This is a genomic window from Flavobacterium sp. FlaQc-48 (assembly GCF_044007335.1).
GTDB lineage: Bacteria > Bacteroidota > Bacteroidia > Flavobacteriales > Flavobacteriaceae > Flavobacterium.
Map to the genome: position 1 here is coordinate 1 of NZ_JBIPCR010000004.1, position 115,343 is coordinate 115,343.

At 33.6% G+C, this 115,343-nt stretch carries 101 protein-coding genes; 48 read left to right on the top strand and 53 right to left on the bottom strand.

Annotation, left to right across the window (positions count from 1 at the left end):
• Positions 1-1,317: 1,317 nt before the first annotated feature.
• Complete coding sequence (rplS, locus tag ACHRWY_RS07455; protein ID WP_055098496.1) at positions 1,318-1,668, bottom strand: 50S ribosomal protein L19; 351 nt, start codon at positions 1,666-1,668, stop codon at positions 1,318-1,320.
• 242 nt (positions 1,669-1,910) lie between these two features.
• Complete coding sequence (gene trmD / locus ACHRWY_RS07460) at positions 1,911-2,591, bottom strand: tRNA (guanosine(37)-N1)-methyltransferase TrmD (RefSeq protein ID WP_072956684.1); 681 nt, start codon at positions 2,589-2,591, stop codon at positions 1,911-1,913.
• Positions 2,592-2,876: 285 nt separating this feature from the next.
• On the opposite strand from trmD, the gene ACHRWY_RS07465 reads away from it, so the two are divergent.
• The 10 genes from ACHRWY_RS07465 (at position 2,877) to ACHRWY_RS07510 (ending at position 10,287) form a co-directional block, all read left to right on the top strand.
• Positions 2,877-3,209 carry a hypothetical protein gene (locus ACHRWY_RS07465; protein ID WP_395353634.1) on the top strand — a complete coding sequence of 111 codons (333 nt, stop codon included), beginning with the start codon at positions 2,877-2,879 and terminating at the stop codon, positions 3,207-3,209.
• Between the two features lie 116 nt (positions 3,210-3,325).
• Positions 3,326-3,781 (top strand): nuclear transport factor 2 family protein, encoded by a 456-nt coding sequence (locus tag ACHRWY_RS07470; RefSeq protein ID WP_395353635.1) that lies wholly within the window; start codon positions 3,326-3,328, stop codon positions 3,779-3,781.
• 590 nt (positions 3,782-4,371) lie between these two features.
• Positions 4,372-4,833, top strand: coding sequence for an IS200/IS605 family transposase (gene tnpA, locus ACHRWY_RS07475; protein WP_395353636.1), 462 nt, complete (start codon positions 4,372-4,374; stop codon positions 4,831-4,833).
• A gap of 31 nt (positions 4,834-4,864) precedes the next feature.
• Positions 4,865-5,761 carry an archaemetzincin gene (locus ACHRWY_RS07480; RefSeq protein WP_395353637.1) on the top strand — a complete coding sequence of 299 codons (897 nt, stop codon included), beginning with the start codon at positions 4,865-4,867 and terminating at the stop codon, positions 5,759-5,761.
• A 2-nt stretch (positions 5,762-5,763) separates the two neighbouring features.
• On the top strand, positions 5,764-6,306 hold the full coding sequence (locus ACHRWY_RS07485; protein ID WP_395353638.1) for an NADPH-dependent FMN reductase: 543 nt from the start codon (positions 5,764-5,766) through the stop codon (positions 6,304-6,306).
• A 22-nt stretch (positions 6,307-6,328) separates the two neighbouring features.
• Positions 6,329-7,201 carry a sugar phosphate isomerase/epimerase family protein gene (locus ACHRWY_RS07490; protein WP_395353639.1) on the top strand — a complete coding sequence of 291 codons (873 nt, stop codon included), beginning with the start codon at positions 6,329-6,331 and terminating at the stop codon, positions 7,199-7,201.
• A 51-nt stretch (positions 7,202-7,252) separates the two neighbouring features.
• Positions 7,253-7,603 (top strand): cupin domain-containing protein, encoded by a 351-nt coding sequence (locus tag ACHRWY_RS07495; protein ID WP_395353640.1) that lies wholly within the window; start codon positions 7,253-7,255, stop codon positions 7,601-7,603.
• A 142-nt stretch (positions 7,604-7,745) separates the two neighbouring features.
• Positions 7,746-8,876, top strand: coding sequence for an MFS transporter (locus ACHRWY_RS07500; RefSeq protein ID WP_395353641.1), 1,131 nt, complete (start codon positions 7,746-7,748; stop codon positions 8,874-8,876).
• 60 nt (positions 8,877-8,936) lie between these two features.
• Entirely contained in the window at positions 8,937-9,869 is a 933-nt protein-coding gene (locus ACHRWY_RS07505; protein ID WP_395353642.1) for a peptidylprolyl isomerase, read from the top strand.
• A 97-nt stretch (positions 9,870-9,966) separates the two neighbouring features.
• On the top strand, positions 9,967-10,287 hold the full coding sequence (locus tag ACHRWY_RS07510) for a cytochrome c (RefSeq protein ID WP_395353643.1): 321 nt from the start codon (positions 9,967-9,969) through the stop codon (positions 10,285-10,287).
• A gap of 115 nt (positions 10,288-10,402) precedes the next feature.
• On the opposite strand, the gene ACHRWY_RS07515 is transcribed toward ACHRWY_RS07510, so the two are convergent.
• The 3 genes from ACHRWY_RS07515 to ACHRWY_RS07525 form a co-directional block, all read right to left on the bottom strand.
• A complete protein-coding gene (locus tag ACHRWY_RS07515; protein ID WP_395353644.1) occupies positions 10,403-10,798 on the bottom strand; it encodes a GreA/GreB family elongation factor in 396 nt (131 codons plus the stop codon).
• 421 nt (positions 10,799-11,219) lie between these two features.
• Positions 11,220-11,774 carry a thioredoxin family protein gene (locus ACHRWY_RS07520; protein ID WP_395353645.1) on the bottom strand — a complete coding sequence of 185 codons (555 nt, stop codon included), beginning with the start codon at positions 11,772-11,774 and terminating at the stop codon, positions 11,220-11,222.
• A 117-nt stretch (positions 11,775-11,891) separates the two neighbouring features.
• On the bottom strand, positions 11,892-12,785 hold the full coding sequence (locus ACHRWY_RS07525; RefSeq protein WP_395353646.1) for an alpha/beta fold hydrolase: 894 nt from the start codon (positions 12,783-12,785) through the stop codon (positions 11,892-11,894).
• A 135-nt stretch (positions 12,786-12,920) separates the two neighbouring features.
• Between ACHRWY_RS07525 and ACHRWY_RS07530 the strand changes: the two genes are divergently transcribed.
• Positions 12,921-13,256 carry a tRNA-binding protein gene (locus tag ACHRWY_RS07530; RefSeq protein ID WP_395353647.1) on the top strand — a complete coding sequence of 112 codons (336 nt, stop codon included), beginning with the start codon at positions 12,921-12,923 and terminating at the stop codon, positions 13,254-13,256.
• 2 nt (positions 13,257-13,258) lie between these two features.
• On the opposite strand, the gene ACHRWY_RS07535 is transcribed toward ACHRWY_RS07530, so the two are convergent.
• The 4 genes from ACHRWY_RS07535 to ACHRWY_RS07550 all read right to left on the bottom strand — a co-directional run bounded on the left by ACHRWY_RS07535 (position 13,259) and on the right by ACHRWY_RS07550 (position 17,009).
• Entirely contained in the window at positions 13,259-13,819 is a 561-nt protein-coding gene (locus ACHRWY_RS07535; RefSeq protein WP_395353648.1) for an RBBP9/YdeN family alpha/beta hydrolase, read from the bottom strand.
• A 21-nt stretch (positions 13,820-13,840) separates the two neighbouring features.
• A complete protein-coding gene (locus ACHRWY_RS07540; RefSeq protein WP_395353649.1) occupies positions 13,841-14,665 on the bottom strand; it encodes an alpha/beta hydrolase in 825 nt (274 codons plus the stop codon).
• A 128-nt stretch (positions 14,666-14,793) separates the two neighbouring features.
• Positions 14,794-15,162 carry a PUR family DNA/RNA-binding protein gene (locus ACHRWY_RS07545; protein ID WP_029268690.1) on the bottom strand — a complete coding sequence of 123 codons (369 nt, stop codon included), beginning with the start codon at positions 15,160-15,162 and terminating at the stop codon, positions 14,794-14,796.
• Positions 15,163-15,230: 68 nt separating this feature from the next.
• Positions 15,231-17,009, bottom strand: a complete 1,779-nt coding sequence (locus ACHRWY_RS07550) for an ABC transporter ATP-binding protein (RefSeq protein WP_395353650.1) — start codon at positions 17,007-17,009, stop codon at positions 15,231-15,233.
• A gap of 203 nt (positions 17,010-17,212) precedes the next feature.
• Here ACHRWY_RS07550 and ACHRWY_RS07555 point away from each other — a divergent pair, with 203 nt between their 5' ends.
• The 3 genes from ACHRWY_RS07555 (at position 17,213) to yajC (ending at position 19,863) form a co-directional block, all read left to right on the top strand.
• Positions 17,213-18,319, top strand: coding sequence for a Glu/Leu/Phe/Val dehydrogenase (locus ACHRWY_RS07555; protein ID WP_395353651.1), 1,107 nt, complete (start codon positions 17,213-17,215; stop codon positions 18,317-18,319).
• Positions 18,320-18,561: 242 nt separating this feature from the next.
• Positions 18,562-19,473 carry a transcription antitermination factor NusB gene (gene nusB / locus ACHRWY_RS07560; RefSeq protein ID WP_395353652.1) on the top strand — a complete coding sequence of 304 codons (912 nt, stop codon included), beginning with the start codon at positions 18,562-18,564 and terminating at the stop codon, positions 19,471-19,473.
• Between the two features lie 114 nt (positions 19,474-19,587).
• Entirely contained in the window at positions 19,588-19,863 is a 276-nt protein-coding gene (yajC, locus tag ACHRWY_RS07565) for a preprotein translocase subunit YajC (protein WP_395353653.1), read from the top strand.
• A 424-nt stretch (positions 19,864-20,287) separates the two neighbouring features.
• Here the strand turns inward: yajC and pepT are convergent, their stop codons facing one another.
• The 3 genes from pepT to ACHRWY_RS07580 form a co-directional block, all read right to left on the bottom strand.
• Positions 20,288-21,565: a peptidase T gene (gene pepT, locus ACHRWY_RS07570; RefSeq protein WP_395353654.1), complete on the bottom strand. Its 1,278-nt coding sequence runs from the start codon at positions 21,563-21,565 to the stop codon at positions 20,288-20,290.
• A 327-nt stretch (positions 21,566-21,892) separates the two neighbouring features.
• On the bottom strand, positions 21,893-23,026 hold the full coding sequence (locus tag ACHRWY_RS07575) for a formylglycine-generating enzyme family protein (protein WP_395353655.1): 1,134 nt from the start codon (positions 23,024-23,026) through the stop codon (positions 21,893-21,895).
• A 135-nt stretch (positions 23,027-23,161) separates the two neighbouring features.
• Positions 23,162-24,106, bottom strand: a complete 945-nt coding sequence (locus tag ACHRWY_RS07580) for a DUF6515 family protein (RefSeq protein ID WP_395353656.1) — start codon at positions 24,104-24,106, stop codon at positions 23,162-23,164.
• Between the two features lie 281 nt (positions 24,107-24,387).
• Between ACHRWY_RS07580 and ACHRWY_RS07585 the strand changes: the two genes are divergently transcribed.
• On the top strand, positions 24,388-25,422 hold the full coding sequence (locus tag ACHRWY_RS07585; RefSeq protein WP_395353657.1) for a quinone-dependent dihydroorotate dehydrogenase: 1,035 nt from the start codon (positions 24,388-24,390) through the stop codon (positions 25,420-25,422).
• Here the strand turns inward: ACHRWY_RS07585 and ACHRWY_RS07590 are convergent.
• Together ACHRWY_RS07590 and ACHRWY_RS07595 are read right to left on the bottom strand one after the other, a co-directional pair.
• Positions 25,408-26,124, bottom strand: a complete 717-nt coding sequence (locus tag ACHRWY_RS07590; RefSeq protein WP_395353658.1) for a DUF3307 domain-containing protein — start codon at positions 26,122-26,124, stop codon at positions 25,408-25,410. The genes ACHRWY_RS07585 and ACHRWY_RS07590 overlap by 15 nt on opposite strands.
• Entirely contained in the window at positions 26,121-26,735 is a 615-nt protein-coding gene (locus ACHRWY_RS07595; protein ID WP_395353659.1) for a hypothetical protein, read from the bottom strand. Before ACHRWY_RS07595 ends, ACHRWY_RS07590 begins: the two co-directional genes overlap by 4 nt.
• A 211-nt stretch (positions 26,736-26,946) precedes the next feature.
• On the opposite strand from ACHRWY_RS07595, the gene ACHRWY_RS07600 reads away from it, so the two are divergent.
• The 4 genes from ACHRWY_RS07600 to guaB all read left to right on the top strand — a co-directional run bounded on the left by ACHRWY_RS07600 (position 26,947) and on the right by guaB (position 31,455).
• Positions 26,947-27,813, top strand: a complete 867-nt coding sequence (locus ACHRWY_RS07600) for a hydroxymethylglutaryl-CoA lyase (RefSeq protein WP_395353660.1) — start codon at positions 26,947-26,949, stop codon at positions 27,811-27,813.
• Between the two features lie 79 nt (positions 27,814-27,892).
• A complete protein-coding gene (locus ACHRWY_RS07605; protein ID WP_395353661.1) occupies positions 27,893-28,444 on the top strand; it encodes a hypothetical protein in 552 nt (183 codons plus the stop codon).
• Positions 28,441-29,841: a DUF5723 family protein gene (locus ACHRWY_RS07610; RefSeq protein ID WP_395353662.1), complete on the top strand. Its 1,401-nt coding sequence runs from the start codon at positions 28,441-28,443 to the stop codon at positions 29,839-29,841. The genes ACHRWY_RS07605 and ACHRWY_RS07610 overlap by 4 nt, the downstream gene beginning before the upstream one ends.
• A 141-nt stretch (positions 29,842-29,982) precedes the next feature.
• Entirely contained in the window at positions 29,983-31,455 is a 1,473-nt protein-coding gene (gene guaB / locus ACHRWY_RS07615; protein WP_395353663.1) for an IMP dehydrogenase, read from the top strand.
• A gap of 234 nt (positions 31,456-31,689) precedes the next feature.
• Here the strand turns inward: guaB and ACHRWY_RS07620 are convergent, their stop codons facing one another.
• The 22 genes from ACHRWY_RS07620 to ACHRWY_RS07725 form a co-directional block, all read right to left on the bottom strand.
• Entirely contained in the window at positions 31,690-32,835 is a 1,146-nt protein-coding gene (locus ACHRWY_RS07620) for an FAD-dependent oxidoreductase (protein WP_395353664.1), read from the bottom strand.
• A 65-nt stretch (positions 32,836-32,900) separates the two neighbouring features.
• Complete coding sequence (locus ACHRWY_RS07625; RefSeq protein WP_395353665.1) at positions 32,901-33,491, bottom strand: TetR/AcrR family transcriptional regulator; 591 nt, start codon at positions 33,489-33,491, stop codon at positions 32,901-32,903.
• 381 nt (positions 33,492-33,872) lie between these two features.
• Positions 33,873-34,754: a L,D-transpeptidase gene (locus ACHRWY_RS07630; protein WP_395353666.1), complete on the bottom strand. Its 882-nt coding sequence runs from the start codon at positions 34,752-34,754 to the stop codon at positions 33,873-33,875.
• Between the two features lie 88 nt (positions 34,755-34,842).
• Positions 34,843-35,730, bottom strand: a complete 888-nt coding sequence (locus ACHRWY_RS07635; RefSeq protein ID WP_395353667.1) for an alpha/beta hydrolase — start codon at positions 35,728-35,730, stop codon at positions 34,843-34,845.
• A gap of 90 nt (positions 35,731-35,820) precedes the next feature.
• The gene (locus tag ACHRWY_RS07640; protein WP_395353668.1) at positions 35,821-37,311 is read right to left on the bottom strand and encodes a S41 family peptidase; all 1,491 of its coding nucleotides are present in this window, start codon (positions 37,309-37,311) and stop codon (positions 35,821-35,823) included.
• 56 nt (positions 37,312-37,367) lie between these two features.
• Positions 37,368-37,967, bottom strand: coding sequence for a hypothetical protein (locus ACHRWY_RS07645; protein ID WP_395353669.1), 600 nt, complete (start codon positions 37,965-37,967; stop codon positions 37,368-37,370).
• A gap of 31 nt (positions 37,968-37,998) precedes the next feature.
• Positions 37,999-38,580 (bottom strand): NUDIX domain-containing protein, encoded by a 582-nt coding sequence (locus tag ACHRWY_RS07650; protein ID WP_395353670.1) that lies wholly within the window; start codon positions 38,578-38,580, stop codon positions 37,999-38,001.
• A gap of 55 nt (positions 38,581-38,635) precedes the next feature.
• Positions 38,636-39,907, bottom strand: coding sequence for an adenylosuccinate synthase (locus ACHRWY_RS07655; RefSeq protein ID WP_395353671.1), 1,272 nt, complete (start codon positions 39,905-39,907; stop codon positions 38,636-38,638).
• 96 nt (positions 39,908-40,003) lie between these two features.
• Entirely contained in the window at positions 40,004-40,462 is a 459-nt protein-coding gene (locus tag ACHRWY_RS07660) for a Fur family transcriptional regulator (RefSeq protein ID WP_026981862.1), read from the bottom strand.
• Between the two features lie 88 nt (positions 40,463-40,550).
• Positions 40,551-42,770, bottom strand: a complete 2,220-nt coding sequence (locus ACHRWY_RS07665; RefSeq protein WP_395353672.1) for a RelA/SpoT family protein — start codon at positions 42,768-42,770, stop codon at positions 40,551-40,553.
• A 575-nt stretch (positions 42,771-43,345) separates the two neighbouring features.
• On the bottom strand, positions 43,346-44,884 hold the full coding sequence (locus ACHRWY_RS07670; protein WP_395353673.1) for a serine hydrolase: 1,539 nt from the start codon (positions 44,882-44,884) through the stop codon (positions 43,346-43,348).
• A 16-nt stretch (positions 44,885-44,900) separates the two neighbouring features.
• Entirely contained in the window at positions 44,901-45,692 is a 792-nt protein-coding gene (locus ACHRWY_RS07675) for a TrmH family RNA methyltransferase (RefSeq protein WP_395353674.1), read from the bottom strand.
• 134 nt (positions 45,693-45,826) lie between these two features.
• Positions 45,827-46,861, bottom strand: a complete 1,035-nt coding sequence (locus tag ACHRWY_RS07680) for a serine hydrolase domain-containing protein (protein WP_395353675.1) — start codon at positions 46,859-46,861, stop codon at positions 45,827-45,829.
• Between the two features lie 31 nt (positions 46,862-46,892).
• A complete protein-coding gene (locus ACHRWY_RS07685) occupies positions 46,893-47,978 on the bottom strand; it encodes a phosphoglyceromutase (protein ID WP_395353676.1) in 1,086 nt (361 codons plus the stop codon).
• Positions 47,979-48,032: 54 nt separating this feature from the next.
• Complete coding sequence (locus ACHRWY_RS07690; protein WP_395353677.1) at positions 48,033-49,109, bottom strand: hypothetical protein; 1,077 nt, start codon at positions 49,107-49,109, stop codon at positions 48,033-48,035.
• Positions 49,109-50,440: a DUF58 domain-containing protein gene (locus tag ACHRWY_RS07695; protein WP_395353678.1), complete on the bottom strand. Its 1,332-nt coding sequence runs from the start codon at positions 50,438-50,440 to the stop codon at positions 49,109-49,111. The genes ACHRWY_RS07690 and ACHRWY_RS07695 overlap by 1 nt, the downstream gene beginning before the upstream one ends.
• 36 nt (positions 50,441-50,476) lie before the next feature.
• A complete protein-coding gene (locus ACHRWY_RS07700) occupies positions 50,477-51,085 on the bottom strand; it encodes a hypothetical protein (protein ID WP_395353679.1) in 609 nt (202 codons plus the stop codon).
• A 66-nt stretch (positions 51,086-51,151) separates the two neighbouring features.
• A complete protein-coding gene (locus ACHRWY_RS07705; RefSeq protein ID WP_395353680.1) occupies positions 51,152-52,165 on the bottom strand; it encodes an AAA family ATPase in 1,014 nt (337 codons plus the stop codon).
• 110 nt (positions 52,166-52,275) lie between these two features.
• The gene (locus tag ACHRWY_RS07710) at positions 52,276-53,478 is read right to left on the bottom strand and encodes a DUF4350 domain-containing protein (RefSeq protein WP_395353681.1); all 1,203 of its coding nucleotides are present in this window, start codon (positions 53,476-53,478) and stop codon (positions 52,276-52,278) included.
• On the bottom strand, positions 53,471-54,244 hold the full coding sequence (locus tag ACHRWY_RS07715; protein ID WP_395353682.1) for a DUF4129 domain-containing protein: 774 nt from the start codon (positions 54,242-54,244) through the stop codon (positions 53,471-53,473). The genes ACHRWY_RS07710 and ACHRWY_RS07715 overlap by 8 nt, the downstream gene beginning before the upstream one ends.
• The gene (locus tag ACHRWY_RS07720; RefSeq protein ID WP_395353683.1) at positions 54,237-55,187 is read right to left on the bottom strand and encodes a hypothetical protein; all 951 of its coding nucleotides are present in this window, start codon (positions 55,185-55,187) and stop codon (positions 54,237-54,239) included. The genes ACHRWY_RS07715 and ACHRWY_RS07720 overlap by 8 nt, the downstream gene beginning before the upstream one ends.
• The gene (locus tag ACHRWY_RS07725) at positions 55,187-56,152 is read right to left on the bottom strand and encodes a stage II sporulation protein M (protein WP_395353684.1); all 966 of its coding nucleotides are present in this window, start codon (positions 56,150-56,152) and stop codon (positions 55,187-55,189) included. The genes ACHRWY_RS07720 and ACHRWY_RS07725 overlap by 1 nt, the downstream gene beginning before the upstream one ends.
• Before the next feature lie 20 nt (positions 56,153-56,172).
• Here ACHRWY_RS07725 and ACHRWY_RS07730 point away from each other — a divergent pair, with 20 nt between their 5' ends.
• The 11 genes from ACHRWY_RS07730 (at position 56,173) to ACHRWY_RS07780 (ending at position 66,022) form a co-directional block, all read left to right on the top strand.
• The gene (locus ACHRWY_RS07730; RefSeq protein ID WP_395353685.1) at positions 56,173-56,916 is read left to right on the top strand and encodes an RDD family protein; all 744 of its coding nucleotides are present in this window, start codon (positions 56,173-56,175) and stop codon (positions 56,914-56,916) included.
• Positions 56,917-57,054: 138 nt separating this feature from the next.
• Positions 57,055-57,903 (top strand): hypothetical protein, encoded by an 849-nt coding sequence (locus tag ACHRWY_RS07735; protein WP_395353686.1) that lies wholly within the window; start codon positions 57,055-57,057, stop codon positions 57,901-57,903.
• Positions 57,904-57,917: 14 nt separating this feature from the next.
• Positions 57,918-58,334: a PH domain-containing protein gene (locus ACHRWY_RS07740; RefSeq protein ID WP_395353687.1), complete on the top strand. Its 417-nt coding sequence runs from the start codon at positions 57,918-57,920 to the stop codon at positions 58,332-58,334.
• 159 nt (positions 58,335-58,493) lie between these two features.
• Positions 58,494-59,102, top strand: a complete 609-nt coding sequence (locus ACHRWY_RS07745; RefSeq protein ID WP_395353688.1) for a trimeric intracellular cation channel family protein — start codon at positions 58,494-58,496, stop codon at positions 59,100-59,102.
• The gene (locus tag ACHRWY_RS07750; protein WP_395353689.1) at positions 59,099-60,082 is read left to right on the top strand and encodes a GNAT family N-acetyltransferase; all 984 of its coding nucleotides are present in this window, start codon (positions 59,099-59,101) and stop codon (positions 60,080-60,082) included. Before ACHRWY_RS07745 ends, ACHRWY_RS07750 begins: the two co-directional genes overlap by 4 nt.
• Before the next feature lie 14 nt (positions 60,083-60,096).
• The gene (locus tag ACHRWY_RS07755; RefSeq protein WP_395353690.1) at positions 60,097-61,197 is read left to right on the top strand and encodes a DegT/DnrJ/EryC1/StrS family aminotransferase; all 1,101 of its coding nucleotides are present in this window, start codon (positions 60,097-60,099) and stop codon (positions 61,195-61,197) included.
• 2 nt (positions 61,198-61,199) lie between these two features.
• The gene (locus tag ACHRWY_RS07760) at positions 61,200-62,684 is read left to right on the top strand and encodes an oligosaccharide flippase family protein (protein WP_395353691.1); all 1,485 of its coding nucleotides are present in this window, start codon (positions 61,200-61,202) and stop codon (positions 62,682-62,684) included.
• Positions 62,681-63,436: an acyltransferase gene (locus tag ACHRWY_RS07765; protein ID WP_395353692.1), complete on the top strand. Its 756-nt coding sequence runs from the start codon at positions 62,681-62,683 to the stop codon at positions 63,434-63,436. The genes ACHRWY_RS07760 and ACHRWY_RS07765 overlap by 4 nt, the downstream gene beginning before the upstream one ends.
• Before the next feature lie 147 nt (positions 63,437-63,583).
• The gene (locus ACHRWY_RS07770; RefSeq protein ID WP_395353693.1) at positions 63,584-64,669 is read left to right on the top strand and encodes a glycosyltransferase; all 1,086 of its coding nucleotides are present in this window, start codon (positions 63,584-63,586) and stop codon (positions 64,667-64,669) included.
• 116 nt (positions 64,670-64,785) lie between these two features.
• Positions 64,786-65,613 carry a glycosyltransferase family 2 protein gene (locus ACHRWY_RS07775; protein ID WP_395353694.1) on the top strand — a complete coding sequence of 276 codons (828 nt, stop codon included), beginning with the start codon at positions 64,786-64,788 and terminating at the stop codon, positions 65,611-65,613.
• Positions 65,603-66,022 (top strand): sugar 3,4-ketoisomerase, encoded by a 420-nt coding sequence (locus ACHRWY_RS07780; protein WP_395353695.1) that lies wholly within the window; start codon positions 65,603-65,605, stop codon positions 66,020-66,022. Before ACHRWY_RS07775 ends, ACHRWY_RS07780 begins: the two co-directional genes overlap by 11 nt.
• Here the strand turns inward: ACHRWY_RS07780 and ACHRWY_RS07785 are convergent.
• Positions 66,009-66,944: a glycosyltransferase family 2 protein gene (locus ACHRWY_RS07785; RefSeq protein ID WP_395353696.1), complete on the bottom strand. Its 936-nt coding sequence runs from the start codon at positions 66,942-66,944 to the stop codon at positions 66,009-66,011. The two genes, ACHRWY_RS07780 and ACHRWY_RS07785, sit on opposite strands and share 14 nt — an antisense overlap.
• A gap of 6 nt (positions 66,945-66,950) precedes the next feature.
• Entirely contained in the window at positions 66,951-67,808 is an 858-nt protein-coding gene (locus ACHRWY_RS07790; protein WP_395353697.1) for a glycosyltransferase family 2 protein, read from the bottom strand.
• Positions 67,809-67,920: 112 nt separating this feature from the next.
• Here ACHRWY_RS07790 and ACHRWY_RS07795 point away from each other — a divergent pair, with 112 nt between their 5' ends.
• Complete coding sequence (locus ACHRWY_RS07795) at positions 67,921-68,760, top strand: class I SAM-dependent methyltransferase (RefSeq protein WP_395353698.1); 840 nt, start codon at positions 67,921-67,923, stop codon at positions 68,758-68,760.
• Positions 68,761-68,764: 4 nt separating this feature from the next.
• Here ACHRWY_RS07795 and ACHRWY_RS07800 read toward each other — a convergent pair whose 3' ends face one another.
• Positions 68,765-69,448, bottom strand: coding sequence for a cell division ATP-binding protein FtsE (locus tag ACHRWY_RS07800; protein ID WP_395353699.1), 684 nt, complete (start codon positions 69,446-69,448; stop codon positions 68,765-68,767).
• A 308-nt stretch (positions 69,449-69,756) separates the two neighbouring features.
• On the opposite strand from ACHRWY_RS07800, the gene ACHRWY_RS07805 reads away from it, so the two are divergent.
• The 10 genes from ACHRWY_RS07805 to ACHRWY_RS07850 all read left to right on the top strand — a co-directional run bounded on the left by ACHRWY_RS07805 (position 69,757) and on the right by ACHRWY_RS07850 (position 87,619).
• Entirely contained in the window at positions 69,757-72,771 is a 3,015-nt protein-coding gene (locus ACHRWY_RS07805; protein ID WP_395353700.1) for a tetratricopeptide repeat protein, read from the top strand.
• A gap of 133 nt (positions 72,772-72,904) precedes the next feature.
• Positions 72,905-73,768, top strand: a complete 864-nt coding sequence (locus ACHRWY_RS07810) for a PhzF family phenazine biosynthesis protein (RefSeq protein ID WP_395353701.1) — start codon at positions 72,905-72,907, stop codon at positions 73,766-73,768.
• A 154-nt stretch (positions 73,769-73,922) separates the two neighbouring features.
• A complete protein-coding gene (locus ACHRWY_RS07815) occupies positions 73,923-75,677 on the top strand; it encodes a TonB-dependent receptor (RefSeq protein WP_395353702.1) in 1,755 nt (584 codons plus the stop codon).
• A gap of 172 nt (positions 75,678-75,849) precedes the next feature.
• Entirely contained in the window at positions 75,850-76,299 is a 450-nt protein-coding gene (locus ACHRWY_RS07820; protein ID WP_395353703.1) for a hypothetical protein, read from the top strand.
• An 886-nt stretch (positions 76,300-77,185) separates the two neighbouring features.
• Positions 77,186-78,862 carry an asparagine synthase B gene (asnB, locus tag ACHRWY_RS07825; RefSeq protein WP_395353704.1) on the top strand — a complete coding sequence of 559 codons (1,677 nt, stop codon included), beginning with the start codon at positions 77,186-77,188 and terminating at the stop codon, positions 78,860-78,862.
• 313 nt (positions 78,863-79,175) lie between these two features.
• Positions 79,176-80,792 (top strand): asparagine synthase B, encoded by a 1,617-nt coding sequence (gene asnB / locus ACHRWY_RS07830; RefSeq protein WP_395353705.1) that lies wholly within the window; start codon positions 79,176-79,178, stop codon positions 80,790-80,792.
• A 296-nt stretch (positions 80,793-81,088) separates the two neighbouring features.
• Positions 81,089-83,029, top strand: a complete 1,941-nt coding sequence (gyrB, locus tag ACHRWY_RS07835; RefSeq protein WP_395353706.1) for a DNA topoisomerase (ATP-hydrolyzing) subunit B — start codon at positions 81,089-81,091, stop codon at positions 83,027-83,029.
• A 109-nt stretch (positions 83,030-83,138) separates the two neighbouring features.
• Positions 83,139-84,074 (top strand): malate dehydrogenase, encoded by a 936-nt coding sequence (mdh, locus tag ACHRWY_RS07840; RefSeq protein WP_395353707.1) that lies wholly within the window; start codon positions 83,139-83,141, stop codon positions 84,072-84,074.
• Between the two features lie 227 nt (positions 84,075-84,301).
• Positions 84,302-87,277, top strand: a complete 2,976-nt coding sequence (secDF, locus tag ACHRWY_RS07845; RefSeq protein ID WP_395353708.1) for a protein translocase subunit SecDF — start codon at positions 84,302-84,304, stop codon at positions 87,275-87,277.
• Positions 87,278-87,475: 198 nt separating this feature from the next.
• On the top strand, positions 87,476-87,619 hold the full coding sequence (locus ACHRWY_RS07850) for a hypothetical protein (protein ID WP_395353709.1): 144 nt from the start codon (positions 87,476-87,478) through the stop codon (positions 87,617-87,619).
• Between the two features lie 117 nt (positions 87,620-87,736).
• Here the strand turns inward: ACHRWY_RS07850 and lgt are convergent, their stop codons facing one another.
• The 6 genes from lgt to ACHRWY_RS07880 form a co-directional block, all read right to left on the bottom strand.
• On the bottom strand, positions 87,737-88,669 hold the full coding sequence (gene lgt / locus ACHRWY_RS07855) for a prolipoprotein diacylglyceryl transferase (RefSeq protein ID WP_395353710.1): 933 nt from the start codon (positions 88,667-88,669) through the stop codon (positions 87,737-87,739).
• 65 nt (positions 88,670-88,734) lie between these two features.
• On the bottom strand, positions 88,735-88,974 hold the full coding sequence (yidD, locus tag ACHRWY_RS07860; protein WP_068843653.1) for a membrane protein insertion efficiency factor YidD: 240 nt from the start codon (positions 88,972-88,974) through the stop codon (positions 88,735-88,737).
• A 22-nt stretch (positions 88,975-88,996) separates the two neighbouring features.
• Positions 88,997-90,484 carry a cysteine--tRNA ligase gene (cysS, locus tag ACHRWY_RS07865; protein ID WP_395353711.1) on the bottom strand — a complete coding sequence of 496 codons (1,488 nt, stop codon included), beginning with the start codon at positions 90,482-90,484 and terminating at the stop codon, positions 88,997-88,999.
• A 60-nt stretch (positions 90,485-90,544) separates the two neighbouring features.
• Positions 90,545-90,910, bottom strand: coding sequence for a four helix bundle protein (locus ACHRWY_RS07870; protein WP_395353712.1), 366 nt, complete (start codon positions 90,908-90,910; stop codon positions 90,545-90,547).
• Positions 90,911-91,004: 94 nt separating this feature from the next.
• Positions 91,005-91,676 (bottom strand): GTP cyclohydrolase I FolE, encoded by a 672-nt coding sequence (gene folE, locus ACHRWY_RS07875; protein WP_395353713.1) that lies wholly within the window; start codon positions 91,674-91,676, stop codon positions 91,005-91,007.
• Between the two features lie 204 nt (positions 91,677-91,880).
• The gene (locus tag ACHRWY_RS07880; protein WP_395353714.1) at positions 91,881-93,077 is read right to left on the bottom strand and encodes a pyridoxal phosphate-dependent aminotransferase; all 1,197 of its coding nucleotides are present in this window, start codon (positions 93,075-93,077) and stop codon (positions 91,881-91,883) included.
• A 122-nt stretch (positions 93,078-93,199) separates the two neighbouring features.
• Between ACHRWY_RS07880 and ACHRWY_RS07885 the strand changes: the two genes are divergently transcribed.
• The 5 genes from ACHRWY_RS07885 to ACHRWY_RS07905 all read left to right on the top strand — a co-directional run bounded on the left by ACHRWY_RS07885 (position 93,200) and on the right by ACHRWY_RS07905 (position 101,047).
• Positions 93,200-94,525, top strand: coding sequence for a PDZ domain-containing protein (locus ACHRWY_RS07885; RefSeq protein WP_395353715.1), 1,326 nt, complete (start codon positions 93,200-93,202; stop codon positions 94,523-94,525).
• 158 nt (positions 94,526-94,683) lie between these two features.
• Complete coding sequence (locus ACHRWY_RS07890; RefSeq protein ID WP_395353716.1) at positions 94,684-97,308, top strand: gliding motility-associated C-terminal domain-containing protein; 2,625 nt, start codon at positions 94,684-94,686, stop codon at positions 97,306-97,308.
• A gap of 28 nt (positions 97,309-97,336) precedes the next feature.
• Positions 97,337-98,272 (top strand): type IX secretion system membrane protein PorP/SprF, encoded by a 936-nt coding sequence (locus ACHRWY_RS07895; protein WP_395353717.1) that lies wholly within the window; start codon positions 97,337-97,339, stop codon positions 98,270-98,272.
• A gap of 10 nt (positions 98,273-98,282) precedes the next feature.
• Positions 98,283-100,415 carry an OmpA family protein gene (locus ACHRWY_RS07900; protein WP_395353718.1) on the top strand — a complete coding sequence of 711 codons (2,133 nt, stop codon included), beginning with the start codon at positions 98,283-98,285 and terminating at the stop codon, positions 100,413-100,415.
• A 149-nt stretch (positions 100,416-100,564) separates the two neighbouring features.
• Positions 100,565-101,047, top strand: a complete 483-nt coding sequence (locus tag ACHRWY_RS07905; protein ID WP_395353719.1) for a hypothetical protein — start codon at positions 100,565-100,567, stop codon at positions 101,045-101,047.
• 110 nt (positions 101,048-101,157) lie between these two features.
• Here the strand turns inward: ACHRWY_RS07905 and ACHRWY_RS07910 are convergent, their stop codons facing one another.
• Positions 101,158-101,538, bottom strand: coding sequence for a DUF1573 domain-containing protein (locus ACHRWY_RS07910; protein ID WP_395353720.1), 381 nt, complete (start codon positions 101,536-101,538; stop codon positions 101,158-101,160).
• Positions 101,539-101,820: 282 nt separating this feature from the next.
• Here ACHRWY_RS07910 and ACHRWY_RS07915 point away from each other — a divergent pair, with 282 nt between their 5' ends.
• Positions 101,821-104,454, top strand: coding sequence for a valine--tRNA ligase (locus ACHRWY_RS07915; protein ID WP_395353721.1), 2,634 nt, complete (start codon positions 101,821-101,823; stop codon positions 104,452-104,454).
• Between the two features lie 72 nt (positions 104,455-104,526).
• Here ACHRWY_RS07915 and ACHRWY_RS07920 read toward each other — a convergent pair whose 3' ends face one another.
• The 4 genes from ACHRWY_RS07920 to ACHRWY_RS07935 form a co-directional block, all read right to left on the bottom strand.
• Complete coding sequence (locus ACHRWY_RS07920) at positions 104,527-105,846, bottom strand: APC family permease (RefSeq protein WP_395353722.1); 1,320 nt, start codon at positions 105,844-105,846, stop codon at positions 104,527-104,529.
• Positions 105,847-106,038: 192 nt separating this feature from the next.
• The gene (locus tag ACHRWY_RS07925) at positions 106,039-108,321 is read right to left on the bottom strand and encodes a TonB-dependent siderophore receptor (RefSeq protein WP_395353723.1); all 2,283 of its coding nucleotides are present in this window, start codon (positions 108,319-108,321) and stop codon (positions 106,039-106,041) included.
• Positions 108,322-108,565: 244 nt separating this feature from the next.
• Positions 108,566-109,291: a hypothetical protein gene (locus ACHRWY_RS07930; protein WP_395353724.1), complete on the bottom strand. Its 726-nt coding sequence runs from the start codon at positions 109,289-109,291 to the stop codon at positions 108,566-108,568.
• 162 nt (positions 109,292-109,453) lie between these two features.
• Positions 109,454-111,775 carry a TonB-dependent siderophore receptor gene (locus tag ACHRWY_RS07935; RefSeq protein WP_395353725.1) on the bottom strand — a complete coding sequence of 774 codons (2,322 nt, stop codon included), beginning with the start codon at positions 111,773-111,775 and terminating at the stop codon, positions 109,454-109,456.
• 256 nt (positions 111,776-112,031) lie between these two features.
• Between ACHRWY_RS07935 and ACHRWY_RS07940 the strand changes: the two genes are divergently transcribed.
• The gene (locus ACHRWY_RS07940) at positions 112,032-113,192 is read left to right on the top strand and encodes an MFS transporter (RefSeq protein WP_395353726.1); all 1,161 of its coding nucleotides are present in this window, start codon (positions 112,032-112,034) and stop codon (positions 113,190-113,192) included.
• Between the two features lie 71 nt (positions 113,193-113,263).
• On the opposite strand, the gene ACHRWY_RS07945 is transcribed toward ACHRWY_RS07940, so the two are convergent.
• The 3 genes from ACHRWY_RS07945 to ACHRWY_RS07955 all read right to left on the bottom strand — a co-directional run bounded on the left by ACHRWY_RS07945 (position 113,264) and on the right by ACHRWY_RS07955 (position 115,091).
• Positions 113,264-114,001: a protein phosphatase 2C domain-containing protein gene (locus ACHRWY_RS07945; protein WP_395353727.1), complete on the bottom strand. Its 738-nt coding sequence runs from the start codon at positions 113,999-114,001 to the stop codon at positions 113,264-113,266.
• Between the two features lie 181 nt (positions 114,002-114,182).
• The gene (locus tag ACHRWY_RS07950) at positions 114,183-114,608 is read right to left on the bottom strand and encodes a hypothetical protein (protein WP_395353728.1); all 426 of its coding nucleotides are present in this window, start codon (positions 114,606-114,608) and stop codon (positions 114,183-114,185) included.
• 6 nt (positions 114,609-114,614) lie between these two features.
• Positions 114,615-115,091, bottom strand: a complete 477-nt coding sequence (locus ACHRWY_RS07955; protein ID WP_395353729.1) for a DUF6265 family protein — start codon at positions 115,089-115,091, stop codon at positions 114,615-114,617.
• Positions 115,092-115,343: the final 252 nt, after the last annotated feature.

The window sequence follows — 115,343 nt, forward strand, 5'->3', positions numbered from 1 at the left end:
CAGCGTCTAATTTTGACGCGGATAAAACAGATTTACTTCGTAAAAACGCGGATAAAAACGGATTTGATTTGCAATTATATTATTCATGGCAATTAAGATTTGAAAGTCTACAATTTGTGCCGTTAGGCACTAAATATCGGTAGTTAATAGGAATCGGAATAGATCCAGCGTGCCGTAGGTACGTAATAGTTATGATTTTGTTGCGTACCTACGGCACGCCAACGTATTTCTAATCTATATTAACTACCGATATTTAGTGCCTAACGGCACATTTCTATAAATTACGTAACATTTTAATCAAGAAAGTAATTAGAAAACCCGTTTTTATCAGCGTTTTCGCTTTAGCTCCCGAAGTCTCGGGACAGTAAAATCAGCGTCTAATTTTGACGCGGATAAAACAGATTTACTTCGTAAAAACGCGGATAAAAACGGATTTGATTTGCAATTATATTATTCATGGCAATTAAGATTTGAAAGTCTACAATTTGTGCCGTTAGGTACTAAATATTGGTAGATAATATAAATCGGAATAAATCTAGCGTGCCGTAGGTACGCAATAGTTATGATTTTGTTGCGTACCTACGGCACGCCAACGTATTTCTAATCTATATTAACTACCGATATTTAGTGCCTAACGGCACATTTCTATAAAATTACGTAACAGTTTAATCAAGAAAGTAATTAGAAAACCCGTTTTTATCAGCGTTTTCGCTTTAGCTCCCGAAGTCTCGGGACCGTAAAATCAGCGTCTAATTTTGACGCGGATAAAACAGATTTACTTCGTAAAAACGCGGATAAAAACGGATTTGATCTGCAATAATTTTATTCATGGCAATTAAGATTTGAAAGTCTGCAATTTGTGCCGTTAGGCACTAAATATTGGTTGATAATATACATTAGAAATATGTGGGCGTGCCGTAGGTACGCAACAAAATCGTAACTATTGCGTACCTACGGCACGCTGGATTTATTCCGATTTATATTATTTACCAATATTTAGTGCCTAATGGCACATTTCAACTCTTGGTTCGCATTATTTTAATTATCAAAACTAAAAGCTTTTATGAAAATGATTGCCCTAGCCCCGATAGAAGTGGAAATCCTTTTGTGCAGGGGTTCGGCACAAAAGATTGAAACGGATAGCGGGATTAGCTCCTGAAAAAGATTTTGTATTATTATAGAAATCGAATGACAAAACCTTTAAAAAACCTGTTGGGTTTGGCGTAAACTAAATTCAGGATATTTTAAAAATCAGGCACAAAAAAAACTCGTTTCAAATAAATGAAACGAGTTTTTTTATAACAAAGAGATAAATGATTATCTTCTTTTATCTTTAATCTTAGCTTTTTTACCAGTAAGTTCTCTGAAGTAGAAAATTCTAGCTCTACGTACAGCTCCTTTTTTGTTGATTTCAATTTTCTGTAAAGCTGGTAAGTTTACCGGGAAGATACGCTCAACTCCAATAGCTCCAGACATTTTACGAATAGTAAAAGTTTCTGTGTTACCAGAACCTCTTCTTTGAATAACAACTCCTTTAAAAAACTGAGTTCTTGTTTTTTCACCCTCTTTAATTTCGTAGTAAACTGTGATAGTATCTCCAGCTCCGAAAACAGGGAAATCTTTTTTAGCAACTAATTCGGTTTGAACGAATTTCATTAAATCTGCCATGATATCTTGTAATTATGGTTTTTTATATAGAGCAACATTCACGGATCTCGCCAGAGGTTAGTCTAATTCGGGTGCAAATGTAGAAAATAATTATGAATTATAAATTGTAAATTATAAATTATTTTAAGTATCTGATAAAAAGTTATTTACAGTGTTTTTTTTGTTTCAGGTTTCAAGTTTCAGGTTGGATTGCGCAAAGTTGGAACTTAAAACAAAAACAACCTGAAACCTGAAACTAATTTTTAATGTCCTTCCAGTAAATCCGGTCGTCTGTTCTTCGTATGCTCATACGCCATATCTTCGCGCCATTTGTCTATTTTGGCGAAATGTCCGCTGGTTAAAACCTCAGGGACTTTCCATCCTTTATAATCTGCAGGTCTCGTATATATAGGCCCTGAAAGTAAATTATCCTGAAAACTATCCGTCAGGGCAGATGTTTCATCACTCAAAACACCTGGAATAAGTCGGATTAAAGCATCAGATAAAACCAAAGCGCCTAATTCTCCGCCGGATAAAACATAATCACCAATCGAAATTTCTTTCGTAATAAAATGATCACGAACACGCTGATCGACTCCTTTATAATGTCCGCATAAAATGATAATGTTTTCATACATCGACATCGTATTGGCCATTTTTTGATTCAATGTTTCTCCATCAGGCGACATATAAATGATTTCGTCGTATTCACGTTCGCTTTTCAGGTGCGTAATACAAGCATCAATAGGCTGCACAGTCATGACCATTCCGGCGCCTCCTCCAAATGGGTAGTCATCTACACTTTTTTGTTTGTTCGTAGTATAATCCCGTAAATTATGAAAATGTACTTCGACCAAACCTTTGTCTATGGCACGTTTCATAATCGAAGCCTCAAACGGACTTCTTAATAATTCAGGCAAAATCGTAATAATGTCAATTCGCATTTTTTATCTTCAATAGTTCTAAGCGCAAAGATACAAAGTAAATATTTGGAAAATTTAAAGATTTAATGACTGGGATATTTTTTAAATCAGAGATACATCATGATCGTGATCAGGTAGGATTAATTTAGAATTAGAAAACAATTTTGTTCTTAACAATTTGTTAAACAATTGAATAAGTAGGAATTATGTAATTGTTAAAAGTTTTTATGTAAATTTATAAAGCTGATTTTAAATTAATATTACTGTATAATATTACAAAAATAAATAATTTTTAAATTGACTGTTATGATAAAAAATATACTGTTGCTAATTTTGGTTCTTGTTTTGAATTCTTGTGCTACCACTCAAAGTTCAAGTGACAAATGGATTGGTCAGTCTAAAAAAAGTCTGATAAAAAGTTGGGGCCCACCTATACGTACCTTAGACAATTCTGATAAAGGAGAAATACTTATCTATGGAGAACAAGTTTATACGAATGCTAATAATAATGAAGGTTCGAGAATAGCGGGGCCAAATCATTGGAACTATATTTATATTTATACCCATGAAGACGGGAGAATCTATTCTTATAAAACAGATACACAAAACCGTACTCCTCAGGAAATTGCTGTAAAATAACTTGTTGCATGAGTTTTTTTGTCGGGAAATTTTAGAGAACAGCACTGTAATTCTAATCATTTTATTATATTTAAATCTTTTATGCATTGATTTATAGTAATTTAAAATGAAAAATCATGAAAAAGACATTCGCACTTGTTGTAGCTTTTCTAATTATTTCCTGTAACAATCACAATCAGTCAAAATCCAGGAATGCAATAAATAATGAGAAAATAGTAAAACAATATTTTGAGTATTTCAACAAACATGACTGGAAAAAGATGTCGGAAATGTATACCCAAACAGCCGATTTTAAAGATCCTTCTTTAGGGAAAGGCATCGTAATTCAAACACGTAAAGAGATTGAAGATAAATATGCGGAACTGAATAAAACTTTTCCTGATTTACACGATAAAATTATCCAAACCTATCCTTCTGGCGAAAAGCATATTATTGTAGAGTTTGTTTCTACGGGAACGGCACCCGATAACTCAAAATTCGAATTGCCTATTTGTACCATTTTCACCATTGAGAATGGATTGATTACCAAAGATTTTACCTATTTCGATAATTTTGAGGAAGAAGAGAAATAGATCAACGTGCTGTAATATGTGTTGTCCCTACGGGACAAATTTTGTTTGATACCTTTTTTTTTTTGCTACCGGGATTTTGTTCCTAACGGAACATTTTTTTTATTTTTTTCTGATGAAAGCACAATTGTTAACATGATCAATTATGGTATTACGGTAGAATTTATATTTTAGGTAGTCCCTATGGGACAAATTCTGTTTGATCCTTTTTTTTTTGCTACCAAGATTTTGTTCCTAACGGAACATTTTTTTTGATGTTTTCTGATGAAAGTACAATTGTTAACATGATCAATTATGGTATTACGGTAGAATTTATATCTTGGTAGTCCCTATGGGACAAATTCTGTTTGATCCTTTTTTTTTTTGTTACCGGGATTTTGTTCCTAACGGAACATTTTTTTTTGACTTTAACAAAAAAACAAAAAAGTAATCTTATTCTTTCTTTTTTAAGTGATATATTTGTTGTAGATAATATTAATATAAGATGATTATAGTAATTCATGATATTATTTAGAATATTCCGTTAGGAATTATATGTTGGTAGAAAAAAAAATAATTACAAATTAAAATTGTCCCGTAGGGACTACATATTTATGGCAAATACATATACTCAAATACATATTCATTTTGTGTTTGCGGTAAAATTTAGACAAGCTATTATAAATAAAGAGTGGAAAGAAGAGCTTTATAAATATATAGCAGGAATAATCAAAAATAATAATCACAAACTTTTAGCCATAAATGGTGTATCAGACCATGTTCATATTTTAATCGGAATCAGGCCTGCACAATCTATTTCTGAATTAATGAAAAATATTAAGCAAGATTCTTCAAAGTGGATTAATAAAAGTAACTTTTTAAACTTTCATTTTGAATGGCAAGAAGGTTATGGTGCATTTTCATATAGTAAATCTCAGCTCGCTTCAGTAATTAATTATATTGAGAATCAAGAACTACATCATAAAAAGAAAACTTTTAGAGAGGAATATATTAACTTCCTTGAAAAATTTGAAATAGATTATGAAGAAAAGTTTATTTTTAAGGAATTAATTTAAAGTGATTTTTTAAATACGTACCGAAAAATAAATGAAAATAATAATTATCTTCCTGCTTACCATATTTTGTTCTTGTAATAAAGAAAAAGCGAAAGAAACTCCAAAAGAAATCCCTAAAGAAGCGCCGTATTTTCAGCAAATCAAAAGTAATGACGTTAAACTGGGTGAACCTGTTTATGGAGATTGGCTGTTTTCGCATAAAGAAAAAGGACAAACTTTCGAACAATACTTTAGGTCTAAACATATCATCCCGACAAAAGACTCGAATGTTATTTATATAAGGCCTATTGGAAGTTTTAATGCTTTACAAAAGAAACAAATCGAATTACTAAATGAGTACTTATCAATTTTCTTTCAGTTAGAAACAAAGACGCTGGAATCTGTTTCTAATAATATAGTTCCTGCTTCTGCAAGACGAATTGGAAATGAAGGGAATGAACAGCTTTTAGCAGGATATCTTTTAGACAGTGTTTTAAAAAAAGAAAAACCTTTGAACAGAATTGCCCTGATGGGACTTTCAGAATTGGACTTGTTCCCTCAGCCGTCATGGAATTATGTTTTTGGTTTGGCTTCCTATCAAAATAAAGTTGGCGTAAGTTCGATTTATAGATTCCAGGATAACAAGCTGACTTCTGAAAATTTTAATCTGTGTTTATCCAGAATACTCAAAACAAGTTCTCATGAAATTGGGCATATGTTTGGTTTGCATCATTGTACTACTGCAGATTGTGTAATGAATGGAACCAATAGTTTATCTGAAACAGATAAAAGTTCTATAAGATTATGTGCTGTTTGCCAAAGGAAATTGAATTCATGTATACAATATGATAATAAAAAGAGACTGACAGCTTTAGAAAAATACTTTGAAAGAAATAATTTAACCGACGGATTAGACTTAATGAAAAAGGATATCGTCGTTATTCAATGAAAATGCAAGTTAAAACAATAAAAATCTTAGCCATAACAGGAAGTACAAGAAAAAATTCCAGTAATTTTAAAATTTTGAAATTTATTTCGGAACATATAAAAACCGAATTTGAGGTTGAAATTTTCGAAGGTCTGGATGAAATTCCACATTTTAATCCGGATTTAGACAATGAAAAGCCTCCGGAAAAGGTAAAAGATTTCAGGGATAGGATTATCGAATCAGATGGTATTATAATTTGTACGCCTGAATATGTTTTTAGTTTACCCGGAAGTTTAAAAAATGCTTTAGAATGGTGCGTTTCGACTACTATTTTTTCAAATAAAACGACAGGTTTAATAACCGCTTCGGCTTCGGGAGAAATGGCGCATGACCAGCTTTCATTAATTATGAAAACACTCGAAGCTAAATTCGACGAAGATATTCAGCTTTTAATACAGGGCATTCGCGGAAAGATTAATGAAGAAGGAAAAATTGTAAACGAAGAAACGGCAATTGCGCTTCAGCAATTTATAGGTCATTTTGAAAATCAATTCTTAGTAACTTAAATCTCACTTTTGAAAATAAAAAATGATCACCAGAAGAAATTTTATAATCAACAGCACTTTGGCCACGACAGCAGTTTTGGCTTTACCATCATTAGCATTTACCATGAGTAAAAAAGAAATAGGTTTACAATTGTACACTTTAAGAGAAGAACTTCCGAAAGATGTACAATCAACTTTAGAAAAAATTGCAGCTGCCGGATTTACAACTGTTGAAACATACGGTTTTTCGATAAAAGATCAGTTTTGGGGATTATCTCCGGTTGAACTGAAAGAAATACTGGATGCAAATGGACTTAAGGCGATTAGCGGTCATTACAACTCCGGTAGCTTTTTGTATGACGGAAATACAGCAGAATTACTTGCGGCAATCGAAGCAGCAAAGGTGCTCAAAAGCGAGTTTTTTACGATTCCCTGGGTAGATGAGCCTTTTAGAAAAAGTATTCAGGATTATAAAAAGATTGCTGCGCGATTAAATGAAGCTGCTAAAATGTGTCAAAAAGCGGGCTTAAAATTAGCGTATCACAATCATGATTTTGAATTTAAGAAACACGATGGAATTACAGGTTACGAAATTCTGTTAAATGAAACAGATAAAGATTTGGTTTATTTTGAATTAGATCTTTATTGGGTGGTTCGCTCAGGGAATGATCCGTTAAAATTATTTGCAGCAAATCCCGGACGTTTTAAATTGTGGCATGTTAAGGACATGGATAAAGCGAATCCGGCTTTGAACACAGAAATTGGTTCAGGTTCAATTGACTTTAAAACTATCTTTAAGAAGGCTGAGCAATCCGGAATGAAACACTTTTTTGTAGAGCAGGAAAATAATTATAATCCCGGCTTTTTTGAATCTGTTAAAAAGAGTTGTGATTTTATTTCTAAAAACCTGATCTAAAATAAAGCGATCTAAAAGTAGTATTTTTGTAAAAATTCAAAAAAAAGAAATATGCAAAGTTTTGGAACAAGCAAAGAATTTATAAAAGGAGATGAAGTAGAGTGGGAAATAGTAGGTGAAGGAATCAAACGTAAAATACTGGCTTTTGATGATAGGGTGATGTTGGTCAACGTTTATTTTGAAAAAGGCGGAATTGGTGTTTTGCATGAACATTATCATACACAGGTTACTTATGTTTCCAGCGGTAAATTTGATGTAACGATTAACGGAGTAACTCAAACCTTAAAAGAAGGCGATAGTTTTTATATTCCGCCTCACGCAATTCACGGAGTGGTTTGTTTAGAAAGCGGACTTTTAACGGATGTTTTTAGCCCCATTCGCGAAGATTTTATGAAATCGTAAGATTTTAAAAGCCAGTATAATTGTTACGAGAAAGGCCTGAATTGCCCGTAAATTTGAAAAAATTATACTTTTTTTAAAGTTTTCATACGAATTAGAATAGTATTTTTGCAAAATGAATTTATCCAAAACGAATGTCTTATTTATGGCAGCTTGCACTGGACTTATAGTTGCAAATCTGTATTACTGCCAGCCCCTGATTGTTTTAATTGCCAACGAATTTAAAATTCCTGAAGCCAATGCAGGAACAATAACATATTTAACTCAGGCCGGTTATGCGATTGGATTGTTTTTTATGGTTCCGTTAGGCGATAAAATAGAGCGAAAAAAGCAAATTTTAATGACCACTTTTGCCTCCGTAATTGCTTTAATTCTTGCAGCCACGGCCAAAAGTTTCTTTCTTTTACAAATTGCTTCTTTATTGATCGGAATCACTTCAATCGTTCCGCAGCTTATTTTGCCCCTGGCGGCTTCATTAAGTGCGCCGGAACAACGAGGAAAAGTCGTTGGGACCATAATGAGCGGATTGCTTGTGGGGATTTTACTTTCCAGAACTTTAAGCGGATTTATAGGTCAGGTTTTAGGCTGGAGATCGATGTTTTATATCGCTGCAGGAATTTGTTTATTGATCTTTTTTGTGATTCAGAATAAATTCCCGGTCAATAAACCACAGTTTCAGGGAACTTACGGGCAGTTAATCCAATCTCTTTTTACACTTATAAAAACACAACCTGTTTTGCGTGAAGCGACCATTATTAATGTGTTTAGTTTTGCACAATTTGGGGCTTTTTGGGTGACAATGGTTTTGTTGCTTTCCGGAGAACCATTTCATTACAGTAGTGCCACAATTGGTTTATTTGGAATTGTAGGTGCTTCAGGAGCTTTAGCAGCACCTTTAGTAGGTAAAATGGGGGACAAAGGAGGCTCGAGGGTAGCAGTTGGTTATGGCTGTTTATTAATCTTAATAAGCTTTTTGATTTTTTATTTTTCAATAGAAAGTGTTATCGGAATTGCCATTGGAATTGTCTTTATCGATATAGGAATTCAGGGCGTTCACATCTCCAATCAAACCCGGGTATATTCTTTGCTTCCGGAAGCCAGAAACAGGTTAAACACCGTATTTATGTCCTTTAGCTTTTTAGGGACAGCAGCCGGATCTGCTTATGGACTATTATTATGGAAATTAGGAGGATGGCATGCCGTGACTATAGGATGCGTTGGATTATCTGCATTATCATTAACAGTTTACGGGCTTACTTATAAGTCTAAAAAATAGAAAGCACAAATTGATATAAAATTAATTTGTAAATTTGCAATCAAATTAAAAATAACAACAATGGAAAACGGAATATACGCTAAATTCAACACTAGTAAAGGTTCGATTTTAGTAAAACTTACACATGATTTAACACCGGGAACCGTAGGGAATTTTGTAGCTCTTGCAGAAGGAAATATGGAAAATAAAGTAAAACCTCAAGGACAAAAATTCTATGACGGATTAACATTTCACAGGGTTATTCCTGATTTTATGATTCAGGGTGGATGTCCAAAAGGAACAGGAACTGGTGATCCGGGTTATAAATTTGATGATGAATTTCACCCAAGTTTAAAACACGATCGTCCGGGAGTTTTAGCGATGGCCAATTCAGGACCTGCAAGTAATGGTTCTCAATTTTACATTACTCATGTACCAACTTCATGGTTAGACGGAAAACATACTGTTTTTGGTCATGTGATCGAAGGTCAGGATGTAGTTGATGCTGTTGCTCAGGGTGATGCTTTGCAAAGCGTTGAGATTTTAAGAGTTGGAGAAGAAGCTGAAAAGTTTAATGCTATTGAAGCTTTTGTTGGTTTAAAAGGCGCACGTCTAAAAAGAGATGCAGCATTAAAAGCTGAATCTGAAGCAAAAATGGAGCAATTAGCTGCAGGTTTTGATAAAACAGATAGTGGTTTACGTTATAAAATGATTCAAAAAGGAGATGGTAAAAAGGCAGAAGCTGGTAAAACAGTTGCAGTGCACTACGAAGGATCTTTAGAAAACGGAAAAGTTTTTGATTCTTCTTACCCACGTAAAAAACCAATCGAATTTAGATTAGGCCAGGGACAGGTTATCGAAGGATGGGACGAAGGTATCGCTTTATTGCAAGTAGGTGACAAAGCTCGTTTTGTAATTCCGTCTGACTTAGCTTATGGAGCTTCAGGTGCTGGAGGAGTTATTCCGCCACACGCAACTTTGATTTTTGATGTTGAATTGATGGAAGTAAAATAATAAGATTTAATACAATTTAAAGTTGTTTTAAATAAGAATCCCATTCGCTTGCCGAATGGGATTTTTTTTATATTTACTTAAAAAATAGACCAAAACAATGAAATTAAGAATCTTAACTATAGCTGCTATAGCGTTACTTTTGGGGGCATGTGGCACTCAGAAAACGGCATCGGTTGCTACAACAGAACCGGCCGCTCCTACAACAACGGAAATTGTAAAAACGACAGTATTAACACCAGAACTGGCTGAAGGTAAAAACCTGTACGAAAACAGTTGTGCAAGATGTCATAAACTATATGAGGCAAAGAAATTTACTCAGGAAGAGTGGAAACCTATTTTGACAAGGATGCAGAAAAAAGCGAAGTTAGATGATACCCAAATGGCTTCAATATCAAATTATATAACTTCTCAATTGTAAAATTTTACAATGGTAAAAATTTAGGAACTATTCATTACACTTTGTATTGGATAGTTTTTTTGTTTAAAAAATAGTACAAAAAAAACACCGTCACGAGTGAGGTGTTTAAAAAAAATTAAGAGTTGTTTTCAGACGTGTTGCTAACGGCAACGATTTTTAAAGTCTTTATTCCTGCCGGCAATTCCCAATCTACTTCGTCATTCTCTTTAAAGCCAATAATGGCAACACTTAAAGGAGCCAGAATTGAAATTTTACTTTGTTTTACATCAGCAAATGAAGGAAGAACGATCTGAATTTTCATTTGTTTATTCGCTTTTACATCTTCGATAGTAACATAAGAATTGATCTTTACAATAGAATTGTCAAATTCGCTTTCTTTACTAATGATAGCGCGATCTAATTCTTGTGAAAGCTGACCGGCTTCTTTTGCGTTTGTTGAATTTTTACTTTTTAATATCAATTCTCTTAAGAATTCATAATCTGTTTTACAGAAAGTGGGTATTGGTTTCATAACTATGTTTTATTTTATTATTAATTTATTTGAATGTGAATATTTGTATGTGTTTTGTTTTCAGGCAGAAAAAGCATAATCCTTATTTCTAATTGCATAGTAGCAAGTCGAAATTTTAGATAATACCTGTTTTGGAAATTTTTTGATTGAAAAAACCAGAAAATTACTTGAGAGAATTTACTCTTTCAAATAAAATAAAGGATTAAATCCGGGTAAAAATCCTCCGCCTGAAAGAAGAAATTGAAATAGACGGAGGCCTAATTAATAAAGGCCTTACTATGTGAAATAAATACAGCAGTAAGCGGCTTTCTCGTGAGAGAAAACAACAACATAAAAACTGTAAATATATTTATAGTGCTCACAATGAGAGTAATTAATTGATTTGCAAAGATAGGGAAACTTTTTTAAATGATTCAATAGTTTATTTCCATTTAATATTACAGCCCAGACTTGGCTTTTGAGGCTCCTTTAAACTTCTGTTATAAATAAGCGCGTCAATAGCGCTTCGAAGATCACTTCCGCTTAGCGGAATTCCGTTTCCAGGTCGTGAATCATCTAGCTGGCCACGATAAAATAATCGGTCCTGGGCATCAAATAAATAAAAATCAGGAGTACAGGCAGCGTCATAAGCTTTAGCCACTTCCTGGCTTTCGTCGAATAGATAAGGAAAATCTATTTTGTTTTCAAAAGCAAATTCAGTCATTAATTCCGGAGCATCCTGTGGATATTTTTCGACATCATTGCTTGAAATAGCCATAACACCAATTCCCTGCACACGATAATCATTGGCAATCATAACGACCTCTTTAATAACATGAAGTACAAACGGGCAATGATTGCAAATAAAAACAACCAATGTTCCTTTTGATCCTTTTAAATCTGCAAAAGAATAGTCATTATTTGAATTGGTATCTTTTAATTTAAATTGAGGAGCAATAGTTCCAAGGGGGATCATATTTGAAGGGGTTCGTGCCATTTTACAGAGAATTATTTATTCAAAAATACCTTTAAAATTCTGTAAAAAAAAGAGCACAAGAATAAAAATGCCCAAAGAAGTTTTATAAAACTTTTTTTGGGCATTTTTCTGAGGATTTTATGAATTTAAAAAATGCAGTAAATCTTTATTTAATTTGTCTTTATCGGTGTAAAATAATCCGTGTGGTGCACCTTCGTACACAATATAAGTATTTTCGCGGATTGCTTCCGCCGCTTTTTTTGAAGTAAGTTCAATAGGGACTATTTTATCATCGTCACCATGAATTATTAAAGTGGGAACTTTTATAAAATCCAATTCTTCTCTAAAATCGGTATAAGAAAAAGATTCGGCACATTTTAAAGTAGCACGGGGAGAAGCAAAAGAGCACAATGTTCTGTAATATTCTAAAAGGGGTGTGCTTAAGGGTTTGTTGATAATATTGATACCAAAGAATGTTTTGCCAAAATTATCTACAAAACCTATGCGGTCTTCTTTTATAGCAGCTGCAGTTGCTTCACTTTTTTCTTTTGGGTGTCCATCGGGATTGTCACTGGTTTGTAATAAAAATGGCACTACAGATGAGATTAACGCAGCTTTTGTAACGCCTTTTCCGCCATAACGGCTAAAATAGCGTACTACTTCGCCTCCGCCCATTGAAAAACCTACCAGAGTGGCATCTTCTAAATGTAGCTGATCTATAATTTCTTTTAAATCATCAGTTAAAGTATCATAATCATATCCGTCATAAGGCTGAGATGATTTGCCAAAACCTCTTCGGTCATAAGCAATTACCCTGTAATTGTTTTGTACCAGGAAATCGATTTGGTATTCCCACATTTCATTAGAAAGTGGCCAGCCATGAATCAGGATTACAGGTTTTCCTTTTCCGTAATCTCTAACGTAGAGCTTTACATTTTTTGACGTTTTAATATATTTATCTGTATTTTGTTCGTGCAGATTAAACTCAAAATCTCTCAAAGTCTGATCGGCATTAAGGATAGTATTTTCCATTTTATGTATTTTTTAGTGTTAGCACAATAACTTGATCTGTAAATTTAGAAGCAGAACTAAAAAAAACGGTTATAGAATTAGCGGTAATTAATTACAAAATTAATAGGTTTGTAAAAGAACATAGATGAAAAAGAAATGGATTTAACCTGGAATGAATTTGAAAGGACCGATATTCGTGTCGGAACTATAATTGAAATAAACGATTTTCCCGAAGCCAGAAAACCGGCCTATCAGCTTACAATTGATTTTGGTGCAGAAATTGGCATCCGAAAATCATCGGCACAAATTACCAAACGCTATCAAAAAGAAGATTTAGTGAACCGCCAAATTGTAGCAGTAGTCAATTTCCCAAGAAAACAAATCGGGAAATTTATGAGCGAATGCCTGGTACTTGGTGCAGTAGGAGAAGAGGGAGATGTTATTTTATTAGCCCCGGATTTTAAAATAGAAAACGGATTACGAATTGGTTAATTTCAATCATTTTTATTTGCCTTGATGTTTCTAATTAATTGCTGTAAAATCAACTGACCTTCTTCCCAATATTTTAGATCGGAATCAGAGTTGATATGTCCTTGCTGCCCCACATTCACAAAATCACTTCCCCATTTTTCGGCAAAATACTGTTTTCTTTCAAAAGTAGCATAGGGATCATTTTCGCTTGCCACTACTATGGATGGAAATGATAATTGGTAAAGAGGCATTGGCGAAAAGTTTCGGATAGATTCTGGTGTATGCTGAGGTGAATCTACGTCGGCAGGAGCTACTAATAAAGCACCAATGATATTTGGGTTGTTATTGATTTGTGCCCAGTGCAAAACTAATGAAACGGCTAAACTGTGCGCAACTAAAATAGTTGGGCGATCTAGTTTAGAAACTTCTTCGTTTAAGCGTTCAATCCATTCTTCGCGAACAGGTTCATCCCAATTGTCCTGAACCAGACGAATAGAGTTTTTAAATTTTTTATGCCAAAAGGTTTGCCAGTGTTTATCTCCGGAATTTCCAAGTCCGGGCAAAATTAAGAGTTGAGTTTCCATTGCCGTGGATGTATTTAAAGGTTATTTTTTGTTTGCTTTTATAATTCGATTTACTTCATTTACCAATAACGGAAAACCCGGTTCCGTCATTCCGTGACCGTATCCGTCTAATTCAAAAAGCTTAGTTTGTTTGTGTCCGGCTAATTTCATCATTCGGGCCATATAAGCGTTTTCTTCATAGCGGCCCAGCATCTCTAATTCGCGATCTCCTGTAATTAGTAAAAGTGGCGGAGCATCTGCACGAACATGAAAAAGTGGCGCAAAGGCATCGATTGTAGGTTGTGTATCAGGGATTCCGTTTTCTTTTCTAATTTCAAAATGAGTAATGCATTGTCCGCTAAACGGAATAAGTCCGGCAATTTTATTGGCATCTATGTTTTCTTTTTGAAGCCATTTTTTATCCAGTCCAATCATCAGGCCTAAATATCCTCCGGCAGAATGACCTGAAACAAAAATCAGCGAATTGTCTCCACCATAATTTGAAATATTATTAAAAGCCCAGGCTACTGCGGCGGCGGCATCTTCAATGGCTTTTGCAGCTTTTACTTTTGGAGCCAATCTGTAATTTACGCCAATTATGGCAAAACCTTTATTTTTCAAGGCTTCAGGGATCTCTTTGTTTCCGCCTGTTAATCCTCCGCCATGAAACCAAACGATTGTTGCGAAATTTTTAGTGTTCTTTGGATAATAAATGTCCAGAACGCAACGTTCATTGATATAAGAATCGGATTTGTTGGTTGCTGAATTGTAGTATTGAATGTTGGATTTAGTTTCGTAATCTATTTTTTGCGCAAAAGATAAATTTCCAATAAAGATGAAACTAAGTAAAAGAATTATTTTTTTCATTTTTAAATACTTGAATTGAAGGTAGCGTGTTTCGAATAATCGACTAAAGTACTAGAATTTAAATATATAAAAAAAGTCCAAAATGCAGGACAAATTGGACTCGTACTTTTTTAAAAAGTTATATAGGACTAAATATCGTCAAAATCAATATCAGTAAAGCTGGATCTTTGTCCTTCAGGTTTATCGGAACCGTATTCTTTTTTAAAATCTTTTTGATGTCTTTCAGAGATTACTTCTTCGCCTTTGTGGTTCAAAACGTATGAAGTCATTTCTTCCAGTATTTCGGCAAAAGCACTAAAATCTTCTTTGTACAAGTAAATTTTGTGTTTTTTAAAATGAAAAGAACCATCTTCTTCAGTAAATTTTTTACTTTCGGTAATCGTGATATAATAATCGTCAGCCTTAGTAGCTCTTACATCAAAGAAATAAGTTCTTCTTCCTGCTCGTAATACTTTAGAAAAAATCTCTTCTTTTTCTAACATGTCATTTTCTCTCATAATACGTTCTATCATTTTTGGAATTAATAGTACTCAAAAATCATAAAAAATTATCTATTACGCAACATTTAAAGTAATTCTTTTTCCGAAAGTTGTTTTAAATATAAAGATGAATAATAGCCCTCCTGATTTATTAATTGATTATGAGAGCCTTGTTGGATGATTTTACCGTCTTCCAAAATGATTATTTTGTCGGCATTTTTTGCCGATGAAACCCGATGACTTACTATTATTGTAGTTTTATCTTTACAAATTTCAAATAAATTATTTAAAATTGTTTCTTCGGTTTCGGTATCTACGGCAGACAAACAATCATCAAAAAGTAAAATTGCCGGATTTTTAATAATGGCACGCGCAATAGATACACGCTGCTTTTGTCCGCCGGAAAGTGTAATACCCCTTTCTCCTAAAATAGTATCGTATTGCTTGTTAAAAGCGATGATGTTATCGTGAACTACGGCATTTTTAGCCGCTTCGGTCACTTCTTCATCTGTGGCGTGCTGATTGCCAAATTTGATGTTGTTTTTAATAGTGTCCGAAAATAAAAAGGCGTCCTGGGGCACAATTCCAATATTATTTCTAAGATCGTTTAGGTTTAACGTGCTTATTTCGTTTTGATCAATTGTGATTCTTCCCTCTGTAGCATCATATAAACGGGAAATTAAAGATAAAATGGTTGATTTTCCCGAGCCTGTTTTTCCTAAAATGGCTAATGTCTCTCCTTTTTTTACAGTAAAAGTTACATTTTTTAAGGCTTCGATGTTGGTGTCTTCATAGGTATAGCTCACATTTTCAAAAGCAATAGAACCCTGAATATCGGATGAATTTGGATTGTTGTTTTTAATTTCAGGCTGAAGTTTTAAAAACTCGTTCAGGCGTTTTTGAGAAGCTTCTGCTTCCTGAACCATCGACGAAACCCATCCTAATGAGGCAACAGGCCAGGTTAACATATTAACGTATAAGATGAATTCGGCGATGGTACCAATGTTTGCAATCGTTCCGTTAATGTACATCACACCGCCAAAATAAATTACCACCAAATTACTGATTCCGATTAAGGCAATCATCAAAGGACCAAAAAGCGACTGAACTTTGGCCAGGTCCAGGCTCTTTTTTTTGCTTTCATCGGCAAGAGCCACCATATTATTCTGATGTTGATTTTCTAATGAATAGGCTTTTATAACGCGTATTCCTGAAAATATCTCCTGTGAAAAACTGGAAACTTTTGATAAATATTGCTGAAAAGTAGTGCTTCGTTTGTTGATTTCAGAACTCAGTTTAAATATACAATAAGAAAGAATAGGTAGTGGTAAAATGGTATATAAAGTCAATAATGGCGAAACATTATACATATATATAATAACGATAGCAAACCGAATAAAAGTATTGATTGTGTACATGACAGCCGGGCCCACATACATACGAACTTTTGAAACATCTTCGCTAATACGGTTCATTAAATCTCCGGTACGGTTTTGCTTGTAAAAGTTCTGGGAAAGGTTTTCATATTGTTTAAAAACCTCATTTTTCAAATCAAATTCAATGTGGCGGGACATTACGATCAAAGTCTGGCGCATTAAAAAGGTTAAAAAACCCGCTACAATTGTAGTGGCTATGATTAGCAATACGTTATGAATTAAATCCTGGCGATAAGAGTCGACTACCACCTGCGAAGTTTGTTGAATTTCAGGGAGCTTATCAAACCTTTCAATCGCATTTAAAGACTTACTAATGAGCTTTGGAGTGAATAAAGAGAAAATTTGTGCGATTATGGTGATTAAAATACCCAGCGAAAAACTGTATTTATATTTGATGAAATATTTGTTTAAATAGCTTAATTCTTTCATTTTTTTAAGAAATTCAGTATTGAAATGATTTAATTTTGTGAATTATTCTTAATTAAAAGTATAATAAATTGCAATTTAATCAAAACAATTATATTGTAAAATTGTTATTATAAAGATAAAAAATTAGCACAAGTGTATTTTTTATATAAATTTGAGAAGTCTTTTTGACAAATTCATAATTTTAACTAATAAATACTATCGCTATGGACGCAACTTTCGCAACTGGAAAGGAACTTCAAAAAATGGATCCTGTTTTTGGTCAATTATCTTTTGACGATCACGAACAAATTGTATTTTGCAATGACAAAGATACAGGTTTAAAAGCAATTATTGGTATTCATAATTCGGTTATGGGCCCAGCTTTAGGAGGAACCAGAATGTGGAATTACAACACTGAATGGGAGGCATTAAACGATGTTTTGCGTCTTTCAAGAGGTATGACATATAAATCTGCGATCACAGGATTGAATATCGGTGGAGGTAAAGCAGTAATTATTGGTGATGCAAAAACGCAAAAAACACCTGAATTAATGCGTAAGTTTGGAGAATTCGTACATTCTTTAGGCGGAAGATATATTACAGCTGAAGATGTTGGGATGGAAACAAAAGACATGGACACTGTCAGAGATGTAACGCCTTATGTTACAGGTATTTCTGAAGAAAGAGGTGGTTCCGGAAATCCTTCTCCTATTACTGCATACGGTGTTTATCTGGGTATGAAAGCTGCTGCAAAAAGCCAGTTTGGTACAGATGTTTTAGACGGTAAAAAAGTTTTAGTTCAGGGAATCGGACACGTTGGTGAAGCTTTGGTAGAATATTTAACTAAAGAAGGTGCAGTTGTAACAATTGCCGATATCAATGAAGAAAAATTATATGAAGTAGCTCAAAAATACAATGCAACAATATTTACAGGAGATGATTTATACGCAGCTGATGTAGATATTTATGCACCATGTGCAATGGGTGCTACTATTAATAACGATACCGTAAACAAAATCAAAGCTAAAGTTATTGCTGGTGCTGCCAACAATCAGTTAGCTGACGAAAATATTCACGGAGCAAGATTACAGGAAAGAGGTATTTTATATGCACCTGATTTCTTAATCAACGCTGGTGGAATTATCAATGTTTATGCTGAATTAGAGCATTATGGTAAAGCTGAAATCATGTCTAAAACAGAAAATATCTATAATACTACTTTAGAAATTATTGATTATGCTGTTAAAAACGGAATGACAACGCACAAAGCGGCACTTACAATTGCTCAAAATCGTATTGATTTGAGAAAAATCGAAAACGCTAAAAAATAATTTTTTATAGTCTCATATATTTAGTCTCAGCCTTAGTTACAGTTTTCAGGTACGTCTTGAAACTGTAACGGAGAACTGGGACTTTTTTTATGCAATTTCCGGATCACTAAAAACGGCATCTAAATAAGGAGACTTTTTTGCCAATTAAATTTTAATATAAGGATTGAAATCCTTAATTTTGCAGACTAATTTTTAAATGTTCTTACAAGGTGGTAAATAGAAGACACATACGCGTTAAAGTAATGCAATCCATTTATGCAATGCATCAAAGCGGTTCTGATAATCTGGAAAAAGAAGAGAAGTTTCTTTTTTATAGTATTGATAATATTCAGGACTTATATCTTATAATGCTTTCTTCATTAATTGAAATTTGCAAAAAAGAATCTGTTTTTTTACATCTATCAAGCAAAAAACATCTTGCAACTGCAGCAGAACGTAACCCAAACGAAAAATTTATCAAAAATAAAATTTTTCAGCTCCTTGCCGAAAGCAATTCTTTAAGTATCGCTTTAGAAAATCGCAAAATCAACAATTGGTCTTTAAACGACGATTATATCATTTTACTTTTAAATGATATTAAAGCAAGCGACTTGTATGCAAAATACATGAGCACTACTACGAATACTTTTGAAGAAGACAGACAATTTGTAATTGATTTGTTTGCTGATGTAATTGTACCAAATGAAAAATTATACGAGTATCTTGAAGATGATAAATTGACGTGGGTTGATGATATTCCGGTAGTAAATACACATATCATTAAACAACTAAAAGCCATCAAAACAGAAGATCCGGATGATTTTAGAGTGCCAAAATTGTATAAAGATGTAGAAGATAAAGATTTTGCCAAAGACTTGTTCAGAAGAACTGTTTTGAACGAAACTATTTTTGCAAAAGAATACGATGATAAAACGCCAAATTGGGACAGTGAAAGAATTGCTGAAATTGATACGATTATCTTAAAAATGGCAATTTGCGAATTTTTAAAATTTCCTTCAATACCAGTAAAAGTAACTCTTAACGAATATTTAGAAATTGCCAAAGAATATTCTACGCCAAAAAGCAGTATTTTTATCAACGGAATTTTAGATAATCTGGTTAAAGAACTTACCGCTAATAAAAAAATGATTAAAGTAGGCAGAGGTTTGATGTAATTGGGGTAAAATACAATTTTTTAAGATCAAGATTCCACTTTCGATCGCTATCGGGAATAAGCAAGGCCCAACTATAAAAAAAAATATTAATAACAAAAATAAAAACTGAATACTATGCAAGATTTAATGAAATTTGCTCCTTATTTACTAATGTTTGTAGTGTTGTATTTCTTCATGATCAGACCACAACAAAAAAGAGCAAAAAACGAAAAAGAATTTGAAAGCGGCCTGAAAGTAGGGGATAAAATCATTACAAAAAGTGGTTTTCACGGTAAAATTGTTGAGCTTGCAGATACAAGTGCAATTATCGAAACCATGTCTGGAAAATTAAAAATAGAGCGTTCTGCAATTTCAATGGAAATGAGTGCTGCTTTATCTAAAAAAGCATAATTTTTTTAGAAGCTTTTATAAAATATAAATCCCAAATTTCAATTGTATGATTGGAGTTTGGGATTTTTTTTGTTTAGCGCATTTTATGTCTTTGCGGGGAACGACGTGGTTGTAGGGGAGAAATTAGTCTCAATTATATTTTCGCAAAAGTTTACACACAACCTAGCCGTAATCTTGCCATCTCGACGGAGGAGAGATCATATAATAAACTCGACAAAGATTAGCGAATATCTGAACGGAAATACGAGTGTGATCTCTCCCTTCGTTCGAGATGACAAACTAGACGAAAATTCCTCGCAAGGACAATCCGTAAAAAAAAACCTTTGTCAAAGTTTTAAAACTTTGACAAAGGTTTTTATACATAATTGGAATTTGGAATTTTTCCCATTCCCAATATTTAAAATTTGGAATTTTTTCTCTCCTGTTATCTTTTTCTTTTAGGTTTTTCAGTGACGTCAAAAATACCTGGAATAGCAGTTAATTCAGCAATTTTTACAATAACGTCAGTTGCTTTTTGAATGCTTTCTGCAGGAACATATTCGTATTTTCCGTGAAAATTATGGCCGCCGGCAAATATATTTGGGCAAGGCAATCCCATAAATGACAATTGTGATCCGTCTGTTCCTCCGCGAATGGGTTTGATAATCGGTTTGATGTTGAGTTCACGCATTGCTTTTTCGGCAATATCAACAATGTGTTTTACAGGAAGTACTTTTTCCTTCATATTGTAATACTGATCTTTTACTTCGGCAATTACAATATCTTCGCCAAATTGTTTGGCGAACTTTTTATTGATTTTCCTGGCAATTTTATCAATTAGATCTTTTCTTTTTTCGAATTTTATCTTGTTGTGATCACGAATAATAAGTTCTAAAACCGTTTCTTCAATGCTTCCTGTTATATGGTGAACGTGAAAAAAACCTTCATATCCTTTAGTTTCCTGAGGTGTTTCATCTTTTGGCAATTCGTTGATGAAATGGTTTGCAATTAACATCGAATTGATCATTTTTCCTTTGGCATACCCAGGATGAACGCTTTTTCCTTTAAAGGTAATTTTAGCTCCGGCAGCATTAAAATTCTCGTATTCTAATTCGCCAATCTGACTTCCGTCCATGGTGTAAGCCCATTGTGCACCAAATTTTTCTACATCAAAATGATGAGCGCCACGACCAATTTCTTCATCAGGGGTAAAACCAATTCTGATTTTTCCGTGTTTGATTTCAGGATGCTGAATTAAATATTCCATTGCCGAAACAATTTCTGTAATTCCAGCCTTATCATCGGCACCTAATAATGTAGTTCCGTCAGTTGTGATGATGGTCTGGCCCTTATATTGTAGTAAATCTTTAAAATAGTTTGGAGATAAAACAATGTTTTTCTCAGCGTTTAAGATGATATCTTTTCCATCGTAGTTCTCAATAATTTGAGGTTTTACATGGGCACCACTAAAATCCGGTGAAGTGTCAAAATGCGAAACAAAACCAATTGTAGGCACTTCATGCTCAACATTACTGTGCAAAGTGGCCATGATATAGGCTTTATCATCGATTGTAACATCGGTTAAGCCAATTGTTTTTAGTTCTTCAACTAATTTGTTGGCCAGGTTCCATTGCTTTTCTGTACTTGGAGTTGTTTTAGAGTTTGGGTCTGACTCAGTATCAATAGTTACGTAACTGATAAAACGATCTATAATATGTTGCATTTGTTTAATTTTTAGCAAATATAAGCAAATAATTAGGCGTTGTGAAGCTTGAAATTATGAAAAATATAAAATGAGATAAAAAAGTTTGGCAACTAATTTTACTAATTTCTACTAATAAAATATGTTCTGTATGTTTAAAAATGTGAATTTCTTTGGTGCGGAAAGTTAGCCGCGAGTTCACGAATTTTTGCTAATAATATTATCTGCACGCTAAAAAAACCGATTTAACAAACTGCAATTCGTTAAATCGGTTTTATAATTAAATTAATTCGTGAACTACTTCGTCAGTTCGCTTTGCCCGGGTAGTGGCTGCCTTTTTTAAAACAGCTATTGAACACATCTAAAACCGATATGGTTTGCCGGTGATTTGTAATCGCCTTTTCCTCTTGTACCTACCATATAACGGGTGCAATATTGATCGGTGCATAAAAATGAGCCTCCGCGCTGTACTTTTTTAGGTAAGTTTGGTTCTCCAGGATCGTATGATGATTCAGGTCCTTTTGGATTTTTGGCTACTTTGCCACTTTGTTTTAAAACATCATAATAATCTGCAGTATACCAATCGTTTGTCCATTCCCATACATTTCCTCCAATATCATAAAGCCCATAAGGATTTGGTTCAAACTGGGCAGTTGGTGCAATGCCAATATAGCCATCTTCGCCTGTATCTCCTTTTTCTATAGGAAAGTGTCCCTGATAGATATTAGCCTGAAATTTTCCTTTTGGTTTTAAGGTATTTCCCCAGGCATAAAGTTGTCCTGATTTTCCGCCGCGAGCTGCAAATTCCCATTCGGCTTCAGTTGGTAATCTTTTGCCTGCCCATTTTGCATAAGCGGCGGCATCATCATAAGAAACCTGGACTACAGGATATTTTTCTCTGCCTTTTATAGAACTCATTGGCCCTTCAGGATGCCTCCAGTCCGCTCCTCCAACATAACTCCACCATTGCATGTAATTGCCTAGATTTACTTTGGCGGGAGTAGGGGTAAATACTGCTGATCCGGCAATTAAGTTTTCTAATGGGGCATCAGGGTATTCTTCATGAGTTGGTTTTATTTCGGCTAATGTTACATAGCCTGTTGCTTTAACAAAGGCTTCAAATTGTTCATTGGTTACTTCAGTTTTATCCATATAAAAGCCGTCTACATATACCTGATGTATTGGTGCTGCGTCTTTTGTAACCCCTTTTATGCTGCATAAGCTTTCGTCTTCGACATTGCTTCCCATGGAGAATTCGCCTCCCGGAATCCATACCATTCCTTTTGGTGTTTTATGGGCTGCCGGCCTGTTTTTATTTTCTATTGTTGGCTTAAATTGTGATGATTCAGCTGTGTTTGGCGTTTCGGCACAATCTGCTGCAGCCAGCTCGTGTTTTGGAGCAATAAGGCTATTGTAACCATAAGCAATTGAAATAATAGAAATTGTAAATAGGGCAATAATCCAATAGGTTTTCTTTTTCATTGTAATTATTTTAATTTTTGTAATTGTGGGTAAATTATTACAAACATAGTAAAAATAACTTTGCTGATAATAGGTGATAAAGTTAAAAAAATAACCATATAAAACTCTATTTATTTGATATGGTTAGTAAAGTTTTTATTTGTCTTCTTCAACCAGCACCACTTCGTATTTGTTTTTTCCATCAATCTGAACAGGTTGATAGTAAGTTTCTCCGAATTTTACATATTTCACATCTCCAATAGTAACTTCTTCGCCACCTTCGGGTAGATTGTCAACTACAGTTCCTGCAGTAGGAGGTACTACTTTATAAGAACTGCCGTCTTTTTGATAATAAGTTCCTCCGTAATAGTAATTGTTAACAGTTCCGGTATTGACCGTTTCTGCCCCACTTGGTATATTGTTTATCGTTGCGCCAACAGGTGCGGGTACAGCGGTGTAACCTCCACTTGACGGGGCATACCAAACTCCCTGGTCATAATGGTATTTTTCGTTTTCAACACTCACTACAATTGCTGTGACGGCCAAAGTGGCAACAAAAAATCCCCATGGATGCCAAACGGGCCCCCAATAATAAGGTCTGTAAGGGCGAGGATAATAGGGATGGTAACAATTGTACCTGTAACCACCATATCTGTAAGGAGGACGGGTATATATTATGGCATTGTTTCTTCTGACTACAGTATTACGATTGTTACGAACATTGATATTATTGTTGACATTAATGTTGACATTATTTCTGTTTCTGTTCACCGTGTTGCCGCTTATATTGGTGTTTCGGTTGCCGGTTCTGTTTATATTATTTGAATTTCTATTATTGGTACGGTCACCAATTTTATTGTTTGAACCTGCAGAAGGCCTGGTGACTTTATTTGGATTCTTAATTCCTGAACCATTAGATCCTGGTCTTGTTTGGGTCGCGGGTCTTGCGTGTGCCGGACGGGACTGAGCAGGTCTTGCAGTAGCGCTGCCTCTGTGTCCGCCTCCATGACGCTGCGCTATACTATCAATTGAAATCAAAAAAAATGATCCCATTAAGCATATCAGTGCTGTTTTTCTAAGAATTCTTTTTATGTTTTTCATTTTCAGTGTTTTAAGTCTATTAAAATTATAAAAAAAAATAAGAACATTTATAAAAATCAAAAATCATTTTAGATTGTAATGGCTTCTTTTTCTTTTAGTTAAAGTCGGTTTAAAAATGACCAGGAAAAGACCTTGCCTTGTAAGCATAGAGCATAATGGTTATAGGGATCATCATTTGAAAAAAAGTGTGTAAATTATAACAAAACAGTTTTAGATAACTGTAGTCACTTTCAAGTATTATAATTAAATTTGCAATCGAAAAAAACACACACAACACTCTTATGTATAAATTGATAATTCGCCCAATACTTTTTTGGTTTGATCCGGAAGAAGTACATTACTTTACTTTTTCATTTGTTAAATTCATTTCCAAAATTCCCGGAGTTTCATCAATTATCAGATCGATTTATGAGGTAAAAGATACTCGTTTAGAACGAGAAGTTTTTGGAATTAAATTTAAAAATCCGGTTGGATTGGCGGCAGGATTTGACAAAGACGCCAAGTTGTACAAAGAGCTTGCTGATTTTGGTTTTGGTTTCATTGAAATCGGAACAGTAACTCCTGTGGGTCAGGAAGGAAATCCTAAAAAACGTTTGTTTCGACTAAAAGAAGATCAGGCAATTATAAACCGAATGGGATTTAATAATGGCGGAGTTCTGGAAGCTGTAGAACGTTTGAAAAAGAATTCAGGTGTTTTAATTGGAGGAAATATTGGAAAGAATAAAGTAACGCCAAACGAAAATGCCGTAGACGATTATCTTATTTGTTTTGATGCCTTATTTGATCACGTTGATTATTTTGTGGTAAATGTAAGTTCTCCAAATACGCCAAATCTAAGAGCTTTACAAGATAAAGAACCTCTAACGGCTTTGTTGCAAACCTTGCAAAACCGAAATGTCGAAAAGCAAAAAACAAGTACTCAGAAAATAAAACCAATTCTTTTAAAAATTGCCCCGGATCTTACAGACGAGCAATTGTTGGATATTATTGATATTGTAAAAACCACTCAAATTGCAGGTGTAATTGCAACGAATACAACAATTTCAAGAGACGGATTACAATCGTCAAATAAAACGGAAATGGGTGGATTGTCAGGAAAACCATTAACAAAACGCTCAACAGAAGTGATTCGTTTTCTATCTGAAAAAAGCAATAAAGCATTCCCGATTATTGGTGTAGGAGGAATACATTCTGCAGATGATGCTATCGAAAAGTTAAATGCCGGAGCAAGTTTGATACAATTGTATACCGGGTTTATTTATGAAGGTCCGGCTTTGATAAAAGCCATCAATAAAAAGGTGTTAAAGCAATTGTAAAAGCAACGCCTGAACGATTAATCCTGTAACGATAGCAGTGCCAAAACTCATTAAAGTACCTATCATAACGTACTCAGTGAGTTTTCTGTCCCTGGCTTCTTTTAAGTCACCAAATCTAAAAATAGATTTAGCAGCCAATAAAAAACCGATGGCCTCAAAGTGTCCGGTCAGGATAAAACAAAATACAAATAAACGTTCTAAAATACCAATGTAGTTTCCTGCTTTGGCGAGGGAATTATCCTGGTTGCTATTTTCGCTTTCCGGATGCCAGATCGAAATAATAGTTTTGATAAAAATAGAAGTTGGTTTGGTGATAAATAAAACAGCAGTGATGAGAATCCAAAATTGATTATCGAACCAAAGAAATTGTATAGTTTCACCTTTATAGAGTAATACCACGCCAACTAAAACCAGGGTATGTGCCATCTGGTCAGCGATGAACCAGATGCGCTTTGTTTTGTTTTTCTGGAAATTTAATTTGGTTAAATCTATAATGCCATGTGTCACGGCAATCAAGATAGCATAGGGTATAAACTGGATTTCTCCAACCAGAACCGCAGCAAGAATTCCATGTAAAAAAATATGAAGATATAAATAAATACTTTTGTGTTTCCTGGCTTCTTTGTGAGTTACCCATGAGTTGGGCTGCCATATAAAATCGCCTAGTAAATGTGCTAATAGTAGTTTTATAAATAAAATCATGAGGCTGTAAGTTGTTTTATTTGTGTTCTGAAATAACGATCTAAATTCATTAATAAATCAAACTGTGCCCGTTTTTGTCTTCGGCTTACGGCAGCCTGATTGATACCTAATTTTTGTCCCAGTTCTTCTTGTGATAAAGTAGGGTTTTCTATTGCCAAGGCTACAAATTCGGCAGATTGCGCCAGCCAGTTGTCCATAAAAGTTAAAGCCAGCTGCAGCATTAAATTCATCTTCTCATCTGTAATAGCGTCGCCGGTTCGCATGGCCAGCGTTACTTTTTGTTTTTTTAAAGTTTCAAAAAGTTCTCCTGAATGTATAAAGGCCAGACCGTTACTTTCAGATATTTTTTCTGCATAATGTGTTTTATCTCCAAAACCAATACTCATTCTGGCATCTAATTTCAGGGCTTTTAAATGTGCTTTGATTAAAATAGCCGATAACAAGGCTTCCTCGGGATTTTTAATCTCGACCTGAAACTCATCACCTCTGTATACCTCCCATTGCCCTGGTGTTGCTCCAAACGGAGATAAAATCTTTTTTAAATCTTCGACCCAGTGTTTTGATTTTTGCTTTCTGGAGTCTATGATGTCACCTGTTATTATGCTAGTCATGATTCAAATATAATTAAAATATAATAAAACTTATATTACAAATATACGTAATATTTTAGTTTATTACGTTTTTTGGTAATATTTTAATTTATTACACAATAAGGTAATGTTCTGCTATTGGTGTCTTTTTTTGATACTAAAATTAAAAGAAAATTATAACTTTTATTTCTTTAAAAAAGAAACTAACTTAGCCTTTACAAAAGAATAAGCTTTGAATAAAGAAATCAAGATTATCGAATGTCCGCGTGATGCTATGCAAGGTATCAAAACTTTTATTCCTACTAAAAATAAGGTCTCTTATATACAGGCTTTGCTTAGGGTAGGGTTTGATACGATTGATTTTGGGAGTTTTGTATCTCCAAAAGCAATTCCGCAAATGCAGGATACGGCCGAGGTTTTAGCGCAACTTGATTTATCACAAACTACAAGTAAATTGCTTGCAATTATTGCCAATACACAGGGTGCAGCTCTGGCAGCAGAGCATGAACCTATTCAATATCTGGGATTTCCCTTTTCTATATCTGAGAATTTTCAGATGCGTAATACGCATAAGACAATTGCTGAATCTTTAATAACACTCGAAGAAATTCTTGAAATCGCTGATAAAAAAAACAAAGAAGTCGTAACCTATCTTTCAATGGGTTTCGGGAATCCGTATGGAGATCCGTGGAATGTAGAAATTGTAGGTGAATGGACCCAAAAATTAGCCGGAATGGGCGTAAAAATTTTATCGCTTTCAGATACCGTTGGAAGTTCGACGCCCGAAGTAATTACCTATCTTTTTTCTAATTTGATTCCAAAATATCCTGAAATAGAATTTGGGGCTCATTTGCATACCACGCCCAATAGCTGGTTTGAGAAAATCGATGCAGCATCAAAAGCAGGCTGTACCCGTTTTGATGGGGCCATTCAGGGTTTTGGCGGATGTCCAATGGCAACAGATAAGCTAACAGGGAATATGCCTACAGAAAAGCTGATTTCTTATTTTACCTCCAATAAAAAAACAACAGGACTAAACTCTTTAAGCTTTGAAAGTGCTTATAATGAAGCTTCAAAATTGTTTGGTAAATTTCATTAAGAAATGCCTATATTTACTTAAGGCAGATAATAAGTAGGAACAAAATAACGTTGTTTGTTATTTAGATACCAATTAAGCTATGAAAGTAAACTTTATAAAGAGCATTTCTAAGATACTTCTTTTATCATTTTTGTTCATTTCATGCTCAAGCGACCTGGATTTTGATCAGACCAAAGATTTAAAATTAGAACCTGTTTTTGTAGCTAATCTCGCTTATTTCAATGTTCCGGCCACTCAATTCGCCAATAGCGGCGGAGGACAGGTAGCATTTGATGTACAGGAATTTGATGCCTTTAAAGAAAAGTTTTTCAGAGATAATCTGGTAAAAGCAGAACTTGACTTCGAAATTGAAAACACTATAATCAGAGCTTTTACTGTCGATGTATTACTTTTGGGTACTAATGATCAGGTTCTCGAAACCGATTCGTATCCCATCCCGGCCTATTCAGGAACTACAAACATTATCAAATATCCAACTGAAGTATTTGAAAATCAAAGATTAGATCTCTTAAAGAAAACAGTTAAAATTGCCTTTTTTGTTAGAATGGCGCCTGGCCCGGTATTGGACCAAAATAGTACAGGTAGTTTGAAATTACGCTCAGGCGCAACGGTTTATATGGAAATAGAATGAGAAAACTATATCTTATTTTAATCGTAACCCTGCAATTTTCGGGCCTTGCCCAAAATAAGGAATTACTGTATAATTTTACAGCAATTCCACAATCGTCAATGGTGAACCCCGGAGCCGATGTATCGTATAAATTCTATTTTGGAGTTCCTGTTCTATCCGGAATTTCAGCTAATTTAGGTTCCAGCAGTTTTTCTGCCTATGATTTGTTTGCCAATAACGGAGTAGACTTTAACGATAAACTTCGAAATGTTATTAATAATTCTTCCAGTAAAGACAAAACCCAGGTTAACCAACAGCTCGAAATATTTTCAGGAGGTTTTAGAGTAGGAGGGAGAGACAGCCAATCTTACATTTCGTTTGGAGCATATCAGGAATTTGATTTTTTAATGTATGTGCCAAAAGATCTGGCCATATTGGCATTAGACGGAAATAGGGACTATATTGGCAAATCATTCAATCTTGCCGATTTAAATGTGAGGGCAGAGGTGCTCTCTGTTTTTCACGTTGGATTTCATAAAAAACTAAATGAAAAACTGGTTTTAGGTGGTCGTGCCAAATTGTATTCAAGTGGCGCCAATGCCACATCGACCCGAAATTCAGGATATATTTATACAGGACAAACGGCAGGAACGCCCAATTTGTATACCCAGACCATTTCATCCAATTTAGAACTTCGAACTTCAGGTATTGCAACTTTTACAAAAGATGAATATGAAGGGAGTATTCCGGGTGATATAGCGCATAATACTTTTTTCAACGGAAGCTTAGGTTTAGGAGTAGATGCCGGAGTTACCTATTATATTAAAGAAAATCTTCAGGTGACTGCAAGTATTGTCGATTTAGGGTTTATAAGGCAGTCCAAAGATATCGAAACAATAACGTATAAAGGAAGTTATAATTATCAGGGCGTAAATCCTAGTTTTGATCCCACCAATCAACCCGAAAATATTTTTGACGAATTTGATAAAGCGATACCACGTGACACGCTTTATAATAAATATACGACCTGGCGGCCTACAAAATTTTACTCTTCTATTCAATATTCCTGGGGCGAATCCCGTTCAGGTGAGGATTGCAATTGTAGAGGAAAGATAACCCGAAAGTATGTCAATGCAGTAGGAGGGCAGTTGTTTGCCATGTCAATGCCAGTTGAACCTTTTGTAGCATTAACTGCTTTTTACAGAAGAAGTATTTTCGATAAATTAGACTTTAAAGCCACTTATACCTACGATTCTTATTCCAGTAAAAATATCGGTTTAGGTTTATCCGGAACAGTGGGAAAGTTTAATATGTATGCTCTCGTTGACAATATTCTCGAGTTTAAAGACATTTCAAAAGCCAATAGTATGACATTTCAAATTGGTTTTAATTTTGTTTTCCAGAATTCTGAAGATTAAATTGAAATTTTAAAAAATTGAAATTTACAAGCTTTTATATTTATAAGGCTTTTCCTGTAAAGTTAAATTTATGAATAAGTTAGTATTCATGTTTCCAATTTATTCACTATATTTGCACGCAATTCAACTAGAAATTGCAACATGATAGCACACAACTCCAAGATTATCGGCGAAGGTTTAACTTACGACGATGTATTATTAGTACCTAACTACTCGAATGTGCTTCCCCGCGAAGTGAGTATCAAATCAAAATTTTCAAGAAATATAACGCTAAACGTTCCAATAGTATCAGCTGCTATGGATACCGTTACCGAAAGCTCTATGGCAATTGCTATGGCGCAGGAAGGCGGAATTGGTGTTTTGCATAAAAACATGACGATCGAGCAACAAGCTGCGAAAGTTAGAAGAGTAAAACGTGCTGAATCAGGAATGATTATCGATCCGGTAACTTTACCAATGAATTCAACTATTGCAGATGCAAAAAATGCAATGAAAGAATTCGGGATCGGAGGTATTCCAATCGTTGATGAAAACAGAATCCTAAAAGGAATTGTTACTAACCGTGATTTACGTTTCGAAAAAAACGGAGCAAGACCAATCGCTGAAGTAATGACCAGTACCAACTTAGTTACGGTTGCCGAAGGAACTTCACTAGAACAAGCCGAAGTAGTTTTACAAGGACATAAAATCGAAAAATTACCAGTAGTAAATGCTAATTATGAATTGGTTGGTTTAATTACGTTTAGAGATATTACAAAACTGACTCAAAAACCAATCGCCAACAAAGACGTTTTTGGTCGTTTAAGAGTAGCTGCTGCCATTGGTGTTACCGGTGACGCAGTTCAAAGAGCAGAAGCATTAGTTGCTGCCGGAGTAGATGCTATCATTATTGATACGGCTCACGGACATACTGAAGGTGTAGTAAATACATTGAAAGAAATTAAATCAAAATTCCCAAATATTGATGTTATTGTAGGAAACATTGCAACTCCGGAAGCTGCTAAATATTTAGTAGCAAACGGAGCAGATGGTGTAAAAGTAGGAATCGGACCTGGTTCTATTTGTACAACCCGTATCGTTGCTGGTGTTGGTTTTCCTCAGTTTTCAGCAGTTCTTGAAGTAGCTGCCGCTATAAAAGGAACCGGAGTTCCGGTTATCGCTGATGGTGGAATTCGTTATACAGGAGATATTCCTAAAGCAATTGCTGCAGGTGCTGACTGTGTAATGTTAGGATCTTTATTAGCAGGAACAAAAGAATCTCCGGGAGAAACGATTATCTTCGAAGGAAGAAAATTCAAATCTTACCGCGGAATGGGTTCTGTTGAGGCAATGCAAACAGGATCTAAAGACCGTTATTTTCAGGATGTTGAAGACGATGTTAAAAAATTAGTTCCGGAAGGAATTGTAGGTCGTGTTCCTTACAAAGGAGAATTAAACGAAAGTATGCTTCAATTCGTTGGAGGTCTTCGCGCCGGAATGGGATACTGTGGTTCAAAAGATATCCCGACTTTACAGGAAACAGGACGTTTTGTTAGAATCACGTCAAGCGGAATCACAGAAAGTCATCCACACAACGTTACCATTACAAAAGAAGCTCCAAATTATTCAAGATAATTTTTAGTTTTTGATATAAAAATAAAAGGCGTAAGAGTTTGATTCTTACGCCTTTTTTTTGTCCTATTTATTTTTTTGTCATTCCGATTTCTATTCTAAAATATTTTTTTTAGGAGCTAATCCCGCTATCCGTTTCAATCTTTTGTGGCGAACCCCGCCACAAAAGGATTTTCACTTCTATCGGGGCTAGGTTAATTCGTTTCTTAATACTATTTTGTTTAGTGAAGAAAATTATTAAACTCCGCCACGACTATTCAAAATTTTCTCAGTGGTCACATCAGAATGTAGTAATTTTTCCATTTGATAAGTAGTATGTTGTGCTTCTAAGGCATAACCAAACATTTTTTCTTCATAATCATCAATAGCCGATTGAATATCAGTAAATTTTTCATTAGTCAGATTTTCAGTTAATTGATATGCATCCATTAACCCCATATTTACACCTTCTCCGGCAAATGGAGGCATTAAGTGTGCTGCATCACCGACAAGAGTGATGTTTGAATGTTTTTTCCAGGGTTCTTCTAAAGAGAACAAGCGCAATGGTAATCCTGTAAAATCTGTGGCAGCGGCAAAGAATTTTTTGTAATCCTCATTCCAGTTCTCAAATTTTTTATTCAGAAAAGCAATTACGGAAGAATTGTCTTTAAAATCAAGTCCGTTGTTTAAAACCCAGTTTTCATCAGCTTTAAAAGAGACGCCAAAATGTACAGATCCATCACGTAAAGTATGCGTGTAAAACATTTTTTTCTCTCCCATTGCCATTACGTTTCCGTCGCCGTACTTAAGTTTGAATTCAGGATAATCACGATCCGGATTTTCAATTTCTCCCTGAATAATATAAGTTCCTGAAAGTTGAGGTTCTTTATCCGTCACAAATTTTCTGGCATTCGATCTTCCGCCATTGGCAACAATAACAAAATCAGCAATAGCTTTATTCCCGTTTTTAAATTCCAGATGATATTGTTCGTCGATTTTCTGAATTTCAGTCAATTGGCTGTCCCAAACTACAGTATTTTCCTTTAGATTTTCCAGCATGATTTTTCTCAAATCGTTTCTGTCGATTTCTGGTCTTGAATAAGCATTCTCTTCAGTAGGCATTTCTTCCGAAGTGATGTTTCCGTGCATATCAGCCATTTTTTCTCCGGTTGGTCTTGCATAGCGATAAAACTCTTCCATTAAATTAGCTTTTTGAATCGCTTTTTGTCCTGAATCTGAGTGTATGTCTAATGTTCCGCCCGAAGTTCTGGCCTGAGCATTTAGGTCTCTTTCATAAACAGTTACATCAGCATTATTAATTTGTAAAATTCTTGCTGTTGTCAATCCAACAGGGCCGCCACCAATAATGGCGATCTTTTTATTTTTTATAAGTGAAGTATTCATTTGATTTTTATTTGATATTGTTATTACAATTGACATTGAATTTTGTAATTGCTATTTGATTTTGTTTAAGGAGTCAAAGCTTTTATAACCAAATTGAAAGCCTCATCTCTAATTTCCTCAGTAAACACAAAAGGTTTTCCTGACATTGATTTGCCTTCTCTGTGAAGTTCTAAAAGCGAGTAAAGAGATCCGTAAGCAATGCTCCAGAATACTTCGAATGTAATAGGGAGGAGTTCTTTTTTTGCGATAGCTTTCGTGATAAATTTTGTCATTTGCTCTTTAAAGTCTGTTGTGATTTCTGCTAAAATAGCATCACCATAAGTAGAATGTTTTAGAAGTTCAAAACAAGTAGTTTGCAAGGAAAAGTTAATAGCAAACTTAGAGCGGTTGTCCCATTGCTTTCGTAAACCATCAACAAAAGACATTTCGGGCGAAAATCCGACTAACATTTCTTCGAAGAAATTTTTGCCAATCTCAATTCCAATTTTCCGGATCAGATCTTCTTTATCCGAGTAATAGATATAAAGTGTTGCCACAGAAACCCCGCATTCTTTTGCCAATCGATTCATTCCAAAACCTTCTACGCCTTGTGAAACCAGCATTTCAAGAGCTTTTTGTTTTACAATTACTTCTTTATTATTGTCTCTGGTTCTCATAATTTAAATTAATTATGGCACAAAGATATAAATAATAAATGAACGTTCGCTTATTTATTATAAAAAAAGGTTCAAAGGTTCAAAGGTTCAAAGGTTCAAAGGTTCAAAGAAGCAAAGGGGAAGGTCAAAGGGACAGAGGAGGAAAAGGTTATGTAGAGACGCACGCCGATGCGTTTACGCGGGGTTTTGAATAGCCTCCAGCTTCAGCTGGAGATTGCTAGAATCGAGAGGCAAAGGCTTTAGCCGAATTTATTTGAGGCTAAATTGTAAACTTTGTGACTTCGTGTCTTCGTGGCATAAAAAAACGTAAAAAAACATAAAAAAACTGCTAATACAATTCGTAAAATTATACCAGCAGCTTTTCCTTGGATAACAATATTTTTATGGAGTAGTGGTTTGTTCAGCTTCTCTCACTTTTTGATTCTCTAAAATTTTTTGTATAAAAGGTTTTACTTGGGTTTCTATTTCAGCTTCAGGGATATCCAATGCTTTTGGATCTTTTACTAATGCAAACCATGGTTTTGGTCCGTCAAAATTATAGCTTCCAAAAACAATAACCGGTGTTCCTTTTACTTTTACATTTTCCTTGTCTTTTAAGATCCACTCATCAGCAAATTTATAAAGGTACTTGGCATCATTTTCCTGTAATCTTAGACAAGAATGTGAGGCTGGATAACCTGGTAATGCATATTCGTGAAAACCAACACCTAATTTATTTTCGATATTAAAATTCCATTTCAAGTCCCATTCGTCATTAAAAGTACTGGTTGTTTTTTCGGCTTTCCAGTTGGTAAAAAATAATCCGGTTGGAGTAGGGTCTTTTTTTCTTCCCATATTGGTTGGGCCTGTATAAACCAGTTCTCCGTTCTCATAAGCAGCAAATGCCTGAGTTGGATAAGAGAAGATAATAACTTTCGAAACTTCTTCTAAAGCATTTACATGCAACGGAAACGGAAGATAATAAACGATATCTCCGGTAAAATCGGCAGGAATAACAACAGAATCTAATTTAGCAAAATTGGCTTTATCTGTTCTGTTTATAGCATATGCAATACGAAGTTTAGTGCTGTCAGAACTATTTGTTTTGAGCCATTCTTTCGTTTTTTCGAAGTGATACGAAACAGATTTTGGTTTTATATGCTCTATTGTTTTTTTTGGTTTTGCTTTAACGGTCGTTTCAGTCGATTCATTTTTTTTGCATGAACCTAACAAAACTAAGATTAGTAAAAGAAGGATATTGGATGTGTAATATAACTTTTTCATAAAACTGGTTTTTTAGTATTGTAAAGTTATTTTAATCATCGCGAAAAATGCTTACACAATTTATTGAATTGTTTACTGGATTTTCATTTTATTGCTTTTTTAGAAAATCAGAAATGTTTCCAATCCATTCTGCTTTGTTTTTTATTAAGTAATTTTCATGTCCGGTTTCTTTATAAATATGTAATTTTTTAAACCCTTTTAGATTTTTATATATTTGATTGATTTCTTCCAGGCTTACACTTTTATCTTTTTCTCCATAAAGTAGTAAGGCAGGACAGGTTATATTTTTTGCATATTCTGTTGGATTATGGCTAAATCCCCAAAATCCATTTTGTATGCCGCCCCAAAATAGTAAAATACCTGCCATAGGAAAAGTAGGTGCCTTCATTTTTATAAATCTTGCGCAAACTGTTTTGTACATAGATCCAAATGGACATTCAATGATTATTCCTTTTGGTTTGATTGGGTTATCATTGAGACATTTCATGATGGCAACTGCTCCCATGGAAGTACCAAATAAATAGATGTTTTTTTCACCTGTTTGCTGAATGTAATCAAAAGAAGTTTTTACTTCTTCAGCTTCTTTATAGCCAATTGTGGTTTGGTTTCCTTCTGAATTTCCACTTCCCATAAAGTCAACAAGCATTGTGCTGAAACCAAGTTTTATAAATTCATTTGATTTATCGATCATTGAAGATTTTTCAGCACCATATCCATGAAACAGAATAATTGTTCCTTTAGCTTTTTCGTTTTTAATTAACCAACATTCAATTTTCTTATTACTTTTTAATTTTATGGTTTGATATTTTTGAGGTGGATATTTTGTGTTTTTTGGTTTCGGGTTATGGACTCCGAGAAGTAACGTTTTTACTTTTTCAAGAGAGGATAGCTTTTCAGGGCTTTTTGTTTTTATTGATCCGCTCTCTATAAAATGTGTAAACTTATAAGCGTGGATAAACGCTATAATATTAGCCATTATAAAAAGGACCCATATAATTCTAATAAGTTTTATGCGATTTTTCACTATGCTCATGTCTAATTTTCATCTTAGTGGAAAAATTATCTACTATTTTTTCTCAATTAATTTCATGGTATATTCTAATTGTGTATCCTTATTTTGCATGAAATCATCAAAAGGCTGTGTTATCTCGTGATCGGGCATTACACCATGACCAAAAAGCTGATTTGGTTTTTTAGGAACATCCTGTTCTAAATTTACGATAGAGAATGTAGTTTTTATTTTTGTATTGGGCAATTCGTACTCAATAGGAGTATGTCCGTTATGACCGAAATAGCCGCCCATCGTTTCTTCACCAATAATAATAGCACTTGTTTTTCCTGCAACTAATGATGCAAAAAGTGATCCGGCCGAAGCTACCCTTGGACTTATTAATAAGTAAACCTGACCTTTAAATGTGTTTTTGTCAGGTTGTAGTAAACGATTGAATTTTAGATCCTGAGGATATATTTTGCCTTTTAAAATCGGGTATTCCTCTTTTAATTCAGCTTCAAAATCATTTTTTTCTTCCAGCTTTTTTTCATTCTCAGTTTCTTCATAAACAAAATAAGGAAGAAATGGAATTTTTTGAAAATTAATATACGCACTTTTGTTTTCGCGATACGTTTTTTGGGTGAGGTATGAAAAAGTTACGAGATCGTTAGGGTCTGATCCGCCACCATTATTTCTAACATCTACAATTAGGTTTTTTATTTCAGGATGTACAGAAAGCATCTGAAAACAGCTATCCAGATATTTTTTATAAATCAAATGTTCTTTAGCCTTGGCGTTTCCTCCAATTGCAAAAGAGTGAACAGCAAGCATCGCTGTATTTGGAGAAATAATTTTGAATGAATATTTTTTTTTGGCTTTAGTAAATTGCAGGCTATCGCTGGGTAAAGAATAGCGATTTTTAAAATTTTCTTTTCGTTCGTCATTAGAAACTCCGGCAAGGCTTTTAGATCGTTTTTGAGTTTCGCCCGGAAGAGAATATTCAACTAAAAAGGTGTCTTTTGGTCCGTATTCCATTTCAAAATACCTTGAAAAAGAGGAGGTGATCCCAATGGACTTTCCGGATTTATTAAAACCATCCGTGGTATAATATTTAGATAAATCACGCAGAAAAATATTCGCACTAATTCCATTTACACTATAAATTTCTGATCCCACGGGAATTTCAGTATTTTTAAAATTAACAACTATTTTATTGCTGATTAATTTTACGGGATATGGAAAAAAAACTTTGCCTGAAATGTTATTTTTAAATGCATCGGGAAGAGCTGTGTCGTTGTGGACACTGCCTTCAAAATCGGTGATTTGGACAATTATTTTGTAAAAATCTACTAAATCTTTAGGGTTGTTTAATTGTGCAAATGCCCAGGAATATATACTGTCAATTTGCTTTTTTGTCCGGTATTTATAAAGACCTGAATTTGCCTTTTCTCTAATTTGTTTAAAAGTAGTAAGATCTTGTTTTAATTGTTCTACTGTAAATTTTTCATTTTGGGAATATAGTAGAAATGGAAAAATTAGTAAAAGTATTATTTTAAATTTACGCATCAGAAAGGTTTTAATTCAATCTAAAAATACTTAAAAATTAAATCAAACCTTTTATTTTATTGCAATTTAAAATAAGTTTTTCTGGTTGTTCCGCAAAATATTTCACTTCTGCCTGTTGGTGTTTTTTCTCCGGTGTGAGTTAAATTCAAATAGCCTGTGTTTTCATCCCTGTAAAAGTTCCAGATGGTATTATCAGAATACACTATATCCGAATACGAAGATTCATTGGATAGCAAATCGTCATAAATTATTTTTTCTGTTTTGGTGAGTTCCCAATTTTTGGCATTTCTTTTCAACTCATAAAATTGAATCTCTTCGGGACTTATTTTTATCATTTGGCTAACACTGTTGTCATCTCTCATAACCCAGGATGGCACATCGTCGAACATTTTCCAGTTACCGATTAGTTCGTTGATAAACTCTTTTTTAACTACTATTTTTAGAGAATCTGCTTTTTTGATTGCAAGTTCACCCATTTTTGTTTTTGAGTTGCATCTGCCTGAACTATAAAAATAATTCATGGCAATTTTAGCATCTGATTTTTTTAAATAGTGATTTGCTAAATCAAATTCTTTAGATTGTAAAGTTTCATTATTTCTTTGAGAATGTATCTGAAAAGAAAGAAATAAGGTCATGATAAAAATAATTGTCTTCATTTGAAGAGTAGGTTTTATCTATCAAAAATAGTTAAATCAATTCTTTTATTTTAGCATGCTGCAATAATAAAATGGTTTTAGCATCTGTGATTTCTCCTGATTCAATCATGGCATAGGCTTCATCAAAAGTATATTCCAGGACTTCAATGTTTTCTTGTTCTGCATCTAATCCTCCACCATCATTTACTTTCATGGTTTCATCGTATTCGCCCACGAATAAATATAGAATTTCTGTTACAGAACCTGGCGACATATAAGTTTCTATTACTTTCTGAACTTTTTTTAAACGATAGCCTGTTTCTTCTTCGGTTTCGCGAATTACTGCTTGTTCTGCATTATCCTGATCTAAAAGTCCTGCACAAACCTCGATCATCATTCCGGTTTTATTGCCGTTAAGATAAGTTGGCAAACGGAATTGTCTCGTTAGAATTACTGTTTTTTTGGATGCATTATATAATAGGATCGCTGCTCCGTTTCCTCTGTCATAGACTTCACGAATATGAGATTCTACTTTACCGTCTTTCTTTTGGTAATCAAAGGTTACTTTGTTTAGGATATACCAATTGTCTGATAGTAGTTTGGTTTCGGTTACTTTAATTTCCGGATTTTTCATAATTAGAAATCTTTTGTATAAAAAAACGCTCTGGTTCTCAGAGCGTTTAGATGTATTATTTTGTTATTGTTTGCTTTCTGTCCGGTCCAACTGATACAATCTTAATTGGTACTCCAACTTCTGTTTCAATAAACTCAATATATTCTTTTAGCTCGATTGGTAATTGATCGTAAGTAGTCAATCCTGTTAAATCTGCTTTCCATCCTTTAAACTCTTTATAAACAGGAGTTACGTTTTCCGGCTCGATGTTGTAAGGAAAGTGAGAAATGTTTTGTCCTTTATAGTTGTATTCGGTACAAACTTTTAAAGTTTCAAATCCTGAAAGAACGTCGCCTTTCATCATCATTAACTGAGTTACTCCATTTACCTGAACAGCATATTTCAAAGCTACAAGGTCTAACCATCCACAACGTCTTTGTCTTCCTGTTACAGATCCGAATTCGTTTCCAACTCTTGCCATTGTAGCACCAACTTCGTCAAAAAGTTCAGTAGGGAATGGTCCGCTACCAACACGTGTTACATAGGCTTTAAAAATTCCGTATACTTCTTTGATTTTGTTAGGCGCAATTCCTAAACCGGTACAAGCTCCCGCAGCAGTAGTATTTGATGAAGTTACGAAAGGATAAGTTCCAAAATCAACATCTAATAACGAACCTTGTGCTCCTTCGCATAAAATAGATTTACCTGCTTTTTGAGCCTGGTAGATATATTCTTCACTGTCAATAAAGTCTAATTTTTTTAATTCTTCAATTGCTTCAAAAAACTCTTTTTCAAGTTCCGCCAAGTTGTATTGAATGGCTACGTCATAAAAAGCAATCATAGCTTCATGCTTGTCAGCTAATGCTCTGTAGCGTTCTTTGAAATCTTCTAATTCAATATCTCCAACACGTAAACCGTTTCTTCCGGTTTTGTCCATATAAGTTGGTCCAATTCCTTTAAGGGTAGAACCAATTTTAGCTTTTCCTTTTGATGCTTCAGAAGCAGCATCAAGTAAGCGGTGGGTTGGTAAAATTAAATGCGCTTTTCTTGAAATGATTAACTTGCTTTTGATGTCAAGGTTAAATTTGGCTAAACCTTCAATTTCTTTTTGAAAAACTACAGGATCAATTACAACTCCATTTCCGATGATGTTTATAGATTTTTTATGAAAAATTCCTGAAGGGATTGTTCTAAGTACGTGTTTAATTCCGTCAAATTCTAATGTATGTCCTGCGTTTGGTCCTCCCTGAAAACGTGCAATAATATCATAATTAGAGGTAAGAACGTCAACAATTTTTCCTTTACCTTCATCTCCCCATTGTAATCCTAGTAATAAATCTACGGTCATTCTGTTTTAATTTGCGTTGGGGCAATTTGAGTTGCCCTACTGATTAATGTAGTTAATTTTCTTTTTTTTATTTTTTTTGAATAATGCCTTTAAGGATTATTGTTTTTGTTTTTTGTTTCCGTAGAAATACAATGAATGATTCGTAATTTCGATATCAAATATTTCTTCGATTGTTTTTTTGATGGTTTGAATTCTTGGATCGCAAAATTCGATTACTTCACCGGAATCAGTCATGATGATGTGGTCATGCTGTTTATCAAAATATGATTTTTCGTAGTAAGCCTGATTTTGCCCAAATTGATGTTTTCTAACCAAAGCGCAGTCTAACAATAACTCGATCGTGTTGTATAATGTAGCTCTACTCACACGATAGTTTTTGTTTTTCATCTTGATATATAAGTTTTCTATGTCAAAATGTTCTTCGCTATCGTAAATTTCCTGAAGTATTGCATAACGCTCAGGAGTTTTGCGATGCCCTTTTTGCTCAAGATACATTGTAAATACATTTTTTACAATTTCTTGATTCTTAGTGTTGTCAGTTGAAATGAGTGTCATATCCGGCAAAGATAATTTTTTATTTTTAATCAATAAAAGTTTCGGGTTTAAAGTTTAGTTATAAAACCCTTATAGATAGGTTAAAAAGTTAGGTTCTGTATTCCCTGGTCACTTTATCAACCCCGTCAATTTTTTTAATGGCATTAATCATTTTTTTCAAAATCGTATTATTCTGAACAATTACAGCGATCTGACCATGAAAGATTCCTGCATCTGTGCTCAACGAAATGCTCTGGATATTCACGCTCATATTGTTTGAAATGACTCTTGTTAACTGGTTTGTAAGTCCTAAGACGTCCATTCCTGTAATGTTGATAATGGCTTTGAACTCTTCCTGTGAAGAATCAATCCATTTGGCGCTCATAATACGATAGGCATAATTGGACTGCATTCCGAGAGCATTTGGACAATCTTTTTTGTGTACTTTAATTCCCTCGTTGATCGTTACAAATCCAAAAACATCATCTCCCGGAATTGGGTTACAGCATTGCGAAAGTTTGTAATCGAGTTTGTCATGTTCGGTTCCAAAAACCAGCATGTCGTAATTACTGCTGATAACGGGTTTGTGTATGTCTTCGGCAGCGGTATCTTTATTTCTTTTAATTTTATTTTTAAAGAAATTGATAAACGTATTGCTTTTTTGCGCTGCATAATCTTTTAATTGCTGATTTTCGATCGCGCCAATACCCACTCTGTAAAATAGATCTAAACTGGTTTTAAGTTTAAAAAAGTTAACCAGTTCATTGATTACTTGCTCGTTGATGGTTATTTTTAAATGCTTAAGTTTTCGTGTAAGCAATTCTTTTCCTTCTTCGGCAATTTTTTTGGTGTTCTCGTTAAGAACGTTTTTGATTTTATTTTTTGCTCGTGAAGTGGTTACGTATTCTAACCAGTTTACGGTTGGTTTTTGATTTGCCGAGGTAATAACTTCAACCTGATCGCCACTTTTTAGTTCGTGATTTAAAGGAACCAGGCGTCCGTTTACACGGGTTCCTCTGGTTTTAATTCCAATTTCAGAGTGAATACTAAAGGCAAAATCCAGTGAAGTGGCGCCTTTTGGCAGCGATTTTATTTCTCCTTTTGGTGTAAAGACAAAGATTTCTTTTGAATATAAATTCATTTTAAAATCTTCTACAAAGTCAACGGCATTGGTTTCCTGATTTTCCAATGCTTCACGAAGCAAATTCAACCAGACATCTAAACCGCTTTCTTCTGTTGCTCCGTTTTTGTATTTGTAATGTGCTGCGTAGCCTTTTTCGGCAATTTCATCCATACGTTCACTTCGAACCTGTACTTCGACCCAACGGCCTTTTGGTCCCATAACGGTGATGTGCAGCGCTTCGTAACCAGTCGATTTTGGAGAGGAGATCCAGTCACGCAAACGGCTTGGACTTGGTCTGTAATGATCGGTTACAATTGAATAGATTTTCCAGGCCACAAATTTTTCATCATGAGGATCTGATTTGTACACAATTCTTAAGGCGAATTTGTCATAAACTTCGTCAAAACTTACATTTTGGGCACGCATTTTTCGACGAATTGAATAAATAGATTTCGGACGGCCTTTTATAATATAATCAATGCCTTCATTATCTAAAGATTTTTTTAAAACGTCCGAAATGTCTTTGATATAAGCATCTTGTTCTTCTTTGGTTTCTCTGATTTTGCTTACAATGTCATTGTAAACAGCGGGTTCTGTATATTTTAAACCTAAATCTTCCAGTTTGGTTTTAATATTATAAAGCCCTAAACGGTGGGCGAGAGGGGCATAAATATACAGGGTTTCTGAGGCAATTTTGGTTTGCTTGTATTCTGCCATCGAATCCATGGTTTGCATATTGTGCAAACGATCTGCGAGTTTGATCAAAATTACACGAACATCATCGTTCAGTGTCAGGATCATTTTTCTGAAATTTTCTGCCTGCATGGAAGCATTCAGGTCTTTTTGAACTAATGAAATTTTGGTTAAACCTTCGACCAGCTGCGCTACTTTTGGATTGAACAATCGCTCAATATCTTCAACCGTTATTGGAGTATCTTCTACGACATCGTGCAATAAAGCTGCAGCAATAGAGGTCGCTCCCAAACCTATTTCAGAAGCTACAATTTTTGCAACTGCAATAGGATGAAAGATATACGCTTCTCCAGATTTACGTCTTTGTTCTTTATGAGCGTCAACGGCAACATCAAATGCTTTACGGATCAGTTTTTTGTCAGTTGGGCTTAAAGTCTGATAACTGATTCGAAGTAATTCCTTGTATTCCTGCGCAATCGCTTTGTTTTCTTTTTCAATATCTATTTCTATCATAACGGCATGGTTCAAGTACTAAAAATAGCAATAAGTTTGAACATACGCAAGGTTTTAGATTGTTGATTGTTGATTTCTGATTTAAGATTTTGGAGAGTAGATTTTGTTATGTCACATCGAGCGTGCCGAAATTTCGGGAAAGATTTTTTTGTGTTAAAAAGGACTTTGACTTCGCTCAGTATGATACTGGGAACAAAAAATAAAAAATGAGATTTTTTTTAGTTTTGAATAAAAAAGTGTAGTCCCTAACGGGACAAAAAAAGAATGATCATAATGGTACGGTCACCAGGATTTAATCCCTGACAGGATATTTCTTTGAAGGTAAATTGTAAATATAACATTTGTAATTTATACAAATAGTGCTTCGCTAGGAGCTGCATATTGGTAGAAAAAAATAAGCGCCTCCGCAAAAATGTCCCGTAGGGACTACATAAATTATTGTTTGCAGGAACTTTCAAAGTTCAAGATTTCATAAAGATTGCTTAATTATTTTGTTTCAGGTTGAAAACTGAGACTGAGAACTGCTCACAAAACCTGAAACCTGAAACCTGAAACCTGAAACTTGAAACAATAAATTATTCTTTCGAAAAATCCAGATCCTGAAAATCATAACTAAAATCAGTTAATTCAGAAATTGGAAGCATTTTTAGGTTAATGACTTTTCCTGTTTCATCGTATTTGAAAAGCAAATGTGCATCAGCATGGAAAAAAGCATTGTTCCATTTTACGACATAATTTCCGTTTTTATAGAAGAAAACTTCACCGACTAATTGCGGAGAACGTTTTGAAGCGAAATAGGTTTTTCCTTTTTTCTCTGTTATCGTAACTTCTCCAAACCAATTGTCTTTGTAAGTTCCGGTGATTTTACTAAAGTCGGTTTTTAGTTTTTCTTTTTTATTTTTTGCAACGGTTGCCCAAACTTCATCCGTAACTTTATCCGCCGATGCTTCACTGGCTTTCACGCGGTTGCTGTAAGTAGTTACATAATCTTCTGATTTGATCCCTAAATAGCTGTCTTTTATGGTATTGGTAATAGCGCTAAATGCAGCTCCGGATTGTTGATTGGTCAGGACAATAATTCCTAAACCAATTTCCGGAATTAAAGTAGTTTGTGTCACATTTCCTTCTAAACCACCAGTATGCGAGACCTGTTTGTATCCTTTTACATCACTTAAAAACCATCCTAAACCATATCCCGAAAAGTGAGTATTGTAGGGAGCCCTGGTTTTTACCGGAATGATGGTTTGCAATTGCCACATTTCGTCGTGCTCTTTTTCTGAAAATAACGTTTTGTTATCGCTGTATTTTCCGTTATTGATTTGTAGAATTGCCCATTTACTCAAATCATTTACGCTTGAATAAATTCCGGCAGCTCCGTCAAAAAGCTGATTTTCATAGCGTTTTATGGTTTTTAGTTTTCCGTCTACCGGAACATGTGGTGTAATTACGTTTGTGGTATCTCTTAAACGTTTTACAGAAGCTACACTATTATTCATTTCCAAAGGTTTCATGATGCGTTCTTCAACAAAATCAGCCCAGGTTTTACCACTAACTACATGTACAATTTCTCCTGCAATTATATACATCAAATTGTCATAATCGTATTTGGTTCTAAAACTCGAAACCGGTTTTAAATATCGTAAATTATGAATGACATCCTGTGCTGTAAAGTCACTTCCGTCAGGCCAGATCATCAAATCCCCGGCGCCAAGTCCAAGCCCGCTTCTATGTGTTAATAAATCACGAATCGTGAATTCTTTGGTTACATAATCGTCAGACATTTTAAAATCCGGAAGATATTGAACCACTTTGTCATCCCACTTTATTTTTCCTTCGTCAACTAAAATGGCCAATGCAGCAGTTGTAAAAGCTTTACTGTTTGAGGCAATTCCAAAAAGGGTATTGGCATCTACTTTTTGCCGGGTTACTAGTGATTTTACACCATATCCTTTTGCAAGGACTACTTTTCCGTCTTTTACAATCGCAACTGCAATTCCGGGAACATCAAAAGCTTTTATGGTACGATTTACCAATTCATCTACTTCCTGATTCGAAATTTGAGCAGAAGCGGTGAAACCTAAAAGGAATAAGAATGCAAATAACTTATGACTCATAATTTTTAATTTAAAATTAATTAAATCCTCTTTGGCGTTTGGCTTCAAAAATTAAGATTGCCGCGGCAACTGAGACATTCATACTGTCTATTTCGCCCTGCATTGGAATTATAATATTCTGAGTTGCAGCATCACGCCAGTCCTGCGTTAAGCCTGTTGCTTCTGTACCCACAACCAAAGCTGTTGGAGTCGTGAAATCCTGTGTATGATAAGAGGTAGAATTTTGTAAAGTAGCGCAGTAAAAATCGATCTTTTTTGCTTTCAAAAAAGCAATAATTTCAGCTGTTGTTCCTGTGGCGATTTGGTTGGTAAATAAACATCCCACGCTTGAGCGAACTATGTTTGGATTGTATAAATCACTTTTAGGGTTTGCGATCAAAACAGCGTCTAAATTTGCAGCATCTGCCGTACGCAAAAGTGCACCGATATTTCCTGGTTTTTCAGGTGCTTCGGCTACAATAACCAACGGATTGTCTGATAATTTTAAATCCGATAAAAGCATCGATTTGGTTTTGGCTACAGCCAGAATACCTTCGGTTGTATCGCGATAGGCTAGTTTTTGGTAGACTTCTTTATTGATTTCGATTAACTGAACCGGAGGGTTAACCCATTTATTGATCTGATTTTCAGTAACCAATTCCGGTAAAAATAAAACAGTTTCTATTTCGTAACCGCCTTTTATGGCTAATGAAATTTCACGTAGACCTTCAATCAAAAATGTTCCGGTTTGTTTTCGGGCTTTTGCCTTTTCCTGCAGTAAAACAAGTGATTTTATAAACGGATTTTGTATTGAGGTAATTTGTTTCATTTTTTTTAAAAGGTACTAAGGTTCTGAGGCGCTAAGGTACTTAGATTTTTTTTAAAAGTTGCAAAGGTTCAAAGGTACATAGGTTCAGCGTTTTTTTTCTATAAGGTTTTTAAAGCTATAAAAGGGAAAAATTACTATTTATGGTTTTCAGGCTTTGCTCTTATTATTTTTAAGATTTCGGTATGATAATAAAAAGTCTTTTTTATTTCATTAGGATAATAATCAACATTTTCGAGAACAATAACACTTGTCTTTGTCTCAGGATAGTAGTAATTCATTGTGACAAATCCGGGACAATATCCGGTTTGACCATATTGTAACAGACCGTTTATTGTATCTATTGTTATTCCGTATCCGTATGGAGTTTTTCCAAAAACAGGATGATTACGTACTGCGTTTTTTTGCTTCATTTCCAGCATTTTCAATGTTGCTTTTTTTAATAGCTTTCCATCATAAAATTGCTCATTCCATAAATTTAAATCACTACAATTTGATATAAAAGAGCCCGCAGCAGCATAATTTTGAAAACTTTTATTTTCGAATTCAATTTTACCATTTTCAGTTTCCGTATACCCTTTAACTAAATTTTTATATTGCTTAATGTCGGGGTGAAAAGTATATTTCATTCCGCATTTTTTAAACATTTTTTTTGAGAGCTCTGCAAATGATTCGCCAGAAGTTCTCTCAATAATTTTAGCTAATAAATCATAACCAATTTGTGAATAAGCATATTGAGTTCCTGGTTTAAAGGCGGTTGGTTTATCTAATTCAACAATGCCATGCGTGTGTGTCAATAATTGATGAACCGTAACTGTATCCGCCCAGGTCTGTTTTAATTCAGGTAAATATTTATGAATCGGAACAAATAGTTCAACACGTCCTTTATCATATTCTCTAAGTAAGAGAACGGATGTAAATTGTTTGCTTATAGAGCCAATTACAAATTCATCATTAAGTTGTAAAGTTTTTTTTTTGTTCAGGTCAGAATAGCCCAAAGCTTTAAAATATTTTGTTTTTCCTTTTTGAGAAATAAAAATTATTCCGTTAAACGGTTTTTCTGTTTTAATAGAAATAAGAGAATCAATTTGCTTTTCAAAATTGATATTTTGAGCATAGGTTGTCACTATTATTTCAAAAAAGAGAAATAAAAACAATAATATTTTCTTCATTTAAGATTGATGGGTTTTGCGGTTTTTTGATTTATTTTTGAAGTACTTCTGAAATCTCACTCGCAACAGGGTGTGAGGTTGTAAAAGTATATCCCATAATTTTGGCAATGGTTTGGGCGATCTGTTTTTGATACAATTGCGATTCCATTTTTACTTCGCCTTTTGGTGCAATTTCCGGTCCTATTGCGGCAAACCAAATTTGTGATGCTCCGGGAACATCAGCACCGTGATCTGTCCATTGGGCTTTTGTTTTGTCTCCGCGTCCGTGATCTACCGTAATTAGTAAAGTAGTTTTGTTTTTGTATTGCGGATCATTTTGTACAAAATCCCAGATTTCTTTAATCCATTTGTCTACCTGATTGGCCGCATCGAGATATGATCTGTAATGTCCGGAATGTGCCCATTCGTCTGTTTCTCCGTAGGCGATATAAAGTACTTTTGGTTTCTTTGTTTTTAGTTCGTCCAAAGCCTGATAATGCGTAAAGACGTCCAGGCACTCATCTTCATGAAAAGGTTTAAACGAATTATCACGCATTTCGTTTATTAACTTTTGAGCCGCAGTTGGTTTAGTGCCTCCCACAGGATCAAAGGCCGAAATTACAGGAAAACCACTTCTTTGTTCGTTTAAAATTCTATCAAAAGCATCCCAGGCGCCAAAAGCGGCAACTTTGCCTTTTAGTTTAGACTGTTGGTTTAAAAACTCCAAAACATTCACATTTGGATTTGCTTTATAACTATTAGAATTAACCGCAACATCAACATTTCCGGTCATGATTTCGCTATATCCGGGATAACTAAACCAATACGGGTTCGAAACATCAACTTTATTGCCCAAATCACGATTTCCATAAATCTGACCTTTTGAAACCATTTCTGACCATAAGAAAGGCATAATTTTTTTTCGGGATTCCTTAAAATCAGCACTGGCATATTTTTTATAAATGTAGGTACTGTCGCCCTGATTGAATTTTTTATCATTGGCAATTGCCGGATCCATTCCTTTAAAGACTTCCTGCCATCTAAAACCGTCGGTGGTGATAATGATAATGTTTTCTGTTTTTTGTGCATGAGACAAAAAGCTGGTGAAAACAAATAAGATTATAATTAGTTTTTTCATTTTTTTAAAGATCAATATTAGTTTGTATTTTGGATGGCAATTTATAAAAAAGCCTTAAGCTTTCATTTCATAAATCATGATCTTATTGTTATCAATTGCAAGTAATAAGCTGGCTTTGTCATTATATTCATCTATCTTGAGGTTTTTATCCTTAAAAATAATATTGCCTTCTAATGATAGGATCACCAAGCCAATTTCCTTAGAAAAGGCGATAAAAGAATTTATGGTTTTATTAAAACACAATTTAGAATTAACGATATTTTCAGCAATTTTAATTTTTTTAACCATTGCTGCTTTTTCTTTATCTAATTTATAGAAATGAATTTCGACATCAGAATCGGTTGTTGAATTTTCATCATCTTCTGTAATTGGATTATAAGTAACTGCAATTGTTTGGTTATCAATCCAGCAAACGGCTCTGTTTTCATGTTCCCAAAATCCAATATTTATATCAGAAATTCTATTACTATTTATGAAATCTTCGATGTCATATACTTTATAAGCATCACTAGAACCCCAACACCATCCCGAACTTAAAAACTTCTTATTATCCGGAGATAGAAATAACTTACCAAAAAAATAATCATAACTGCTTGGCCATGGAAGTTTATTATCCTCTTTATAATTCTTATAAAATTCGATATGTCTTTCTTCTGCATTTTCTTCAATTAATGATTTAGCGGCAGTAAGAACCTGTCTGGTATCAAGGTTCATTATTTGAAGATGATTCCACGCTACACTATAGATTATATGAGGTATATTTTGCTTGTTTTTAAATAAAGCGACAGGATAACTTGAAATATCGGCATGATAATCTTCCCTCCATACATGTAAAACATCATATTTTTCAGGATAGTAAATAAAACCATGCCTTTTAAAATCGTTTACAATAATTACAATATTATCAAGGGTATATAAAGTTGATTTTGCATTTATATCAAATCCGCCATCAGGATATCCCAGGTTACTTTTTACCGAGAATAAAAAATGAGTACTTTGTTCAGGAATGTTATATTTTAGTACTTCTCCTGAATCTTTCAGCATCACAATTTCATTTGAATTTGATAATGTTGCGCTTAAGATTACTTCTTGAATAGTAAATACTATTTCGTGTTTTAGTTGAATTTTCACTATAAAATCCCTCTCGCCTTAATCTCTAAATATTTATTGATCGCATCCAAAGTCAGATTTTCAGGTTGGGTCAAAACGGAATGTATACCATATTTCTTTAGTTCGTTTGCGATAAGTCGTTTTTCGAACATGAATTTTTCGGCAATTACCTTATCGTAAACTTCCTGAATGGTATCTGTTTTTTTATTGATAATGGCATTCAATTCGGTATTACTAAAGAAAACGACCACTAATAAATGACTTTTGGCAATTGCTTTTAGATAAGGTAATTGTCTGTTTAGGCCATCCATAGTCTCAAAGTTGGTATACAAAATAATTAAACTTCTCTGATTGATATTTTTTTTGATGTCGACATATAATCTGCTGTAATCACTTTCAAAAAAATCAGTTTTGATGTTGTATAAGGTTTCCAGAATTTTTTGCATCTGAGAAGCTCTTTTCTCGGCAAAGACTCTGTTTTCTACTTTTTTAGAAAAAGCAAAAATTCCGGCTTTGTCTTGCTTTTTAAGGATTACATTTGCCAGGACCAAAGTCGAATTAATAGCATAATCCAGTAAACTCAATCCTTCAAAAGGCATTTGCATGACACGGCCTTTATCAATCGCCATATATACGGATTGCGATTTTTCGTCCTGAAACTGATTGACCATTAATGAATTTCTCTTGGCGGTAGCTTTCCAGTTTAAGGTTCTGAGATCATCGCCCTGAACGTATTCTTTAATTTGCTCAAATTCCATCGTATGACCAATCCGGCGTATTTTTTTGATTCCGTGTTGGTGTAAATTATTCGAAAAAGCCAACAAGTCATATTTCCTTAATTGTATGTATGAAGGATAGGTGGGCACCATTTGATCTTTTGCAAAAATGAACCTTCTTGAGATTAATCTTAGCGGCGAAGAAACATAGATATTGAGGTAGCCAAAAAAGTACTCGCCACGTTCTGTAGGACGTAAGTCATACCCAATTTCTTTTTGTTCAGCTGCTTTAATGGTTCTTACAATTTTGAAATCGCGCACCTGAAACTGAAATGGAATTTCATCAATTATTTTAACTGAAATTTTAAAAGTATAGCCATTTTTGATCTGAATAGTTACAGGATTTAAATCACCATTCGAAAGTTTTTCGGGTGTATGTCTTTCGGCTTCAATTCCTGTGTTGGTCAAATACAAAAGCAAAATGTCAAGCCCCAGAAAAGTGATTAAAATTAAAACCAGAAGCCAGACGGCATTGTACAGAACCGGAAAAATAAAAGCAAAACCAAACAGTCCGATAATGCCCAAAAGCACATAGAAAAAGAAGTTATTGAGGTAAAGGCTCTTTATGAATTTCACGATTTTATCATTTCAGGTTTATAATTTATTTTCGATTCAAAATCGGGTGTACGATTCAAAATCAAATCCTTCTAAGTAGGCAATTTTCCAGATTCCGTTTTCTTTGACAGCTTTAACTTTGTATGTAAAGTTATCTTTTGCAGACCAGCTCCAGTTAAAACCAGCATTGTTTTTGTCTATTTTAAGATTGTTTATAACCATGGTTTTCCAATAGGCATCCGGATAATCCTGACAGCTGCACCATGGATTTGTATCTTCCCCAAATGGAGGCAGATCTCCAACAAGCCATTCCATTTTTTTATTCTTTAAATTGGCATCGATCGTTGAGGCAATTTTTGAATAATTGTCTAAAAATTGCTTCGAAAAAAAACTAGACTTTTTTAGTTGATCCAGTTTTTTATTGTGGGCGGCTAAATTTAATCCGATGTATTTAGTTCCTTTTTTGTTTTCGACAGCGTCAAAATCACTAACTAAATTTTTTGTTTCGATCCATTCATACATTTTTCTTATTAAGGTCTCCAATTGTTGTTTGTCAGTGGAAAAGTAAAAAGTTTTTTTTGTTGTTGTTAAATCGGTATTTACCGGTGTAAAACTGGCAGATAAAATCCAGATGAAGGATAATAAAAAAAGTTTATAAGGTTTCATTTAAAAAAGGTTTTAATGTTTTGGGATTCAAATTTGAAAACTGCAATCGTGACTAAAAACAGAAAACTATCTTGGAATTTCTACGGTTTCTATAATTTGTTTGATAATTTCAGTGCTTGTAAGACCTTCCATTTCACGTTCCGGCGCTACAATTACACGATGCTGAAGAACCGGAATTGCGGCTTCTTTGATATCTTCAGGCGTTACAAAATCTCTTCCTCGAATAGCGGCGAAACCTTTGGAGGCATTTAATATTGCAATCGAGGCGCGCGGAGAAGCCCCTAAATATAAAAAGGCATTTTCGCGCGTGTTTACTACAATTCGGGCAATATATTCGAGTAAATTTTGTTCTACTCTAATTTGTTTTATCAAAGATTGATACTCTTGTATTTCGGCTGCAGAAAGTATGGTTTTAATCGCTTCGAGTTTTCCGTGGTCCTGCAACAAATGTTCTCTTTGGATAATTAAGATTTCTTCGTTTAGTTTGGGATAATCAATAGTGATTTTGAATAAAAATCGGTCTAATTGTGCCTCAGGCAAACGATATGTTCCTTCCTGCTCGATTGGGTTTTGGGTTGCAATAACCAAAAATGGTGTTTCAAGCTGATAGGCTGATCCGTCAATTGTAATTTGACGCTCTTCCATGACTTCAAAAAGTGCCGCCTGTGTTTTCGCCGGAGCACGGTTTATTTCATCAATTAAAATTAGATTAGAGAAAATAGGGCCTTTTTTAAACTCAAATTCAGAATTTTTTAGATTAAAAATAGAAGTTCCTAAAATGTCTGATGGCATTAAGTCCGGCGTAAACTGAATTCGGCTAAAGCCAATATTTAAAGTTTTAGACAACAATTTGGCTGTAATAGTTTTGGCAACTCCGGGTACACCTTCAAGCAAAACATGTCCGTTTGATAAAATTGCGACCAAAAGCTGGTCGACCATTTTATGTTGGCCTACAATTACGGTTTCAAGCTCTTTTTTAATACTATTTACGTGTTCTAAAAGTGGTGCTAAATTTATTCGTGTTTCAAAATTCACATTCTCATTTGTGATTTCTGTTTCTGGTGTATTGATATCGTCCATATTGGTCTGTTTTCTTTTTGAATGAAATTATTTTTTTCTGCCACAGATTAAATTCATTATCGCTGATTTATAATTATTTTAATCTTCTAATCTATGGCTAATATCTTTATCTAATGTAAAATCTTTTCTATGGCATTATTAATTCTAATGAGGTCTTCTTCAAGGCTGCCGTGATAACTTTTTCGATGTTCATTAATTAAAAATACAAGTTCCTGAATATCGCTTATATCTTTTCCTGTTTTGTGATGCAATTTTTTAATGAAATGATCATCGAGTTTTGTGGTATCAATTAAATAATCGGTTCTTATTTTTTCTAAAAAGTAAATGATTTTTTTATCAATAATATTGTCGTGATCCCCTGCCTGATAATACAGGTTTCCTATTGTTTTGGTAAAATCAACTGTTAAATTAGATAAAGGCTTTAATATCGGAACAATACGTTGTTTTCGTTTGGCATTAAAAATAATAAAAATAACGATTCCAAGTAAAGAGAGGTACAAGGCCGATTTTAATGCAGGCTGACTTAAAATATAGCGTAAAGGCGATGTAGAAATCCTTTCATTGTTTTGTCCTTTGGTATACCAAAAAATATCGCCCTTTGGCAAACAGGAGAGAACGCCTTCGGCATATTGATAATTTTTTCCTTTTAATAAATGAAAATTAGTAAAAGCAAGCGGATCTGTATGCAGATAAAAGTAGCCTTGTCTGTAAGCCACTTTGATATAATTGACATTCTTGTTTGATTTTGTATCCTGATAACCTAATACAGTTGTACTTGCAGTATCAATTTTAGAAAAATAATCATCTATGGGTTGTGGCAAATTATATTTTTTGTCTTTAAATTTTTTGTTTGCCAGCCAAACAATCGTATTACCACTATTTTGAAAATTAGAATTGACTTCGATTTTTAAAGAGTCTAATAAGTACCTGGGAAATGTTTTCATGCTTAAAAAAGCATTATTTCCATGTGATACAAAATAGAATATTTCTTTAATTGACTGATCATCAATTGTGTTTTCTTCGGATATGTTTATAAAATTGCCTTTAATTTTATAATTTTCTATCAGCGTATCTTCGTCGTATTGAGAATCGAGGTACTCATACGGTGTAACGAGAGAAATTCTTTCTACTTTATGATCTTTAAAAAAGCCATTGATTTCCTTGTCAAAAACATATAATCCATACGGGATTTTGTCATTGACAGAATAAGTTGGGCGCCAATCGATAGGTTTTTGCCGGTCGCGATCTGCCAGTAATATGATGGCAAACATAAAAACCAGAACAGCAATATAAATTTTAAGTGTTTTACTCATTGCTAAAGGTTTTTATGGCATTCTTAAATCTGTTTTCGGCCTTTTTGAAAGTAGTTTCATCAATTTCAAATTCTCCGTACCAAATATAATTGTACAAATAAGATAAATAAGTGAACTCTTCTTTATGTACAGGTCTCTGAAGTTCGTATAAATAATCTGAATTGGTTTTCTCGATATCCCATTCGATATAATGATTTTGTGCCATAACTTTTAAGAGCCACAAATAATAGTAACGAATCGCCACTCTTTTTTCTCCGGACTGAATACTTTCTTTAATCAATTTGTCAAAATCGAGAAGATGAATGTTTTTCTCGATATCAGAATAGTAAATGTTTCTTTTCTTTGCGTTTTTTCCAAAAATCCATTGTCCCTCTTTATCAATTACCGCTTTTGCGATTAAGTAAATAACAAAAACAATGATGATGACTGCCAATGTCTTTAGCAAGATTGAAACAAAATTGATAGAGGTTGCCGTACTTTCGAAACTAAACCAGCTTTTAAAAATGCTGGCCAGCCATTCTAAAAAGCGCTGCCAAAGGCCTTTTTCAGGAGCTTTGTATTCGTAAACAAATTCTGAACCGGTATATTTTTTTTTGAAATTTTTATCAAAAGTTGCTGGTTCAACTGTACTGGAATCAATTTGCAGATCCTTCTCCGTATATTTTACAGTTTTGATTTTTGGAGGTTCGGCTGTGGCCAAAGAATCCAGGGCATGAACAATACCAAAGAAGAAAATAAAAGATAAAATGAGGAGAATTCTATTCATTATTACTTCCGATTAATTCAATGTCACGATTTGAAATTTTATCATCTGATACTAGACTATAATAAATAATTCCCTGATTAACCATGAGAACATTATTGAAAATATAACTCAGAGCAAATATGGCAACAAATAGTAAAGAAATGAAAAGGAGTAATACTGGTGAGGCCTCAAATGGTTTTGTACCAAAATCAGAATTGGCTATTGTGGTTATAAAAAATATAAATATTCCGATGAAATAGAAAACCATGGTTATAGAAGCCTGAATCATCTGAATCATAATCATTACTAGAAAGGTCGTTCCAATGGTGGTCCAGAAATTCTGTCTCAATAAAACATAGGCATGATTTAAAGACTGAAAAAATCCTTTTTCTTCTGTTAAATAAACATAAAAACTAAGATTTATAAAAGTGAAAAAAGCGGGTATTGAAACCAATAGCAGCGGAATACCCACTAGAACAAAGCACAAGAGAAACATTAGAATAATAGCAATAAATAAAACAGGAACAACGATAAAGATGATTCCGATACAGAACTTTATAATTTTGCCAAGGTTTTGTTTAAAGCTTTTCATGATATCCTCGATAGTGAAATCATTGGTGTTCTTTTTCTCGACCAGTTTTAAATATAGAATTGGATAAGCAGAATTGAATAGTGATAAAACAAGCACTACAATCACAAAAATTGCAACAAAACCAATAAACATTGGGTAGCTGTCCTCGAAGTAATTTAAAACATAATTTGGATCAGGGTTTGCAGCATTATTCTGTGATACAAATTGAAAATTAATTTTTAAAAACCAGTATACAAATGCACCTGTAATAAGTAAGAAAGCTCCGTTTATGACGAAAAAAATCTTAAAAAAATGTTTTCCAAATCTTTTGAAAAATCTAAAAGTGTCTGTTATGCAGTCACCTAATTCCCGTTTTTTGTAAAGTTCGAACATTATATTGAAGTTGTTTTTTTGTGAACAATAAAAGGATAAACCAAATAATAAAAAGAAATAATTCCTAACGTAAATAAAATGATAAAGCTGCTTAACCAATTGGGCATATCGATCGAATAACGTGTTATAAAACCTTCCAGAAATCCTGCACTGATCGTAAAAGGAAATGTGCTCAGGAAGATTTTGAAGCTATTTTTGAAACCAATTTTAAAGGAATTTATTCTCGAAAAAGTTTTTGGAAAAAGTATAGAAGCACCCAGAATAAATCCGGCGGTTGTTTCAATTACGATGGCAAAAATCTCCATAGCACCATGAATCCAGATTCCGCGAACACTTTTCCAGAAGACGCCCTGCTCATAAAAAAAGTACTGAAACGATCCCAGCATAATACAGTTTTGAAGAAAAATGTAAAAAGTTCCAAGTCCGCCAAAAACACCGTAAACGTAGCATCTTGCCCCTACATAAAGATTGTTCATGCTGATGCCAATAAAACTTCCCCAGTTGCTTCCGGAGCCGTAAACGGCTACTGCGTTGCCTTTTTTTATATTTTCCAGAGTCATATTAACATAACTGTCTCCAAGAATCAACCGTATAAAACCCTGATCGTAACGAGCCGAAACTACGCCAATTCCAACCGTTATAAAGAATAGAATAAAGGCATAGATGAGGTAGCGTTTGTATTCGTACATCAGAAGAGGGACTTCGGTAATAAAAAATTCGACCAATTTGTTCTTTTCAGTTCTTTTCGTCTTATAGATCTTTTGATAAATCTGAGAAGCCAGATGATTTAAGTAAATTACCGTTTTACTTTTTGGATAATACGTTTGCGCATACGACAAGTCATTCATCATTTGAATGTACAAATTAGCTAACTCATCAGGATTTTTTTTAGCTTTACCAAAAATAGCTAGCTCAAATTCCAGCCATTTTTCTTTATTTTGTTTTATGAAGGCAACTTCTCTCATTGTAGGCTAAAGTATAAAATATGTCAGAATTATCTATTAATACAACCCAAAATGTTAAAATAAATTTTATCGCTGCTTCTGTAGGCGAGAGAATAGGTTCTTATTTTATCGATTTGATCATTAAAATTGCCTATATAGTGGTGATTTGGCTCCTCTTTTTTTATTGGCTTCATTTTGATAAATTATTGGCTAACCTGGATGGATGGTCTTCAGGAGCGATTTCACTAATCTTGTTTTTTCCCTTTTTTATTTATACCCTCACTTTAGAAAGCATTTTTGAAGGCCAGACTATTGGCAAAAAAATACTCAAAATAAAAGTCGTAAAAATAGATGGATATCAGGCTGGTTTTGGAGATTATTTAATGCGTTGGTTTTTTAGATTGGTTGATGTTACTATTCTTGGCGGAATTGTAGCTTTAATATCAGTGATTTCTAGTGAAAAAGGACAGCGATTGGGCGATATGGTTGCCGGAACAGCGGTAATTACCCTGAAAAACAAAATTAATATAAGCCATACCATTCTGGAAGAAATAGGTGATGCATATGTTCCTACTTATCCTTTGGTGATTAAATTATCTGACAACGATATGCGAATTATCAAAGAAACTTTTCAAAATGCCGTTGCAAAAAACGATCATGAGGTGATTTATAAACTGGTTTCGAAAATTGAAACTGTTACCGGAATCAAAAATCAATCGGGTAATAATAACGATTTTTTACGGGTGATTCTAAAAGATTACAATTTTTATACCCAGAATATGTAATTAAATTCATTCTTAAAAGGTATTAAATTTAGTATTTTGTAACTTTGTTTATGCTTTAATTTTATAAATTTAGCAGTATATTTTTTATAAAAGGCGAATCCGAAAAGCCAATGAGTAGGAAAATCTAATTTAATAGCTATGAATTTTAAAAAAGCTTTTACTGTAGTATTGATGTTGTTTGTTTCCATTGTTTCTTTTGCTCAGGGTGCTAAAAAACTGGATAAAATAATTAAAAGAGATTATCAGATTATTGAATGTACGATCGCTAAAATGTCTGATAAAACGGTTGAATATTCTTTACCGGGAGAAACGTTGCAAATCGCATTGGATGTATCTCAAATTGCCAGAATTGATTTTGCAAGCGGGCGTTCACAAACTTTTGATGTCTCTGCGAATACTGCTCCTTCCGGCAATTCTGATCCCGTTACAGCTTCCTTAGAAATAAAACCCAATACGATTGCCGTGCTGCCCGTTCCATATGTTAATTCGGATAATCAGGAAGGTTCTGAAGATATGGCGAAATTTGCTCAAAATGATCTTTATAATAAATTACTGGATAAATCCAGTAATATTTTTCCGCTAACTGTTCAGGATTTAAGAGTGACCAATAGTTTGTTGCACAAAGCCGGAATTGATCATAAGAATATTGATGAAACTCCAATAGAAGATCTTGAAAAAATTCTGGGAGTTGACAATATAGTCGCTGCAAAAGTCTCTTATACGATGAATTCAGGCACGACTGCTACTACTTACAATAGTGGCAATGCAAAAGTAAGCGACAATAACAAAAAGATTAAAACCAATGATGTTTCTACTACAACAGCAAATACACAGGTTTATTATTACTATACAGTGTATTTTGATATGTATAAAAATGCATCAAAAATATATTCACAAACACGAAAACCTTTTCTGGCTGTAAAAGACAGCTGGATGGATTCTATATCCTATTTATTGAAAAGAAGTCCTATTTACGTTAAAAAATAAACGGGAACACCTAAATGGAGAAATTTAAATCTAAAGTAGATTATTGGTTTATAGTGCTCTTGGTTTTGCTTTTTGGATTGATATTGGCAAGATTGGCATATGATCAAAACTGGATTGGTTTTGGCTTTATATTTTTTGTTGTCGCATTTATTAGCTATATGTTTTCAACAACTTTTTATACAATTGAAGATCAAAAGGTATTTATAAAATGTGGAATGCTTTTTAATCTTTCAATCGAAATTAAGAATATTAAAAGAATATCCGAAAGCTACAATATTATAAGCTCTCCTGCACTTTCTTTTGACAGGCTTGAAATTTTGTATAATAAATTTGATACGATATTAATTTCACCAAAAGATAAAGAAAGGTTTATTGAAGCTATTGAAAAAATAAATCCGCAGGTAGAAATAAAATTAAAGAATAAAGAATAAAGAATAAAGAATAAAGAATAAAGAATAAAGAATAAAGAATAAAGAATAAAGAATAAAGAATAAAGAATAAAGAATAAAGAATAAAGAATACAAATTTAAACACTCCTTTTTCTCTTTGAACCTTTGCATCTCTGTACCTTTGAACCTTAAAAAAAAAGAATGTTCCATTTATTAGATCTTATTGGTACAATGGCGTTTGCCATGTCGGGGGCTTTAACAGCGATGCATAAAAAACTGGATCCGTTTGGTGTTTTTATTATTGCTTTTGTAACAGCAGTTGGAGGCGGAACGCTTCGTGATGTTTTGATTGGCAGAACTCCGGTAGGCTGGATGCTGGATTTGCAGTACGTTTACGTTATTATTTTAGGTTTTGTACTGGCAATTCTTTTCAGAAAAAAGTTCGACAAGTTGAGAACCTCACTGTTTTTATTCGACACCATCGGATTAGGGGTTTTTACTTTAATAGGTCTTGAAAAAGGAATTATGATTGGTTTACATCCTGTAATTTGTATTGCATTAGGAACGATGACGGCTTGTTTTGGCGGAGTTACCAGAGATATTTTGTGCACAGAAATTCCAACCATATTTAGAAGAGAAATTTACGCTACCATTTGTATTTTTGGCGGAATAGTCTTTTTTGTGCTGAAAAGACTGAATTTAGAAAATGATATTTTATATCTGGTAACTTCAATTGTTATTATTACAGTACGATTACTGGCCGTAAAATTTAAATGGTATTTACCGGCATTTGAGCATAAAGTAAAATGAAAGCAACCCCATATACCGTAAAAAAATACCATCAAAGCGATTATAAAATTTGGAATCATTTTATAAGTCAGGCCAAAAATGCTACGTTTTTATTTCATCGCGATTTTATGGAGTATCATAAAACTCGTTTTGAAGATTTTTCGCTTTTGGTTTTTGAAGATCAAAAGTTAATAAGTGTTTTGCCAGCCAATAAAAACCGGGAAATAGTATATTCCCATCAAGGGTTAACTTACGGAGGCTTGGTGTATAAGGAACAAACGAAATTAGCAGCGATTATAGAAATTTTTCAGGCTATTTTATTTTTTCTGAAAGAAAACAACATTCAAAAATTAAATTTTAAAGCACTTCCTTCTATTTATGCTTTAAAACCGGCTGAAGAGATTTTATATGCGCTATTTTTAGCCGAAGCAAAACTGGTGCGCCGTGATTCTCTTTCTGTAATTGATTTATCGAAACAAAATACCACATCAAAAATCAGAAAAAGAGGCTTTCAAAAAGGAGTTTTCAATCAGTTGATCATTAAAGAAGAAGATCATTTTGAATCGTTTTGGACCGAAGTTTTGATTCCGAACTTAAATGAAAAGCATAAAGCAAATCCTGTACATTCGGTAGAAGAAATGAATTATCTGAAAACTCATTTTCCGGATAATATTCATCAGTTTAATGTTTATTCTGAAGATCAAATTGTGGCCGGAACCACTGTTTTTGAAACTGAAACAGTAGCGCATTGCCAGTATATTTCAAAAAATGAAAATCAGGAAAACCTGGGAAGTTTGGATTACTTGTATCATTATTTGATTCAGGAACGATTTGCGAAAAAGAAATTTTTCGATTTTGGAATTTCGAATGAAAATCAGGGAAGAAATCTTAATGAAGGATTGTCGTACTGGAAAGAAAGTTTTGGAGCAGGTACTATAGTTCACGATTTCTACGAATTGGAAACTGCCAATTATATCAGGTTAAATGGTATTTTTGTTTAATAATTAAAAATAAAATGATATCATTTCTGGATCTTAAAAAAATAAACAAGCCCTATGAAGCCGCTTTTCAACAAAAATTGAAAGAAGTTTTAGAGAATGGCTGGTATATTTTAGGAAAAGAAGTGGAAACCTTTGAAACAGCTTTTAATAAATATTGCAAAACCGATTATTGTATTGGAGTAGGGAATGGTCTTGATGCCTTAATCCTGATTTTTAAAGGATATATAGCATTAGGAAAGCTTCAAAAAGGTGATGAGGTTATTGTTCCGGCTAATACTTATATTGCCAGTATTTTAGCTGTTTTGCAAGCAGATTTAGTTCCGGTTTTAGTAGAACCAAGATTAGAAACCTACAATATCAATCCGGATTTAATTGAAGAGAAAATCACTCTAAAAACAAAAGCAATTTTAGCAGTTCATTTGTATGGACAATCGGCTGAAATGGAGAGAATTAATCAAATTGCAATTCAGAATAATTTATTAGTAGTTGAAGATGCAGCACAATCGCATGGAGCGGAAAGCAATCTGAAATATAAAACTCACAATCTAAAATCCAGTGCTGCCTATAGCTTTTATCCCGGAAAAAATCTTGGTGCCTTAGGAGATGGGGGAGCAATTACCACTAACGATTCAGAATTGGCAAAAGTGGTGTACTCGATTCGTAATTACGGCTCTGAAAAAAAATACCACAATGAGCATATCGGAGTAAATTCAAGATTAGATGAAATTCAGGCCGCTTTTTTAAATATAAAATTACCCAATCTAGATGCAGATAATGATAAACGACGTGCTATTGCAAAACGCTATTTAACCGAGATAAAAAATAAAAAAATAATCCTTCCGCTTTGGGATTTTTCTAATCATCATGTTTTTCATCTGTTTGTTATCCGAACAGAAAATCGTGTAGATTTACAGGAGTATCTAACTCAGAATGATATTCACACTGTTATTCATTATCCAATTCCTCCACACAAACAAAAAGCACTTCCGGAATGGAACAATTTATCATTTCCAATTACTGAAAAGATTCATAATGAAGTTTTGAGTTTGCCTATTAGTCCTGTTTTGACCAGTGAGGAAGTTAGTTTTGTTATTAAAGTTTTAAACAAATATTAGTTGTGTCTGAAAGTAAATCCTCTTATTTGCATATTTTAAAAACTACATCTCTCTTTGGTCTGGTACAATTATTTAGTATTATTATTTCTATAATTAGAATAAAATTAATTTCTGTGTTTATTGGACCTGCTGGAATAGGAATCACATCTTTATTAAGCTCTTCTATAAATATTATTAGTGGAGTTTGTGGTTTAGGAATTGAAACAAGCTCAATTAAGCACATTTCAAGTAGTTATAAAAATGAGGATTTAAATACTGTTTCCAAAACAGTTTCTATCGTTAGAAAATTAGTATTATTTACAGGGGTTTTAGGAACGTCACTTACAATTATTTTTTCGAATTGGTTGAGTATAATTGCTTTTGGAAATTCAAGCCATATGTATTCGTTTATTTTTTTATCGATAACATTATTATTTAAACAGCTATCTGTAGGGCATTTAGTTGTTTTACAAGGATTAAGAAAAATGAAACTTTTGGCTAAAGCTAATTTTTATGGCAATTTATTGGGTTTGATTTTTTCAATTCCGTTGTATTATTATTACCAAATTGATGCAATCGTACCTACGTTTATAATCGCATCTTTCAGTGCTTTAGTATTTTCGTATTATTATTCTAAAAAAGTAAAAATTAAAATCAGTAGTGTAAAACGAAATCAACTAATCGTAGATGGAAAAGATATTATCCGACTTGGGATAATGTTGGCTTTTAGTGGTTTGCTAACATTGTTTTCAACATATTTAATTCAGATTTATATTGGAAAATATGGTAGTATTGAGCAAGTTGGGCTTTTTAGTGCTGGCTTTACTCTGCTAAATTCTTATGTCGGGATTATTTTTACTATAATGAGTACTGATTATTTTCCAAGATTATCTTCAATCTGTAATGACAATTATAAAATACGCATAAGTGTAATGCAGCAAGCATTGGTTTCAGTGCTTATAATTACACCAATTATAATTCTGTTTTTAATCTTTATCCCGCTGATAATAAGAATATTATATACTTCTAAATTTGTATCTATAATTCCAATGGTTTGTTTTGGAATATTAGCAATGTTATTTAAAGCAGTTTCATGGTCTATGGGTTTTATTTTAATTGCCAAAGGAGAGTCTGCTATATTTATCAAAACCGCTATTGGATTTAGTTGTTTATCTTTATTTTTGAACGTTCTAGGTTATTATTTTTACAAATTGGAAGGACTGGGTATTAGTTTTTTGATTTATTATTTGATCCATTTCTTTATTGTGAAAATGATTACAAAAAAACGATATGGATTTTATTTTGATAAAAAGTTTTATCAAATTTATTTAATTTGTATAGTTATGTGTTCACTTACTTTTTTATTTAGATATATACCTAATCAAAATTTTAAATATAGCTTAATGTCGATTATGGCTATAATTTCTATAGGATTTGTATTTTTTGAGATAAATAAAAAAATGGATTTAAAAGAAATGTTCAATTCTCTACTCAAAAAAATCAAATGATTAATATTTTTAAGAAAATTTATACAGGTTTAAGATCGGTTTATCATAAACTGAAATTCTATCTTACCATTAATTGGGCTAAGACGATTTATTTTAATTTAAAAAAATTTCCTTTTAGTATAGCAAAAAAAATGCCTGTTTTTTTTTATGGGAAAGTAAAATTTCATGATTTAAAAGGAGAAATTATTATTGATTCACCAATTAAAACAGGAATGATTGGTTTTGGTCAAACCTTTGAGTTATTCAAAAAGGAACAAGGTATAGCTGAATTTAATTTGTCGGGAAAAGTTCTTTTTAAAGGGAATGCTCATTTTGGTAAAGATTGCTTGGTTTATATAGGGCCAAATTCTTATTGTGAAATTGGAGAAATGTTTGCTTTAGGTTCCAGAGGAAAGCTAATTACGTACGAAAAAATAATTTTTGGAAAATATGTTAGAGTTGGATATGAAACGCAATTAATCGATACTAATTTTCATACCATTTTAGATTTAGAAACAGGTAAAGTAGCCTCATTAACTTCTCCTATTCAAATTGGAGACTATAATTGGATAGGAAATAGATCAACAATAATGCAAAAAACAGTTACACCAAGTTTTTGCATAATAGCATCTAATAGCTTGATTAATAAAGATTATAGTTTATTAGGTGAAAATATTCTTATTGGTGGAATACCGGCTAAATTGATTAAAAAAAATATTTCAAGAGATTGGGAAGGGGAAAGAGAGCTATTGAAAATTTGGATGAAAGTATAAAAATTATGATCAATAAGTTAGAACATTAGGAAGGTAAAGCTTTAAATATTGTAATCAAAGACATAGATTCTTAAGCCACTTTGATAATTTTTAAGAGATGTTGATTTTTGATTTTTTGAACTTATCACATTAAACAGTTTTAGCAACATGAAAATTCTTTTATTAGGTGAATATAGTGCTCTCCATTCTACATTAGCAGAAGGACTAAGGGTTTTAGGACATGATGTTACTGTAGCTTCTGATGGATGTAAATGGATGGAAAACGATAGAGATGTTGATTTGTTTCGCTCCGGTTATGATTTTTATAACTCAATTCAATATCTAAGAAGAATACATAATACGTTCAGAAAATTTAAAGGATATGATGTTGTACAAATTAAAAACCCTTCATTTTTAGATTTAAACATTAAAAGAAATCTTAACCTTTATCGATTTTTATTAAAAAATAATGCCAAAGTTTTTTTAGGTGCCTTTGGTACTGATTACTTTTGGGAGAAATTGTGCATAGAAAATAAAACACTTAAATATTCGGATTTATTTATTGGGGAAAAACCTCTTGATATTTATAAATGTGATTGGATAGGAAGTCAATTTCAAGATGCCAATATTGAAATTGCGGAAACTTGTAATGGTATAATTTCTTGTTTGTACGAGTATTATAAGGCGTATGAACCTTACTATAACGATAAATTAGGATATATTCCCTTGCCTATTAATACTGATTTACTCCCTTATAAACAAAAAGGAATCCAAGAGGATAAAATCAAATTTTTTATTGGCATTCAAAAGCTGAAGTCAAAATTGAAAGGCACTGATTTATTTCTTGAGGAAATAATGAAAATTCAGGAAGCTTATCCTAAAGAGGTTCTGGTAAATAAAGCGACTTCCTTACCCTGGATGGAATATGTGAAAATAATGTCAGAATCAGATGTAATATTAGATCAGCTCTATTCTTATACTCCTGCAATGAACGGTTTAATTGCAATGGCACAAGGTTTGGTTTTAGTAGGTGGAGGAGAACCGGAAATGTATGAATTGTTAAGAGAAAATCATAATCGCCCAATTGTTAATGTATTTCCTTCGAAAGAAGATATTTATAGTAAATTAGAAATGCTAATACAAAATAAGAAGGATATACCTGAAATTTCAAGTAATAGTAGAAGATTTGTAGAGCGGCATCATAATTATATACAAGTGGCCCAACAATACGTTGATTTTTGGAACAGTAAATAAGAATAATTAATTAAAAAGCAATTTGAAATCATGAATCATTCTTTCTGCTTCTTTCCTGTTATGGTCTTAGATTTTTATTTTAAAAAACACTTATATTTGCAGGTATAAAATAAAAAATGGTAAAAGTTTTTACGGAAAATGATATCGAGATTTTGATTTCTACAATGAATCAGACAAATCTTGATTTTTTATTTCAAATATTTCCTTTAAAACACTTTTCCAATTACAATATCCTCATCATTAATCAGTCTGAAACGACAACTTTATCATCTGAATTTCCTTCGGTTAGGGTAATTAATAGCTTTGATGCTGGCTTATCAAAGAGTCGGAATTTAGCAATAGAAAATGCAATTGGGAAAATTTTATTAATTGCGGACGATGATGTAATTTATCAAAATAATTTTATTGAAAAAATTATTGAAGCGCATCATAAATTCCATAAAGCGGCAATTGTAAATTTCTGTGCAATCAAAGAAAAAGAAGTTGTTCTAAAAAAATACCCTGCTGTTTCCCGACCGCAATTAAGTACTTTTGAAATTTTAAATATCAGTTCTATTGAAATGACGATAAATAAAGAAAAATTAGATTCAACAGGAGTACGATTTGACGAAAATTTTGGTTTAGGAAGCAGCCTTGAAATGGGAGAAGAAGCCGTTTTTTTATTTGATTTAAAATATAAAAAACAACAGATAGCTTTTGAAAATCAGGTAATTGTAAAGCATGAAGGTTTAACTTCTTCTAATAAAACAGATAGTTTACATCGGTATTATATTTATGGCGCAATATTAAGGCGGGTTTTAATAACGAATTATGTATTTTGGTTAATGAAAAAGATGTTCTTTGATATAAAGCAAAGAAAGTTAAAAATGAGTTCTTTTTTTAAGGCAATTGATAATGTCAATAAAGGACGAAAAAAAGTTGAAGTCATGAATTATGGAAAATAACAAGAGTAAAATAAATCTGATTTCACTTCCTAAAATTGAAGACCGAAGAGGGAATCTATCGGTTATAGAAAAAGATATTATACCCTTTGAAATGAAAAGGGTTTATTACTTATATGATGTGCCAAGCGGATCTGAACGTGGCGGTCATGCACATAAAGATTTACAAGAGTTTTTAGTGGCTCTAAGCGGAAGCTTTGATGTTATCTTGCATGATGGAATTTCAGAAAGTACTGTGATATTAAACAAACCTAATATTGGGTTGCTAATACCAACGGGTGTTTGGAGGGAATTAAAGAATTTTTCTTCAGGAGCAGTGTGTTTGGTAGTGGCTTCTGATGTCTATATCGAAGACGATTACATTAGGGATTTTGAGGAATTTATGTGCTCCAAAAAGACTACTGGTAAATAGAAAAATTTAAACCATTTTTTCTCAAAAGCTTTTTTATTTTTAGCAAAAAGAGTAGTAGGGATCTAGGTAATAAGTACAGGATTTTGGTTTTAAAAGAAATATTTTCTTTTAAAATGTTCTTAAATAACTCTTTTGACTTATTATTGTCCCCGGCAATTTTATATTGCAAGGCATATTCTATTCTGTAAATGTCAAGATATTTTTTTAAGCTTGGGTTACTTTCTTCTTGTTGTTTATAGTCATTAAAATCTTTTAATCTTTTTTCAAGTATTGGGGTCTTTGAAAGACTGTTTTCGATGTAATGTAAGTAAGATGCTGTAACTTTATTACTTAATGCAACGGGATATTTTGATGCAATCCGAATCCACATATCAACATCTTGTCCGCTGGATATCTCAGGTTTAAAGTAGCCTGTTTCTTTAAATATATCTTTAGGGATTGCAATTGAAGATGATGTAGCAACAGGATAGGTTAAACTGCTTTCAAAATAATCAGGAATAATGCCTTCAAAATCTATAGGGATTCCTTTAAATTTAGGGATGTAATTTTTCCCATTACTAAATACTAATTCATAACGCGAAGCAAAAATACCAGCATTTGGAAAATTTTGGATTAAAATTTTTAATGTTTCCAAATGATTAGGCATCCACAAATCATCAGCGTCCAAAAAAGCAATATAATTATTTTTTGCTTTTTCAATCCCAAGATTTCTTGCTATAGATGCACCCTGATTTTTTTGATTGTAAAGTTGTATGCGGCTGTCATTAAATCCCTGGACTTTTTCCACACTATTGTCTGTAGATCCATCGTTTATTACAATAATTTCATAATCTGTAAAAGTTTGATCGAGGATACTTTTTATAGTATTTTCAATATAATCAGCTTTATTGTATAATGGAATAACAACAGAAAAGAATGTCATAATCGCTTATTTTTTTAAAGTACAATAATAGCCCAATTTATAAACGTCAAATAAAAATAACGATGGCTTTTGAGAAAGTAAATTTCGTTCCATTTTTGCTTGATTTTTTCTGAAAAGAAAGGCTGAAAAACGAGTTGTTTTTAGTTTTTTCAAAAACTCAAAAGATTTAATTATTTTGCTTTCTTCAGAAGCGATTTTATTTGAATCATAAAGAAATATAAGATTTTCTAAAGCTGTTTTGGTTTTGTTTAGAAACAAAAGGGATGTTTCTAAATTCAAATGATACGTGGGATTTTCTATGCGGAAAATTTCAAATTGATTTGATTTTAAAACGGAGAAAAAACACAAATCTTCATAACCGTATTTTGTAATAATTTCATCAAAAGGATATTGAAGAAAAACTTCTTTTTTGATTAATAAATTTGAGGTTAGGATTGATTTGGTTTCCCTTTTTTGTCCATAAATCCATCTTAAATACTGTTCTTTCTGAGGTTTTTTATTTTCATAAAGAATTCCTCCAAAAAAGATTTTTTCCGCGGATTCAGAAATAATAGCCACATACTTTTTTATAAAATCATTTTGAGCAGGAAAAGTATCGCAATCTAAAATTAATAACCAGTCATATTTTGCTTTTCCTGCTAATGAATTGATGTTTTTTCCTCTTCCTAAATTGATTTCGTTTATAAAAAAAGCAGCATTAGGTAGTACGTTAATTTTATGATTTATAATGTTTTTTGAAGAATTTGAAGCATCATCCTGGCAAAGAATTTCAAAAGTAATCCCAATAGAACTACATTGCTTTACAAGTTCGTTTACAAGTAATAAAGCATTATAATTATAAACCGGAATAAGAATAGAAAGCATTACACGTTTTTTTAGGATATATTTGTAAAGGAAATGTTTTTTATTACATAAATTTTATATTCTTGTAATTGATTCCAAATTTCTAAAAAATAAAGTATATACCAAAAGTCAAATGAATTTAAGATCTATTTATTATGCAATTTCTCCAAAATCAAGATTACTGGTTAGAAAAGTTTATTATTTTCCGGCTGATTTTTTAAATTTTGGAAATAAAGCTAAAAATAAGCTTATCCCAAATAAGGGGGATATCTTTATTGGTAGTGGCGATTTTGCTGAACAGGGAAAACATCTTTTTTCACTTTTAAAAGAATATGCTTTTATAAAACCAGATCATGCTGTATTGGATATAGGTTGTGGTATTGGGAGAGTAGCCGTGCCCTTAACACAGTATTTAACAAAATCAGGAAGATACGAAGGCTTTGATGTTGTTAAAAAAGGAATTAGCTGGTGTGAGAAACATATTGCAAAAGATTTTCTGAATTTTAGATTTCAGTACGTATCACTACATAATGATTTGTACCATTTAACAGATAAAAAGGCTGAAAATTTTACATTTCCTTATCCTGATAACTCTTTTGATACTGTATTTTTATTTTCAGTTTTTACGCACATGCAGCCACTTGAAGTGGAAAATTATTTAAATGAAATTTATCGGGTTTTAAAACCAAACGGAAAATGTCTTTCTACTTTTTTTCTATATGATGACCAGATTGAAAATGAAATTTCAAATGAAAAGAGATCATTTTGTTTTCCTTTTGATAAAGAAAATTATAGACTAATGAATGAAAAAGTTCCTTCGGCCAATATTGCTTTTAAGGAAATTTATATCAGTCAAATGATTGAAAGAAGCAAATTGAAATTAAAAAGTAAAATATACGGAAGCTGGGCCAATAGGGGAACTGACACTTTATTTGATTTTCAGGATATTTTGGTTTTTGAAAAAACGAAATAAAAAACTATACGTTTCGTTGCACTACTTCAAAAATTCTTTCATCTTCACATTTCAATGTTTTAGACGGGAATTTCATCAGCAAAGCATAATCGTGAGTGGCCATGATAATGGTTTTACCATTAGCATTAATTTTTTTCAATACTTCCAGGACCTCAGAACTTGTTTGAGGATCAAGATTTCCGGTTGGTTCATCAGCTAAGATAAATTCGGGGTCATTTAGTAAAGCTCTTGCTATGGCAACACGTTGTTGTTCACCACCAGAAAGCTGATGTGGCATTTTATTGATATATTCTTTCATACCAACTTTGTCCAATACTTCATCAATTTTACGCTCCATTCCTTCTTTATCGACCCAGCCTGTTGCCTTTAAAACAAAAAGCATGTTGTCTTTTACAGAACGGTCAGGAAGCAATTTGAAATCCTGAAATACAATTCCAATTTTACGTCGCAAATAAGGGATATCATTTTCTTTGAGGGCTGCCAAATCAAACTCGACTATATGTCCTTCACCTTCTGTTAAAGGCAAATCACCGTACAACGTTTTCATGAAACTACTTTTCCCGGAACCTGTTTTTCCAATGATATAGATAAATTCACCGTGTTGAACATCTAAATTAATATGAGATAAAATTTTTCTTCCTTCCTGATATATAGTTACTTCTTTAAGAGACAGTACGATTTGTGACATAGTAAATTGATTTGATTGGTAAAAGTAATAAGATAACGCTTGGATTCAAAATAAATTTGAATGATTTCTGAAGAAAATACATAAAAAACAGAAATGAAATTTTAAACTATATAAGGGATTTAAGTTCATTTTAGTAAATGACGGTAAAGCATCTAACTTATAATTACTTATATCACTTACAGGGCTGGGTTTTCTTTTTTTATAAGTTGCTAAATATTCGTTGTTAAATTTTTGTTCATAATAAAAGCCTGAAACGTTTCGTTATAAACGGTATAAAATGATACATTTGAATACTAAATATAATTAAAATGCGTAAACTTTCCTGGTTCTTTTTATTACCAATTATCCTTATTTCGACCATAGTTTCGGCACAAAAATCAGCTATTTATACTTACGATTTAAAGGAATTTGACAAAGCACTGGCTTTATATAATGACAAACAATATGCGTCGGCACAACTAATTTTTGAACATGTAAAAAACAATGCCACAACGGAAGAAGTTCAGTCAGATTGTGCTTATTATATTGCCAATTGCGCCATAAGAACGAACAAAGCAAATGCGGATACCTTAATGGAAAAATTCGTTACTGATTATCCAACCAGTACCAAACAAAATCAGGCTTATATCGAGGTTGCACAATATTTCTTTGAACAGGGGAATTATCCAAAAGCTTTGCAATGGTTTGATAAAGTAGATGAAAGCTACATGAGCAAATCTGATTCGGATAAATTTAATTTCCAAAAAGGATACAGCTACTTCAATGCCAAAAAGAAAAAAGAAGCTACAACTTACTTTAATAAAGTGGTAAACTCACCCGAATTTGGTTCTCAGGCCAAATATTATTTAGGATTTATGGCTTATGAAGGTGATGATTATAAAGAAGCAACCAAATATTTTGATGAAGTTTCAGGCGAAGAAAAATACAAAGAAAAGCTTTCGTATTATCAGGCCGACATGAATTTCAAGTTAGGAAATTTCCAGAAAGCAATCGATTTGGGGCAAAAAGCCATGGCGAAATCAAATGAGCTTGAAAAATCGGAGCTGAATAAAATTATCGGAGAAAGCTATTTCAACCTAAAGCAATACGATAAGGCGATTCCGTTTTTGGAAAAATACGCAGGTAAAAAAGGAAAATGGAATAATACTGATTTCTATCAATTGGGTTACGCATATTATGAGCAAAAAGACTATGAAAAAGCGATTTCCCAGTTCAATAAAATCATTGAAGGAAAAGATTTCGTAGCGCAAAATGCATATTATCATTTAGGTTTAAGTTATCTGAATACAGGTAAAAAGCAAGAAGCTTTGAATGCTTTTAAAAATGCCTCTGAAATGGATTTTAATGCACAAATTCAGGAAGACGCGGCTTTAAATTATGCTAAAGTGAGTTACGATATTGGAAACGCATACCAAACTGTTCCTGCAATTTTGCTTGATTTTTTGAAAAAATATCCAAACAATTCAAGCCGTTCTGAAATAGAAAAATTATTGGTTGATTCCTATATTTCGACTAAAAACTACAAAGAAGCCCTGACTTTATTAGAGAAAAACAGATCTGCAGAAAATAAGGCAGCGTATCAAAAAGTACTTTTTTACAGAGGTTTGGAATTGTATAATGAATCGAATTATCAGGAAGCAGGAAAAATGTTTAAAAGCGCCATCAGCGAACAAAAAACTCCTGAGTATACGGCACGTGCTACTTTCTGGAAAGCAGAAACAGAATATGTAACCGCTGATTTTCAGAATGCATTATTAACGTATAAGCAGTTTGCCGGACAAGCGGCTGCCAAAACAACGGACGAGTATAAAAACATTAATTATAATATTGGATACACGTATTTTAAGCTAAAAGAATACGATCAGGCAGGAAATTCATTTCAGGCACAAATAGACAATTCAAAAGAAGATAAAGTTCGTTTGAATGATTCGTATTTACGTTTAGGAGACTGTCGTTTTGTAAATGCAAAATACGCTGCAGCAAATGAAGCCTATGCAAAAGCCATTGAAGCAAAAGGAGTAGATGCTGATTACGCCCAGTTTCAAAAAGCAATTTCTTACGGATTTATGTCTAAAAACGATAAGAAAGTTGATGAGCTGAATAATTTCCTTCAGATGTATAAAAAATCAGAATATCGTGACGATGCTTTGTATGAATTAGGAAATACTTATGTGGCAGAAAAGAAGAACGATCAGGCACTTAAAACCTATGATCAGTTAATTTTAGAATATAAAAACGGTGTTTTTACTTCAAAATCAATTTTAAAACAAGGATTGATTTATTACAACTCAGATCGTGATGATCAGGCTTTAACGAAATTCAAAAAAGTAGCCGCGGAATTCCCAAAAACGCCTGAAGCTTTAGAGGCAGTTTCTACAGCCAGATTGATTTATGTCGATTCAGGAAAAGTAGACGAATATGCAACCTGGGTTCGTACGTTGGACTTTGTAGCTGTTACAGATGCAGAACTGGATAATGATACTTATGATGCCGCTTTTAAACAATACAGCCAAAACAACAGTAAACTGGCTATTACAGGATTTACTGGTTATATCAGTAAATTTTCAACAGGACTTCATTCATTAGAAGCTAATTTTTATTTGGCACAATTGTATTATGCAGAAGGTTCCGAGACGAAATCAGTAACCAATTATCAATACGTAATCGATCAGCCGGGAAGTGAATTTACAGAGCAATCTTTAATGAAATTAGCGCAGATTTATTTAAAAGCAAAAGATTGCGATAAATCAATTCCGGTCTTGAAACGTTTAGATGACGAAGCTGATGCTGCACAAAACAAAAGTTTTGCACAGGCTAACCTGATGAAATGTTACTACGACAAGAAAGATTATGATAACTCGGTTACCTATGCAGACAAAGTATTACAAAATGCAAAAGCTGATGTTAACGTAAAAGCCGATGCGCAAATTATTGTAGCGCGTGCCGCAATGCAAACCGGTAACGAAGACAAAGCTAAAGCCGCTTACGCAAAATTATCTGCAACATCTAAAGGAGAATTAGCAGCAGAAGCGTTGTATTATGATGCCTATTTTAAAACAAAAGAAGGCAAGTTTGATGCTTCGAATGTTTCGGTTCAAAAGTTGGCTAAAAACTATTCGGCTTATAAATATTACGGAGCGAAGAGTTTAGTCTTAATGGCGAAAAACTTCTACGGATTAAAAGACAGTTATCAGGCAACTTATATTTTAGATAATGTAATCAACAATTTCACGGATTATCCCGATGTTGTTGAAGAAGCTAAAAAAGAGTTAGCTGCTATAAAAGTAGAAGAAGCTAAAACGAATTCGTCGATTAATAAGTAAGATTTAAGAAGAAGCAAGAAAATAGAGGCAAGAGAAAAGATTGTAGAGAAAAGATAATAGAGAAGAGAGCAAAGCGAGAAGTCTTTCTTCTATCATCTTGTCTCTTTCTTCTCAAAAAAATAAAGAAAAAAAAATGAGTTTACCTTTTTATATAGTTGATGTTTTTGCTGATAAAAAATATGCCGGTAATCAATTGGCCGTTTTTTTGGATGCAGGAAAATTAAGTTCAGCAGAAATGCAGCAAATTGCCCGCGAAATTAATTTTGCAGAAAGTACTTTTATAACCAGACTGGACAAAGAAAATAATAAAGCTGAGATGAAAATATTTACACCATCTCAGGAGATGCAGTTTGCAGGACATCCGATAATTGGGACTTCGTGGGTTTTAATGAATAAAGTATTTGATAATTCGCCGGAGCATATAAAATTAAATGTTCCAATTGGACCCATTTCAATTCATCAATCTGAAGGTTTGATTTGGTTAAAAGCGGCTCAGCCAAAATTTTGGGATATTTTTTCGAAAGAAGATATCACAGTATTTAGTAACCTGAAAAATCATGATTTTGAGAATCAGTTTCCTATTCAGGAAGTGACAACCGGAAGTGCTTTTGTAATGGTTGGATTAAGCAGTAAAAGAGCGCTGGAAGATTTAGTCTTAGACAAAGATAAAATGAACGATTGGTTGCAAAAGAATTGTAAAACAAGTCACAGAGCTTTATACTTTTATTATTTAGAAGGCTCAAAATTGTTTAGCAGAATGATGTGTATTGAACACAATCAATTGGTAGAGGATGCAGCAACAGGAAGCGCCAGTACATGTTTGCAGGCTTTTTTATTAAAATATCATAAACCTGATTTTGAATTGATTAACTATCAGGGGGATTACATAGGTCGTCCGTCTCAAATTTATTTTAAAGGACGTTTAAAAGATAATGATTTTGATATTCAAATAGGTGGAAAGGCTCAATTTGTTGCAAAAGGAGATTGGGAAGCTTAGTTGAAAGAGAATAGAATAAAGAATAAAGAGAATAGAATAAAGAGAATAGAATATAGATTTTAGAATAAAGAACAAAGAGTTTGAGCAGAATAAAGAGGATTTAGCATAGTCTATTCTCTGTATTCTTTTCTCTATGCTCTCAAAAAAAAGAAATATGAAAATTAATTGCCATAATAAAATCATCATTTTACTAGTATTGTTTGTTGTCCAGCTTTCATTTGCTCAGAAGAAAAAAGAGGAAACTATAGGTACAGAAACGGTAAACGTGGTAAAACCTTATTCGCCAACAATTTCTGATGCTTTTAAAGTTAAGGAAACCCCTTCGCTTGATGACCCAGGAAATCAGCCTAAAGAAACTATTAAATACAGTATTTTGTCAGTTCCTGTGGCTTCTACGTTTACGCCGTCAAAAGGAAAAGCCGAAGGAGTTGAGAAATCAAAAAGAGAAAAATTATTTAATAATTATGCGACTTTAGGAGTTGGAAATTATGGGACATTAAATGCTGAATTATTTGTAAATCAGGATCTGGGAAACAATGATTATGTAGCAGGAATGTTTCGTCACCACTCATCTCAAGGTGGAATTAAAGGGGTAGACCTTAATGATGAGTTTTATGATACAGCATTAAATGTGGGTTATGGTGTAAACAATCGTGATATGTCCTGGAATGTTGATTTAGGATATCAAAATCAATTGTACAACTGGTACGGCTTACCTGTTGAATTTGGTTCGGCTTTAGCAGGACAAACCCGTGATGACTTAATACGAGGAATCAACCCGAATCATTCTTATAATACCATTTCGTTAGGCGGAAATATCGAATTTAATGAAGGGATTTTTAGTAAGATCTCAACTAAGTTTACCCATTTTTCAGATAGTTTTTCATCTTCAGAAAATCGGTTTTACGTAAAACCTTCTTTCAAAGTAGAAGTAATGGATCAATCGATCAACACCAATATTATTGTAGATCATGTTAGCGGATCTTTTGAACATAATTATGCAAGAGATAATACAGAACCTTTAAAATATAGCTTGACTAATTTTGGAATTGAACCAAGTTTTGTAATTCTTGAAAACGACTGGACATTAGAACTAGGAGCCGGATTGTTTTATGGTTTGGATTCTGAAAACAGTGGAAACAAATTTTACATTTATCCAAAAGTAAATGCTTCCTATAAATTAGTGGGTGATTTAATGATTTTCTACACAGGGGTAAATGGTGGTTTGGAGCAAAATTCATACGCTGATTTTGTGACAGATAATCCGTTTTTATCGCCAACATTAAATATGAAACCTACGAATAATCAATATACTGTTTTTGCGGGTTTAAAGGGGAAACTGGCGAACAATATCAATTATAATTTGACAGGTTCTTATCTCAATGAAAAAGATAAAGCGTTGTATAAAGCCAATGATTATACAGAAGACTTCTCCAATCAGAATTATGCTTTCGGAAACTCTTTTGGAGTTGTGTACGATGACGTGAGAACATTTCGTTTTTACGGAGAATTAAAAGCTGATTTTTCAAGAAATGTATCTTTCGGAATCAACGGAACTTTTAATAGTTACAAATATGATGGTATGGAAGCCTGGAATTTACCATCGATGAAAATAAGTTCAAATCTTGATGTAAATATCGCAAAACAATGGTATGCAGGACTGAATGTTTTCTTTGTTGGAGAACGTAAAGACATGCAGTCAAATCTGGATTTAGGAACTGATCCGGTTATTGTTACCTTAAAAAGCTATTTTGATGCCAATGCACATTTAGGATATAAATACAACGAACGTTTGACTTTCTTTTTGAAATTAAACAATATAGGAAATCAGGCTTACGAAAAATGGCTGAATTATCCTGTACAAGGTTTTCAGGTATTAGTAGGAGGAAATTATAAATTTGATTTTTAAGGTTTCCTAACCGCAAAGATCACAAAGAACTTTATCTCACGATACGTTGAGAAAACGCAAAGTTCGCAAAGCTGATTCAATATCTGGCTTTGCGAACTTTGTTTTTATAATTAGTAAAGATTTGTGTAATTCGTGGCGAAAAAAATTGCGACCTTTGCGGTTAAACTTCAATATGGAATTCAAACAAAAAATACATTCACATTACCTGCAAATGGTTCAGGACCGAATAGATGTTTTCAGGGACATGATTTCGGCTTTGACTGAAGATTCTAAAAATGATGCGAAAGGTTCTGCCGGCGATAAGCATGAAACGGCTTTGTCGATGATGCATATTGAGCAGGAGAAACTCACTAATAAACTAAAAGAAGCCATAACCCAAAAAGCGATTTTAGATAAAATTGATACTTCAAAAACAACTGAAAACATTATTTCGGGCAGTTTGGTAAAAGCTAACGGAATTTATTTGTATGTGAGTGTAGCGCTTCCTAAAATTGCAATTGACGGAATCAATGTCATTGCGCTTTCTCCACAATCTCCACTTGGTTCTCATTTAATAGGGAACAAAGTTGGGTTTACTTTTGAAATTAATAAAACGCATTATACTATTGAGAGTGTTGTGTAACTTCTTTTTTTATTTGTAGTCCCTACGGGACCATTTCATTCCATGATTGTTTTTTCTACCCACATTTAATCTCTACGAGATTTACTTGCTCATGCTTTAAATATTGATACTTATTTTTTCTACTAACATTTAATCTCTGTGAGATATACTTGCTTATGCTTTAAATATTGATATTTATTTTTTCTACCCACATTTAATCTCTGTGAGATATACTTGCTTATGCTTTAAATACTGATATTTATTTTTTCTACCCACATTTTAATCTCTGTGAGATATACTTGTTTATGCTTTAAATATTGATATTTATTTTTTCTACTAACATTTAATCTCTACAGGACATACTCCTTTAGGAGTTAAATATTGGTAGAAAAAAGAAGCATCACGTGAGAAAATTGTCCCGTAGGGACTGTACCTGATTATAAATAAAGAAATTCCACGCAATCTTGTCATCCCGAGGAACTAGGGATCTCTGTAAGTAGCTCGACAAAGGTTGCGATTTTGCATGAGGAGTTTCTTGTGGCGATCCCTCGTTCCTCCGGATGACAAACAAGGAGATGAAATTTGCGTGAGGAATGAAAGATTGACGAAAACAATAATTACCAAACCACTTTTCTTATTCTCTTTATGAATCTTTCAATGATTCTTAAATATCATAAAATTTAATTCAAATATCTCTCTAAAATCTTGCATTTTGTCTGTTGGTAAAGCTCAAAATTGAAATTTTCAAGTTCAGGGCTTTTTTTAGGGTTAAAATTTTACATTTTATATGTAAAAACAGTTTTATGGTTTTAAATTATAACTTAAATAAAGATTTATGTTTTTCAATTGTAACCATTAATGCATCTTTGCCTTATCAAAATAAATATAAAAATATAAAAATATAGTTATGTGTGGAATCGTATGTGCCTTTGATCTAAAACAAAAAGCCGAAACATTAAGACCTCAAGTATTAGAAATGTCTAAAATCATTCGTCACCGTGGACCAGACTGGAGTGGTATTTACAGCAATGATAAAGCAATCCTGTCACACGAGCGTTTAGCAATTGTGGATCCGGCTTCAGGAAAACAACCTTTATTTACAGAAGATAAAAAATTGGTTTTGGCTGCAAATGGTGAAATTTACAACCACAGAGAATTGCGTAAACAATTTGAAGGAAAATATAATTTTCAGACTGAAAGTGACTGTGAAGTTATTTTAGCCCTTTACAAAGAAAAAGGACCTCATTTTGTAGATGAAATGAATGGAATCTTCGGATTTGCGATTTATGATGTAGAGAAAGATGAGTATTTTATCGCTCGTGATCATATGGGAATTATTCCATTATATATTGGTTGGGATCAGCACGGAACTTTTTACGTAGCTTCTGAATTGAAAGCTTTAGAAGGATATTGCACAAAAATTGAATTATTTCCTCCGGGACATTATATGACCAGCAAAGACGGTGAATTTGTACAATGGTACAAAAGAGACTGGACAGAGTATGATGCTGTAAAAGATAACGAAACAAGTATTTCTGCTATTAAAGAAGCCCTTGAAGCAGCAGTTCACAGACAATTGATGAGTGATGTTCCTTACGGAGTTTTACTTTCAGGAGGCTTAGATTCGTCTATTACTTCGGCTGTAGCCAAAAAATTTGCGCAAAAACGTATTGAGTCTGATGATACAACAGATGCATGGTATCCGCAATTGCACTCTTTCTCAGTAGGATTAGATGGTTCTCCTGATTTAGCGGCAGCTCAAATTGTGGCTAAGCATATCGGAACCATTCACCACGAAATCAAATTTACAATTCAGGAAGGATTAGATGCTGTTCGTGATGTAATTTACAACTTAGAAACGTATGATGTAACGACTGTAAGAGCGTCAACTCCAATGTGGTTAATGGCAAGAGTTATTAAGTCAATGGGAATCAAGATGGTATTGTCGGGTGAAGGTGCAGATGAGTTGTTTGGAGGTTATTTATACTTTCATAAAGCGCCAAACGCAAGAGAATTTCACGAAGAAAACGTTCGTAAATTAGGTAAACTACACATGTACGATTGTTTACGTGCCAACAAAAGTTTAGCAGCTTGGGGGATCGAAGGTCGTGTGCCTTTCTTGGATAAAGAATTTATGGACGTGGCGATGAGAATCAACCCGCAAGATAAAATGATCAATAAAGAACATCCAATGGAAAAATGGGTAGTTCGTAAAGCTTTTGAAGATATGTTACCGGAAAGTGTTGCCTGGAGACAAAAAGAGCAATTTTCTGATGGAGTAGGATACAGCTGGATTGATACTTTGAAAGAAGTGGTAGCCAAAGAAGTTTCAGACGAGCAATTGGCAAATGCGAAATATAAATTTCCGTTGCAAACGCCAACTTCTAAAGAAGAATATTACTATCGTTCTATCTTTGCTGAACATTTCCCAAGTGATGCAGCTGCTTTATGTGTGCCTCAGGAGGCAAGTGTGGCTTGTAGTACAAAAATCGCTTTAGAGTGGGATGAAGCTTTCAAAAACATGAACGATCCTTCAGGAAGAGCAGTAGCAAGCGTGCATGATGACGCTTATGCAAAAGCATAAATAGGAATTTTTAGAATTAGTATATATTATTTTTCCGAAAGACGTTCTCATTCCTGAGAACGTTTTTCTTGTCTAATAATGTTAAATTATATTATTTCAGCTACTTAAAATATTTTTTTGGTAATTATTTGACTTTCATTTTTTATATTTGGCATTCGTTGAAATAAAGTTAAATTTTTAATATTGTAATTCAATTATTACAGAAAAGCCAAAAATAATATTTAGTTTAGCTGAAATTTATAAGAATGCAACGCATAAATGGTTATCTAGATAATTGGTACCCAAAAATAAAATAATAAAAAATTAGAATAGTATGTCTGGATTATTAGCCGTTATTGGTAAAGGAAAAGACCCGCAACTCGTAAAAGAGCTTTCTACAAGAATGTCGCATCGTGGTCCTGATGAAAGTGATTTGCATATTATGGAAAATGGCAGCATAATTTGTCATGAAAGTTTGTCGATTATCGATTTGAAATCAGGAAAGCAACCTATTCAGGGCACGAATAAAGCCTGGATGGTACATGATGGAGAAATCTACAATTATCAGGAATTAAAAGATACGGTTTTAAAAGATCACACCTTCAGGACAAAATCAGATTCAGAAGTAATCGTGCATTTGTACGAAGAATTTGGATATAAGTTTTGTAATATGCTTGATGGTGACTTTGCTTTTGTGATCATTGACGGTGATAATTATATTGCAGCCAGAGATGCAGTTGGTGTTAAACCTTTGTATTATGGTTTGGATGAAAGAGGAAGAATTTATTTTGCCTCAGAGATGAAATCAATTTCAGATCAGTGTAAATCATTTTCAACTTTTCCTCCCGGTCACTATTATACAGGTAAAACAGGTTTTGTAAAGTATTACAATCCGGAATATGAAGATTATTCAAAGGCGAATCAGGCACTCGATTTAGATTTAATCCGTCAAACATTAATCAACGCAACCCGTAAACGTTTAATGAGTGAAGTTCCTGTAGGAGTACTCCTTTCAGGAGGATTAGACTCGTCATTGACATCTGCAATTGCAGCTCGGCTATTAAAAGAAAGTGGTAAAAAACTACACTCATTCTCTATCGGTTTAGATACTGATTCACCGGATAATATTGCAGCAAGAAAAGCAGCTGAATTTTTGGGTACAGAACATCATGAAGTACATTTTACCGTAGCACAGGGTGTTGCTGTTTTAGAAAAAATAATTTATCATATTGAGACTTATGATATCATTTCGGTAAGAGCCAGTGTGCCTATGTATTTGTTGTCACAGGCAATACTTGAGCAAGGTGTAAAAGTAATTCTTTCAGGAGAAGGTGCTGATGAAGTTTTTGGTGGTCATTTGTATTTTAGAAATGCCCCGTCGACAGAAGAATTTCAAAAAGAAACGATTGAGAGGGTTCAGAAATTATTTACTGCCGATTTGTTACGTGCCGATAAATCAACAATGGCAAATGGCATTGAAACCAGGGTTCCGTTTTTAGATAAGCAATTCTTAGATGCTACAATTCGAATTAAACCAGAAGAAAAACAGCCAAAAACCTATGACGGTATCGAGAAATATATTTTAAGAAAAGCTTTTGATACACCTGAAAATCCTTATTTGCCAACAGAAGTTTTATGGAGGCAAAAAGAGCAGTTTTCTGATGGGGTGGGATATAATTGGATCGATGAATTAATTGAGTATTGTGCGACACAGGTTTCAGATGAACAATTGGCAGGAGCAAATGCGGAGTTTCCGTATAATTCACCAACAACAAAAGAAGCGTATTTATACAGATCCATTTTTCATAAATTCTATCCACAAATAAGCGCAGCCCAAACGGTTAGAAAATGGATACCGAAATGGCAGGAGAATCAGGATCCAAGCGGAAGAGCTAATGCTGCTCACTTAGAAGGTAATTTTGAGGATACAAAGTCCCGTATGGCAGTTTAATGATTGGAAAAATTTCAAAATAGAAAATCTAAATTTCAAATTTGTACTAAATTATATAGAATCCGAAAAGATATTTTTTAAATGTTCTTTTCGGTTTTTTTTATATTATTCCTATTTTTAGAATTTGGAATCTAAGAAAATTAGAATTTAAAGTTGTCTTTTAAGTTTATTTTTTGATTTTTCAGACAATTGTGTTAATAACTTAAGTGCTTTAAGTTGGATTTTAACGGATATATAATTTGCGTTTTTATATATTTGCGTGTTAGACAATAATTACATTTTTTAGAATAAATTATATGAGCGAAGAAATCAAGAAGAACAATTATTCAGCAGATAGTATTCAGGCATTAGAAGGAATGGAGCACGTAAGAATGCGTCCATCGATGTATATTGGAGATGTGGGAGTTCGAGGGCTACATCATTTGGTTTATGAGGTTGTTGATAACTCTATTGATGAGGCGATGGGAGGACATTGTGATACTATTGGTGTTGCAATAAACGAAGATGGTTCAGTAACAGTTGAAGATAACGGTCGTGGTATTCCAGTTGATTTACATAAAAAAGAAGGAGTTTCTGCACTGGAGGTAGTAATGACCAAAATTGGTGCCGGAGGTAAATTTGATAAAGATTCTTATAAAGTTTCCGGAGGTTTGCACGGTGTTGGGGTTTCAGTTGTAAATGCTCTTTCGGTTCATATGAAATCGACTGTTTTTAGAGACGGTAAAATCTACGAGCAGGAATATGAAAGAGGAAAATCAATGTATCCGGTTAAACAAATTGGAGAAACAGATAAAAGAGGTACACGTCAGACTTTTTACCCGGATGATACCATCTTTACTCAGACTATAGAATTCTCTTATGATACTTTGTCAGCTCGTATGCGTGAGCTTTCTTTCCTAAATAAAGGAATTACAATCACATTTACGGATAAAAGAGAAGTAGATGAAAAAGGAGAGTTCAAAAGCGAAGTTTTTCATTCTGACGAAGGTCTTAAAGAATACATTCGTTATTTAGACGGTAACCGTGAGCCAATTATCTCTCACGTAATCAGCATGGATCACGAAAAAGGTGAAATTCCGGTAGAGGTTGCCTTAATTTATAATACAAGTTACACAGAGAATATTTTTTCTTATGTAAACAATATTAATACACACGAAGGAGGAACACATTTACAAGGTTTTAGAAGTGGTTTGACAAGGACCCTTAAAAAATACGCTGATGCTTCCGGGATGTTGGATAAATTGAAATTTGAAATTTCGGGAGATGACTTCCGTGAAGGGTTAACGGCTATTATTTCGGTAAAAGTCGCTGAGCCACAATTCGAAGGACAAACCAAAACAAAGCTTGGAAACAGAGAAGTAGTTTCTCCGGTTTCTCAGGCCGTTGGAGAAATGTTAGAGAATTATTTGGAAGAAAATCCAAATGATGCCCGTATCATTATTCAAAAAGTAATTTTGGCTGCCCAGGCCCGTCATGCGGCTAAAAAAGCCCGTGAAATGGTACAGCGTAAAACCGTTATGGGTGGCGGTGGATTACCGGGAAAACTTTCAGATTGTTCTGAACAGGATCCGGCAAGATGTGAGGTTTACCTTGTCGAGGGAGATTCGGCTGGTGGAACAGCAAAACAAGGTCGTGACCGTAATTTTCAGGCGATTTTACCATTACGTGGTAAGATCCTGAATGTCGAGAAAGCGATGCATCATAAAGTATTCGAAAACGAAGAGATTCGTAACATCTTTACCGCTTTAGGAGTTACCGTGGGTACTGCAGAAGACAGTAAAGCATTAAATCTTGAAAAACTAAGATATCATAAAGTAATCATCATGTGTGATGCCGATGTCGATGGTAGCCACATTTCTACCTTAATATTAACATTCTTCTTCCGTTTCATGAAAGAACTTATCGAAGAAGGGCACGTTTATATCGCAGCTCCGCCATTATACCTGGTGAAAAAAGGAAATAAAAAAGAATATGCCTGGAATGATGTTCAACGTGATCAGGCCAACGAAAGAATGGGAGGAAGTGCCGGTATTCAACGTTATAAAGGTCTTGGAGAGATGAATGCTGAACAGTTGTGGGAAACAACAATGGATCCAAACTTCAGAACTTTACGTCAGGTAACTATTGATAGTCTGGCAGAAGCCGACAGGGTTTTCTCCATGTTAATGGGAGATGAAGTTCCGCCACGTAGAGAATTTATCGAGAAAAATGCAGTGTACGCTAATATCGATGCATAATAATATTTGATCATCAATTCGTTTAATTGTTTAAATTTACTTAAACGATTAAACGAATTGTCGATTTATAAAATAAACAAATTAATTAATAACCGATAAAGTATAAAATATGAAAGTTACCATTGTAGGAGCAGGAAATGTTGGAGCTACATGTGCAGATGTTATTTCTTATAGAGGAATTGCAAGCGAAGTAGTATTGTTGGATATTAAAGAAGGTTTTGCCGAAGGGAAAGCATTGGATATTATGCAATGTGCGACAAATACAGGTTTTAATACTAAAGTATCTGGCGTTACCAACGATTATTCTAAAACTGCCGGAAGTGATGTAGTGGTTATTACATCAGGGATTCCAAGAAAACCAGGAATGACACGCGAAGAATTGATTGGTATAAATGCAGGAATTGTAAAGACAGTTGCTGAAAATGTATTGAAATTTTCTCCCGACACTATAATAGTTGTAGTTTCAAATCCAATGGATACGATGACGTATTTGGCTTTAAAATCTACAGGATTGCCAAAAAACAGAATTATTGGTATGGGAGGGGCTTTAGATAGTTCCCGTTTCAGGACTTATTTGTCTTTAGCTTTAGATAAACCTGCAAATGATATTTCAGCAATGGTTATTGGAGGTCATGGTGATACAACAATGATTCCTTTAACGCGTCTGGCATCTTATAATGGAATTCCGGTAACCGAATTTCTTTCAGAAGAAGTATTGCAAAAAGTAGCTGCTGATACTATGGTAGGAGGAGCAACCCTTACAGGTCTTTTAGGGACATCAGCATGGTATGCGCCAGGGGCTTCTGTTGCTTTTTTAGTAGATAGTATTTTGAATGATCAGAAGAAAATGATTGCATGTTCTGTTTTGGTTGAAGGAGAATACGGACAAAATGATATCTGTATAGGAGTGCCATGCATAATTGGTAAAAATGGAGTAGAGGAAATTCTGGCCATCAAATTAAACGACCAGGAGAAAGCTTTGTTTGCTAAAAGTGCAGATGCAGTCAGAGGCATGAATGATGCTCTAAAATCGATTTTAGTATAACGAATTTCGTAAAAAAAGGAAAAGGCTGCACTTTTGCAGTCTTTTTTTTGAGATTAATTAATAAATAAATTGGTTAATCTTTTCGTTAATTATATATTTGCTCGGTTTAAAAAAAATGTTGTAATTCGTGATCTCGATTTTTTAGTTTTAAAAACTCATATCAGGGCTTATTTTATGGGACTTTAAAACAAAAACAAACTTTAAAACATAATTAATTTTTAGTAATAATGCAGAATAAAGGACTTATTAAATTTTTCGCAATTCTATTTGCATTGGTAAGTATTTACCAACTCTCTTTCACTTTTGTGGCAAATAATGTCAAAAGTGAGGCTAAAGCTTTTGCAGGAGATAATCCTGACAAGGAATTAAAATACTTAGATTCTATTGGTAAAGAAAAAGTGTATAATCTTGGGTTTACGGATTTTACTTATAATGAAGTAAAAAACAAACAACTTAACAAAGGTCTTGACTTAGAGGGAGGAATCAACGTGATTCTTCAGATTTCTATTAAAGACGTGTTGAAAGGATTAGCAAACAATTCTAAAAACCCGGTATTTAATAAATCATTAGCTGATGCGAGTGCAAATTTAGAAGGAAATAAAACCTATTTAAATAAGTTTTTTGATGCTTTTGAAGCGAATTCAAACGGAACTGTAAAATTGGCTTCGCCTGATATCTTTGCAAACAGAAGTTTACAAGGAGAAGGTGGTATCGATTTTCAAATGTCTGATGCACAAGTTCAAAAAGTAATTAAAAGAAAAGTTGATGAGTCTGTTGAAAGTGCTTATAAAGTATTAAGAGAGCGTATCGATAAATTTGGTGTTACACAACCAAACATTCAAAAATTAGGAGAAACAGGAAGAATTTTAGTAGAGCTTCCTGGTGCTAAAGATGTTGACAGGATTAAAAAATTATTAGGAGGAAAAGCGCAATTAGAGTTTTGGGAAACTTTTAAAATTGAAGAAGTTGGTAACTTTTTAGTAGCGACTAACGAAGCATTGAAAAAGACTGAAATCAAAAAAACAGAAACTAAAACTGTTGCTAAAGATTCATTGAATGCATTATTAACCGATACTACTAAAGATTCAGTTGATACTAAAAAAGGGAACAACCCATTATTTGACAAAATGTTAGGTCAGGGTGGTGGACCGGTTTTAGGTTATTTTGCTCCAAAAGATACTGCTGTTGTAAACGGGTATTTTAAAAGACCGGAAATCAGAATTTTATTGGCTGCTGACCAACACAATGCAAAATTTGTGTGGAGTAAACCAACTACTATAAAAGATGCAAAAGGAAAAGAAATTGAAGCAGTAGAATTATATGCTTTAAAAGGAAACAGAGATAATGTACCTGCGATGAGCGGAGGTGTTGTTACTGATGCAAAAGATACTTTTGACCAATTAGGTAAACCAGCTGTTTCTATGCAAATGAACAGTCAGGGTGCTAAAGTTTGGGAAGAATTAACAGGAAGAGCTTTTTCTCAAAAAAGCTATATTGCTATTGTTCTTGATAATATCGTGTATTCTGCTCCTGGGGTTACCAGCGGGCCAATTGCAGGAGGAAGATCTGAAATTACAGGATCTTTTGATGTAGCTGAAACTAAAGATTTAGCGAACATATTAAATGCGGGTAAATTACCGGCTTCTGCTGACATTATTCAATCAACTGTTGTAGGGCCATCTTTAGGTCAGGCTGCAATTGATGCAGGAACTATTTCATCTGTATTAGGATTTTTATTAGTTTGTTTATGGATGGTATTCTATTATGGTAAAGCAGGTTGGTATGCTAACCTTGCCTTATTGTTAAACTTACTATTCTTATTCGGAATTATGGCAAGTTTTGGTTTTGTATTAACATTGCCGGGTATTGCAGGTATCGTTTTAACATTAGGTACAGCGGTAGATGCTAATATTATTATATATGAAAGAGCAAAAGAAGAATTACGTGAAGGTAAATCATTGTCAGAAGCTGTTTTAGCATCTTACGGATGGCACGGAGCAATGCGTTCTATTATTGATGCAAACGTAACTCACGTTTTAACCGGTGCGATCTTATTTATTTTTGGAACAGGGCCAATTAAAGGTTTTGCTTTAACATTGCTTATTGGTATCGTAACTTCATTGTTTACTTCAATCTTTATTGCAAGAATCTTTATTGATAAAAACATTGCAGGAAAAGCAGACTTAACGTTCTCTACAAACATTACTAAAAACTGGTTTACTAATTTCCACTTTGACTTTATTAAAATCAAAAAAATCACTTACATCTTCTCTTCGATTGTAGTTATTGTAAGTTTAACTTCTATCTTCTTTGTTAACGGATTAGATGAAGGTGTTGATTTTGTTGGAGGAAGAACATTCCAGGTTAAATTTGAAAAAGCAGTAGATGCTACTGTGATTTCAGATGAATTATCTGCTGCTTTTGGAACTCCGGTTGAAGCTAAAATTTTAGGTGATGATGATCAGTTAAAAATTACAACAAAATACAAAATCAAAGAAGATGGAGTAGCTGTTGATGAAGAAGTGAATCAAAAATTATACAAAGCATTAGAGAAATATTTCCCTAACGTTACTTATGATAAATTCACGAATACTTTTGACGGTAAAAAAGTAGGAGTTTTACAATCTTCTAAAGTTGGAGCTTCTATCTCTGAAGATATTAAGACAAACTCATACTGGGCAGTCCTTGGTGCAATGGCAGCTATTTTCTTATACTTAATGGTTTCTTTCCGTAAATGGCAATATTCATTAGGAGCAATCGCAGCTGTAGCGCATGACGTTATCTTTGTATTAGGAATCTACTCTTTATGTTATAAATTCATGCCTTTCCACATGGAAATGGATCAGCACTTTATTGCTGCAATTCTTACCGTTATTGGATACTCGATGAATGATACTGTAATTGTATTTGACAGAATCAGAGAGTTTATCATTGGAAACCGTAAAGGAAGTTTTGAAGATATCGTAAATGCTTCTATTAATACTACATTATCAAGAACGCTGAATACTTCATTAATGATGATCATTGTGTTATTAACGATGTTTATCTTTGGTGGAGAGTCAATTAGAGGATTCATCTTTGCTATGTTAATTGGTATTGTTGTAGGTACTTACTCTTCATTATTTATCGCAACACCGGTATTGGTTGATTCGATTTCAAGTGATGAAAAACATACAATTGAAGACAAACATAATAAAGTATAATTACAAGCTTATATAATAAAAAAGATCCAACGAAAGTTGGGTCTTTTTTTTGTGCTATATTTAAATCCGTAAAAAATATTTAAGAAGAAAAAATTACTACTGTTTTTAGTTTTTTGTAAGGCATGTTTGTGTTGCGCGACAAGATAAAAAGGATGGCTTTACTATATTGTAACTTTGGATTTAGTAGTTGATTCAATAATGATGAAGAGTACATCTGAAACAGAGTCAGTGTTTGTTGGTTTTGCTTTTACTGATGTTTTGGCACATGGCTCTACAGCTAAAATTAACCAATTCAGGTTTGATATTCGTTCAGGTTTCCATCATGTTTCTAATACAGGCTGAATAGCGAAAATACAGGTTATGGCGCTAAAAATATCGAATCGGGTATTCGATACTGTTTATAAAAAGAAAAGCCCAATATCGTTGCGATATTGGGCTTTCTTTATTTGGAATAAGATTTTAAGAAGTTGCTAAAGGATTTCTTTGTGCTCTGATAATAAAGAAAAGTCCAATAATTATAAAGGGTATGCTTAACCATTGTCCTGTCGAGAAGATGCCTAATTCATTCTCAAAACCGCCCTGGCTTTCTTTTACAAATTCTACGATAAAACGTACTACGAATAAAAGAACAAGGAACGATCCGAATAATAAACCTGATTTTAGTCTTGCATTCGTTTTCCAGTATAAGAAGAATAAAATAGCAAAGACAAAAATATAAGCAATACCTTCATATAATTGTGTTGGATGTCTTGCAGGGACTTCTGCTAAAAAATTAGCAAATATTGGTTCTGTGGCAATCGCATTATAAGCGTCTTTAGGATTTGCAATCCCTGTTTTTTGTACAGCTTCAGCCTTGCTGAATTGATCGTGTAAAAAACGAATTCCAAAAGCAGAGTCAGTTTCTTTTCCGATGATTTCAGAATTGAAAAAATTTCCGAGACGGACAAAAATGGCGCCACTGGCAACCGGAATTACGACACGGTCTAAAATCCATAATAACGGACGTTTTAAGATCTTTTTACTGTAATAATACATGGCAACGATAATTGCAATTGCTGCACCATGGCTAGCTAGTCCCTGAAAACCGGTAAATTCGAATTTAGGTTCAAAACGAACAGGTAAAAAGATTTCAAGCAAGTGATTTCTAAAATATTCCCAATCGTAAAAAAAGACATGTCCTAAGCGGGCTCCTATTAAAGTAGCTAAAACAGTCCAGACAAATAAAGAATCTAATTTGTCAAGTGATTCGTTTTCGCGTTCGAAGATCTTCTTCATTATAAACCAGCCTAATCCAAAAGCAATTACGAACATTAAGCTGTAATAACGAATCATAAAAAATCCTAAATCGATTCCTTCTGACGGATTCCAAATGACATTTACGGAGTGTGACATATATTAAATTGTTTTTTTGTTTGGTAAAAATAAATATTAAAAGCAGAGATCCTCTTTATAAAAAGTTAATGTTTATGTGAACATTTCTTTTCGGGAACAGGGTCATAACCGGTTCTTCCCCATGGATGGCAACTCAAAATTCGTTTCATTCCAAGGTAGCCGCCATAAAATAATCCATGAGTTTGCAGCGCCTGAATCATATAAGTCGAGCAGGTGGGCTCAAATCTGCAACTTGCCGGTGTAAATGGCGAAATAGCGGTTTGATAAAAGCGAACTAATAAAACAAATGGAGTAATTACTTTCATGATTTATTAGGAAATGAATTGATTAAATTGAAAAGCTGGTACCTTCTTTTCCGTCTTTTAACTGAATGCCTAAAGCAATCAACTGATCACGGATTTGATCTGAAAGAGCAAAGTTTTTGTCAGCTCTCGCCTGATTTCTCATTTGAATTAAGAGCTCAATTGCGCCATTTAATTTTTCTGTTGTTCCTGCGTCGTTTTGAGAAATTTTATTGTTAATTCCTAAAACATCAAATAAAAAATCAGAAAATGTTTTGGCTAGCAAGTTAATGTCTTCCAGAGTTAATGTTTCAGCTCCATCGTTTACTAAGTTGATATATCGTGCCCCTTCAAACAGCTGAGCAATTAGAATAGGGGTATTAAAATCATCATTCATTGCATCGTAGCAATTTTGTCTCCAGGAAGCAATATTCAAAGATGAAGAATTACCTGGTTTTAAGGATGAAGCTAACTTATAAGATTCCATTAAGCGGTGATATCCTTTTTCACTTGCCATCATTGCATCGTTAGAAATGTCCAACACACTGCGGTAATGCGCCTGAAGGAAACAAAAACGAACAATATTAGGTTCAAATGGCTTTTCGAAAAAGGTATTGTCACCTTTAACTAATTCCATTGGCAGAATATAGTTTCCGGTAGATTTGCTCATTCGCAATCCGTTCATCGTAAGCATATTGGTGTGCATCCAGTAATTTACCGGAGACTCGCCATTACATGCTTTTCCTTGTGCAACCTCACATTCATGATGAGGGAATTTTAAATCCATCCCGCCTCCATGAATATCAAATTTATCGCCTAAATATTTGGTGCTCATGGCGGTACATTCTAAATGCCAGCCAGGAAAACCTTCACCCCAAGGTGAATTCCAACGCATGATATGTGCGGGAGATGCATTTTTCCAGAGCGCGAAATCTTGTGGATTTTTCTTTTCATTTTGTCCGTCTAAATCTCTGGTATTTGCAAAAAGCTCATCAATATTTCGATTGCTTAGTTCGCCATATTTCATTCCTTTTTCGTTATAAGCAAATACATCAAAATAAACAGATCCGTTGCTTTCATATGCGAAGCCTAATTCAATTAGCTTTTGAGTCAATTCTATTTGCTCTAAAATGTGACCTGTAGCCGTTGGTTCAATAGTAGGTGGTAGAAAATTAAATGTATCCAGCACTTTATGAAAATCAACAGTGTATTTCTGTACGATCTCCATTGGTTCTAATTTTTCTAAGCGGGATTGCTTTACGAAACGATCGTTATCAATATCCCCGTCATCAGTTAAATGTCCTGCATCAGTAATATTTCGAACATAACGAACTTTATAATTAAGGTGTAAAAGATACCTGAATATGACGTCAAAAGACATAAAAGTTCTAACATTTCCCAAGTGTACATTACTGTAAACTGTAGGTCCGCAAACATACATTCCGATATTTCCTTCATGTATAGGATTGAAATTCTCTTTCTCGCCGGAAAGTGTGTTATGTACTTTTAAAGATTGACTTTTATATAAAGGCATATTTAATTTGTTGTTTAATCGTGATTTTGTTTAATCGTTTAATCGGTTTGTCTTATGTGCTTATTCTTTTGAAAGATAATACTTTTTTAGATTATTGATCTGATTGCAAATTTTTTCAATTTTCTCACGAGATTCTATGTAATCAATATCGGATATATAGTTTAAATCTTTTGAAATAATTAAATGATTTAAAGTTTCCATTGCAGACGAATAGGAGATTGTTAAAAAATGAGCTTTATCTTTGTTTGTTTTTCTCGAAGTTCCTTCTGCAATATTTGTAGCAATCGAAGCAGAACTTCTTTTAATTTGAGAAGTTATTCCGAATAATTCATTTGATGGAAAATTACTAGTTAATTTGTAAATATCCAAAATAAAAATTCTGGAATTTTGCCAGACTTCTAACTTTTCAAACGAAAATGTATACATGTGTTTTGGTTTAACTGTTTGATTTGTTTAATCGTTTAATCGAAATTAAGAATTACTATAAACGATTAAACAAATTAACGATTTACCGATTAAACTAAAATTGAGTGTCTAATTTAATATAGTCTAAAAATTCTCTTTTAGTTTGAGGATCTTTGAACTTTCCACCAAATTCAGATGTTACAGTACTGCTTTCGATATCTTTAATTCCTCTTGAATTTACGCAAAGGTGTTTCGCATCGATAACACAGGCAACATCTTGGGTACCTAAAGCTTTTTGTAATTCCTGAACTATTTGCATGGTTAAACGCTCCTGAACCTGGGGTCTTTTGGCGTAATATTCTACAATTCGGTTCATTTTAGATAAACCAATAACTCTACCGCTTGAAATATAAGCAACATGAGCGCGTCCGATGATTGGTAATAAATGGTGCTCACAGGTAGAATAAACCGTAATGTTTTTCTCTACCAGCATTTCTCCGTATTTGTAATTATTGTCGAAAGTTGAAGCTTTTGGCTGTTTTGAAGGATTTAGGCCACCAAAAATCTCCTTTACAAACATTTTTGCTACCCGGTTTGGAGTGCCTTTTATGCTGTCGTCAGTCAAATCCATTCCAAGAGTTTGAAGAATGTTTTCGACATCTTTTTTTATTTTTTCTATTTTTTCGTCATCACTTAAATCAAAAGCATCCTGTCTTACAGGGTTTTGTGCGTTGCTGCTAAAATGATTGTCTCCTATTTCGTCTAAAAAATCTTCGTTGTTTATCATTAAAAACTACTATTATAATGGGTATATCTTTTTAAGGCGGTAAAGATAATTAATAAAAAGCAAACCTTTTCTATCGTTTTTACTATTTAATTGTCTGTTTTTGGATATAATTTAAATTAAAACCAAATGGCTATTTTTTTAAAATACAAAAGACAATAACATAGCACGTTATTGTCTTTTGAAGTTTGGAATTTTGTTGTTTTATTATTTTTTGTTGTAAACTAAAAGGGCTTCTTTTAAAATGTTTACAGCGGTAATCAAATCTTTTTTGTTTAATACATACGCAATCCGAACCTGATTTAAGCCCATTCCCGGAGTAGAATAAAATCCGGCAGCAGGAGCGACCATGACAGTTTCGTTATTAAGGTCATAGCTTTCTAAAAGCCATTGAGCAAAATCATCTGCATTCTCAATAGGCAATTGTGCTATACAGTAAAAAGCACCTTTTGGTTTGGTAACAATGACGCCTTCTATTTTATTTAGTTCCGTAATTAAAGTATCTCTGCGTTCTTTATATTCTGAAATTACTTCGTCGAAATAACTTTGCGGAGTGTCAATAGCAGCTTCACAGGCAATTTGCTCGATTGTTGGCGGGCTCAAACGTGCTTGTGCAAACTTCATAACTGTTGCCAGGACCTCTTTATTTTTGGTAACCAGACAGCCAATTCTGGCGCCACACATACTGTAACGTTTTGAAACAGAATCAACCATGATTACATTTTGCTGTACGTCTTCAAGATTCATAACAGAATAATGAACATCATCTCCATCATATAAAAACTCACGATAAACCTCGTCAGCGATTAAATACAAATCATGTTTTTTGATTAAGCCGGCCAGTTGTTTTATCTCAGCTTCTGAATATAAATAACCCGTTGGATTACCAGGATTACAAATTAATATCGCTTTGGTTTTTGGTGTAATTAATTTTTCAACATCTTCAATACTTGGCAATGCAAATCCAGTTTCGATTGTTGATATTACAGGGATTACAGCTGCACTTGTAGATGATGCAAAGGCATGATAATTAGCATAAAAAGGTTCCGGAATAATAATTTCATCTCCCGGATCTGTAATTGTGGCTAATGCAAACAACAAGGCTTCAGAGCCACCAGTAGTAATAATGATGTCTTCTGAGTTAACATTTACATTTTGACGTTGGTAAAATTTCGCTAATTTTTTTCTATAACTTTCATATCCGGCTGACGGACTGTATTCTATAAGAGTTAAATCAATATTTTTTACCGCCTCGATGGCCACTTCGGGTGTCTTGATATCCGGTTGACCAATGTTTAAGTGATACACTTTTTTCCCTTTTTGTTTTGCAGCATCTGCAAAAGGAGCAAGTTTACGTATCGGTGATTCGGGCATGTTTCTGCCTTTGTGAGAAATTGTTGGCATGAGTTTTATTATTGAAGTGCAAATTTGCATTTTTTTTTCGAATTTAACGTAAACATTACAGGTACTTATTAAAATGTAACAATTATCAATATTTTTAGTAATTTTATCATAAAATATTATCAATGAAAAAATATTTTATGTTGTTTTTTGGGCTTTTGACAGCTTTTTCACTTCACGCACAAGGTGATTTCCTGATCGAACGCCATGCTTCTAAGGTCACTATTCCTTTTAAATTGATTAATAATCTCGTTTTTATTCCCATTAAAGTAAACGGAATAGAATTAAATTTCCTGTTAGATTCCGGTGTAGAAGAAACGATTTTATTTAGTATGGAAGAAAAGCAGGAAGTTAGTTTTAATAATGTCCAGAAGATAAAACTGAGAGGATTAGGAAGTGAAGAAGAAATAGAAGGACTAAAATCGACAAACAATACCCTGGAAACGCATGGTTTAAAATCGAGTAATCATTTGCTCTATATTATTTTAGATCAGAATTTTAATTTGTCATCACATATTGGAATTCCGGTAAATGGAATTATTGGCTATAAATTTTTTAAAAACAATCTGGTTGAAATCAATTATCAAAAAAAGAAAATTGTTGTTCATCAAAATAATGAAGGGGTAAGGGCTAAACTGAGCCGAAAATTCAAGTCGATCCCTATTACAATCGAAAGATCCAAGCCTTATATTTATGCGACAGCTGTTGTTGATACGGTTGCTGTCCCCGCAAAATTACTGATAGATATTGGCAATAGTGATGCTTTTTGGATTTTTGAAAATGATAAAATAAAACTCCCTAAAAAGAATTTTCCTGATTTTTTAGGAAAAGGTTTTAGTGGGGATATCGAAGGGCATCGTGCCAAAATTGATAAATTTTCGATAGATGAGTTCAATTTCAAAAAACCAATCGTCTCTTTTCCGGATTCGAATTCGATACGAAATGTAAAGATGGTCCCGGGGCGTATAGGTTCTATTGGAGGAGAAGTTTTAAAACGATTTACAGTGGTTTTAGATTATGCAGATGAAAAATTATACCTTAAAAAAAACAGTAAATTTTCAGAACCTTTTACTTATAATAAAAGCGGTATCACGATTCAGCACAATGGCCTGCAATGGGTTCAGGAAACAGTTCATTTAGAAACTGTAAAAGTAGCGACCTCAATAGAAGAGTCGGGTTACAATGATAAGAAAGACGGTAATTTCAGGTATAAGTTTTCTTTAAAACCCGTCTATGAAATTGTCAATATCCGTAAAAATTCAGCAGCAGAAAAATGCGGATTATTGAAAGGGGATATTATTGTAAGCATCAATAATGCTGTTCCTTATAAATATTCGTTGCAACAAATAAATACACTTTTAAAATCAGAAGAAGATATCTGGATAAATTTAGAAGTCGAACGAAAAAGTTTGATTTTAAAGTTCAGATTCAAGCTTGAAGATGAATTGTAAATATTTGATCTGCAATTAGATAAAACTTTAAACAGAATTACCAATTATTGCCTTTTTTTTAAGCGGTATTAATTTTTGTGAAAATTTAACTATTAAAAACGTGTTTTTTGTTTAATGAACGTTATTATTTTATTATGTTTATAAAAAAATAAGAGTTCATGATTAAAAATTACGCCAATTTCTTACAATTTGTATTGTTTTGTGTTTTTTTATCAGTTTTACCTTCACAAATTCATGCACAATGTGCAGGAACTGATGGAAGTAGAGTAATTTGTGATATTGAAAATCTGGGTTATGAGTCGATTTCACTTTTTCCTTTATTGGGCGGAAGTCCAACTCCCGGAGGAACCTGGTCAGACGATAGCGGCTCAAAAGGATTGGATAAAGCAACAGGAATTTTAAACGGACATTTAATCCGTAGCGGGGGTACTTTTCAATATACGTATACCGCTCCTGCAGTTGCAGGTTGTACGGTAAAAACTGCAAAAGTTTATATTACAATTGGTGCATTTTCGGGGAATCCCGCTCCTTACGCTACCAAATGTACAGGCGACAAGACATTCAATCTTTTTTCGGCATTTAATAGTACCGTTATGGGGCCTCATTTAAATGGAACTTGGACAAATACTGCAACTGGCAAAGTCGTATCTTCTACAATTGATATTAGTGGGTTAGTAGGAAACTTTCAATATACTTACACAGTGCCACCGGTATTGGCTTGTTCGTCATTGCCAAAGTCATCAACCATAATTTTATCCGTTTTTAGAACACCTGAGCCCGGAATTCCAGATGATCTGACTTTGTGCGGAACTACTGATTTAGCTCCATATACTAATTTAGATTTAAATACCCGGCTTACTGGAGCGGATCCCGGAGGTGTATGGCATGGTTTCGGAATTACAACTCCTGAAGATCATAATGTTAACCTTCAGGAAGTATTTGATAGCTACGGACCGGGAGATTATATTTATAATTATACAGCGTCATCAGATGATGGTCCTTGTCCGGACCAGACAGTAAGTGTAACAATTACATTAGAAAAAAGACTTGATTTTACCGGAGCACAATTGGTAATCGATTCTGATATTTGCGAAAATGAAATTCCTACAGCAACTTATTCAGCAAAAATAACGCAGGGCCCCGAGGCTATTCCTAATGGAGAATATAAAGTTACTTTTAGTGTTTCCGGTCCAAATGGCGGAGTCGAAACAATAAAGGCAAACTTTATAAACGGTGTCATTACTTTTCCGGTTAAATCTTCTTATTTTAGTCAGGTAGGTAAATTTACTATTAACATTATAAACATCGTTGCTACAGCAAGTAAAGAAGCTTGTGTAAATGTCATTAATAATTTAACTGATGATTTAAACATTTATGCGTTACCTCATTTAGACGGAGCTGTATTGACCGCAGGTCCCGTATGCCAGAATAAAAGTGCAACGGTTCAAATTTCAAATGCATCTCAACTGGCTGACGGAAACTATACTATTGTTTATAATATAACAGGAGATAATTTCGCAACAGGAGAAACAGCCAGTATAACTGCCTTAGGAGGCAATTTTAGTTTTGTAATTCCTGCAGGACTTAATATAAAAAGTGGCGTTTCAGTAATCACAATTACTAAAATTACCAATCTTGTTACGGGCTGTACCAATGTAGCCAATACTCAGGGAAATTTAATTATTAATCCTTTGCCAAATGCAGCAACTGTACAAATTCAGGCAAATGATTTTTGTTTTAATGACCCCGTTACGGTTAGCGTTTCAGGTTTAGTAAACCAGACAGATGTCACACTTTCGTATACACTATCAGGAGCAAATCCTTCAGCATTACAAACTGTTGTTTTATCTGTTACCAATGGAAATGCAAGTTTTATAATTCCACCAGGTTTACTTTTAAATACCGGTTCTGTGACAATTTCAGCTTCAAATTTGAAAAATAACACAACTACTTGTGATACGAATTTAGTCAATGTTACGGATAGTTTTTTAATCAACCCAATTCCGTTAGCACCGGTAGCGGGAAATCAGGAGTTTTGTAAAGTTGATGGAGCAACAATTGCCAATTTAGTGCCACACGGATCACAATACAAATGGTATAATTCGCCTACAGCAACAACGTCTCTTGCGGATACTTATCTTTTAAAATCAGAAAATCTGTATGTAAGAGAAACTTCTCCTGCCAATTGTACATCAGTTCCTGCTATGATTTCGGTTTTAATAAACGATACTCCTGCTCCGGTTTTAAATGCGGGTGGGGCAGATTTTTGCGGTCTTAAAAACCCAAAGATTTCAGACTTGTCAAATGCAACCAATGTACCTTCAACTGTTGCCTGGTATGATGCTCCAAACAATGGAAACTTACTGACTTCTGCAACTTTGCTCGCAGATAAAGCGACGTATTACGGATTTGATCTTTCCACCGCAACAAATTGTATCTCAGAAAATGATTTAGAAGTGACAGTTTCGTTATTTGATTGTAATCCTGAAGAATATACTTTTTTTATTCCTGACGGATTTTCACCAAACGGAGATGGTGTAAACGATACTTTTACGATTCCGGATATTGAATTTTTGTACCCGGATTATACGCTCGAAATATTCAACAGATATGGAAATGTAATGTTTAAAGGAAATAGAAATAAAGCCAATTGGGATGGGAAAAATTCTGAATCAGCCGGTTTTGGTGATGGTGTAGCGCCAAACGGAGTCTATTTTTATATTGTCAATTTTAATAAAGACAATAGAAAAGCGCAACAAGGAAGACTTTATCTCAATAGATAATTCCTTTATTATTTAATAAAATTTTCAAATGAAAAAAATAATACTTTTTATATCTTTTCTGTTTTATATAACATCGGCTTCAGCGCAGCAAGACCCGGAATACACGCATTATATGTACAATATGAGTGTGGTAAATCCGGCCTATGCTACAGGAGTTCCGGCCATGTTAAATCTTGGAGGATTATACAGAACACAATGGGTTGGGGCTGTTGGAGCACCAAAAACATTTAGTTTCTTCGGGCATACTGCCGTGACCGATAAAGTCGAAGTTGGATTGTCATTAGTCTCAGATGATATTGGAGATGGTGCTAAAAAAGAGAATAACTTTTATGCTGATTTTGCTTATGTCTTAAATTTAGGAGGAAAAAATAAACTTTCGTTAGGATTAAAAGCAGGATTTACTTCCTTGCAAACCAATTTTAACGGATTTGTTTTTCAAAGCGGAAATACGAGTACCGATTTGGCTTTCGCCGAAAATATAAATGTGACCAAACCTAATATTGGAGTAGGAGCGTATTATTTTAGAGATAACTTTTATGTAGGTTTATCAGCCCCAAATTTATTGAGTTCTAAACACATCCAAGAAAAGTCAGGCATTAATGCTTACGGATCAGAAGCTATTCATACTTTTTTAACTGCAGGATATGTTTTTCAGATCAATGATATGGTGAAACTGAAACCGGCATTTATGTCAAAATTTGTAACCGGAGCACCCATTTCAGTAGATCTTACGGCAAATGTGTTGTATAATAATAAGTTTGAGCTGGGAGCAGCTTACAGAATAGATGATGCTGTCAGTGCTTTGGTCAATATCAATGTTACGCCTACGCTTAGGGTGGGATATGCTTACGACCATACTCTTTCGAATATGGGGCAGTTTAATTCCGGAACGCACGAAATTATGCTGTTGTTTAATTTGGATTTATTAGGAAAAGGATATGATAAATCACCAAGATTCTTCTAAAATGAAAAATATGAAAAAACTACTCGTTATTATATTCGTATTTTCAATACAGTTTATAAAGGCTCAGGATCTCGAATTGGCAAGAGCCAAACGATTTTTTGACAAGACCTATTATAGTGAATCAATTGTTTTATACGAAAGATTAGTTCAGGAAAAACCTTCACAGGAAGTAATTAAAAATCTTGCCGATTCTTATTTCTTTACCAACGACTTAATAAAAGCACAGCGCTATTACAGACTTTTAATTAAAAATTATAACGAAGGTTTAGATCGGAATTATTATTTCAGATATGCTCAAACCTTAAAAGCAACCAATAGTTATGATGATGCCAATGCTGCCTTAAAAGAGTATTATGCGAAATCCGGGAATAATGAAGATAGTATCAATTTTGAAAAGGCACTTAAAACATTAGAAAACGTTTCGGCAATTGGAAAACGATTTGAGATTAAAAATCTGGCTATCAATACACACAATTCTGAGTTTGGAGCGGTCAAATACAATGATGAACTGGTTTTTGCAGGAGTAAAACTAAAACCCGGATTGTTCGATAAAAAATTCAAATGGGATAATGAAACCTATTTAAACCTGGTTTCCATTCCGTTAAAGAATAGTAATTCAGCGGATTCTATTGTACATTATTTTGCCAAAGAATTAAAAACCGGAATGCATGAATCAAATGCTGTTTTTACAAAAGATGGCAAGACGATCTATTTTACCCGTAACAATTCTAAAAAAGGAAGTAAGAAAACAAACGATCAGAAAATTTCCAGCCTTCAAATCTTTAAAGCGGAATTAATTGACGGAAAATGGACGAATATAATATCACTTCCGTTTAATAGTGCAGATTATTCCACAGAACATCCTGCGTTAAGTGCCGATGAAAAAGTATTGTATTTTGCTTCAGATATGCCGGGAACACTGGGTTCTTTCGATATTTATTCAGTAAACATCAATAAAGGGGCATTTGATACACCCAAAAATCTGGGGCCAATTGTTAATACCGATAAAAAAGAACAATTTCCTTTTGCTTCGGCTGATGGCAAGCTTTATTTTTCTTCAGATGGCCATTTAGGATATGGATCGCTGGATGTTTTTGTTTCAGAAATTAATGGAAATGACTATTCAAAACCTGTAAATGTGGGCTTACCGTTAAATTCTAACTTAGATGATTTTGCATTTAACATTAATTCAGATACCAAAGTAGGCTTTTTTGCTTCGAATAGAGAAGGCGGAAAAGGGAGTGACGATATTTATCAATTCAGGGAAATTAAAGAGCTAATTGTAGAAGACTGCAAACAATTTATTACCGGAATTATTACGGATATTGATACCCAATTGGCTTTAGAAAATGCAACGGTAATTTTGCAGGATTCAGATCATAAAACCCTGAATACCATTACAACTTCTATAGACGGGAAATTTAGTTTTACAGTCGCCTGTGAAGCTTCTTATAAAGTTTCTGCTTTTAAGGAAAAATATACAAATGAATCGAAAATACTGACTTTAAATAAAACAAGAGATGTGGTAAACGATGCATCTTTGGCACTAAAATCTTTAGATGTCATTAAACTTGAAGAAAAAGAAATTGCAGAGAAAAAGCGAAAACAGGAGATTATTATAGAAGAAGAAAACAAGAAAAAAGAGGCGCTCGCAGCAATTGAATTAAAACAAAAACAGGAAAAAGCCAAAGAAGTAGCTATTGTTGCTGCAGAAGTCAAAAAGAAAGAAAAGGTAAAAGAGATTTTAGCGAAGGAAAAAGATGTCGTAAAAGATAATAAGGACAGATTGATTATTAAAACAGATCCTATTTATTTTGATTACAATTTATGGTACATCCGAAAAGAGTCTAAAGTGGTTCTGGGTCGTGTGGTTGAATTAATGAAGAAATATCCTGAAATGGTAATTGAAATTGGATCGCATACTGATTCTCGCGGAAATGAAAAGTTTAACGAAAATTTATCCCAAAAAAGAGCGAACTCAACCAGAGAGTTTATAATAGAATCTGGTATTAATTCTAAAAGAGTACTGGCAAAAGGGTACGGAGAATCGGTACCTATTATAAAGTGCAAGACTGATGATGCCTGCTCAGAAGAAGAACACGAATTGAACAGAAGATCTGAATTTGTAATTAAGACTTTATAGATTTAGTTTATACATTCAGTAACCCGGCAGGTTTTTAAAGCTTGTCGGGTCTGATATAAAAAAATATAATTTTAATTTGAGAAGCTTTTTTTTAGCTTCTTTTTTATTTAACTTTATAAGATAACAATGACCTTTAAAAAACAATAATTATGAGAAATCTAGTCATGTCTTGTGTGCTTTTGTCTTGCATTGGACTCCAAAGCTGTAAAAATGATGAAAAACAAAAACAAGCTGAAGCCGCAAAAGCCGAGGCTGAAAAAGTGGTAAACGTTCAGTGCTACAAAGCAATATATGAAAAGGATACGATTAATTTAACCCTGAATACTTTGAAAAACGGAAAACTGGGAGGAAATATGATAATGAAGGTTGAGAATACGCCCGAAAAGAATGGAGAGATAGCAGGAGAATTTCACGGTGATACCTTATTTGTAGATTATACCTTTAAAGAAATAACAGATAAAAATAAAACATTCAAAAACCCAATGGCATTCCTAAAAAAAGACAAACAGCTTATTTTAGGCAACGGAACGATGCAAACGACTATGGGGGTAACTTATTTAGTAAAAGATAAACCTATTGATTTTGATCGTGTAAAATATAAATTTGATAGTGTTGACTGCGATCACAAATAAAAATATCCAATTCGGAAGGTTTAAAAATCCGGTTTATTTCAAAATAGAAGGAATAAAAAAAGCCGTTTCTCAGACAAGAAACGGCTTTTACTATTTTTATGTTTGTTTTTTTATAAAACTTCACCTTTAATTTTTAAGGCAACTCTGCCATCAGGATAGTTTACAGCATTGGTTTCAACCGTAATTGTTTTACGAATTGGTCCGGAAACCATATTGTATTTTACATCAATTTTGCCTTTTTTGCCTGGCATAACTGCTGCTGTGGGTTTTGTGACAATTATAGAACTTACAGTCGATTCTGCACCTGTAATTAAAAGAGGGGCATCTCCGGTGTTTGTAAATTCAAAAGAACGAACTCCGTTATCACCTTTTGAAATTTTTCCATAATCAATCGTATTGTCTTGGGCTGCAAATTCAATTTTTGGGCCGTTTTGTGCATAACTTATCATGCTAAACAATAGGACTGCAATAAAAGAGGCAACATTTTTCATTTTGAAATTATTTTTAAGTTGTAAGTAAATATACATTCTTTTAATTAACACACAAATTATTAATTCGCTTTTTATAGTGTACTTAATTATTTACTTTTGCTGTCAGTATAAATGCAAAAATTGAACCAATTTTTATGTTTAATTGTTTAATCGTTATTTTGTTTAATCGATTTACTGATCTGTGAAGATATTATTAAAGCAGAAAAGAATTAAACAAATACGTGATCGACCAATCAAAAAACAATTAAACAGTTAAACAAATCAACGATTAAACAACCTAAAATGAGTATTCCAGCACAATTTGACGCTAAGACGATCGAGAATAAATGGTATGATTACTGGATGAAAAACAACTATTTTCATTCAGAACCAGATCATAGAACACCTTATACAATTGTAATTCCGCCACCAAACGTCACTGGAGTCTTGCACATGGGGCATATGTTAAACAATACCATTCAGGATGTTTTAATTCGTAGAGCACGTCTAAAAGGCTTCAACGCTTGTTGGGTTCCGGGAACAGATCATGCTTCTATTGCTACTGAAGCAAAAGTGGTGGCAAAATTAAAAGCAGAGGGAATCAATAAAAATGATTTAACCCGTGAAGAATTCCTGGCTCATGCCTGGGAATGGACTGATAAATACGGAGGGACAATTTTGGAGCAGCTTAAAAAATTAGGTGCTTCCTGCGATTGGGAAAGAACCAAATTTACGATGGATCCGGATATGTCAGCATCAGTAATTAGATCGTTTGTTGATTTGTATAACAAAGGTTTAATTTACAGAGGTTACCGAATGGTAAACTGGGACCCGGAAGCAAAAACAACTTTGTCTGACGAAGAAGTTATTTATGAAGAACAACAAGGAAAATTATTTTTCTTAAACTATAAAATTGAAGGAACTGAGGAATTTTTGACCATTGCCACAACACGTCCTGAAACAATTTTTGGTGATACAGCTATTTGTATCAATCCAAATGATGAGCGTTTTACACATTTAAAAGGTAAAAAAGCCATCGTTCCTATTTGTGGGAGAGTAATTCCGATTATTGAAGATGAATATGTAGATGTTGAATTCGGAACCGGATGCTTAAAAGTAACTCCGGCACACGACATGAATGACAAAACATTAGGAGAGAAGCACAATCTTGAAATCGTTGATATTTTTAATGAAGATGCTACATTAAATAGTTTCGGATTGCATTATCAGGGGAAAGACCGTTTTGTGGTTCGTACTGAAATTGCAAAAGAATTAGAAGAAATTGGAGCTTTGGCGAAGACCGAAATCCACTTAAATAAAGTAGGAACATCCGAAAGAACCAAAGCGGTAATCGAACCAAGACTATCAGATCAATGGTTTCTGAAAATGGAAGATTTGGTTAAACCTGCAATTCAATCTGTTTTGTTGGATGGTGATATTAAATTACACCCAAAACGTTTTGAAAATACGTATGCACATTGGTTAAACAACATTCGCGACTGGAATATCTCCCGACAGTTATGGTGGGGACAACAAATTCCGGCTTATTATTACGGAGACGGAAAAGAAGATTTCGTAGTAGCTGAAAACATCGAAGATGCCTTAGCGATTGCGAGAGAGAAAACGTCAAACCTGAAACTTGAAACAAAAGATTTAAGACAAGATGTTGATGCGTTAGATACCTGGTTTTCATCGTGGCTTTGGCCAATGTCCGTTTTTGGCGGAATCATGGATCCGGAAAGTGAAGATTTTAAATATTACTATCCAACAAATGACTTGGTAACAGGTCCGGATATTTTATTTTTCTGGGTTGCCAGAATGATTATTGCAGGATACGAATATGCAGGAGAAAAACCATTTACAAATGTATATTTAACGGGGTTAGTACGTGATAAACAACGTCGTAAAATGTCTAAATCATTAGGGAATTCTCCTGATCCTTTAGATTTAATCGAAAAATTCAGTGCAGATGGTGTTCGTGTGGGATTGCTTTTGAGTGCTTCTGCCGGAAACGATATCATGTTTGATGAAGAGTTATGCAATCAGGGAAAAGCTTTTTCTAATAAAATCTGGAATGCCTTTAAATTGATCAAAGGCTGGGAAGTTTCTGAAACTATTCCACAACCGGAATCATCAAAAGTAGCGATCGAATGGTATGAAGCCAAATTGCAGCAAACTTTAGTGGATATTGAGGATAATTTTGAGAAATACAGAATTTCAGACTCATTAATGGCGATTTATAAATTGGTTTGGGATGATTTCTGTTCCTGGTTTTTAGAAATGATCAAACCGGCATATCAACAGCCAATTGACAAAGTAACGTTTGATAAAGCAATCGAAATGTTAGAAAGCAACCTGAAGTTGTTACATCCTTTCATGCCTTTCCTAACAGAAGAAATCTGGCATTTAATTGCTGAGAGAACGCAGGAAGAAGCTTTAATTGTTTCAACATGGCCGGAATTAAAACCATTTAACGCCAATTTGATAACTGATTTTGAAAGCACAATTGACGTAATCTCAGGAATCAGAACCATCAGAAAAGACAAAAATATCCCGTTTAAAGATGTAATCGAATTAAAAGCAATCAACAGCGAGAACCTAACAACTTATTTTGATTCAATAGTAACGAAATTAGGAAATGTTTCTGCTTTCGGGTATGTTTCTGCTAAGGTTGACGGAGCGTTATCTTTCCGTGTAAAATCAAATGAATATTTCATTCCGATTTCAGGAAATATCAACGTTGAAGAAGAAATTGCAAAATTAACGGCAGAGCTGGTTTACACACAAGGTTTCTTAAAATCGGTTCAGGCCAAATTATCAAACGAAAAATTTGTTGCCGGAGCGCCTGAAAAAGTTTTGGCTAACGAAAAACAAAAAGAAGCTGATGCACTGGCAAAAATTGCTACAATCGAGCAAAGTATTGCTGGCTTGAAATAAAAATCAGGTTTACTTTTTAGAGACAAACCCGACACGTTTTTTTAAACCTGTCGGGTTTTTATTTTGTGGTAATTACCCTTTTTTTATTTTTCTCAAAAACAAAAATAAAGGATAAGAAATCAATGTAATTAAAACAATAATGATAAAACTTTTCGGATCGCTGTAAACAAAACCAATTAATAACGCCAACGAAGCAATAATAGCAATAATAGTTGTCCAGGGGTACCATACAGAGCGATATGATCTTGGCAAATCAGGTTCTTTGGTTCTTAATTTTAATAAAGAGCAATAGGCTAATCCCCAAACGATAATAGAGGTAAAGGCTGCAAATGAAAATAAAACTTCAAATGAGCCAATACAAATCAAAAACAAACTAAAGAAAGAAGAAACTAAAAGTGCCACAATAGGAGTTCCGCCTTTGTTGACTTTTGTGCCTTTTTCGGTAAAAAAGCCATCACGGCTTAATCCGTACAAAATTCTGGGTGGAATCATCATAAAAGCATTCAGAATACTAATCAAAGAAAAAATCGAAATAACGGTAACAATAATAGCTCCGTTTTTCCCAAATATAATATTAGCAACATCAGCTGCTGCCAGATTTGATTTTGCTATGGTTTCAATAGGTAAAACATGAAAAAAAGCGATGTTTAACAAAACATAGATTGCCATTACAAGCAGTACGCCGCTAAACAATGATTTCGGAATATTTTTACCGGGGTCATTATTTTCTTCAGCAAAAAAACAAACACTATTCCAGCCATTGTAAGTCCCGATAATAAGCTGAAGTGATTTAAAAAATCCAAACCATAACCCAATCTGAAAGAAAGAATTATCTTTTGCAACCGGATCAATTTTTACCCCCGAATACAGGAAACAAGCGACCACCAAAGCCACAAAACAAATAACTTTAATAAAACTGGTTATTTGCTGAATGGCACTTCCGTTCTTAACACCGCTTAGGTGTAATAAAACAAAGGCGATCAACAGCGAAATAGCCATGACAGTAGCATAACTTTTTAAATCCGGAAATAAAATAATAATGTACTCGCTGATTACGATACAGAAAAAAGCAGGCGGAATGGCATTGGTAATATAATCAAACCAGCCCGAAAGAAAACCGGCATATTCGCCAAAGGCCCTTTTTATGTAATTATACGATCCCCCGGCTTTAGGAAGCATAGTCGCTAATTCGGCATACGAATTGGCACCAATTAAAACAAATAATCCGCCAAAAAGCCACGAAGCAATTACAAGCCATTGATTATTTAATAATGCAGCAATAGAACCCGGTGTTCTCAGAATTCCAACTCCAATAGTCCCTCCAATTAATACGGCAATATTAAAACTTAAACCTAAACTTTTTTGTAATTGGTTTTTCCTGGAATCTGACATATTTGGAATTTTAGATGAGGTTTGGTATCTGAGCGACAAAAGTAATACAATTAGAGTGTTTTCTATTATGAAAACAAAAAACCTCATTTAGTACTAAATGAGGTTTTTTGTTCTTTAAAAGCCAAAACTTCTTCTGTTTTTTTAAATGAAAAGGCAGAAAAAGCTTTGCAGCATTAAAATCCAGTTCAATTTTTAAAACTTGTATCTTAAGCTCGTCATTACCTGACGTGGTGCTATCGGATTTACACTATAATTTTCGTGAACAGTATAATTTAATTCATTTGTAATATTTGATAATCGGCATAAGATCGATATTTTTCTCCACTCATATCCTAAAGAAGCATCAATAGTGGTATAACCTTTTAATGGGATATCACGATCTCTGATAGTTACAGTATAAGTTGGAGGTGTAGTAGCCGGTGTAACAGCTGTCCATAAGTAATCATCATTCCAGCCACCTGTACGGTCACCAACATAGTTGCCAATAGCTCCAAAAGTTAATCCTTTTAATACACCATTAGGTAACTTGTAGAAAAAACTTAAATTGGCAGTGTGTTTTGGCGTTCTTGCCAGGATATCACCAACAACAAGGCTTCCGTTTGTTCCGGATGATTTAGAAACTTTAGTTTCGTTAAAACTATAACCAGCCATTATATTTAATCCCAGTACCGGTTGTGCAGTAATGTCAATTTCAACACCTTTTCCTTTTGTGGCTCCCACTAACTCTTTTAAGGTAGTAGAAGCGTTTTGGGTAACACCATCAGCTAAAAATGGCGCTGTTTGTGCTAAATTGTTATTAGAAATCTGATATAGGGTTATGTTTGTACTTAAAAGACCTCTCCAGAAATCTTTTTTGATCCCTACTTCATATTGATCTATAATAGACGGATCTAAAGGTTTTAAATCTACAGTAGTTCCTGTATTAGGAGTAAAAGAGTTGGAGTAGCTCGCAAACAAAGACATATCTTTTGTAGGTTGTATTACCAGTCCTGCTTTAGGTGAATAAGCCCTGTTTAATGTTTTAGCACTTGTAACCGGTATTGAATTTTCAAGAGTAGTTGTGATAACTTTCTTTTCTACTACTTCCTTAGAGGTAGTAACATCACTTTCCTGCCATGACCAACGTATTCCCCCTAAAACTTTGATGTACTTTGTAATAGATATTAAATCCTGAGCATAAGCCCCAAAACGCTGCGTATTTGTAGTTGCTAATTGTGTTGCTCTGGTTGGGTAAGGTACATTAAGGCTTTGTGTGCTATAATCATAATTAAAAAGATTTATTGCAGTAGCTTCGGTAGTAATAGCATCGGTAGAAGTTGGCGTTGCATAAAAACCAAAAGTATAACTAGGTGCAATAGAATTTTCATAGTCCACTCCCGTAAAAATTTGGTGTTTGATGCTACCGGTATTAAAAGTGCCCTGTAAACTCAGTTGATCGCCAAATATTTGTTCAGAACCGTCAGATTTTGTTAAGCCACGTTTCCAGTTTCCATTAGCTTCAACCGTGCTTAACTGAGCTGTAGAGGTCTGGGTTCTGCGGTAAGATTGATAAGACGAATTAAAATTTAACTTCCAATTGCCATTGAAATCATGATTAAACAATAGCGAAGCACTGGAAGATTTTGTATTTGCCGTTGACCAGAGTGCTCCGAAAAATTCATTTCGGGGCAAGTCCAAAATTGTTTTTCCAACAATTCCGGTACCAAAATCAGGAGTCCAGTCAGCACTTAAATAATCTCCTTGTACTGTAATTTGCGTTTTATCGCTTAATTTAAATAAAAACGAAGGATTGATATAGATACGTTCGTTTTTTACAAAATCCCTGAAACTCTCTGAGTTTTCATAAGAAGCGGTAAACCGGTAAGCTATAGATTTGTTTAACGGTCCATAGATATCTAAAGACGGTTTATAAAAAGAATAGCTTCCCGCTTGCATCGATAATTCACCACCCTGAGTAAATTTGGGAGTTTTGGTAACCAGATTCATTATTCCGCCTGGTGCAACATTTCCATATAATAAAGCTGAACCCCCTTTTAAGAACTCTACTTTTTCTAAAGATGAAACTTCAGGTATCGAACCGGCGTTATAGCGAAATCCGTTTTTAAACATATTGTTGGCACTCATATCATACCCTCTTGAGAAGAATGATTCCTGAGCCCCGCCACGGGCAGATCCAACATAAACACCATTTAGGTTTTTTACCACTTCGCTTAAACGAATTGCTTGTTGCTCTTCGATTATTTCGCTGCCAATAATCTGAACACTTTGAGGCAAGTCCATTACTTTAATTCCTGAGCGGGCTGCTTCAATTGGTTTTTTAGGTTTATTGGATGTAATTAAAACTTCATTCAGGATTTCTCCCTTTTTGTTTTTTACAGTATCAGTTGCTGCTGAGTTGTTTTCTGTAGTAGCATATTGCTGGCTATACGATGCAAAGCTTATAAAAGATAAGGCGAGTAGTAAATTATATTTCATGTTCTTTATTTAGATTCAATAAAAATAAGTTTTGCAAATATAAGGCCATAGAAATGTTTTAACAAAATTTATTGCTGTGTTTTCTTGTTTAATATTTGCTTATTTTTAGCTTAAGATTGTCTTAGGGTTTTGGTCAATCCGATTTAAAAGTTTATCAAGAATGCTACAATACGTTATGATGGACATAAAAAAACCTTGCTCAACAGAACAAGGCTTATGATGTAATTAGAAAAAAATGAATGTATTATTTAACTGTAATCTGGTATGTTGCCATTTTCCAAACTTCATCGTATTTTTTACCATTGTGCTCGCCTGGGGCTTTTTCAGTATAGGCAAATTCTACCATATAATTTCCCGGCCAGATTGGTGTAAATGAGATTTCTCCGTTTTTGTCACTCCATAATTCTTTTTCCCAGCCATTAGGAGCGATAACTTTGATTTTTTGCTCTTTTGCGATCTTAGCTTCATATAATGCATTTACATTCACTTTTGTTTTTTGTTTTGCAGTTGTAGCATCTTTAGAAAATAAACTGATGATATTAGTGTTTACAGCAGCTTCATTTCCTTTTGCAGCATTACCAACTGTAACAGTTGCACTTGAATTATAATCTAATTTCATGGTTCCGTAAACATCTTTTACAGTATGGTGCATTACTACTGTATATACACCGTCTTCATCAGGGGTGAAAAATGCCTGGTATTTATTTTCTAAGGCAGTTGCAGTAAGTTTAGTTTCTTTTTTTGACGGACTAATTAGTACTAATGAAAAATCTTTTAAATCAGAAAACCATTTGGCAGCAGGCGTAATGTCATTATCTGAAAATTCTCCAAAGAAAACTGAAATTTCCTGTGCTTTTCCTTTTGTACCTGTTGCTTTGGTTTCAATCCAAAGTGCATGAGCAAATAATTGCGGACTTGCCACTAACATTAAAAGTAAAAATGCTATCGATTTTAAAGTTTTAGATTTCATAAGACGAAGTTTAAATTTATTAAATGTGATTATTTCTACAAACTTAAGCCTTATTTAGAATAATTAAAAATAAAACATAAAAAAAGACTTAAGTTTAGAATTTTTGAAAGGCTGTTGATTAAAAAACAGCCTTGTAATAAAGTTATTTTTTATAAGAATACCTTAAAACTTTAAAGTTAAGTTTACCAGAATATTCGATGGAGTCTGAGCCATTCCATAAGAATCCCAGTATTTTTTGTTGTTTAAGTTGTTAAACTTAACACCAATCCTCCATGAAGGCTGGTCATAAAATACTGTGGCATTGTAAATAGAATAGGAGGGAGCGTAAAAACTTTCATCTTCAAATTTATATTGTTTGTCTACATAATTGCCTCCAAAACCAACACCTAAATCTTTTAATTTGTTTTGAAATTTATAAGAAACCCAAAAATTAACGACGTTTTCCGGTGCAGCACTCGCTTTATTGCCTTCAATAGTTGCATCTGATGATTTCACGATACGATTGTCATTATAAGCATAACCTGCCATAGCATTAAGGCCTTCTACAGGATTTGCAATAAATTCAAAATCGAAACCTTTGCTTACCTGTTTACCATCCTGCAGGCTAAAACCATCGGGAGTTGTTCTGGTGGCATTATCAATAGTAATGTTGTAATAACTTACTGTAGTGCTTAATTTTTTATTGAATGCTTCTACTTTTACACCTCCTTCGTATTGGTTGGCATAAATTGGTTTTAAAATTAACAGTGTTCCATCAGGCTGATTTACGGGTCCTGAATTCTGAAAACCGTTCATATAATTTCCAAATAAAGAAACCTGATCTTTCACCACTTCATAAACCAAACCTAATTTAGGAGATAAAGCATTTTGATTATAACCTTCTGTATCTTCAATTTTTTTCTGAACAAAATTATCAAAACGAAGACTTAACATGGCGGATAAACGATCTGTAAAACTAATTACATCTGAGGCATAAACACTAAAGGTTTGTTCATCCGGAACGCCAAATGACTGGTCAGATAATGCCGCATCAACCTGTTTTTTTCGAATGGGACCAAAAGGTTTGGTTACATCAATAGTATCAAGAGGTTTAGTAGCGGCATAATTAAAAGTGCCTTTTGTAAATCTGTAATTAACACCTGTTAATAATTTGTGTTTAATACTTCCGGTAGAAAACGCGCCATTAATATTCTCTTGTATATTGGTAAACTGATTGCTTATTGGTCCAAAACGCGATACCATTCTTTGTACTTCTGTTGGCGAATTCCAAACCGTGTAATATTGGTAACTATGATCTACATTTTCGTCAATAAAAGAGAAAAGTGTGGTAGATTTCCAGTTCTCGGCTAATTGATATTCTGCCTGAACAAAAGCTTTTGCCGATGAGGTTTTAGCATCTAAGTCGTCATGAAACAAACTCTTTTTATAATCTACTTTAAGATCTGTTGGGTTTGTAATTCCGGCTGCATACGAGCGCCCGTAGGTAGGGCGTGTATTGTTTGTATTGTAAAGTTCAGTATCAATACTCAGGGTTAGTTTATCTGTTGCTTTATAAATAAGGCTCGGAGCAATCAGGAATGTTTTATTAAAACCATAATTTAAGAAACTCTTTTCAGTATTTACCGAAGTGTTCAATCGAAACAAAACTTTATTGTCTTGCGTTAATGGCGTATTGATATCAAGTGCAATTCGGTTTAATCCAAAACTTCCTCCTGTATAGGATACTTCTGTTTTTTTAGCCTCAAAAGGTTTTTTGGTTACCAGGTTTACAACACCTCCAAAAGAGGATACAGAAGACCCGAATAAAGTTCCCGAAGGACCTTTAAGAACCTCAATACGTTCTGCATTATCAATAGAAATAGAACTTCTTCCGGTCATATTTTCCATTCCGTTTCGGGCATTAACCCCGGTGCTGAATCCTCTGAAAGAAATTTCAAGTCCTCCTGAAGGATAAATTTTAGAAGTTACGCCAGGCGCATTTTGAACCGCGCTCCTAATATCTACAACAACTTGTTCCTGTAAAAGTTCTTTTTGAATCACATTATAAACCTGTGGGTTCTCCAGATTCTTCAATGGCATTCTGGCAACATAATCTGTTTTTTTAGATAATATGCTTTTTTTACCATTTACCACAACTTCATGTAGTTCCTTGTTTGAAACTTTTAATTGTACATCAATGGCAGTCGTTTCACTTTCGGTTACTACAACTTCCTGTTCCGTAGTTTCATAACCTGTTAAGGATATTTGTAAAGTATAGGTGTTGGGTCTTACTCTGTTTAACTCAAAAGTACCATCGTCATTTGTTGTAGTACCGTATTTTGAAGATTTAAGAATAATGTTAACACTGGCTGCCGGATCACCTTCAGATGTGGTGATAGTTCCTTTTATTTTTCCGAAATTTTGTTGGGCAAAAGAACAAAAAACAGAAAACAGAAAACTGAAAGTAAATAGAAAACGGGTAGTTCTCATAGTAAGATATTTCATTTTATTTTAAATTGGTTTACGTTATTGTTTTTATTTAGAATAAATAAAAACAATGCAAATGTAAAAATTAATATTTCCTTAACAAATATTATTTGCCTTGATTTAAGGTACTTTTTGTTATATTTTAGTCAACTTTTTTCTAAAATTTGCTAAAAAAGAGGTAAATGAATTAAATTTCTGACTTTTATTAAAAATCATAAAAAGGGTAGAAGTTACACTTCAAAAGACTTAATTTTGCAGTCTGAAAAATGACTTCATGATTTTACCTTTTTTTAAAAAAATTCAGAATACACCCAGAGGGTTCCGAATAGCCAATACGGTATTTTTCTTTCTTTCCGGATTTGGATATTCTTCATGGGTATCGCGTATTCCGCATATACAGGCACAATTGCATTTATCCGAAGCTCAGTTTGGAGCCGTTTTATTTGCTTTTCCGATTGGTCTGATGCTGACAATGCCTTTTACAGGAAAACTATTAAATAAATACAGCAGCCGTTATATCATGCTGCTTGGTGCTATCATGTTTAATATTGTCTTGTCTTTGCCGGGTTTGGTGGCGTTTGTATGGCAGTTGGTGATTGTACTTTTAATCTTTGGGGCTTCTCGTAATATTTTCAATTTGTCTATTAATGCACAATCGCTGGAGGTTCAAAAATTATATCCGCATTCTATTATAACCCGTTTTCATGCCGTTTGGAGTATAGCGGTTTTTGCAGGAGCAGGTTTGGGGTATGTAATGGTAACACAGCATATTGCTCCCTCGCACCATTTATTGGGAGTAAGTGTTTTTATGCTTGCCCTTACGGCTTGTTTTTATCCGCTGAGCATTCATAATCAGCCTGTACCGGTTAAAAAGAAATTTTTCTCAATGCCGGAAAAAAACCTGGTCAAGTTTGCCCTGATTTGTTTTGTCTCTATGGCTTGCGAAAATACAATGTACGATTGGAGCGGAATTTATTTTGAAAATATATTAAAGGCTTCGCCAAAACTTACCAGTGCTGCCTTTGTGTTTTTTGCAACAGCCGTAACCTTAGGGCGTTTGTTTGGGGATTATGGCGTAATGAAATTTGGTACTAAACGGATTCTGCTTTACAGCGGTATTTTAATCACTTTAGGGTTTGCAATTTGTTTTGTTGTGCCGTATGCTTATCCCACAATTTTTGGTTATGTTTTAATCGGATTTGGGGTTTCCTGCGTAGTTCCGTTAGTGTTTAGTATTGCCGGACGATCATCAAAACTAAGCAGCGGTTCAGCGCTAACTTCTATATCTACCATTGGTTATCTTGGATTTTTATTGGTGCCGCCAATGGTTGGCTTTATCTCTGAGTACTTAAGTATGAAATGGGCGTTTTTGGTAATGGCGCTTTTAGGTATACTGATGATTTTTATGGTGAATAAGATCGGGGAGAACGAATAGTTTTTTTGAAGATTCTGAGATTTTGAGTTGCTAAGATTTTTATTTTTGGATTTTAGTTGATAATCGAATGGTTATTGTATGATTCTAATGATAGAAAAATCATCTGTTGGTTTTAATCCAAATTCATTTTCTAATTTTTTTAGTTTAAAAGAAAACATATTATCTTTTTCAGAATTTGTTTTGTCAATTGTTAAAAACTGAATTACATCAAATTTTTCTTTTGATTTAGCAGCAAGTAATTTTTCGAAAGTAAAAATTCCATCCGTTGCAATACTGATATCTTCAAGTGAGTTGAACTCAATTTTTTGTTTCTGTGAACTATAAAAAGTTTGAAAATCTTCAGAAAGATGAAAACCTAAATAATCAGGCTTATTGTCTTGCTCAAATTCGGTTACTTTTCCGTTTATATTGACAAAACCATCTCCAATTGCTAATACAATGCCTTTTTGCTGTTTTTCATCAAATAAAAGAATTATCAGGGTTGTTAATAATTCTTTTTCATCAATCATCAATTGATTTTTTATGATTTTAAGCTCGTTTAATAAATCTTGTAAAACTAGCTTTAAGTTTTGTTCGGGAGAAAGAGGCGCGTTGTTTTTCTCGACAAATTCTTTATATCCTTTTTCTAAGCAGATTTTTTTTAGAATTTTTCCCACTAGCAAAGAAGCAAACTGACTCTCTAATGCTGTTGTACAACCATCCATTACAGCGCAAACAATGTTGTTTTTTCCGTATTTACCGATGAATAAATGATCTTCACAATTATTTTGATGATAATCGCCAATTTGTAATGATGAATATATTCTCATCTCATTATTTTGTGCTTGTTTTCGATATAAATTTTAGTCCAGCCCTACAATATTGGCAGAACCTCTGGTTCTTTTTTTGATTTTTTAAATCTTGGAAGGAATGAAATCCTATTACTGTAGCATTTCCAGTTATAGTATGGAGTAAATTATTTTTCATTTAGAATTTTACAAAATTTAAGAATCATTGAATGTATTTATTCAGCTCTCTTACAAATTCTTCACTATTTTCAACTATTTCTAAGATGTAAAATTTTCCAGATTTAGATATAACCCTATAGCCTTGAGAAAATTTTACGATTGAAAAAATAGAATTTAATAAAATGACTTGTGGTAATTTTCCATTTTCAGTTATCGTTAGCTTCTCATCTTCAATTTCATATTCAGTGCTAATTCTGTTTTTAAATTTTTTATCAAAATAGAACCATCCGATTGGTGCTAAAGCTATAATTCCAATAAAAAATATTATTCTGTCTGTGGTTAAATAATTGAATTTTTGAGTCAAAATATAAGTAGCGATCAAAATACCGCCACCATAATTTAGAGACATGAAAATTCTGTTTTTATTTAAGGCTTTTAATCTGTTTTCTTCAGAAATGCTGTATTTCATTTTTTATTATTTTTTCGTCATAACAAACTTTTCAGAACTCACCTTTCCATTTAAATTCCCGGAAATTTCAGCGGTCAAAGTATGATCAGCACCTTTTGTGTAAGTAATTTTTTGAGGATAATCGTGTTTTGGGTTTTCGAAAACCAACTGTTTGTCGGATTCTGCAGTTGATGGAAATGCTACCGGTTTATCATCGTTCTGACCTTTTACCGTGGCCAGATAAGTTAATGTCTCACCTTTTTGTGCCAAAACAATATTTTCGAAGTGCAAAGTATCTTTTCCTTTAATGAAATAAGAAGCGGCACTAAAAGTACTATCATTTAATTTGATCCAGTTTTCAGTCAGAACACCATCTGGAGATTTGTTTTCCCAGTTTCCGATAAGCCAATCGGCAATTTTGATTTTATCTTTTTCAACAGATTCCTTTTTCTGGCAAGAAACAACGGCTAATAGAAGTATTAAAAGAGTAATTTTATGAAACATATTTATGGTTTTTTGATGTTAAATTGAAAGGCTAAGATATTAAAAAAAAGGTTGCCACAACCCGAGCGACATGAACAGGTGAAGCAATTTCATAAAGTAGCACGAATTATTATTCCAATTATAAATAGAAAACGTGCCACAGATTAAAGGATCAGGATAATCCTATTTCACGCAGATTTCTATAATTTAAATCAAAATTAAATCTGCCTTAACCTGCACAATCTGCGTGATAAAAAATAGTAAAATCAGGGG

Coding starts and splice junctions, on each gene's coding strand:
- rplS (WP_055098496.1), bottom strand. CDS start 1,668: ATGGCAGATTTAATGAAATTCGTTCAAACCGAATTAGTTGCTAAAAAA.
- trmD (WP_072956684.1), bottom strand. CDS start 2,591: ATGCGAATTGACATTATTACGATTTTGCCTGAATTATTAAGAAGTCCG.
- ACHRWY_RS07465 (WP_395353634.1), top strand. CDS start 2,877: ATGATAAAAAATATACTGTTGCTAATTTTGGTTCTTGTTTTGAATTCT.
- ACHRWY_RS07470 (WP_395353635.1), top strand. CDS start 3,326: ATGAAAAAGACATTCGCACTTGTTGTAGCTTTTCTAATTATTTCCTGT.
- tnpA (WP_395353636.1), top strand. CDS start 4,372: ATGGCAAATACATATACTCAAATACATATTCATTTTGTGTTTGCGGTA.
- ACHRWY_RS07480 (WP_395353637.1), top strand. CDS start 4,865: ATGAAAATAATAATTATCTTCCTGCTTACCATATTTTGTTCTTGTAAT.
- ACHRWY_RS07485 (WP_395353638.1), top strand. CDS start 5,764: ATGCAAGTTAAAACAATAAAAATCTTAGCCATAACAGGAAGTACAAGA.
- ACHRWY_RS07490 (WP_395353639.1), top strand. CDS start 6,329: ATGATCACCAGAAGAAATTTTATAATCAACAGCACTTTGGCCACGACA.
- ACHRWY_RS07495 (WP_395353640.1), top strand. CDS start 7,253: ATGCAAAGTTTTGGAACAAGCAAAGAATTTATAAAAGGAGATGAAGTA.
- ACHRWY_RS07500 (WP_395353641.1), top strand. CDS start 7,746: ATGGCAGCTTGCACTGGACTTATAGTTGCAAATCTGTATTACTGCCAG.
- ACHRWY_RS07505 (WP_395353642.1), top strand. CDS start 8,937: ATGGAAAACGGAATATACGCTAAATTCAACACTAGTAAAGGTTCGATT.
- ACHRWY_RS07510 (WP_395353643.1), top strand. CDS start 9,967: ATGAAATTAAGAATCTTAACTATAGCTGCTATAGCGTTACTTTTGGGG.
- ACHRWY_RS07515 (WP_395353644.1), bottom strand. CDS start 10,798: ATGAAACCAATACCCACTTTCTGTAAAACAGATTATGAATTCTTAAGA.
- ACHRWY_RS07520 (WP_395353645.1), bottom strand. CDS start 11,774: ATGGCACGAACCCCTTCAAATATGATCCCCCTTGGAACTATTGCTCCT.
- ACHRWY_RS07525 (WP_395353646.1), bottom strand. CDS start 12,785: ATGGAAAATACTATCCTTAATGCCGATCAGACTTTGAGAGATTTTGAG.
- ACHRWY_RS07530 (WP_395353647.1), top strand. CDS start 12,921: ATGGATTTAACCTGGAATGAATTTGAAAGGACCGATATTCGTGTCGGA.
- ACHRWY_RS07535 (WP_395353648.1), bottom strand. CDS start 13,819: ATGGAAACTCAACTCTTAATTTTGCCCGGACTTGGAAATTCCGGAGAT.
- ACHRWY_RS07540 (WP_395353649.1), bottom strand. CDS start 14,665: ATGAAAAAAATAATTCTTTTACTTAGTTTCATCTTTATTGGAAATTTA.
- ACHRWY_RS07545 (WP_029268690.1), bottom strand. CDS start 15,162: ATGAGAGAAAATGACATGTTAGAAAAAGAAGAGATTTTTTCTAAAGTA.
- ACHRWY_RS07550 (WP_395353650.1), bottom strand. CDS start 17,009: ATGAAAGAATTAAGCTATTTAAACAAATATTTCATCAAATATAAATAC.
- ACHRWY_RS07555 (WP_395353651.1), top strand. CDS start 17,213: ATGGACGCAACTTTCGCAACTGGAAAGGAACTTCAAAAAATGGATCCT.
- nusB (WP_395353652.1), top strand. CDS start 18,562: ATGCAATCCATTTATGCAATGCATCAAAGCGGTTCTGATAATCTGGAA.
- yajC (WP_395353653.1), top strand. CDS start 19,588: ATGCAAGATTTAATGAAATTTGCTCCTTATTTACTAATGTTTGTAGTG.
- pepT (WP_395353654.1), bottom strand. CDS start 21,565: ATGCAACATATTATAGATCGTTTTATCAGTTACGTAACTATTGATACT.
- ACHRWY_RS07575 (WP_395353655.1), bottom strand. CDS start 23,026: ATGAAAAAGAAAACCTATTGGATTATTGCCCTATTTACAATTTCTATT.
- ACHRWY_RS07580 (WP_395353656.1), bottom strand. CDS start 24,106: ATGAAAAACATAAAAAGAATTCTTAGAAAAACAGCACTGATATGCTTA.
- ACHRWY_RS07585 (WP_395353657.1), top strand. CDS start 24,388: ATGTATAAATTGATAATTCGCCCAATACTTTTTTGGTTTGATCCGGAA.
- ACHRWY_RS07590 (WP_395353658.1), bottom strand. CDS start 26,124: ATGATTTTATTTATAAAACTACTATTAGCACATTTACTAGGCGATTTT.
- ACHRWY_RS07595 (WP_395353659.1), bottom strand. CDS start 26,735: ATGACTAGCATAATAACAGGTGACATCATAGACTCCAGAAAGCAAAAA.
- ACHRWY_RS07605 (WP_395353661.1), top strand. CDS start 27,893: ATGAAAGTAAACTTTATAAAGAGCATTTCTAAGATACTTCTTTTATCA.
- ACHRWY_RS07610 (WP_395353662.1), top strand. CDS start 28,441: ATGAGAAAACTATATCTTATTTTAATCGTAACCCTGCAATTTTCGGGC.
- guaB (WP_395353663.1), top strand. CDS start 29,983: ATGATAGCACACAACTCCAAGATTATCGGCGAAGGTTTAACTTACGAC.
- ACHRWY_RS07620 (WP_395353664.1), bottom strand. CDS start 32,835: ATGAATACTTCACTTATAAAAAATAAAAAGATCGCCATTATTGGTGGC.
- ACHRWY_RS07625 (WP_395353665.1), bottom strand. CDS start 33,491: ATGAGAACCAGAGACAATAATAAAGAAGTAATTGTAAAACAAAAAGCT.
- ACHRWY_RS07630 (WP_395353666.1), bottom strand. CDS start 34,754: ATGAAAAAGTTATATTACACATCCAATATCCTTCTTTTACTAATCTTA.
- ACHRWY_RS07635 (WP_395353667.1), bottom strand. CDS start 35,730: ATGGCTAATATTATAGCGTTTATCCACGCTTATAAGTTTACACATTTT.
- ACHRWY_RS07640 (WP_395353668.1), bottom strand. CDS start 37,311: ATGCGTAAATTTAAAATAATACTTTTACTAATTTTTCCATTTCTACTA.
- ACHRWY_RS07645 (WP_395353669.1), bottom strand. CDS start 37,967: ATGAAGACAATTATTTTTATCATGACCTTATTTCTTTCTTTTCAGATA.
- ACHRWY_RS07650 (WP_395353670.1), bottom strand. CDS start 38,580: ATGAAAAATCCGGAAATTAAAGTAACCGAAACCAAACTACTATCAGAC.
- ACHRWY_RS07655 (WP_395353671.1), bottom strand. CDS start 39,907: ATGACCGTAGATTTATTACTAGGATTACAATGGGGAGATGAAGGTAAA.
- ACHRWY_RS07660 (WP_026981862.1), bottom strand. CDS start 40,462: ATGACACTCATTTCAACTGACAACACTAAGAATCAAGAAATTGTAAAA.
- ACHRWY_RS07665 (WP_395353672.1), bottom strand. CDS start 42,770: ATGATAGAAATAGATATTGAAAAAGAAAACAAAGCGATTGCGCAGGAA.
- ACHRWY_RS07670 (WP_395353673.1), bottom strand. CDS start 44,884: ATGAGTCATAAGTTATTTGCATTCTTATTCCTTTTAGGTTTCACCGCT.
- ACHRWY_RS07675 (WP_395353674.1), bottom strand. CDS start 45,692: ATGAAACAAATTACCTCAATACAAAATCCGTTTATAAAATCACTTGTT.
- ACHRWY_RS07680 (WP_395353675.1), bottom strand. CDS start 46,861: ATGAAGAAAATATTATTGTTTTTATTTCTCTTTTTTGAAATAATAGTG.
- ACHRWY_RS07685 (WP_395353676.1), bottom strand. CDS start 47,978: ATGAAAAAACTAATTATAATCTTATTTGTTTTCACCAGCTTTTTGTCT.
- ACHRWY_RS07700 (WP_395353679.1), bottom strand. CDS start 51,085: ATGAAACCTTATAAACTTTTTTTATTATCCTTCATCTGGATTTTATCT.
- ACHRWY_RS07705 (WP_395353680.1), bottom strand. CDS start 52,165: ATGGACGATATCAATACACCAGAAACAGAAATCACAAATGAGAATGTG.
- ACHRWY_RS07710 (WP_395353681.1), bottom strand. CDS start 53,478: ATGAGTAAAACACTTAAAATTTATATTGCTGTTCTGGTTTTTATGTTT.
- ACHRWY_RS07715 (WP_395353682.1), bottom strand. CDS start 54,244: ATGAATAGAATTCTCCTCATTTTATCTTTTATTTTCTTCTTTGGTATT.
- ACHRWY_RS07720 (WP_395353683.1), bottom strand. CDS start 55,187: ATGTTCGAACTTTACAAAAAACGGGAATTAGGTGACTGCATAACAGAC.
- ACHRWY_RS07725 (WP_395353684.1), bottom strand. CDS start 56,152: ATGAGAGAAGTTGCCTTCATAAAACAAAATAAAGAAAAATGGCTGGAA.
- ACHRWY_RS07730 (WP_395353685.1), top strand. CDS start 56,173: ATGTCAGAATTATCTATTAATACAACCCAAAATGTTAAAATAAATTTT.
- ACHRWY_RS07735 (WP_395353686.1), top strand. CDS start 57,055: ATGAATTTTAAAAAAGCTTTTACTGTAGTATTGATGTTGTTTGTTTCC.
- ACHRWY_RS07740 (WP_395353687.1), top strand. CDS start 57,918: ATGGAGAAATTTAAATCTAAAGTAGATTATTGGTTTATAGTGCTCTTG.
- ACHRWY_RS07745 (WP_395353688.1), top strand. CDS start 58,494: ATGTTCCATTTATTAGATCTTATTGGTACAATGGCGTTTGCCATGTCG.
- ACHRWY_RS07750 (WP_395353689.1), top strand. CDS start 59,099: ATGAAAGCAACCCCATATACCGTAAAAAAATACCATCAAAGCGATTAT.
- ACHRWY_RS07755 (WP_395353690.1), top strand. CDS start 60,097: ATGATATCATTTCTGGATCTTAAAAAAATAAACAAGCCCTATGAAGCC.
- ACHRWY_RS07765 (WP_395353692.1), top strand. CDS start 62,681: ATGATTAATATTTTTAAGAAAATTTATACAGGTTTAAGATCGGTTTAT.
- ACHRWY_RS07770 (WP_395353693.1), top strand. CDS start 63,584: ATGAAAATTCTTTTATTAGGTGAATATAGTGCTCTCCATTCTACATTA.
- ACHRWY_RS07775 (WP_395353694.1), top strand. CDS start 64,786: ATGGTAAAAGTTTTTACGGAAAATGATATCGAGATTTTGATTTCTACA.
- ACHRWY_RS07780 (WP_395353695.1), top strand. CDS start 65,603: ATGGAAAATAACAAGAGTAAAATAAATCTGATTTCACTTCCTAAAATT.
- ACHRWY_RS07785 (WP_395353696.1), bottom strand. CDS start 66,944: ATGACATTCTTTTCTGTTGTTATTCCATTATACAATAAAGCTGATTAT.
- ACHRWY_RS07790 (WP_395353697.1), bottom strand. CDS start 67,808: ATGCTTTCTATTCTTATTCCGGTTTATAATTATAATGCTTTATTACTT.
- ACHRWY_RS07795 (WP_395353698.1), top strand. CDS start 67,921: ATGAATTTAAGATCTATTTATTATGCAATTTCTCCAAAATCAAGATTA.
- ACHRWY_RS07800 (WP_395353699.1), bottom strand. CDS start 69,448: ATGTCACAAATCGTACTGTCTCTTAAAGAAGTAACTATATATCAGGAA.
- ACHRWY_RS07805 (WP_395353700.1), top strand. CDS start 69,757: ATGCGTAAACTTTCCTGGTTCTTTTTATTACCAATTATCCTTATTTCG.
- ACHRWY_RS07810 (WP_395353701.1), top strand. CDS start 72,905: ATGAGTTTACCTTTTTATATAGTTGATGTTTTTGCTGATAAAAAATAT.
- ACHRWY_RS07815 (WP_395353702.1), top strand. CDS start 73,923: ATGAAAATTAATTGCCATAATAAAATCATCATTTTACTAGTATTGTTT.
- ACHRWY_RS07820 (WP_395353703.1), top strand. CDS start 75,850: ATGGAATTCAAACAAAAAATACATTCACATTACCTGCAAATGGTTCAG.
- asnB (WP_395353704.1), top strand. CDS start 77,186: ATGTGTGGAATCGTATGTGCCTTTGATCTAAAACAAAAAGCCGAAACA.
- asnB (WP_395353705.1), top strand. CDS start 79,176: ATGTCTGGATTATTAGCCGTTATTGGTAAAGGAAAAGACCCGCAACTC.
- gyrB (WP_395353706.1), top strand. CDS start 81,089: ATGAGCGAAGAAATCAAGAAGAACAATTATTCAGCAGATAGTATTCAG.
- mdh (WP_395353707.1), top strand. CDS start 83,139: ATGAAAGTTACCATTGTAGGAGCAGGAAATGTTGGAGCTACATGTGCA.
- secDF (WP_395353708.1), top strand. CDS start 84,302: ATGCAGAATAAAGGACTTATTAAATTTTTCGCAATTCTATTTGCATTG.
- ACHRWY_RS07850 (WP_395353709.1), top strand. CDS start 87,476: ATGATGAAGAGTACATCTGAAACAGAGTCAGTGTTTGTTGGTTTTGCT.
- lgt (WP_395353710.1), bottom strand. CDS start 88,669: ATGTCACACTCCGTAAATGTCATTTGGAATCCGTCAGAAGGAATCGAT.
- yidD (WP_068843653.1), bottom strand. CDS start 88,974: ATGAAAGTAATTACTCCATTTGTTTTATTAGTTCGCTTTTATCAAACC.
- cysS (WP_395353711.1), bottom strand. CDS start 90,484: ATGCCTTTATATAAAAGTCAATCTTTAAAAGTACATAACACACTTTCC.
- ACHRWY_RS07870 (WP_395353712.1), bottom strand. CDS start 90,910: ATGTATACATTTTCGTTTGAAAAGTTAGAAGTCTGGCAAAATTCCAGA.
- folE (WP_395353713.1), bottom strand. CDS start 91,676: ATGATAAACAACGAAGATTTTTTAGACGAAATAGGAGACAATCATTTT.
- ACHRWY_RS07880 (WP_395353714.1), bottom strand. CDS start 93,077: ATGCCAACAATTTCTCACAAAGGCAGAAACATGCCCGAATCACCGATA.
- ACHRWY_RS07885 (WP_395353715.1), top strand. CDS start 93,200: ATGAAAAAATATTTTATGTTGTTTTTTGGGCTTTTGACAGCTTTTTCA.
- ACHRWY_RS07890 (WP_395353716.1), top strand. CDS start 94,684: ATGATTAAAAATTACGCCAATTTCTTACAATTTGTATTGTTTTGTGTT.
- ACHRWY_RS07895 (WP_395353717.1), top strand. CDS start 97,337: ATGAAAAAAATAATACTTTTTATATCTTTTCTGTTTTATATAACATCG.
- ACHRWY_RS07900 (WP_395353718.1), top strand. CDS start 98,283: ATGAAAAAACTACTCGTTATTATATTCGTATTTTCAATACAGTTTATA.
- ACHRWY_RS07905 (WP_395353719.1), top strand. CDS start 100,565: ATGAGAAATCTAGTCATGTCTTGTGTGCTTTTGTCTTGCATTGGACTC.
- ACHRWY_RS07910 (WP_395353720.1), bottom strand. CDS start 101,538: ATGAAAAATGTTGCCTCTTTTATTGCAGTCCTATTGTTTAGCATGATA.
- ACHRWY_RS07915 (WP_395353721.1), top strand. CDS start 101,821: ATGAGTATTCCAGCACAATTTGACGCTAAGACGATCGAGAATAAATGG.
- ACHRWY_RS07920 (WP_395353722.1), bottom strand. CDS start 105,846: ATGTCAGATTCCAGGAAAAACCAATTACAAAAAAGTTTAGGTTTAAGT.
- ACHRWY_RS07925 (WP_395353723.1), bottom strand. CDS start 108,321: ATGAAATATAATTTACTACTCGCCTTATCTTTTATAAGCTTTGCATCG.
- ACHRWY_RS07930 (WP_395353724.1), bottom strand. CDS start 109,291: ATGAAATCTAAAACTTTAAAATCGATAGCATTTTTACTTTTAATGTTA.
- ACHRWY_RS07935 (WP_395353725.1), bottom strand. CDS start 111,775: ATGAAATATCTTACTATGAGAACTACCCGTTTTCTATTTACTTTCAGT.
- ACHRWY_RS07940 (WP_395353726.1), top strand. CDS start 112,032: ATGATTTTACCTTTTTTTAAAAAAATTCAGAATACACCCAGAGGGTTC.
- ACHRWY_RS07945 (WP_395353727.1), bottom strand. CDS start 114,001: ATGAGAATATATTCATCATTACAAATTGGCGATTATCATCAAAATAAT.
- ACHRWY_RS07950 (WP_395353728.1), bottom strand. CDS start 114,608: ATGAAATACAGCATTTCTGAAGAAAACAGATTAAAAGCCTTAAATAAA.
- ACHRWY_RS07955 (WP_395353729.1), bottom strand. CDS start 115,091: ATGTTTCATAAAATTACTCTTTTAATACTTCTATTAGCCGTTGTTTCT.